This is a genomic window from Nocardioides dilutus, from assembly GCF_054779555.1.
In genome coordinates this window covers 167,793-282,219 of record NZ_BAAGYA010000001.1, presented here as the reverse complement: position 1 = coordinate 282,219, position 114,427 = coordinate 167,793, and the positions used below count along the sequence as shown (strand labels likewise).

Sequence of the window (114,427 nt, the reverse complement as noted above, 5' to 3'; positions counted from 1 at the left end):
GCCGCCATCGTCGGTGACCGCTACGGCGACCGGGTCGAGCACTGGATCCCGATCAACGAGCCCAACGTCGTCACGATCCTCGGCTACGCCATCGGCATGCACGCGCCGGGGCACGCGCTGATGTTCGAGGCGATGCCGGTGGCCCACCACCTGCTGCTGGCCCACGGCCGCGCGGCGATCGCGCTGCGTGAGTCGGTGCGCGGCAAGGTGCCGAGCATCGGCTGCGCCAACAACCACGCACCGATCTGGCCGGCCAGCGACGACGAGGCCGACGTCGGGGCCTCCAAGCTGTTCGACGCCATGTGGAACGGCATGTTCATCGAGCCGATGCTGACCGGCCGCTACCCGGTCGACATCTTCCCGCTGGTCGAGGACGTGGTGAAGGACGGCGACATGCCGACCATCCGCCAGCCGCTCGACTTCTACGGCGTCAACTACTACAACCCGATGCGGATCGCGGCGACCGAGGAGGACTCGGAGATGCCGTTCGAGTTCCGCGAGGTCCTCGGCTACGAGAAGACCGACTTCGGCTGGCCGATCGTGCCGGACGCCCTGCGGGAGTGGCTGATCATGCTGCGGGCCCGGTTCCGGGCCGCGCTGCCGCCGATCATGATCACCGAGTCCGGGTGCTCCTACAACGTGGAGCCGGACGAGAACGGCGTGGTCGACGACCAGAAGCGGATCGACTACCTCGAGGCTCACCTCGGCGCGGTCGCAACCGCCATCCAGCGCGGCGTCGACGTCCGCGGCTACTACTACTGGTCGTTCATGGACAACTTCGAGTGGGCCGAGGGCTACACCCAGCGGTTCGGCCTGGTCCACGTCGACTACGAGACCCAGGAGCGGACGCCCAAGCGGTCCTTCGACTGGTACGCCGACCTGATCGCGGAGCACAAGCGAGCGGAGTGAGCCCTGGCGGGCCTGAGGTCCCGTCTAGGCTGCAAGCCGTGTCCAGCCGTCGCGTCGTCCTCGTCGTCGGCCCCGGCCGCAGCGGGACCAGCGCGCTGGCCGGGGGGCTGCAGGCACTGGGCATGCACGTCCCGCCGCCGGAGGTGCCCGCGGCCGAGACCGGGCCGCGCGGCTCGGGGGAGTCCCAGTGGGTCGTCGACCTGCACACCGAGCTGCTCGAGCGGGCCAACGTCGGCATCACCGACGCCCGTCCCTCGGCCTGGTTCGAGACCGGCAAGATCAACGCCAACGGCATTCCGCGCACGCGGGTCACCGACTGGCTGGGCCGGCAGTTCGCGCCGCTGCCCGACCAGGAGGACGAGCCGGAGCTGCTGCTCAAGGACCCGCGGATGGCGTGGTTCCTCGGCCTCTGGAAGGCCGCGGCGCTGCGCTGCGACGCGACGCCGGCGTACCTGACCACGCTGCGCCACGTCACCGAGGTCGTCGGCACCCGCGACCGGCCGTCGGCGCGGACCGCGGCCTGGGTCAACATGATGCTGCACACCGAGCGCGGGACCCGCGGCTCGCTGCGGGCCTTCGTCCGCTACGACGACCTGCTGGCCGACTGGACGGTGCCGCTGTTCCGGGTCGGCACCGAGTTCGGCCTGCGCGCGGTCACCGAGGCCTCGGCCAACAGCATGCGCAAGGTCCACCAGTTCGTCGACCCGGACCTGCACCGCACCCGCCACACCTGGGCCGACGTCGCCGTCCCGCCGCGGCTCCAGGAGATCGCCGAGGAGAGCTGGCAGGCGCTGTCCGGCCTCGCCGACCCCGGCGGAGACACGGCCGACCGGCACGCCACGCTCGACCAGCTGCGCGACGCCTACGTCGAGCTCTACGACGAGGCCGAGGGCATCGCCGCCTCGACGGCCGACGCGGCGCGGCGCGAGGGGGCCGTGACCGCCACCGCGGCGGACCAGCCCAAGGGCCTCAAGCGCCTGCTCGGTCGATGAGCGGCCTGCGCAACCGCGAGGGCGACGCGGCGTACGACATCACCTGGCCGTGGACCGACGGGCCGCTCCGCCCGGGCCTGACCTGTGTGTTCCGGGTCAAGAACGAGGCCCGCAACCTGCCCTGGGTGCTGCCGCCGATGTTCGAGGCCGTGCAGCACGTGGTGCTGGTCGACAACGGCTCCGACGACGGGACACCCGACGTGGCCCGCGAGGTCGTCGAGCGGATCGGCGCGACCGACCGGTTCACCTCGACGTCCTACCCGTTCGCGGTCTCCCGCGCGGGCGAGGAGCACCTGCACACGCCGCCGGACTCGGTGCACTCGCTGACCTACTTCTACAACTGGTCCTTCGCCCACGTCCGCACGGCCTACTCCATGAAGTGGGACGGCGACATGGTGCTCACCCGCGAGGGCGTCGAGCTGTTGCGCGACCTGTCGTGGCAGCTGCGCGACTCCGGCGCGGTGGTCGCCATCCCGCGGCACCCGATGACCGTGGAGAGCGAGTCGGTCGCTTGGCTCGACCTGGGCTTCCGGTTCCTGGAGCCGTGGGTCTACCCGATGGGGCCGGAGTTCACCTTCGTCAAGGCCTTCGAGTGGGAGGTGCGCGAGTTCCCCGCCACCTCCGAGCGGATCGTGGCGCCCGAGGGCATGTGCGTGGAGCTCAAGTGGCTCGACCAGGACGAGTTCGCCCACTGGAGCAGCACCGACTTCGACGCCGTGCGTACGCCGCGCAAGGCCCGCGAGATCGAGGTGTTCCGGGCGCTGTCGGAGGGCCGTGGCGAATCGGTCGAGGGTCTGAGGCGGGTCGAGGCGCCCGCGGGGATGCACGTCATCGACTACGTCACCCGGACCTGGATGGCGACCGCACCGCGGCCGCTGGTGAAGCGGCCCGACATCGTCGAGGCCTAGCCGTGGCGACCCTGCGGATCGACGCGGACCATCCGGGCGAGCGCGGCAAGTACGACGTCGTCGAGGTCGTCGCGGACGACGTCGCCGGGCTCCGGGCGCTGACCGTCGCCCCGGGCGTCCGCGCCCTCGAGGTCGTGGTGCGCCTGACCGGGTCGACCGAGACACACCTGTTCGACTCCCGGGTGGCGGTGCACGACCTCGTCGTCGAGCTCGGCCGCGCGGCGGTGTGGCCGGCCACCCTGCCGCCGCCCGGACTGGGCACCACCGGCATCGACGTACGCGTCCACAACCCGGTGGGCCTGGTGTTGGACGACTCGCCCGTCCCCGACGCGGCCGATCTCGACCCCGGCCAGGTCGCCCGGCTGTCGATGCAGGGGGTGCCGTTGGCGTACGACCCGGCAGCCGGCCTGACGCTCGAGGAGCACAGCATCGTGGTCCGCCGGGCCGCGCTCGACACCTACGGCGCGATCCCGAAGCCGTCGGTGTCCGTGGTCATGGCGACCCGCCGGCCCGACATGGTCGAGCACGCGCTGGCCCAGGTCGCCCGTCAGCGCGGCGTTCCCGACCTCGAGCTGGTGCTGGCGCCGCACGGGTTCGACGCAGCTCCGGCCGGCGTCGAGGTCGTGCCCGTCAAGGTCGTGCCCGTGCCCGCCGACACGGTGTTCGGCGACGTCCTCAACGCCGCTGTCGCGGCCGCCGAGGGCAAGCTCGTCCTCAAGATGGACGACGACGACTGGTACGCGCCCGACTTCGTGGCCGACCTGCTGCGGGCCCGGGCCTACAGCGGCGCCGACCTGGTCGGCGCCCCCGACGACCTCTACTACCTCGAGGACCGCGACCTGACCCTGCGCCTCGGCCACCCCGGCGAGGTCTACAAGGGCTTCGTCGCCGGCGGCACGATGCTGGTCGACCGAGCCCACCTGCTCGAGCTCGGCGGCTTCGCCTCTGTGCCGCGCCACGTCGACAAGGCACTGACCTCCGCGGTGCGCGACGCCGGCGGCACCGTCTACCGCACCCACGGGCTCGGCTACGTGCTCCGCCGCACCGCCCGCGGCCACACGTGGGACGCCGACCTCGACGACCTCGTGGCGCGGGCGGCCCGGACCTGGCCGGGGTTCCGGCCCGGACGGCTCATGGGGCTCTGAGACACTGGTCCGTACCGGCGGCGCGTTCGTCACCCGAAAGGGTGAAGATGCAACTACATTGCGCGTCGTGCGCCGACTCGCCCTGCTGCCCACAGCCCTGCTCGCGCCCCTGCTCGTGCCGTTGGTCTCCGCGACGCCGGCGTACGCCGTCGACAACGTCATCTGCGTCGGCAGCCCGACCGGCGTCACCTGCAACGCCAACGCGGCCACCATCCCGGCCGCCATCAGCCTCGCCAACAGCAACGGCCTCCCCGACCTCATCGCGGTCGGTCCGGGCACCTACTCCGACGGGCCCTACCAGCTCAACGCCTCGGTCGAGCCGCTGACGCTGCAGGGCTCCGGCGAGGCCAGCACGACCGTCTCGCTACCCCCGTCGGCGTCGTCCCAGAGCTACATCGCCGCGCAAGGCGCCACGGTGCGGGATCTGACCGTCGTCATGAACGCCGCCCAGTCCGACAACGACGCAGGCGTCGACCTCTACAACTCGGCCACGGCCGAGCGCGTGACGGTCACCGGGCCGGGCGTCACCAACGTCGACGCCTTTGAGATCACCGCCTCGACCGCCAGCGACGTCACCGTCACGCTCGACCCCACCGCGAATCCCTCCAACACCGGCATCTACATCGATGGCGGCGGCCAGGTCACCGGCGCCTCGATCACGGCGAGCTACGGCGTCATCCAGTCCACCTCCGGCCTGACCGACGTGCTGTCGCGGATGTCGATCGTGGCCTTCTACTCCGGCATCGTCACCGACGGTGGCACCGTCGACCTCGACGACTCGGTGATCCGCATGGTCGGTGGCGACAACGCCATCGGCATCGAGGCAGCCAACTACAACCCCGGTGTGACCCCCAAGACGGTCAACGCTGAACACGTCACCGTGATCGGCAACAACGCCACCGGCTCGGTCGGGGTGCTGGCGGCCGCGAACACCCCGACGGTGCAGCAGAGCTCGACGGTCAACCTCAGCAACTCCATCGTCCGCGGGTTCGCCACCTCGCTCGTGGCTTCCGCCGCCAACAACGGCTCGCCTCTGGGAGCCAGCACCGCCACCGTCAACGCTTCCTACGCCAACTTCCAGAGCGACACCGCCGACATCGGCAGCGGTGGCGCCGGAGGCGTCAACGTGGGTCCCGGGCGGCTCAACGTCGACCCGCTCTTCGTCGAGGCGGCTGGGGGCAACCTCCGGCTCCAGTCCACTTCGCCGGTCATCGACATGGGCGACCCCGCCGCCGCGGGTCCGGCCGTCGACCTCGACAGCAATGCCCGTGTCACCGACGGCGACGGCGACGGCACGGCCCGGCGCGACATGGGTGCCTTCGAGTACCAGCGTCCCCCAGCACCGCTCGACTCCACCGCTCCGCAGACGACCTTCACAAAGACACCGGCGAAGCGGGTCACCACCCGGAAGGTGAAGTTCAAGTTCACCTCGGACGAGGCCGGTGTGACCTTCCAGTGCAAGAAGGACGCGAAGGCCTACAAGCCCTGTACCTCGCCGTTGCGGTGGAAGGTCAAGCTCGGCAAGCACGTGCTGCGGGTGCGGGCGGTGGACGCGGCCGGCAACGTCGACCCGACCCCGGCGCGCTACCGGTTCAAGCGGTTGCCGAAGCCGCAGCCGTAGCCGTAGCCGTAGCCGAAGCCGAAGCCGTCAGGCTGCACCGGCGAGTGAAGAGCCCATCCGCCTGACGATCTCGGTGAGCCGTTCGGGCGAGGTGGCGATGTTGAGTCGCACGTGCCCGGTCAGGCCGGGCTCGTAGTCGTGGCCGGCGGCGAGCCGGACGCCGCCCTTGGCCGCCACCGCAGCCGGGTCGTCGTGCCCGTAGGCGCGCAGGTCGAGCCAGGCAAGGTAGGTCGCCTCGAGCGGCCGTATCCGGGCCTGCGGCAGGTGCTCGGCGAGCAGGTCGGCGAGCAGCGCGCGGAGCTCGGTCAGCCTCTGGACCAGCGCGGCCAGCCACTCGTCGCCCTGGGTGTAGGCCGCGACCGCGGCGACCACGCCGAGCGGTGACCACGAGTCGTTTCGCGCCATCGGCACGCCCGTCAGCCGGTCGAAGGTCGCCCGGTCGGAGGTGACGATCTGGGCGCACTTGAGGCCGGCGATGTTGAAGGCCTTGGAGGCGGCGAGGACCGCGACGGCGTGGTCGGCGGTGCCCTCGAGGCTCAGGTAGGGGATGTGCTCGGCGCCCGGCAGGACCAGCGGTGCGTGGATCTCGTCGCTGATCACCCGGGCGCCGTGCTTCACCGCGAGGTCGCGGATGCCCTCGAGCTCGGCGCGGGTGTGCACGTGGCTGCACGGGTTGTGGGGGTTGGTGAGCAGCAGTGTCCGGGCGCCCTCGGCGAACAGCCGGTCGAGGTGGTCGAGGTCGAGCACGTAGGCGTCGCCGTCCGGGGTCACCGGGAGGTCCCACTGCGGGCGACCGGTGACCTCGGCCAGGCCGAGCTGCGGGGCGTACGCCGGGAGTGGCAGCACCATCGGGGCCAGGTCGGCGCCGAGCACGTCCAGGGCCAGCCGGACCCCGGCCGTCACGTCGACGGTCGCCAGCACCTGGCCCGGGTCGACGTCCTGCCCGAAGTGCCGGCCCGCGAAGCCGGCGTACGCCTCGCCGAGCTCGCCGCCACCCAGCTCGAACCGCGGGTAGCCGAGCTGGCCGCGGTCCACGGCCTCCCTGACCGCGGCCACCACCGGCTCGGCGACCGCGTAGTCCATCTCGGCGACCCACGCCGGGATCACGCCGGGCTCGGTCATGCCCCACTTGAGCGGGATCGCGGCTCGAGCCTCGTCGTCGGTCAGGTCGCGGATCACGAGACGGCATTCAACCCCACCAGAAAAGAAGCGTTCGTACGCTTCTTTTCGGCGGCGGGTTCCGGCCCGCGACAGGCTCGGTGGCTCTGACATGCTGCCGCCCATGGTGATCGAGCTGGGGCACGGGACGGGCCCACTCAGGGGCGTGAAGGTCGTGGAGATCGCCGGCATCGGGCCGAGCCCGCACGCCTGCATGATCCTGGCCGACCTGGGTGCCGACGTGATCCGCGTCGAGCGGCCGGGCGGCCAGCTGCTGGCGGGCGGGGCCAACATGCTGCTCAACCGTGGCCGGCCGAGCGTGGCACTCGACCTCAAGAACCCGGAGGCGACCGCGACCGTCCTCGAGCTGGTCCGCCACGCCGACGTGGTGGTCGAGGGCATGCGTCCCGGTGTCACAGAGCGGCTCGGCCTCGGCCCCGAGGACTGCATGAACGTCAACCCGAGGGTCGTCTACGGCCGGATGACTGGCTGGGGCCAGCACGGTCCGCTCGCCCAGGCGGCCGGGCACGACATGAACTACATCGCCATCACCGGGGCGCTGCACATGATGGGCCAGACGCCGGACCGGCCGCAGTTCCCCGCCAACCTCGTCGGCGACTTCGGCGGCGGGTCGACCTATCTGGTGATCGGCATCCTGGCCGCGCTGCTCGAGGCGAGGACGAGCGGCCAGGGCCAGGTCGTGGACGCCGCGATCGTGGACGGCACCGCCCACCTCAACGCGATGACCTCGGCGTTCGCGGCCGGCGGTGGGTTCAAGGAGGAGCGCGGGGCCAATCTGCTCGACGGCGGGGTGCCGTTCTACGACATCTACGAGACCGCCGACGGCAAGCACATGTCGGTCGCGGCGCTCGAGCCGCAGTTCTTCGACGCGCTGGTCACCCTGCTGGGAGTCAAGGAGACCTGCCCCGGGCAGGGCGACCTGGACCGCTACGACGAGATGCGCGCGGTCTTCACCGAGACGTTCAAGCAGCGCACCCAGGCGGAGTGGATCGCGCACTTCGAGGGCACCGACGCGTGTGTGGCGGGGATCGTGCCGATCAGCGAGGCGGTCCACCACCCCCACCTGGTGGCCCGCGAGACCTTCATCGAGCACGAGGGGATCGTCCAGCCCCAGCCGGCGCCGCGCTTCTCCCGCACGCCGGCGAGCCTGGGCCTGCCGCCCTCCGCGACCGCCGGCCAGCACACCCGGGAGGCCCTGACCGCCTGGGGCGTCGCGGACGTCGACGGACTGATCGAGCGCGGCGTCGCCGTCCAGGCCTGACTCGCGCGAGGAGACATGAAGCCCTTCCTGTTCCTCGGCATCCGCGCCCAGGACGCCGCCGCCGACGACGAGTACGCCGCGGTGCTGCGCTGCGCCGGTCTCGACGAGCGCGACGTACGCCGGGTCCGGATCGAGCGGGACGTCCTCGGGCCGCTCGACCTCGACGACTGGTCCGGCATCATCGTGGGCGGCGGGCCGTGGAACGTGAGCGACCCCGAGGACGAGAAGCTGTCCGAGCAGGTCCGCGGCGAGGCCCGGCTGCGGGAGCTCGCGCTGCAGGTGGTGGGGGCGGACTTCCCGTTCCTCGGCGCCTGCTACGGCGTCGGCACCCTGGGCACCCTCCCCGGCGGCGTCGTCGACCGCACCTACAGCGAGCCGATCGGGCCCATGGAGATCACCCTGACCGACGCGGGTCGCCAGGACCAGCTGCTGGGCGGGCTGAGCGACCGCTTCACCGCCCTGCTCGGCCACAAGGAGGCCGTGTCCCGGCTGCCGCACGGCGGGGTGCTGCTCGCGTCCTCGGCGACCTGCCCGGTCCAGGCGTTCCGGATCGGCGCCAACGTCTACGCGACCCAGTTCCACCCCGAGCTGGACGTGCCCGGGATCCTGACCCGCATCGAGGTCTACCGGCACTTCGGCTACTTCGAGCCGCACGAGGCCGAGGACATCATCGCGGGGTCGCGCGAGGCACACGTCACCGAGCCGCCGCGGATCCTGGCCCGGTTCGTCGAGCTCTTCGCGCGCGACTGACCCGTTTGCGCGGAGGGCCGTTCGGCAACCGGTCGGGCATGGGATTCGACGACAAGGCAGAGAACCAGGGCACTGACATCAAGGGCAGGGCCAAGGAGGCCGCAGGCTCCCTCACGGGAGATGACGAGCTGAAGTCCGAGGGCCGCGCCGACCAGGCCGAGGCGTCGGTCAAGAAGGCCGGCGAGAAGGCCAAGGACGCCATCGGCGACGTCAAGGACGCCTTCAAGAAGTAGCAGTCAACACGCTCCACCCCTCGTCAGGATGAGGGCTCCGACGGACCGCGCCCCTAGTATGAGAGCGCGGTCCGTTCAGTCTTGCCTCGGACCTGCCTGCCGCCCATCACGGGCCGGCACCCATCTGGTGAGACACACCACCACGAGTTAGTGACTCCCTTGTCTTCTTCTGCCCTGCCTGCCCCTACCCCCACCTTCGCCGCCCTCGGCGTGCCCTCCGACCTGGCCGCGGTGCTCGCCGCCCGCGACATCACGGTCCCCACCCCCATCCAGTCCGCGACGCTCCCCGACTCCTTCGCGGGTCGTGACGTCCTCGGCCGGGGCCGCACCGGCTCCGGCAAGACCTACGCGTTCCTGCTGCCGCTGGTCACGCGGCTGGCCGACTCCGGACGCCAGCGCCGAGCCGGCCGCCCGCGTGCGCTGATCCTCGCCCCCACCCGTGAGCTCGTCGGCCAGATCGAGCAGGCGCTCGCGCCGCTCGCCGCCGCCAAGGGCCTCACCACCCGCACGATCTTCGGCGGCGTCGGCCAGCACCCCCAGGTCCAGGGCCTGCGCCGGGGTGTCGACATCGTGCTCGCCTGCCCCGGCCGGCTCGAGGACCTCATCAAGCAGGGCCACTGCGACCTCGGCGCCGTCGAGGTCACCGTGCTCGACGAGGCCGACCACATGGCCGACCTCGGCTTCCTGCCCGCCGTACGCCGCCTGCTGGCGGCCACCCCCCAGCAGGGCCAGCGGCTGTTGTTCTCGGCGACCCTCGACCGGGGTGTCAACGTCCTGGTCAAGCAGTTCCTCCAGCAGCCGGTGACCCACGAGGCCGACTCGGTGCAGTCGCCGATCGCCGCGATGGACCACCACGTCCTGCACGTCGCGCGTGAGCACCGGGTCCCGGTGTTGGTCGACCTGACCAGCGCCCCGGGCCGGACCGTGGTGTTCACCCGCACCAAGCACGGCGCCAAGGCGCTGGCCCGCCAGCTCAACCGCAGCGGCGTCACCGCCGTCGAGCTGCACGGCAACCTCAGCCAGGGCGCCCGCACCCGCAACATGGACGCCTTCCACTCCGGCAGGGCGAGCACGCTGGTGGCGACCGACATCGCGGCCCGCGGCATCCACGTTGACGACGTGGCCCTCGTCGTGCACGCGGACCCGCCCTCGGAGCACAAGGCCTACCTGCACCGCTCGGGTCGGACCGCCCGCGCCGGCGCGGCCGGCACCGTCATCACCTTGATGACCCAGGAGCAGACCGGCGATGTCCGGGCGCTGACCAAGGCGGCGGGGATCAAGCCGACGATCACCCGCATCGACGGGCCGCGACACCCGATGCTCACGACCCTCGCCCCGGGCGAGCGTGTCCTGGTGGCCGGAGGCCTCGGCGTCCCCGCCGACGACTCCGGTCCCCGCTCGGGCGGGGCCGGCGGCAACCGCGGTCGCTCCGGTGGCCGCGGTCGCTCCGGCGGCCAGCCGCGCTCGGGAGGCCAGAAGCCGGCGACCGGGCAGAAGCCATCGGGTGCCGGCAACCGCTCCCGCCGCCGCGGTGGCCAGGGCGGCCAGGGCGGCCAGGGCGGTCAGTCCTCGGCCGGCCGGAGCCACACCGCGTCATCGTTCAGCAGCGGCCGCCGCTGAGCCCTGCCGGCGCTTCGTAGCATCGAGCTGATGAGCCAGCTGCAGGTGTGGGTCCGCCGGGCACTGTGGGACGTCGTCCCGCGTGACCAGCGGGACACGCCCGGCCGGCTGCGTCGCCGGCAGGCCGTCACCATCGCGTTCGTCCTGCTGGGGGCGCTGGTGCTCGGCCTCTCGTTGCGCGTCGAGCCGGGCAACCGCTGGTTCTACGCCTGGACGGTCGGCCTGGCGGCGGTGTGGGCCGTCGGGGCCCTGGCCTCCGGCCGCCTCCACCTGGGCCGGATCGTCTTCCGCGACCGGCACACCCGTCCGATCCTGACGCCGATCGCGATCGGCGCGCTGCTGGCCGGGGTGTTCGTGCTCGGCGCGCTGCTGGTGCGCAGCATCGACCTGCTCGCCCCCCTCGAGGACCAGGTCGTCTCGGTCATCGACTACGCCGACCAGGGCTCCTTGCCGATCCTGGTCGTGATCACCACCGTCAACGGGATCGCCGAGGAGCTGTTCTTCCGGGGTGCGGCCTACGCGGCCATCACCAGGTCGCCGGTGCTGTGGACGACGCTCGCCTACGCCGTCGCGACGCTCGCCACCGGCAACGTGATGCTGTCCTTCGCGGCGGTGCTGCTCGGGGTCGTCTGCGGGCTGGAGCGCCGGGCGTCCGGCGGGATCCTCGGTCCGATCCTCACGCACTGCACCTGGTCGCTGATCATGCTCCTGGTGCTGCCGCTCGTCTTCTAGCGCTCGTCCTCGATCGCCCGACGCACCGCCTCGGCGTACGACATCGGCTCACCCGGCACGATGTCCCGGATCGAGTGGTCGGTCTGCAGCACCTCGGTGCTCATCGAGTGGATGAGGTTGGCCGCCGTGGTCGTGTCGACGTCGGTGACGAACCGGATCCAGTGCGCGGACAGCCCCGGGGTCAACACGGGCACCGTCACGATCGGCACCCGGCGGCCGTTGATGACCTCGGCGGCCTGCTGGAGCATCTCGACGTAGGTGAGCCGGTCGCTGCCGCCGATCTCGTAGACCTGGCCGTAGGTCTTCTCGACGCCGACCACGCCGACGAGGTAGCGGATCACGTCGTCGAGGGCGATGGGTTGGGTCCTGGTCGCGGCCCACTTCGGCACCACCATCGCCGGGAGGTTCTTGACGAGCTGCCGGGTCATCTCCCAGGAGATGCCGCCGGCGCCCACCACGATCGCTGCGCGCAGCACCGTGACCGGGACGCCGCTGGCGCCCAGCAGTCTCTCCACCTCGCGCCGTGAGCGCAGGTGCGCGGACAGCTCCTCGCCGTCCTTGCCGAGCCCGCCGAGATAGACGATCTGGCTCACTCCGGCGGCCGCCGCGGCCAGTGCGAAGGAGCGCGCGGCCTCGGCGTCCATCTGCTCGAAGTCGTTGTCGTCCAGGGAGTGCACGAGGTAGACGGCGACGTCGACACCCGAGACCGCCTCACCGAGGGACCCGGCATCCGACACGTCTCCGGCGACCGGCGTCCCGGGGCCGTCGTAGTCGTCAGGGTTGCGGGTCATCGCCTTGACGTCGTGCCCGGCCTCGAGGAGGGCGGGGACGAGTCGGCTGCCGACGAACCCGGTCGCGCCGGTCACCAGCACGCAGAGCGGTCGGCTGTCGGTCGGCGGGGTCGCCGGGGGTGTCATGGTCACGAGCCTAGGTACCCGTTCGCAGCGGTCACCGTGTGCGTTTGGCGATGCCTTCGCGCTTGGTCTCGTCCATCGCCGCCTCGTAGGCCGAGACCAGGGCCGCGATCGACAGTGGCTTGATCTTCTCCACGACCTGCCGCACGGTCTCCGGGGAGGCGCCCTGGTCGCGGTAGACCGGCCAGACCAGAGTCCGGAAGAGGTCGTAGAGCTCCTTGGCGACCTCTCGACCGTGGCGGGCGTACATGTCGGCGGCGGCGAGCGCGGCCTCGGTCGGGAAGCCGAGCTCGAGCAGCCCCAGCCCGACGGAGAGCTGGGAGACGGCCACCTGGTACTGCCCGCGCTTGAGCGGGAACACCACGCCGAGCGCCGCGAGCGTGCGCAGCTCCTCGTCGGTCAGGTCGCGGCCGGCTCGTGCGGACAGCTCGCTGCGCGACATCTCGATCGGGCGCTCGACGTCCCAGGGCGCCAGCATGGTCCGGGCCAGGGCCAGGTCCTCCGGGGTCGCGTCCGCGGGGATGCCGGCGACGTACTTCTCGATGGCCGAGAGCGTGAAGCCGTGGCTCTGCAGCTCCTGGACCAGCTCGAGCCGGCCGACGTGCACGCGCGAGTAGTAGCCGGACCGCCCGCGGCGGATGGGCGGGGGGACCAGGCCCTTGGTCGTGTAGAAGCGCACGTTGCGCACGCTCATCCCGACTCGCTCGCAGAGCTCGTCGAGGGTGAGCAGCTCCTCCTCGGGGGACTGCCCCGTGAGTGAGGCCACATCCCGGTCTCTGTTGACCATGACAGTAATGCTGTCACAATCGACGAATGCCTGAAGCATTCGTCTATGACCACCTCCGCACCCCTCGGGGCAAGGGCAAGGCCGCCGGCTCCCTCCACGAGGTCAAGCCCGTCGACCTCGTCGTGGGACTGATCGACGAGCTGCGCACCCGCAACCCCAGCCTCGACACCAACCGGATCGACGACGTCGTCCTCGGCGTCGTGTCTCCGGTGGCGGACCAGGGTGGTGACATCGCCAAGACCGCGGCGCTCGCCGCCGGGCTGCCCGAGACCACGGCCGGCGTGCAGCTCAACCGCTTCTGCGCCAGCGGCCTGGAAGCCGTCAACCAGGCGGCGTCCCGGGTGCGCGGCGGGTTCGAGGACCTGATCCTCGCCGGCGGGGTCGAGTCGATGAGCCGGGTGCCGATGGGCTCCGACGGCGGCGCCTGGGCCTCCGACCCGGCGACCGCGCTGAAGACGGGCTTCGTGCCCCAGGGCATCGGCGCCGACCTGATCGCCACCATCGAGGGCTGGTCCCGCGACGACGTGGACGCCTACGCCGCAGAGTCGCACCACCGGGCCGCCAAGGCGTGGGCCAACGGCTACTACGCCCGCTCGGTCATCCCGGTCAAGGACATCAACGGCGTCACGATCCTCGACCACGACGAGACGATCCGCCCCGACACCTCCCCCGAGGGCCTGGCCGGCCTCAAGCCGAGCTTCGCCCAGATCGGCGCGGACGCCGGCTTCGACGACGTCGCCCTCGAGAAGTACCACTGGGTCGAGAAGATCAACCACGTCCACCACGCGGGCAACAGCTCCGGGATCGTCGACGGCTCCGCCCTGGTCGCGATCGGCAACGAGCAGGTCGGCACCGACCTCGGCCTGACCCCGCGGGCCAGGATCATCAGCGCCGCCGTGTCCGGCGCGGACCCGACGATCATGCTCACCGGCCCGGCACCGGCCGCCCGCAAGGCACTGGCCAAGGCCGGCCTCGAGGTCGGCGACATCGACCTGTTCGAGATCAACGAGGCGTTCGCCGCGGTCGCGATGCGGTTCATGCGCGACATGGGCATCTCCGACGAGATCACCAACGTCAACGGCGGTGCCATCGCGATGGGCCACCCGCTCGGTGCGACCGGCGCGATGATCCTCGGCACCCTCATCGACGAGCTCGAGCGGCGCGACCTGCGCCGCGGCCTCGCCACGCTCTGTGTCGGCGGCGGCATGGGCATCGCCACCATCGTCGAGCTCGTCTGAGCCCACCCCGTTGGTCGAGGAGGTCGCGCAGCGACCGTCTCGAGACCTCGCAAGCGAAGAACGGAACGCAACCATGAGCACAACTGCTGAGCAGCAGACCGCCGTCCACTACGAGAAGGACGCGGACGGCATCGTCACGCTGACCCTCGACGACCCGACGGCCAGCGCCAACACCATGAACCAGCTCTACATCGACTCCATGGCCGCGGCCGTGGACCGGCTGTACGACGAGGCGGACTCGATCACCGGAGTCGTGGTCACCAGCGCCAAGAAGACCTTCTTCGCCGGCGCGAACCTCAACGAGATGGTCAAGGCCGGCCCCGAGGACGCACAGTCGGTCTTCGAGCTCGCCGAGCGGGTCAAGGCCGGCCTGCGGCGGCTCGAGACCTTCCCCAAGCCGGTCGTGGCCGCGATCAACGGGGCCGCCCTGGGCGGTGGCTACGAGATCACCCTGGCCTGCAACCACCGGATCCTGGTCGACGACCCCAAGGTCGAGGTCGGCCTGCCTGAGGCGAGCCTGGGGTTGCTGCCCGGCGGCGGTGGCGTCACCCGGGTCGTCCGGCTACTCGGCATCCAGGACGGCCTGATGAACGTCCTGCTCCAGGGCACCCGCTTCCGGCCCGCCGACGCGCTGAAGAACAAGCTGGTCGACGAGCTGGTCGCGACCCGCGAGGAGCTGGTCCCGGCGGCGAAGGCGTGGATCAAGGCCAACCCCGACGCGGTCCAGAACCCGTGGGACGCCCCGGGGTACAAGATGCCCGGCGGCACGCCCAAGACGCCGGCGCTGGCGGCGTTCCTCCCGGCGTTCCCTGCGTTGCTGCGCAAGCAGCTCAAGGGCGCGGACTACCCGGCCCAGAAGGCGATCCTGTCGGCTGCCGTCGAGGGCGCCCAGGTCGACTTCGAGACCGCCTCGCGCATCGAGTCCCGCTACCTGACCAACCTGATCGTCAACCAGGGCTCGAAGAACATGATCCAGGCGTTCTTCTTCGACCTGCAGGCGATCAACTCCGGCTCGCTACGCCCGCAGGGCATCGAGCCGTGGAAGGCCACCAAGGTCGGCGTGCTCGGCGCCGGGATGATGGGGGCGGGCATCGCCTACGTCTGCGCCAAGGCCGGCATGGAGGTCGTCCTCAAGGACGTCGAGGTCGCCAACGCGGAGAAGGGCAAGTCCTACTCGGAGAAGATCCTCGACAAGGCGATCTCGCGGGGCAGGAGCACCGAGGAGAAGAAGGCCGAGCTGCTCGGCCGGATCCTCCCGACCGCCGACGCGGCCGACCTCAAGGGCTGCGACCTGGTGATCGAGGCGGTCTTCGAGGACCCCTCACTCAAGCACCAGGTGTTCGCCGAGATCGCCGAGCACGTCAACCCTGACGCGCTGCTGTGCTCCAACACCAGCACGCTCCCGATCACCGAGCTCGCCACCGGCGTCGACCGGCCGGCCGACTTCATCGGCCTGCACTTCTTCAGCCCGGTCGACAAGATGCCGCTGGTCGAGATCATCAAGGGCAAGGAGACCTCGGACGTCGCGCTGGCCAAGGCCTACGACGTCGTCCAGCAGATCCGCAAGACACCGATCGTCGTCAACGACAGTCGCGGCTTCTACACCTCGCGGGTCATCGGGTTCATGGTCAACGAGGGCATGGCGATGCTGGCCGAGGGCGTGCACCCGTGGAGCATCGAGCGGGCCACCACCCAGGCCGGCTACCCGGCACCCGTCCTGCAGCTCTCCGACGAGCTCAACCTCGAGCTGATGGCCAAGATCGCCAAGGCGTCCAAGGAGGCGGCCGAGCGGGAGGGCAAGGAGTACGGCCACCCCGGTCTGGCGGTCGTCGACAAGATGCTGGAGGCCGGCCGCGCCGGTCGCCTGCGCGGGGCGGGCTTCTACGACTACGACGAGTCGGGCGCCCGTGGGTCGCTGTGGGCCGGTCTCGCCGACCTCTTCCCGGTCGCGGAGAAGCAGATCCCGTTCCAGGACGTCAAGGACCGGATGTTGTTCGCCGAGGCCCTCGAGACCGCCAAGTGCTTCGAGGAGGGCGTCATCGAGTCCGCCGCGGCCGCCAACATCGGTTCCATCATGGGCATCGGCTTCCCGCCCAACACCGGCGGCGCCGCCCAGTTCATGACCGGCTACGAGGACCCGCAGACGGGCGAGATCGGCCTGGCCGCGTTCGTCAAGCGGGCCGACGAGCTGGCGGCGGCGTACGGGGACCGCTTCGCGCCCACTCCCTGGCTGCGCGACCTCGCCACGTCGGGCGGGTCGTTCCCCGTCTGACCCCCTGACTCGGTGACCCGCCTCGTTCTGCACGGGCGGGTCACCGGTTCCACGGGTCAGGGTCGGTTTGAGCCCTGGTGGGCCGCGCCAGACCGATGCCAGGCTGGACCATGCTCGATCTGAGCGCCCTCGACCTCGAGGCGATCGGCGATGCTCTGGCCCAGCAGGACACCTATGACCTCTCGTGGCTCGTCGACCCGCTCCCGTCACCTGTCTGGTTCCAAGACATGGCTGACTTCACCGACGGCATCACCGACGAGCGGATCGCACGTCGACTCGCTCGCGCGCTCGAGGGACGCAAGCCCTTCAGACGGTTCAAGGACGAGCTCTACGGGAGCGAGGGCGGCGCTCTGATCCAGGTATGGCACACGTTTCGCGACGTGCGCGCCCAGCGTCGGGCGGTCGAGTGGCTGCTCGAACAAGGACTCATCGACGAAACCGCTGCACAGGGGTTCGCAGGAGACCATCCGGACCCGCCACTTCCTTGAGCTACAGGCGACGAGGTGGCCGTCCTTCGAATGACCCGATGGCCGACTTCGACCTAGGGTCCGTGTGAAGGCGTCCGCTCATGACGGATCACAGCGCTCACACCCGCACGCTCATGCCGATGAGCGGATCTCTCGTGAGTCATGCTTTGGACATGGAGCCTGTGGTGATCGGTGACGCGACGACGACGCTGATCTTCTCGGACCCAGACCCGGTGACAGCGGTTCCCAGCCAACTGTTGACGGTCACCCTTGACGGACCGGACCTTCGCGCATCACGTCAGGTCTACGAGGGCTACGACGGCGGCTTCAGCACCTTGGCTACCTACTTCGCCGACCTAGCCGCCGACTGGCGCGGGTGGAAGGGCAGCCGCGATTACAGGTCGATCGAGGGCGACCTCAGCATCGAGGCGACTCATGACGGGCACGTCAACCTTCAGGTGCTGCTGTGGGAGTCAAGCACGCCTGGGGGCTGGAGAGTTGAGGCGAAAGTGCGGCTGGATGCGGGTGAGGCGCTCACCGCTGCCGCGAAGGACATCGCCGAGTTGGTCAGGGCGTGGCGCTGAGCGGCCATCCGCACATGCCGCGAATAACGTTCGCTGGGCGGCTATCCGGTTCTGCCGCGATGTGCGAGGACCCAAAAGCCGGTGCCTGGTGCCCAAGCGCGCGCCTATCGTCAAGAAGTGCAACGACACCCAGACGGGTCCATGACGTTCGACCATGCGGAGGTCCGCCTCGTGCGAGCCGCTCTCTTCACGATTGAGCACTACATGGATTCAGTCTGGGACGAGACCGAGGTGGCTGCCGTCAGCGGCTACTCGGTCTCGCACTTCGTCACTGCACGAGAGCAGATAGACGGTCTGAGGACGGCTGAGGACCGACGTCTCGGTGCAATCGAAGATGTGCGAGTTGGCTTGGAGCGGCTGGAGATGTTTGACGACGGTGAACTCGAAGGAAGACGCCTACGCACCCTTCGCGCCACTGTCGAAGCAGCGAAGGCTCACGGCATTCCCGTGAACGAACGTCTGCAGAAACTCGCTCAATCACGGTGACAGGCGTGACGTCCGATCATCAGCGTAAGGCCGTCCGGTCATGACGCTGAGCGATTAGCGGTTGCGGTGGCACGCGGAGCCATCTCAGTGCACGCTGCGTCCGATGAACATGGCCACCGGGAAGTCCGCACCTTTCCTTGTTGCTGCCGCCATCCTCGCCTTGAGTTCGTGCAGCGAAGACAACACAGCATCGGACTCCGCGGCCAGCACGACGCCCAAGCTCGTCCTCAACTGTGGTGCTTCTCAGCCGCTGCGGAGCGGCCATCCGCACATGTCGCGATAAGCGGGCAGGTCTGCGGCAGCCTGTGGCCATGACCAAGTTGGACGGGAGCGTCGCTCCTCGTGGCCTCGACCCAGACTGGCCGTGGGGTTGGGCGACGGTTGCTGTCCAACTGGCGCTCTTCGCAATCCCGGCGACTATCGCGTGGCGCTCATCCCTCGACCGAACCGTCTACGTCCCCATGCTTGCGCTCGCCGCCACCCTCTTACTGGGAGTCGCCCTACTTCCCGACCGGGGTTGGCGCGGAGTGGGGGGCCGCATCTTGGCCGCTACGTTGCTTGAACTCGGCCTCGCTCTGGTCCTCGTCCTTGCCTACTCCAGCGCGAATCCCACTTGGGACTTGTCGTAGCCAAGCGCCCGAATCTGCCGCCGTGCGGTCGTGCCGATGACCGACTGCCTCACTTAGCACTCATCAGACGCGTGAGATGTGGGGCAATCGTCCGGACATGCCGCGGAGCGGCCTCCGATCATGGCGCGGGTACGAGGGCTCCTCACTCCCGTCGGTGGAAGCGGACCTTGCCGTTGGGCAGTCGTTCGTGGGTGTAGCGGGGGTCGTGGGCTCGTTGGTGGGCGGAGGGGCAGAGCATCCAGCCGTCGCCGTCGGTGCGGCCGCCTTTGGACCAGGGGGTGGGGTGGTGCATGTGGGTGAAGGCGGGTGGGGCGTCGCAGCCTTCCTCGAGGCAGCCGCCTTGTTCGATGGTGGCCTTGATCCGTTGGGCTGTGGAGTGGAAGCGTTTGGACCTGCCGAGGTCGAGGACCTGGGACTTGCCGCCGAGGACGGCGGGGATGATCCCGGCTTCGCAGGCGATCCGGCGGGCCAGTGCGGCGGAGAGGTGTTCGCCGGTGTCGAGCTTGGCGGCCTTGAGGTCGCCCATCAGGGTCTGGTAGGGCATCAGGACCACGACGGTGGCGTTGAGGCCGCCGGCCTGGGGGAGCTTGTTGGCGGGGTAGCGGCGGACGTATTCGGCGAACGCCTCCCCGAGTCGTTCGGCGGTGGGTAGCCGCTCGCCGAGCGGACCGTTGGCGGCGCGGTGCTTGGGTGCGGCGTGCGCGAAGAGGGCCTTCTTCAACGCCGCCCCGGAGAAGCCGTCGAGGTCGAAGTCGCCGCGCACCCTGCCTTGCGGGGTCTCCCAGATCCGGAACCGGTTGACCTCCTCGGCATCGCGCTCCTGCTTCTCCAGGAGCTTGGCCAGGTGGGCGTCGGCGACCTCGGGGGCCACGACCTCCAGGATGGCGCGGGCCAAGCCCTTCAACGCCTTGGCGTCGTGGTCGCCCGCGAGCTCGATCAAGTGCTCCTCTGCCCTCAGGGCCAGATCGGGGTCGAGGTCATCGGCCAGTCGGAAGCTTCGTCTGTGGACGCCAACTGGCGGCTGAGCGCATCGCGACCCCGCCGCGTCGGGCGGTGCCTTCCCGGCCTGACCCGGGACCAGCTGATCCTCTTGACCCTCCCGGCGACGCTGTCCGGGCGGGTCGGCGGGATCACATAGGACCTTCGGGTGGATTTCCGTCGTACGCCGGACGCGAGGCCGGACTGCGGGGGAGGATTCTCCCGTGAACCCGCCGCCTCCACCCGTCGTCGACGTCCGGAGCCTGCACGTGCGCTTCGGCGAGGTCGAGGCCGTCTCCGGGGTCGACCTCCAGGCCACGGCCGGTCACTCGACCGCGCTGCTGGGCCGCAACGGAGCCGGCAAGTCGACGACGATGCGGGTTCTCGCGGGCGTGGTCCCGCCGACCGCCGGCAGCGTGCACGTGGCCGGCTGGGACGTGCGCCAGCACCCGCTGGAGGTCAAGCGCGCGGTCGGCTACTGCCCCGACGTCGGGGGACTCGTGCCGCGGGCCACGCCGTGGGAGCACCTGCAGCTGTCCGCCCGGTTGCGTCGCCTGGAGTCGTGGGAGGAACGCGCTCGCGACCTGCTCGAGCGCTTCGAGCTCGGCGATGTCGCCCACCGGGTCACCTCCGGCTTCTCCCACGGCATGGGCCGCCGGCTGTCGGTGTGCCTCGCCGTGCTGCACCAGCCTCCGGTGCTGCTGCTGGACGAGCCGTTCGACGGCGTCGACCCGATCGGGGTCGAGGCCACCCTCGAGGTGATCAACGACGCCCGGGCCCTCGGTGCCTGCGTCCTCGTGTCCACCCATCTGCGTGAGCTCGCCGTCGAGGCGTGCTCCTCGGTGCTGGTGCTGCGGGGGGGCGCCCAGGTGGCCACCGCCACCGCGCGCGAGATGGCCGGCGAGGAGGGGGCCCGTGCCTACCGCAGCCTCCTGGACTGAGGTTCGACGAGCGTCACAGGACGTCCGGCACCTGATCGCCTTCCGAGCCACGAGCGTGCGCCGCCGCGGGGTCGTGCTCGCCGCCGTCGGCACCTTCGGCGGGCTGACCGTCGCCGCGGCCGTCGTTCCGGCGTTCCTCGAGGGAGCCGGCAGCCACGAGGGCTACTCGCTCGACGCCCTGCTGCTCATCCCGACCGCGATGGCCGGCCTGCTGTTCCTCGCGATCGCCTCGGCCATTGCCTCCGGTGGTGGTCGGGAGCTCCTCAGCCGCGAGCACGGGGTCGCCTATCCGGTGAGCCCCACCACGGACCACCTCGGGGCGCTGCTGCTCGCCCCCCTCAACATCGCCTGGCTCATCCAGGCCTGGGTGCTCCTGGGGCTGGCGTCGTACGGCTTCGAGTCCGGCACGCTGCTCGCCGCCCAGCTCGGCATGCTCGTCTGGATCGCTGCGGCCACCGCGGTGGGCCAGGTCGTGGCCTGGACCGTCGAGGCGGTGCGCAGGACCACCCACGGCATCGTCATCATCCGCGGCGTCGGGCTGGCGCTGGCGGTGGGAGCCGTGGCGCTCCAGCTGACCGGCCGGGTGGCGGCCACCTTCGACGCCCTCCAGACCCGCTGGCTGGTCGTCGGCTTCATCGACGGGTTCAACGGCCGCTGGGCCGCGTCCATGGGCGTGGAGATCGCCGTCCTGGTCGTCGCGGTAGCCCTCGGCGCCGTGCCGGCACACCTCGCAGCACGCAACCAGCCGCGCGACGAGCTGAAGGTCGAGAGCGGCAGCTATCCCGCGCGGCGCCTGCCACGCTCGCCGTACGCCGGGCTGGTCCGCACCGACCGCGCCTCGGTGTGGCGCGCAGTGCCGATGCGACGTGGCCTGGCCGTGCTGGCCATCGGCCCGGGTCTGGTCGCCCTGGCCGGCGACCTCACCTGGAGCCAGATGACCATCCTGCCGGGACTCGTCGCCTCCGGTGGCGCCCTGCTGTTCGGCGTCAACTCCTGGTGCCTGGACCACCGAGGCAGCCTGTGGCGCGAGAGCCTGCCGGTCGCGCCGGCCACCGTGTTCGGTGCCCGGGCCTGGGTGCTGGCCGAGTTCCTGCTCGTGGCGTCGCTCACGACGATCGTGATCGCCGGACTGAGGGCCGGCCTGCCGTCGGCGCCCGAGCTCGCCGCACTGCTGTGCACCTGGGTGGTGGTCGTCCTGCAGGTGGTGTCCGCGGCGATGCGCTGGTCCACCAGACGGCCCTATGCCGTGGACCTGCGTTCCGCGCGCGCCACCCCCGCCCCGCCCGTCGTCATGGTCGGCTACTCCACCAAGCTCGCCGTCACCACGACGCTGACGAGTCTGGTCTTCTCGGGTCTGGCGATGCTGGACACCTGGCAGGCCTCGGTGCTCGTGGCCGTACCGTTTCTCACCTGGTCGCTGGTCCGGATGCTGCACGCCCGGGACGCGTGGACCGATCCGGTCCGGCGGGCACGAGTCGTGACGACGGTGGCCGGATGAGAGGCGAATTCGGGGAGACGATGGTCCTATGGGCGTAGTGATGCTGGTCCGCCACGGCCAGGCGTCGTTCGGCACTGCCGACTACGACGTGCTGAGCTCGCGCGGCGTACGCCAGAGCCGCAAGGTGGCGAAGACCCTGGCCGACTACGGGGTGTCGCCCACCACGTTGATCCACGGCGGCCTGCGGCGACAGCGCGAGACCGCCGACGAGATGCTGCTGTCCACCCCGTGGGAGCTCGAGGCCCAGGTGGACGAGAGGTGGGCGGAGCTCGACCACCTGGCGGTGATGAGTGCCTACCCCACCTTGAGCGAGACCGAGCTGGCCCAGCTGCGGGCCGGCCAGCTCGAGGTGAGGGCCTTCCACGACCTCTACACGAAGGCGACCGCCAGGTGGGCCTCGGGCGCCTACGACTCCGACTACCCCGAGTCGTTCGTCGACTTCCTGCGCCGGGTCCGTGACGCGATCGGTCACGCGGCCCGCAACGCCGGTGAGCGGCGTACGGCGGTCGTGGTCACCTCGGGCGGCCCGATCGCGGCCGCCTGCGCGATGCTCACCGAGGTCGGCGAGGAGCCCCGCCGCCTGGCGTCGAGCTGGGCGCGCTTCAACGCGGTGATGGTCAACGCCTCGGTCACCCGGGTCGTCGTCGGCTCGACCGGTGCCCGGCTGCTCACGTTCAACGAGCACTCGTGGCTCGACCGGGAGCTCGTCACCTATCGCTAGCTCCGGCCGCTAACTTCGGCGTGTGCACGACCAGGCGACCAACGCGCTGATCGCGGTCGCCCTGGGCTCGGTGCTCGCCGTGGTGCTGTTGATCCCCGTGGCCGCCGTCCAATACCGGCTCGACGGCCGGCTCGGCCCCAAGGACCTGGCGATCCTCGTGACCGCCGCCGTCTACGCGTTGGCGCTCTGGACCTACACGCTGCTGCCGATGCCGGCGGAGGACACCTTCCGGTGCCAGGGCAGCCAGCTGCGGTTGTTCGGGTCGCTCGGGACGGTCCGGCTGCCCGAGGAGGGGCCGGCCGCGCTGCTGCGCGACCCGGCGTTCCTCCAGATCGCCCTCAACGTGCTGCTGTTCGTCCCGCTCGGCTACTTCGTCCGGGCCGTGCTGCACCGCGGCGTGCTGGTCGCGACCGCACTCGGGCTCGGGGTCTCGCTGCTCATCGAGCTCACCCAGCGCACCGGCGTCTGGAACCTCTACGACTGCGCCTACCGGCTCTTCGACGTCGACGATCTCGTGGTCAACACGCTGGGAGCCACCGTCGGCTCGCTGGTGTCACTGCTCCTGGTGCGCCGCCGGAGGCCGGACGTCGTGATGCCCACGCACGTCTCGTTCGGGCGCCGGCTGGTCGGGTTCGTCTGCGACGTCCTGTTCGTGGCGATGCTCGGCGCGGCCTCGGGCCTGGGCTTCCGTGCCTGGCAGCTCTACGTCCGTGACCGGCCGCTCGACTCCCTGGGCCCCCGTGAGATGGACACGCAGAGCCTGCTCCAGTGGGCGGTGCCCTTCACCGCCGAGGCGCTCCTGGTGCTCGTCGCCGGCCGCACCGTCGGCGAGCTCGTCGTCTCGGTGCGCGCCATCGCCCGCCGGCCGGCCTGGACGGTCCCGGCGCGCGTGGTCAAGCTCGCCACCGGCGTGGGCCCGGTCTTCCTGCTCGCGCCCCTCGACCCGCGGCTGGGGCTGACGCTGCTCGCGGCGTACGCCGTCCTCACCGTCGGGTTCGCCTGGCGCACCGCCGAGCACCGGGGTCTGAGCCACGTGCTGTCCGGGATGGACCTCGAGATCACCGACCGGGAGCCGGGACTCCGCGTCCGCAAGGACCTCAGAGCAGGCGCTTGAACACCGGCAGCGGTGCGTGCCGCATGACCGGGGCCAGGGCGGCCCACGGCAGCGGCGGCACGCAGGCGTCGGCCTTCTCCTTCTCGATGGCCTCCACCATCGCCTTGACGCCCTTCTCGGTCGAGACCATCAGGGGCGTCTTGTCGCGGACGTGCTCGTTCATCTCCGAGGCGATGTAGCCGGGGTAGAGCACGGTCACCTTCACGGTCCGGCCGAGCTGGGTGCCGTAGAGCTCGTTGCGCAGGCCCTCGGCCAGGTGAGCGACACCCGCCTTGGTGGCGGCGTAGGTCGTCATCGTCTTCGGCAGCCCGCGCATCGCCGACATCGACGACACCACGACCAGGTGGCCGCGCTCCTGGGCCCGGAAGATCTCCATCGCGGCGTCACACTGCGCCAGCGCCCCGAGGAAGTTGGTCACCGCCGTCTCGCGGTTGGCCGCGTGCCCACCGGTGCCGAGCGGGGCGCCCTTGCCGAGACCGGCGTTGACCACGATCCGGTCGATCGTGCGGAAGTCGGAGTGGAAGCCGCGGAAGACCTCGAAGACCTGGTCGTCGTCGGTGACGTCCAGCGCCCGGACCTCGACCCGGCGGCGGGGGTCGGCGGCGCGGATCTCGTCGCGCAGCGCGTCGAGCTTGTCGGTGCGCCGCGCGCACAGTGCGAGGTCGTGGCCGCGGGCGGCGAGCTGGCGGGCCATCTCGGCGCCGAGACCCGAGGACGCGCCGGTGATGAGGATGGTCGACATGCAGCCAGTCTCGCGTCCGGCCGCGCGTCGCCTAGGCGGGGGGCATCTCCTGGGCGACGTAGTGCGCCGGGTCCTGAGGTCGCTCGTGCGCCTGGACGATCACCAGCGTGCCCATGATCTTGTCCGCGAACGTCTGCTTCTTGGCGTCCCAGAGCGGCCAGAGGTAGCCGAGGTTGCAGATCAGGCCGTCCACGATGTGCGCGAGCTGGCGGACGAAGGACATCACGCCCCCGATCGGCTCCCTGGTGCGCTCACCGACCAGCTTGATGCCGACGACCGTCTTGCCGAAGGTGTAGCCGGTCCGGCCCTGCCGCCAGCACCAGTTGTAGATGTAGAACAAGCCGTAGAGCACTCCGCCGACGGCCATCAGCGCCAGCGCGGAAGTGGGGACCTCGCTGCCCGCGGTGAGTGTGGGCTCCCCGTAGGCGTCCGTGCTGGTCTCCAGCGTGCTCAGAAACTGCCAGTAGCCGACGAAGAACGGCGAGCCCACGACGAAGGCCAGGAAGCTGTCGAACGCATAGGCCAGCACCCGTCGACCCCAGCCGGCGAGCTCGACGCGGCTGGGGGCGTCGTAGCCGTAGATCGCCCGGTAGGGGTCGTGTGGTGCCCCGGCCGGTTGCTGCGCCGCCACCTGCTCCCTCCAGGTCGGCTGGCCGGCGATGGCGGTGGGGTTGTCGGGGTCACGGTCCTTGAACGGAATGTAGTCCCCGGGCTGGTAGCCGCCGGGCGGTGTGCTCGACATGGATCGAGGCTAGGGCGAGGAGCGTCGCGGCCGGGGCGGAATGGCGACGATTCCTCCCCCGGGTGACCGGTTGGCCCCTTGCTCGGCCGGATACATACGGGGTATACATACGCAGTATCTACCGAGCCGGACCGAGGAGAACCCTGATGTCGGTGCGACAGGCGCTGCTGGCGCTGCTGGAGGAAGGCCCGATGTACGGCTACCAGCTGCGCAGCGAGTTCGAGCGGCGCACGGGCGCCACCTGGCCGCTCAACGTCGGGCAGGTCTACACGACGCTCACCCGGCTCGAGCGCGACGGGCTCGTCACCGGGTCGGGTGCGGACGACGAGGGCCACGTCGTCTACGAGGTCACCCGGGCCGGCCGAGACGAGGTGGCCACCTGGTTCACCACACCGGTCGGGCGCACCACGCCACCGCGTGACGAGCTGGCCATCAAGCTCGCGCTGGCCGTCACCGTCCCGGGGGTCGACGTCGGCACGGTCATCCAGCAGCAGCGCAGCGCCACCATCTCGGCGTTGCAGGACTACACGAGGCTCAAGCGCGGCCGCGACGACAGCACGCCGGGCGACCTCGCCTGGGGCCTGGTGCTCGAGTCGCTCATCTTCAACGCCGAGGCCGAGGTGCGGTGGCTCGACCACTGCGAGGCCCGGCTGCGCCGGGCCACGCTCGAGAAGCCGGCGCCGACCAGTGCGAACGCCCCCGCCTCGCCGGAGAGGACGGCTCGATGAGCACCGTGCTCCAGCTCGACGCCGTCACGCGGATCCACGGCGAGGGCGAGACGGAGGTGCACGCCCTCAAGGCGGTCACCTTCGCCGCGCAATCCGGAGAGCTCGTCGCCGTCATGGGGCCCTCCGGCTCCGGGAAGTCGACCCTGCTGACCCTCGCCGGCGGTCTCGACGCGCCGACGTCGGGCACCGTCTCCGTGGAGGGGTCCGACCTGGCGATGCTGGGCCAGAAGGGCCGGGCCCGGATGCGGCGTACGTCGATCGGCTACGTCTTCCAGGACTTCAACCTCATCCCGGCGCTCACCGCCGCCGAGAACGTCTCCCTGCCGCTCGAGCTCGACGGGATGGGCAGCCGCCAGGCGCGCGCGATGGCCCGCACCGCCCTCGACGAGGTGGGCATCGCCGAGCTCGCCGACCGCTTCCCCGACAACATGTCGGGTGGTCAGCAGCAGCGGGTCGCGATCGCCCGGGCGGTGGTGGGGGAGCGGCGGCTGATCCTGGCTGACGAGCCGACCGGGGCTCTGGACACCGAGACCGGCGAGGAGATCCTGCGGCTGCTGAGGTCGCGCTGCGACGCGGGTGCCGCCGGAGTCCTCGTCACCCACGAGGCGCGGCACGCGGCGTGGGCGGACCGCGTGGTGTTCCTGCGCGACGGCGTCGTCGTCGACGAGACCGGCGCGGACCGGGTGGAGGCGCTGGTCGACTCGGGCGCCACCCGATGACCTCACCTCTCGGGCCCCTGCGGGGCTGGCGGCTGCCCCTTCGGGTCGCCCGACGCGACGCGGTGCGGCACCGCGGCCGCAGCGTGCTCGTCCTGGTGATGATCGCGCTGCCTGTTCTCGCGGTGACGACGGCCGACGTGCTCATGCAGACCTCGAACGTGTCGGGTGTCGAGTCGATCGACCGGCGGATGGGCTCGGCTGAGGCACTCGTCTCGGTGCAGCTCGGCGTCGACGACGTCGAGCAGAGCCCCGACCCGGACGACGCCTTCGGGACCTCGGGCGGCACCGGCGACAACCCCATGGCGACGGCGGAGGAGGTGGCCGCGGCGCTGGGGGGCGCCCGGCTGCTGGAGCTGCGCCAGGGCGAGAGCGAGGTACGCACGGACAAGGGCACGGTGACTGCCGGGCTGACCGAGCTCGAGCTGACCGACCCGGTCACCCGCGGCCTCTACGACCTGACGTCGGGCCGCTGGCCCCAGGACGCCGGCGAGGTCGTGGTCAACGAGGCCATGGTGGCCAAGGGCTACCAGATCGGCGAGACCCTCGACCGGCCCGGCGCCGGCCGGGTGGACCCGGTCATCGTGGGCACCGCCGAGTCGACGAGCACCCGCGACTTCCCGGTCGCCGCCGGGCCACTGGGTGCCTTCGGCCTCGAGGCCGAGACCAGCCGGTCGTGGTTGGTCGACGGGGAGCCCGTCTCGTGGGAGACCGTCCGCGAGCTCAACGCCATCGGGGCGACGGTCGCCTCCCGGGCGGTCATCACCGACCCACCGCCCGTCTCGGAGTGGCCGGAGTCCGTGCAGGGCATGTCGTCGAGCGGCGACACGATGGCCGTCATCGTCCTGATCGTGGTGATGGCCCTCATCGAGGTCGTCCTGCTCGCCGGCCCGGCGTTCGCCGTGGGCGCCCGCAAGCAGCAGCGCAGCCTCGCCTTGATGGCGGCGGCAGGTGGCACTCCGGTCCAAACTCGCCGGGTGGTCATCGGCGGCGCCATCGTGCTCGGCAGCGTCGCTGCCGTGCTGGGTGTCGCCCTCGGCATCGGTGCGGCACGGGCACTGGTACCCCTCGTCCAGGAGCGGTCCGCGTCCTACCTCGGCCCGTTCGAGGTCCCGTGGCTGCACTTGGCCGGGGTGGCCGGGTTCGGGATGCTGAGCGCGTTCCTCGCTGCCCTCGTCCCGGCCTTCATCGCCTCCCGGCAGGACGTCGTCGCGGTCCTCGCCGGTCGCCGCGGCGACCGTGCTCCCTCCCTGAAGTCGCCGCTGCTGGGCCTGGTCCTGCTCGGCGGCGGCATCGCCGGGTCGGTCGTGGGTGCGACCGGGGGCGGGGAGATCCTCATCGCCGCCAGCGCCATCCCGGCCGTGCTCGGCATGATCCTGCTGGTCCCGTTGGTCCTCGTCGGCCTGGGCAGGGTCGGCGGCCGACTGCCGCTCGTCCTCCGCTACGCCGTGCGCGATGCCGCACGTCACCGGACCCGGACCGTGCCCGCCGTAGCGGCGGTCGCGGCCACCGTGGCCGGAGTCGTGGCACTCGGGGTCGGGCTCACCTCGGATCAGGCCGAGAACCGGGAGACCTACACGGCCTCCGTGGCTGACGGGGTCGGCGTCGTCACCGGCTATGAGAACCCGGCCTGGCCGTCCTACCGCGCGGTGATCCAGCGAGAGGCTCCGGACGCCGAGGTGACCGACCAGCTCGGGTTGACCGAGACTGCGCCCGACGGCAGCTACTACTACACGGACGTCCGCGTTCCTGGTGTCGACTACCTGCTCGGCAGCTCTGGCAGCAGCCTGGGTGCCACGATCCTCGTGTCCGACGACGGGCTTCCCTCCGGGTTGGTGGGCGTGGCGGAGGACGATGTCGCCCGCGCCGAGGCGTCGCTGCGCTCCGGTGGCATCGTCGCGTTCACCTCGCCGGGTGTGGAGGTCGATGCCACCGAGGCGAAGCTGGTCCGTGAGACCTTTTCCCCGGACGGCGGCACCTCCGTCGCGAAGGCCACCGCCACGGTGCCGGCCGAGTTCGTGGCCTTGGAGAAGCCGTGGGCCGGGCCGGTCGCGATCGCCTCCACCGCCGCGGCGGCGGAGCTGGGCGTCGAGCCGGCGGTGGTGGCGCTCGTGATCGGCGAGGGCCAGGTGAGCGCGGACGAGGAGGAGGCGATCAACGAGGCTCTCGGCGGGATCGACGAGTACGCCTCGCTCTACGTCGAGCGCGGCTACCAGCAGGACGACGAGACCCTCATCGTCCAGCTCATCCTGGTCGGCCTCGGGGCGGTGCTGATGCTCGGCGGCACCCTGACCGCGACCTTCTTGGCCCTCTCCGATGCCCGGCCGGACCTGGCCACGCTGTCGGCGGTCGGGGCGGCGCCGCGGACCAGACGCGGAGTCGCAGCGGCGTACGCGGTCGTCGTCGGGTTCGTCGGCGCGGTGCTGGGTGCGGCGGTCGGCTTCATCCCCGGCATCGCGGTCACCTACCCGCTGACCTCGATGCCCGGTGACTACTGCATCGTCGAGGGCTCGGGCTCCTGTGCCGCGAGTGGGCTGTCGACCGGCCCGTTCCTGGACGTGCCCTGGCTGATGGTCCTCGGGCTGGTCGTGGCGCTGCCCCTGCTCACCGCGGCCGTCGTGGCGGCTTTCGCGCGGTCGAGGCTGCCGCTGGTCGCCCGCCTGGACTGATTCGCGCTCACCGTATGGGCAGTAGTCGATTCGACCGAAGCGCCCACCCTAGGTCGCATTCTCATCTACCGTTCGACGATGGGAGGGCGCGGCGTGGGAGCACGCCTGGCGGTCGGGCTGAGCCTCGTGCTGGCCTTCGGAGTCGTCGCCGGGCCGGTCCACGCCGGGGTGCTCACCGCGTCCCGTGTCTCCGGTGTCGTGGCGACGGCGAGCGAGCAGGCCGAACGGGTCGCGCCGACCCGGGCAGCCAAGGTGGCCAAGCCCGTCGTCAAGAGGGTCAAGCCCTCGTCCGGCCCCACGGCGGGCGGGACCGTCGTCAAGATCAAGGGCAAGCGGTTCGTCAAGGTCAAGAAGGTCCTCTTCGGAACGGCCAAGGGGACCAACCTGCGGGTCAAGAACCCGCGCAAGGTGATCGTCGTCGCGCCGGCACGCGCCGCCGGATCGGTCGCCGTCCGCGTCGTCACCAAGGCCGGCAAGTCCAAGAAGACGCGTCGGGCCCGGTTCACCTATGTCGCCGCCCCTGTTGTGCCCGCGCCACCGAGGGCGCCAGTCATCACGAGTCTCGACCCCAGCTCCGGACCGACCGCCGGGGGCACCGTGGTGGACATCAGTGGCACCGGTCTGAGCGGGACCACGTCGGTGTCCTTCGGTGGCGTCCCGGCGCCGTTCACCGTGCTCTCGGACGCCGCCGTGCGCGCCACCAGCCCGGCACACGCCGCCGGCGCGGTGCCCGTGACGGTGCAGACCCCTGCCGGCACGTCCGCCCCGCTGAGCTTCACCTACCAGGCTCCCGCGCCGCCGCCGGTGGTGGTGTTGGTGGCGCCGCCCACTGGTCCGGTGACCGGGGGGACGGCGGTGACGATCACCGGCACGGGGTTCACGGGTGCGACGGCGGTGGAGTTCGACGGGACGGCGGCGACGTCGTTCACGGTGGACTCCGACACCTCGATCTCCGCGACCACACCCGCGCATGCGGCTGGTCCGGTGGCGGTGTCGGTGACCACGCCGGTGGACACCTCGACGGTGCCGGGGCTGTTCACCTACCTCGAGGTCCCGGTGCCGCCGGTGGTGGTGTTGGTGACGCCGCCCACTGGTCCGGTGACCGGGGGGACGGCGGTGACGATCACCGGCACGGGGTTCACGGGTGCGACGGCGGTGGAGTTCGACGGGACGGCGGCGACGTCGTTCACGGTGGACTCCGACACCTCGATCTCCGCGACCACACCCGCGCATGCGGCTGGTCCGGTGGCGGTGTCGGTGACCACGCCGGTGGACACCTCGACGGTGCCGGGGCTGTTCACCTACCTCGAGCTGCCTGCAGCACCGGTCGTGGTGCTGGTCCTGCCGGCCACTGGTCCGCCCAGCGGCGGGACCGCGGTGACCATCACCGGGACCGGGTTCACCGGCGCCACGGCCGTGGAGTTCGGTGGCACGGCGGCGACGTCGTTCACCGTGGACTCCGACACCTCGATCAGCGCGACGACGCCTGCGCACGCTCTTGGGCCTGTGTCTGTCTCGGTGACGACTCCGGGCGGGACGTCGACCGTCCCGGGGCTCTTCACCTACCTCTTATAAAAAGTCAGGCTTGACTGTTTGTTGATGTCTCCGCCATCCTGACTCGGTGACCCGGGCCCCGCTGCGCGTGCCCCAGGAGGAGCGCACCCGGGCGATGCGGGCCCGGCTGATGGAGGCGACGGTCGAGCTCCTGGTGGAGCGCGGCTTCAGCGGGACGTCGACGACGCTGGTCAGCGAGCGGGCCGGAGTCAGCCGTGGTGCGCAGCTGCACCACTTCCCGACCAAGAACGACCTGGTGGTCGCCGCCGTCGAGCACCTGACCGAGGTGCGGGGGGCCGAGCTCGCCGCGGCCGCGGAGGCGCTGCCGACCGGGGCCAGGCGGACCCGGGCGGTCCTGCAGATGCTCGGGGACCACTTCACCTCACCGGTCTTCACCGCCGCCCTCGAGCTCTGGGTCGCGGCCCGCACCGACGAGACGCTGCTCGCGGCGGTCGCACCACTCGAGCAGCGGGTCGGGCGTGAGGTGCACCGGCTGACCGTCGAGCTGTTGGGCGCCGACGAGTCGACGCCCGGGGTCCGTGAGCTGGTGCAGGCCACCCTCGACCTGGTGCGTGGGCTCGGCCTCGCCGGCACCATCTCCGACGACGCCCGGCGGCGCGGCCGGATCCTCGACCAGTGGGCCCGCACCCTCGACAGCGCACTGGGGAAGGCAGCATGACCGACCTGCTCACCACACTCCTCGATGACCTGCAGGCCGAGGGCGACCAGCTCCGCGAGACCGTCGAGCGGCTCGGAGAGGACGGCTGGCGCGCCGCCACGCCCGCCGAGGGCTGGGACGTCGCCACCTCGATCGCGCACCTGCTCTGGACCGACGAGGTCGCGGTGCTCGCGGCGCACTCCCTGCGCAGCGAGGCCGACAAGGCGGCCTGGGACGAAGTCGTGCTCGCGGCGATCGCCGACCCGTTCGGCTTCGTCGACGCCGGGGCCCACGAGCTGGCCGAGCTCCCGCGCGACGAGGTCCTGGGTCGCTGGGCGGCCGGCCGCGCGGGGTTGCGCATGGCGCTGCTCGACGTGCCCAAGGGGTCCAAGCTGCCGTGGTTCGGCCCGCCGATGTCGCCGCCCTCGATGGTCACCGCGCGGTTCATGGAGACCTGGGCGCACGCGCTCGACGTCTACGACGCCGCCGCCCGGGTGACCGGACAGTCCCGACCCGAGCCGACCGACCGGATCAGGCACGTCGCGCACCTCGGCGTCCGCACCCGCAACTTCGCCTTCGCGCAGCACGAGCTCGAGCCGCCGGCCGACGAGTTCCGGATCCGGCTCACATCGCCCAGTGGCGACACGTGGACGTGGGGCCCGGAGGACGCGCCCCAGTCGGTCGCGGGCCCGGCGTACGACTTCTGCCTGCTCGTCACCCAGCGCGTGCACCGCGACGACACCGACCTGGTCTCGGTCGGTGCGGACGCCGAGCAGTGGCTACGGATCGCCCAGGCCTTCGCGGGCCCGGCCGGACCCGGCCGGGAGGCGGGCGCATGACCGAGGTGATCCGGATCGGCAACTGCTCCGGCTTCTACGGCGACCGGCTGTCGGCGATGCGCGAGCAGCTCGAGGGCAGCACCGACGGGCAGGCCCTCGACGTGCTCAGCGGTGACTACCTGGCCGAGCTGACCATGCTCATCCTCGGCAAGGACACCATGAAGGACCCGGCGCTCGGCTATGCCCGGACCTTCGTGAGGCAGCTCGAGGACTGCCTCGGCCTCGCCCTGGAGAAGGGCGTCAAGATCGTCAGCAACGCCGGCGGTCTCAACCCTGCCGGCCTCGCCGACCGGGTCCGCGAAGTGGCCAAGGCTCTCGGCCTCGACCCCCAGGTCGCCCACGTCGAGGGCGACGACCTGCGCCCGCTCGTTGCCCAAGGAATGACACGGTTCGACGGTGCACTCACCGCCAACGCCTACCTCGGCGGCTTCGGCATCGCGGCCGCCCTGACCGCCGGCGCCGACGTCGTCGTTACCGGCCGGGTGACCGACGCCAGTGTCGTGGTCGGGCCGGCCGTCGCTCACCACGGCTGGACACAGACGTCGTACGACGAGCTCGCGGGTGCGGTCGTCGCCGGGCACGTGATCGAGTGCGGCACGCAGGCGACCGGCGGCAACTTCTCCGGGTTCCGCCGGCTGGTGCGGGCCGGCATGGACCCGACCCAGCCGCTGGGCTTCCCGGTCGCCGAGATCGCCGCCGACGGCTCGAGCGTGATCACCAAGCACGACGGCACCGGTGGCGCGGTCACGGTCGACACGGTCACGGCGCAGCTGCTCTACGAGATCCAGTCGACCCGCTACCTCAACCCCGACGTGACCACCGACCTCGGCTCGATCCGCCTCGCGCAGGACGCGCCGGACCGGGTCGCCATCAGCGGCGTCCGCGGCGAGGCGCCACCCGAGCGGCTCAAGGTCTGCGTCAACGAGCTCGGCGGCTTTCGCAACCAGGTCGAGTTCGTGCTCACCGGGCTCGACGTCGAGGAGAAGGGCGACTGGGTGCGCAACCAGCTCACGCCCTCACTCACGGCTGCGCAGGTCGCCTGGTCAAGGGTCACCACCCCGACCTCGGACGCCGACACCGAGGAAGGTGCCTCGGTGCTGCTGCGGTGCACGGTGATGGATCCCAGCCCCGACCCGGTCGGTCGCGCGTTCACCGGTCCGGCGGTGGAGCTGGCGCTGGCGTCCTACCCCGGCTTCACCATGACCACCCCGCCGCAGCCGCCGACGCCGTACGGCCTCTACCGACCCGAGTACGTCGAGCGAGCGCGGGTGCAGCACACCGTGGTCCACGCCGAAGGCCGGCGCGAGGTCGTCGCCGACCCGACCGAGTTCTCGGTGGCCGACCCGGACGAGGGACGCCGGCCCTCGCCGTACGCCGCGCCCACGGACTCGATCACCCGGCGGGTGCCGCTGGGCACGTTCGTGCACGCCCGGTCCGGGGACAAGGGCGGCGACGCCAACGTCGGTCTCTGGGTCGCCAACGACGGCGACCCGCGCCGCGACGCCCGGATCACCTGGCTCGCCAAGCTGATGAGCCCGCGCAAGGTCCGCGAGCTGGTGCCCGAGGCCACCGAGCTGGACGTCGACGTCTACCTGCTGCCCAACCTCGGCGGCGTCAATGTCGTCATCCACGGCCTGCTCGGCCAGGGCGTCGCCGCGTCGACCCGGTTCGACCCGCAGGCCAAGGGACTCGGTGAGTGGTTGCGGTCGCGGGTCGTGCACGTGCAGGAGGACCTCCTGTGATCACCGAGCCGCAGGGCGCAAGGAACGAGCGCGCTGCGTCGCGAGGGGAGGTCGAGCAAGCCGGGCGACCGAGGAACGAGGTCGCGACCGGCGGGTCGAGACCACCGCAAGGCGGGCTGGAAGCCGACGCGATCCGCGAGCTCGGCGCCGAGTTCGTGCGTCGCAAGGTGGCTCCCCACCTCCAGGAGTGGGAGGACGCCGGCACGATCCCCCGCGAGCTGCATCTCGCGGCCGGCAAGCAGGGCCTGCTCGGCCTCTCGTTCCCCGAGGAGGTCGGCGGGGGCGGCGGGACGCTGATGGACTCGGTCGACCTCCAGGAGGCGATGTTCGCGGCCGGTGCCTCGAGCGGCCTGATGGCCGGCCTGTTCACGAGCGGCATCGCCCTGCCGCACCTGGTCGCTGACTGGGCAGCATCCGGCAACACCGACCTCGTGGACCGGTTCGTCCGGCCCACCCTCGCCGGCGAGCTCATCGGATCGCTTGCCGTCACCGAGCCCGACGGCGGGTCCGATGTGGCCGGCATCCGCACGACCGCGGTGCGGGAGGGCGACCACTACGTCGTCAACGGCGCCAAGACCTTCATCACCAGCGGTGTCCGCGCGGACTTCGTGACCACCGCCGTCCGCACCGGCGGCTCCACCCCTTCCTTGGGAGGCCACGCCGGCATCTCGCTGCTCGTCGTCGAGGCGGGCACGCCGGGCTTCGCCGTCGACCGGTCACTGCGCAAGATGGGCTGGCACTGCTCGGACACCGCCGAGCTGTCCTACGTCGACGTGCACGTCCCGGTGGCCAACCTGGTCGGTGAGGAGAACACCGGCTTCTACCAGATCGCCGAGCAGTTCGTGGTCGAGCGGATCGCGCTCGCCGTGCACGCCTACGGGATCGCGGCCCGCTCGCTCGAGCTGACGGCGGCCTACTGTCGCGAGCGCGAGACGTTCGGCAAGCCGCTCATCGCCAACCAAGTCGTCCGGCACAAGCTCGTCGAGATGCGTCGCCAGGTCGAGGTCGCCCGCACCTACGCCCGGCACGTCGCGGAGCGGCACGTCGCCGGCAGCCCAGAAGACAAGCACACCGTGATCGCCGAGGCCTGCCTCGCCAAGCAGACCGCGTGCGACGCGGCGACCTACGTCTGTGACCAGGCGGTGCAGCTGCACGGCGGCACCGGCTACATGCACGGCACCGAGGTCGAACGGCACTACCGCGACGCCCGCATCCTGCCGATCGGCGGGGGCGCGACCGAGGTGCTCACCGACCTGACCGCACGACTGATGGGGTACTCCTGATGCCAAACCTCCTGAACGCAGTGTTCAAGCCGCTCGGCGGTGAGGTGTCGGTGCACATGGACGCGCCGCCGGAGAAGGTGTGGGCGCTGGTCAGCGACGTCACCCGGATCGGTGAGTTCTCGCCGGAGACGTTCGAGGCCAGGTGGACCCGTGGCTCGACCGGCCCCGAGGTGGGTGCGTCGTTCAAGGGCCACGTGCGCCGCAACGGCGTCGGCCCGACGTACTGGTCGCCGTGCCAGGTCACCAAGTGCGTGGAGAACGAGGTCTTCGAGTTCGCGGTCGGCACCGACGACGTGACCATGAACAACTGGGGCTACCGGCTCGAGCCCGAGCCCAACCAGGACGGAGGGAGCGGCACCCGCGTCACCGAGTACTTCCGGCTCGAGCCGATGCTGCCGTTGCGCCTGTACTGGTCGGTGATGGGCCACCTCCGCGGACGTACCAACGAGAAGGGGATGCGCACCACGCTGGAGCGGATGAAGGCGGTGGTCGAGCAGTGACGGTCACGCAGGCCGCGCCGACCAACCGCGAGGCGATGCTCGACAAGCTCGCAGCACTGGAGGAGGAGCACGCCAAGGCGGTGCTCGGCGGCGGGGAGAAGTACGTCGCGCGGCACCACGAGCGCGGCAAGCTGCTGCCGCGGGAGCGGATCGAGCTGCTCGTCGACCCGGGCTCGGCGTTCCTGGAGCTGTCACCGCTGGCCGGCTGGGGTTCCGACTTCGCGGTCGGTGCCAGCGTCGTGACCGGCATCGGCGTGGTCGAGGGCGTCGAGTGCGTGATCACCGCCAACGACCCGACCGTCAAGGGCGGTGCCAGCAACCCGTGGACGGTGAAGAAGATCTTCCGGGCCTCGCAGATCGCCGAGGAGAACGGGCTGCCGACGATCGCGCTCGTCGAGTCCGGCGGTGCGGACCTGCCGACCCAGAAGGAGATCTTCATCCCGGGCGGCAAGCTGTTCCGCGACATCACCAGGTCCTCCGCGGCCAAGCAGCCGACCATTGCGCTGGTCTTCGGCAACTCCACCGCCGGAGGGGCCTACGTGCCTGGCATGTCGGACTACACCGTCATGGTCAGGGAGCAGGCCAAGGTCTTCCTCGGTGGCCCCCCGCTGGTGAAGATGGCCACGGGCGAGGAGTCCGACGACGAGTCGCTCGGCGGCGCGGAGATGCACGCCCGCACCAGCGGCCTGGCCGACTATCTCGCCGAGGACGAGCGTGACGCGATCCGGATCGGCCGCCGGATCATGGCCCGCCTCAATTGGCGCAAGCGCGGCGGCTCCGATGGTTTCGAGGCTCCTTCGTCGCACCTCAACCACCGGGAGTACGCCGAGCCGGACGCGGACCCCGACGACCTGCTCGACCTGATCCCCAGCGACCTCAAGGAGCCGTTCGAGCCGCGCGAGGTGATCGCCCGGATCTGCGACGGCGTCTCGGCCACCAACGGCGTGGCCTTCGACGAGTTCAAGCCGCTCTACGGCTCATCGCTCGTCACCGGCTGGGCCAGGCTCCACGGACGCCCGATCGGCATCCTCGCCAACGCGCAGGGCGTGCTCTTCAGCGAGGAGGCGCAGAAGGCCACCCAGTTCATCCAGCTCGCCAACCAGGTCGACACCCCGCTGCTGTTCCTGCACAACACGACCGGCTACATGGTCGGCAAGGAGTACGAGCAGGGCGGGATCATCAAGCACGGCGCGATGATGATCAACGCCGTCTCCAACTCGACGGTCCCGCACCTCAGCGTGATCATGGGGGCGTCGTACGGCGCCGGCAACTACGGCATGAACGGCCGCGGCTACGACCCCCGGTTCCTGTTCACCTGGCCGTCCGCCAAGTCCGCGGTGATGGGGCCGGCCCAGCTCGCGGGCGTCCTGGAGATCGTGGCCCGGCAGTCCGCGGAGTCCAAGGGCGAGGTCTTCGACGCCGAGGGGTTCCAGGGCATCAAGGAGATCGTCGAGGCCCAGATCGAGGAGCAGTCCCTGCCGTTCTTCCTGTCCGGGATGCTCTACGACGACGGCGTCATCGACCCGCGGGACACCCGGACGGTCCTGGGCATCTGCCTCTCGGTCATCGAGAACAAGCCGTACGCCGGCACCGACCGGTTCGGGGTGTTCCGCCCGTGATCACGAGGTTGCTCGTCGCCAACCGGGCCGAGATCGCGTCCCGGGTCTTCCGCACCTGCCGCACGCTCGGCATCTCCACGGTGGCCATCCACTCCGACGCGGACGCGGGCCTGCCCTACGTCCGCGAGGCCGACGCCGCGGTGCGCCTGCCTGGCAACACACCGGCCGAGACCTACCTGAATGTCGACGCGGTACTGGCCGCGGCGAAGCTGGCGGATGCCGACGCGATCCATCCCGGCTACGGGTTCCTGTCCGAGAACGCCGACTTCGCCCGCGCCGTCGAGGCGGCCGGGCTCACCTGGGTCGGCCCGGCGCCCGAGTCGATCGAGCAGATGGGGTCCAAGATCGGCGCCAAGGAGCTCATGCGAGCGGCCGGGGTGCCGGTGCTCGAGGCGCCGGAGGAGCCGACCGAGGCCGATCTCCCGCTGCTGGTCAAGGCGTCTGCGGGCGGCGGTGGCCGGGGGATGCGGATCGTGCGGTCCCTGGCCGACCTGCAGGGCGAGATCGCGGCGGCCGAGGCCGAGGCGGTCTCCGCCTTCGGCGACGGCACCGTCTTCGTCGAGCCCTACGTCGAGCGCGGCCGGCACGTCGAGGTGCAGGTGGTCGGCGACGGGCACGGCCACGTGCTCGTGCTCGGTGAGCGCGACTGCTCCGTCCAGCGCCGGCACCAGAAGGTCGTCGAGGAGGCCCCGGCCCCCAACCTGCCCGGCGACGTCCGGCTCGCCCTTCACGAGGCGGCGCACTCGGCGGCAGCGGCCATCCACTACCGCGGCGCGGGCACCGTCGAGTTCCTCTACGACCCGCCTACCGAGCGGTTCTTCTTCCTGGAGATGAACACCCGCCTCCAGGTCGAGCACCCGGTCACCGAGCTCGTGCACGGCGTCGACCTCGTGGCCATGCAGCTTGCGGTGGCCGAGGGGGCGTCGGAGGTTTCGAGGCTCGCTGCGCTCGCACCTCGACCACCGACGGGCCACGCGATCGAGGTGCGGCTCTACGCCGAGGACCCGGCGGCCGACTACCAGCCGCAGAGCGGCGTGCTGTCCAGGTTCGAGCTGCCGACCGACGACGGTGTCCGCGTGGACACCGGCTACGAGACCGGCAGCGAGGTGTCGACGCACTACGACGCGATGCTCGCCAAGGTGGTAGTCCACGCGCCTACCCGCGAGCAGGCCGCACGCAAGCTGGCCGGCGTGCTGTCCCGGGCCAAGATCCACGGACTGGTGACCAACCGTGACCTGCTCGTGAGCGTCCTGCGGGACGTGGAGTTCCTCGCGGGCGACATCAGCACCGCCTTCCTGTCGGAGGTTTCGAGGCTCGCTCCGCTCGCACCTCAACCACCGACGGATGCGGCGACTGCCGCCGCGATCGCCCTGGCGGAGACGGCCGGCGCGGCGAGGACCGTCCAGCGTGGCATCCCCGTCGCCTGGCGCAACGTCGTCTCGCAGCCGCAGGTCACCGAGTTCGAAGACGGCACTCGGGTCGAGTGGTGGGGCGGACGCGACGGATACGTCGTCGAGGACGCCGCGGTGGTCTCGGCGAGCCCGACCAACGTGGTCCTGGAGTCCGGCGGCGTTCGCACGTCGTACGACGTCGCGATCGCCGGCGAGCGGGTGGATGTCGACTGGCCCGGAGGACACGTGGCACTGCGCGTGGTCCCGCGCTTCGTCGACCCGGCCGACTCGGTCGCCACCGGCAGCCTGCTGGCGCCGATGCCCGGCACCGTCGTCAGCGTCGACGTCGAGGCCGGACACCAGGTCGAGGCCGGGCAGACGGTGCTCGTGCTCGAAGCCATGAAGATGCAGCACCGGGTGAGCGCGCCGCACGCCGGCACGGTCACCGAGATCGACGTGAAGCCCGGGCAGCAGGTCGCTGCCGGGGAGGTCCTTGCCGTGGTGGAAGAAGTAGTGGAGGAGACAGAGTGACGAACTTCAGCGAGTCCGAGGAGCGCCAGGCCCTGCGCAGGGAGGTGGCCAAGCTCGCGGGCAAGTACGGCCGCGACTACTTCGTCGAGAAGGCGCGCTCGGGTGGCAAGACCACCGACCTGTGGCTGGAGATCGGCAAGAACGGCTACCTCGGCATCAACATCCCCGAGGAGTACGGCGGCGGGGGCGGCGGCATCGGTGACATCGCCGCGGTCTGCGAGGAGCTCGCAGCGCAGGGCTGCCCGCTCCTCCTCATGGTCGTCAGTCCGGCGATCTGCGGGACGATCATCAGCCGCTACGGCACCGAGGAGCAGAAGCGCCGTTGGCTGCCCGGCATCTGCGACGGCACGAGCACGATGGCCTTCGCCATCACCGAGCCGGACGCCGGCACCAACACCCACAACATCACCACCACCGCGCGCCGCGACGGTGACGAGTGGGTGCTGGGCGGCCGCAAGATCTACATCTCCGGGGTCGACGAGGCCGACAACGTGCTCGTCGTCGCGCGCGCGGAAGACGCGAAGACCGGCAAGGTCAAGCCCGTCCTGTTCGTCGTGCCCACCGACTCGGCGGGCTTCGAGGCGAAGGCGATCCCGATGGAGATCGTGAGCCCCGAGCTCCAGTTCACGGTCTTCCTGGACGACGTGCGGCTCCCCGCCGACGCGATCGTCGGAGACGAGGACGGCGGGCTGGTGCAGCTGTTCGCCGGTCTCAACCCGGAGCGGATCATGGCGGCGTCGTTCTCGACCGGTCTCGCCCGGTTCGCGCTCGACAAGGCGGCGGCGTACGCCAAGGAGCGGGTCGTGTTCAAGGAGGCGATCGGCGCGCACCAGGCGATCGCACACCCGCTGGCGCAGAGCCACATCGAGATCGAGATGGCCCGGCTGATGACCCAGAAGGCCGCCGCGCTCTACGACGCCGGTGACGACATGGGTGCGGGGGAGGCCGCCAACATGGCGAAGTACGCCGCTGCCGAGGCCGCGTGTGACGCCGCCGACCGCGCCGTGCAGACCCACGGCGGCAACGGGATCACCCAGGAGTACGGCATGGCCGGGCTTCTCGTGGCGACCCGGGCCGGCCGGATCGCGCCCGTCAGCCGGGAGATGATCCTCAACTTCGTGGCCATGCACTCCCTGGGGCTGCCGAAGTCCTACTGATCGTCCCGTTGATCGGGCCTCGGCTTCGGGGGCGGAGTAGCGTCGCAGGAGTGGACTCTGGAAGCGCAGCCCTGACGTCGGTCGCGCCGGACGTCGCAAAGACGTTCGCCAAGCTCCAGGAGATCCGTCCCAGCGGGGTCCACGACGAGGTGCTCGAGTCTCCGGGCGTGGCAAGGTTCGCCGAGCAGTTCCGGGTCGACGTCTCGGTGATCGACGACGGGATGCGTGACGACTTCGCGCTCGCCACGGGCAAGCACCAGTTCGACGTGGTGCAGATGGTGTGGGTGGCCGACGTGGCACCGCGGGTGCGGGCGGCCCTCGACGCGCTGTTCGGGCCGTCCGAGTGGCCGGAGGCGCCCCGTCGCTACCCGGTGGCCAGTGTCTGGGAGTCCGTGGAGGAGTTCATGGCGTCGGTCGCCCAGCACCGCGCGCTCGACGCGAGGCTGACCGAGCTCGTCCGCCTGCGCGGCGCCCGCCAGCACGACTGCCGGCTGTGCGCGTCGCGGCGCTCGCAGGACGCGATCCAGGCCGGCGCCGACGAGGTCGAGTTCGCCGCCGTCGACACCTACGCCGACAGCGACCTCCCTGAGTCGGCGAAGGCAGCCCTCGCGCTGGTCGACGCCATGATCTGGACGCCGACCGCGATCCCCGACGACGTGGTCGCCAGGGTCCGCGAGCACCTCAGCGACGCGCAGGCCGTCGAGGTCGTGCTCGATGTCGCGCGCAACGCCGCGAACAAGATCGCGGTCGCCCTGCGCGCCGACGCCCCCGAGGTCACCGACGGCGTACAGCTCTTCACCACGGACTCCGACGGCACGCTGACCGTCGTCGGCTGACGGCCAACGGTTAGCCTCCCCGCGTGGGGTTCGTCGACACGCTCGACCGCGCGCAGCGCAAGCGGTCGTTCCTCGGCATCCCCGTCGGCGTGTTCTTCAAGTTCGTCGACGACCAGGGCCCCTACCTGGCGGCGATCGTCAGCTTCTACGCGACGGTGGCGGTCTTTCCCCTCCTGCTGCTGGCGACCTCGATCTTCGGCTTCGTCCTCCAGGGCAACGACGAGCTGCAGAGGCAGGTCCTAGATTCCGCGCTGACGACGTTCCCGATCATCGGCGAGGAGCTCGGACAGCCCGACGGGCTGCAGGGGTCGACGACAGGCGTCGTGGTCGGGGTGCTCGCGGCGACGTACGGCTCGCTCGGTCTCGGCCAGGCCCTCCAGAACGCGTTGAACGTCGCCTGGTCGGTGCCGAGGAACAACCGGCCCAACCCCGTCGTCCTGCGGTTCAAGAGTCTGCTGCTCCTGCTGACCCTGGGCGTCTTCATGATCGCCATCACCGCCGTGTCCATCGCGGGCGCCGAGATCTTCGGCGACTCGAGCCTGATCCGGTGGCTGATCCGCCTGGCCAACGTGACGCTGGTGGGGATCCTGCTGACCGTCGTATTCCGGCTCGCCGCCGCCCGGCGCCACCACCTCGGCCGGGCGGCCCCGGGTGCGGTCACCGTCGCGGTCCTCTGGCTGGTGCTGCAGGAGGTCGGGCAGTACTACACGACCCAGGTGCTGGCCGGCACCGAGGGCATGGATGCGGCGTTCGGCGTGGTGCTCGGCCTGATCGGCATCATCTACGTCGCCTCGTTCATCGGCGTGATCGGCATCGAGGTCAACGTCGTGCTGGCCCGCCGGCTGTGGCCGCGCTCGCTGCGCACCCTGTTCGTCGACCGCCCCGAGCTCACCGACGCCGACCGCCGGGCCTACGCGAGCTATGCGCAGGCCCAGCGGCACAAGACGTCCGAGGAGGTCCAGGTGGGGTTCAAGGACCCGGACACCGGTGAGCTCCTCATCCCTCAGGAGCCGAGGCGGAACGTGCGGAAGAGCGAGTAGCGGGCAGCGCGTAAGGCGTTCAATTCGACAGCGGATCCATCCGGATCTGCCGATGAGCGCGCCTAGTCGAAGTCAAAGTGCGCGGCCCGTCGTACTCCCAACCTCGCCGGTGAGCATCGGCCCGCGGACTTTGACAGCGCAGAGCCGAGGACGGGCGAACTGGGAGGTCCAACTGGTCTAGCGCGGGCGCACAAGAACCTTGGGGTGGCTTGACGACGAGGTCCGAATGTTCGAAAGCTCGTGAACTTTCAATCTCGGGGAAGGTTCTCGGCTCGTGGCCACGTCTCAGTTCTCAATTCGTCGATCTCGGATGGCTGCATGTCTCGTCTTGCTGAGTCTCGTTGTCGCAAGCGGTCTCGCCCAGTCACCACCGGTAACCGCAGCGCCAGCCCATGGCAGCGTCAAGGCGGCTCGAGAGATCATTGCCGCTGGCAACGTCAGCAGCGAGGACTTGGACTCGACCCGCGGTGTCAAGCTGGCCGCCTTTGCGCAACCCGACATCCGCGGCAACCAGATGAGCCGCGTTCTGCCGTTGGCCGCCACAACCGCCGATGCGGACGGCGACTTCACTCTCGCCGCCGACTTCGACGCTATCCCTGCCGACTACGTGCACAACGACGGCGGGGTGGACATGACGCTGTTGATCAGCGACTCCTCGCGCACGATTAGCTGGTACTACACCCTCTATCCCGCCGAGGCGACCCAGCCCGGCTTGCACGAGGTCATCGAGAGCCGGGTCCTGCCGCGCAGTGGCCGTGGCCCCGACGAGTCTCTGGCCCCGATGTTCACCGTTGACCTCGATCAGGGCACGCTGGTCGAGGACGGCAACCCTCCGTCGACCTTTGTCGATGCCAAGGGCAAGCCCTACTCAGCCAGGAAGGCGGCCCGCGCCGCCAAGGTGGCGGTCAGCAAACGGGCCACCGGCATGTACCGCTACGCGCGTGTCTTCTTGCGCGCCAGCCGCGCCGAGCGCGCTCGCATGCTCGGCATCGGTGCCGCCACGGCCCGCGACGAGACGCTACCTACGGACACGACGGAGAAGTGCGGCCAGACCTACTGGGCGGATGCCTGGAAGAGGAACGTCAGGCAGGACTACGTCTTTGCCTACAGCGAGGCCGGCATCCCGATCAGTCTGACCCAAGGCATGAACGGCTCGACCACGCACACGATGGGCATCGCGCTGATCAAGGGAGACGGCACTCTTGCGGGGTCGGGCACCCGGACGAGGTCCTACAGCAAGAAGTCATTCCAGAGCCCCGTGATCAACGCGCTGGTCGGCAACCGGGTCAACTATCGGAAACGCATCGTGGCCTGCGGTGACAAGACGTGGGAGCAGTACGAGATGTACGACTACTTCACCGACTTCCAGCAGGTCGCACACGCCAACGCCGGCCCATACTGCTCGAACAAGTTGGCCGGCAACACATGGGACACTGAAACCGCTACCGCTGCGACCCTTGGCGGCGGGGTGAAGTTCCCCACCATCAACCTCTCGAGTCAGACCGGATACGGCGACAGCCAGGACATGAAGTTCACCTTCAACGTGGCTGGGAAGATCTGTGGCAACAACGTGAACGGACCGCTGCACGCCAGCCGTGTGGACGCACGCAACAACTCCTGATGAGGAGCATCACTCCGCTGGTGTTCGTTCTCGCGCTACTCCTGGTCAGCTGCACAGGCGAGGACGATAAGCGCGGCGTGCTCCGCATCGGGGGTGGCGATCTGAACGACGGCGTAGCCCTAACCTTCGAGGTACCCGCCAACAGCCCGTTCCTGGTCGGTTCCATGCCGGTGTGCCCGGAAGGCGGACCGGTCACCGTCACCGGCATCTCGACCTACGGCGGCGACGACATCGAGGTCACCGGGTACGCCCTGCGCCGCAACCCGTTCCTGACCCAGGAAATGATGCTCGGCGAGGCCCTCGGCACCCTGGAGGACAACGACTTCGAGCGCGCCGACGATCTGGTGTTGGACGACGAGTGCGGAACGGAGGAGAGCGGCGACATCTACGAGCTCGTCGTCGAGCTCGAGGCCGACGATACCGATCAGACTGCTGAGGGGTACCTGATCGCTTGGGGAGATGACAAAGACCTCAAGATCCCTTACGGCCTTACGGTATGCGTCGATCACACCCTCGAGGACTGCAGCTCCAAATAGCGTCTCGCGTGGATTCCGCCGCCGCGTTGGCGGCCTCGCGTATGCCCTGCCTGGAAGACTCATCATTGGTCCGCCGCCCCGCCCCCTCGCTCCTCTTTCATGGAAAGGGACGACCAGACCGACCAACAGGGGCAGGGTGCAGATTCACGCTCGGACCGGGCGGGGGTAAGACTCGCCCGCCAACATCCAATAGGAGAGTGCAAAGGCCCTGCTGCAGGCGGTGCCGTCAGGTGCGTGTCGCACGGATTCGTCGGCTCAGCGCAGACTAGCCAATGGGTGCCGCCCGCACTCCGACGACGCGTCCGGGGGCGCTCCCGGAAGGCACAGCTGGAAGGCCACCCGATGCGACCGCTCATGCCGATGAGCGGTCGGCCATATCCTGCGACCCGTGGAGCCGAGGACTGATCATGAAGCCGCCGCGACGCGCTACGAAGACGCCGAGACGGCATTCCTCGCGGCAGTGAGAGCGGACGGCGATCGAACGACCCTCACTGCTTTGGCGGATGCCGTAGCCGCGAAGGCCAAGGCGTGGAACGAGGCGGCTTACGCCGTCTACCACGCTTCGTCAGGTGACGAGCGGGACTCCCTCGACCAGGTCACCGAGCGAACGGAAGTGCTCGCCAACTTGTGGTTCGACATCGCGGAGGCATTCCACGGGCGTGAGGCGTTGCACGACGGCTGAACGCGTCCGATCTTGCCGCGATTCGTGCACTCAAGACGGGGTGAGGTCCCGCGTCACATCCTGGTCGACGAGGTATTCCCGACCGTAGGGATCGGTCCAGTGGTAGACGCCGGGTTCGGGACTTCGGGCCCGCCAGCCAGCCTTGGTCTTCAGTCGATGGTGATGTCGACACAGCGGCGTCAGGTTGCAGGGACAGGTGGGGCCGCCCTCGGCGTGGGGAATGCGGTGGTCGAGGTCGCACTGGCGGGCGAGCCGGGTGCAGTAGGGATGACGGCAGCGACGGTCGCGGAGGATGACCAGGTCGCGGTCCTCGGCTGAGGGCACGTAGTCGTGCGTGGCGTGCTGCTCGTGCGCGTGGGTGAGCCCGCTGACCGCGGCCTTGGTGAGGTCGAGCAGCGGCTTGACGGTGACGTGGGTGTCGGCGCGCTTCAGCCAGCCCTGGACGACCTCGGTCAGGATCGGGCGGCCGCATTCGTCGGTCGTCACCGGGTCGAGGTTGCGGATGCTGCGCTCGTCGAGGTGGAGGTAGGCGACGACCTCGCGCTTGGGCTTGGGCGGCCGCCCGCCGTTGATCAGGGCGAGGGCGCGCTCGGGGTCGGCGAGCACCCCGACGGCCATCGCGCGCCGCCGGTCGAGGGAGAGGCCGAAGCCGGGCTGGTCCTCCTGCCCGAGCAGACTGGCGATCAGGGAGAGCGCGCGGTCGAACGCCGAGAGGTCGGTCCAGTCGCCGCGGATCACCATCTCGGTGATGCCGGTGTGGTTGAGCCCCGCGGGGTCGAGCCGTGCGTACTGCGCGTCAAGCGCTGCGAGCTGTTCGAGCTCGCGCTCCTCGGCGTGCAGGGTGAGCATCGCCTCGTCGATCAGTCGCTCCAGCACGACCGGCCCGACCTGGTGCGCGCGAGGCGCGACGACCTGGTCGATGTAGAGGACGACGTCGGCAGGCTGGCCGAGCACCGCCTGCGCGATGAGGCGGGCCTTGGTCAGCGGGACCTCGCCGCCGACGACCCGCTCCCAGGTCCGTGACAACCGGTGCCGCAGGACGAGCGCGTCGCGCATCAGCGCCCGACCCGACGCGGTGGAGACCCCGTTGGCAGCGGCGAACGCGGCCGGGGCGTCCCAGCGCACCGGCGGGATGCCGAACCACTCCAGGTCGTCGGCGTTCGCGTGCTCGGGGTCCTCCAGCCACGACTCGGTGCCGGTGACCGGGGCCGGCCGCCAGGACTCGTCACCCGCCAGCGCGGGGCGGATGTCTGCCCACTCGCAGGCCAGCTGCAGGATCCGCGACTCGTCGAGGTTGATCCGCGCCCGGGTCTCCCGCACCTGCGTCAGCACGTCGCCAGGCAGGAGTGCCTCGGGTGGCGGTGGCGGTGGCAGGAGCTCGGCGGTCATCGGCTTGTGACACTATCAGAACACATGCTCGAATACAAGCAGTTGTGAGCGCCGAAATCCAGAGGCGCGATGTCGGTCCGGCGACGTAGCGTCCTGTGCTTGTGACGGTCACTCGGGTCGAGAGCCGGCCGGCACCGGCGGCCAGGCCCGATCCGGTGCCGGCTCCCGGTCGCGACCCGGTCGACTGGCGACGGGTACGCCGGCCGCTGACCTACCTCTGCTTCTCCTTGTCGCTGCTCGGCGCCGTCTCCGCGTCGTTGGGCTCGATGGTGGCCGGCCGGCTGGCCGACGACGCCACGTCGCGGCTGCTGTGGCTGCTGGCGCTGTGCGTCGTCGGCGGCGCGGTCATGGACACCTTCGCCAAGACGATGTGGGCGACCGTCTGCGACCGGGCCGAGGGCCGGCTGCGCTCAGACCTGCTCGACGCCGCCATGGCTCAGCCGCTGTCCGAGCTCTCCGAGCAGGCGGTGGGCGAGATCCTCGACCGCATCGACGACGACACCTGGGAGGTCGGCCAGCTGATGCGCTGGGGCGTGTGGCAGGCCGCGCGCACCTTCCTCGCCGCCGGCCCGCTGTGGGTGGTCGCCACGCTCACCTGGTGGCCGGCGCTGTTCCTGTTCCCGCTGACCGCGGTGGTCACCTTCTGGGTCGTCCGCCGCCTCCTGCCGCTGGTCGCGCAGCGCAAGGTCCTGGAGGAAGCGGCCTGGACCGACCACGCCGCCTCGACCGAGGAGGGCGTCGCCGCGCGCGACGACCTGCGGACGTCGCTGGGTCAGGCCCACGTCCTGCGCCGCAACGCCGAGCTGGCCGCGACGGTCCACCGCACCCTGGACGACGTGCTGGCCGTCGAGGTCCAGATCACCAGGCGGAGCGGCGGCCTGCTCCACGGGGCGCTGGCGGCCGTGGGCGTCGTCGGTATCGCCCTGGTCATGGCGGACGACCTGTCGACCGCGCGCCTGGTGACGCTGTTCCTGGTCACCACGATGTTCGTGGGCGGCGTCGACATGCTCGCCCGGCACCTGCCCGACCTCCAGGAAGGTTTCGGCGCAGTGCTTCGGCTCCGCGGGATGCTCGCCTCGCCGGCCGAGCCCGTCGGCGGCCTGCCGCTGCCCGACGGACCCCTGGACGTGGAGTTCAACCACCTCGGCTTCGCCTACGACACGGGCACCTTCGCACTGCGCGACGTCAACCTGCGCGTCCCGGCCGGGCACACCTGTGCGCTGGTCGGCCGCACGGGTTCGGGGAAGTCGACCCTGGCCTCCCTGCTGTCCCGCGCCGTCGAGCCGCCGCGCGGCACCGTGCTCCTCGGCGGCACCGACGTGCGCGACCTCGACCTCCAGCAGCTCCGCGCGGCCGTCGGGGTGGTCACCCAGCGCACCGAGGTGCTGGCCGGCACTCTCGCTGACAACATCACCCTCTTCGGCGCGACCCCCCGCGCCGAGATCGAGGCCGCGGTCGACGAGCTGGGCCTCACCGAGTGGGTCGCGGGCCTGCCCGACGGTCTCGACACCGTCCTCGGACCCGGCGGCACCAGCCTGTCCGCGGGCGAGGAGCAGCTGGTCGCGTTCGCGCGGTTGCTCGTGCGCGACGTGAGCGTCGTGGTCCTCGACGAGGCCACCGCCCGGATGGACCCGGTCACCGAGGCCCGGGTCGTCAGGGCCGCGGACCGTCTCATCTCCGGGCGCACCGGCATCCTGGTGGCCCACCGGCTCTCGACGACGGAGCGGGCCGAGCAGGTCGCCGTCCTCGAGTCCGGGCGCGTCGTGCAGCAAGGCCCGCGCGCCCGACTGGCCGCCGCCGACGGCCCGTTCCGGACGCTGCTCGAGGCGGCGGCACACGAGGCCGTCGTCGAGGAGCACCACCACGAGCAGTCCTCGATCGGCTCGGTCCGGCGGACCACGACGCCGCCGCCGTCCCCCGAGCTGGTGCCCACCCCGAGCCTGGCCCGGCAGGTGTTCCACACGATCCGCGTCCAGCCGCAGTGGGGACTGCTGGGTGCGTGCCTGTTCCTGGTCGCGTCCCTCACCGGTGCCTTCGGCGCCCTGACCGGCTGGGTCTGGGGCCTCATCATCACCGACCTCCAGGCGGGGGTCAGTCCGGGACTCCTCGTGGTCGGGCTGGTCGTCTCGCTCGTCGCGAGCCCGCTGCTGCTGTCCCAGGCGTTCCGCACCTACCCCCACTGGTGGGTCGACGTCCGACTACGGGTGCGCGCTTCAGTGCTGCACGGGCAGACCGCCCAGCACCGGCTCGAGCGCACCCCGCCCGGCGAGGTCGTCGCCCGCACCATGGACGCCGACCGGCTGGCCCGCTACACCGACCGGTGGGTCGACTTCGTCAACGGCCTGCTGGTCGCGCTGATCACCGGGCTGATCGCGCAGAGCTGGCTGGCGGGCTCGGTGCTGCTCGCCGTCATGGTCGCCTCGGCCCTCGCCTCCACCCTGGGACGCCGGGTCGCCGGCCGCTCGGCCGCGGCCTCCTCGACGGCGCGGGCCCGGTTCGGCCAGTCGCTCGTCTCCGCGCTGGAGTCGGTGCGCACCGTCAAGCTCGCGGCGGCCACGCCGCAGGTTCACGCGCACCTGCGCCGCGTCGACGGCGGGCGCGTCGACGCGGCCGTCCGCGAGCACCGCGTGCAGGCCCTCCTCGACGGCGTACCCGTCGTGATGGTCCAGTGCGGCGTGGTCGCCGCGTGGGGCGGCCTGCTGGCCGGTGAGTGGGGACTGGCCACGGCGCTGCTCGTCGCCAACGCGGTGAGCGGGTTCGACTGGTTCGGCCGGGTCGCCGGCTCGGTCGTCACCGAGGCCCCGGGGGTCCGGGCGTGGATGAACGCCACCAGCAGGCTCGCCGGTGGCGGTGACCTGATGGACCTCCCTCCAGGGATGGACCTCGTCGGCGGCACCGCCCCGGATCCTGCCCCGGTCGAGCGCGACCCGCTGCGGACGCTGTCCCTGCGCGGCGTCTCCGCCGTCCACGACGACGGAACGCTCGGGGTGCAGGACGTCGACCTCGACGTCTCGGCAGGCGAGCTGGTCCTGCTGCTCGGCCAGGTCGGGTCGGGCAAGTCCAGCCTCCTCGGCGCGCTGGCGGGCCTGGTGGCCACCACCGGCGACGTCCGCTGGAACGACCGCTCCATCCGTGACCCCCAGACCGAGCTGCGGCCGGCCCGGGTCGCGCACGTCGCCCAGGTGCCCCGTGTGCTGTCGGGCACCTTCCGCGACAACGTCGCCCTCGCGCACGACGGGCGCGCGGTCGAGCCGGCGTTGGAGGCCGCGCGGATGGCCCGCGACGTCGCCGAGGCCGGCGGTCCCGACGCGCTCGTCGGTCACCGCGGCGTACGCCTCTCCGGCGGCCAGGTGCAGCGCCTGGCTCTCGCCCGCGCACTGGGCTGCGAGGCGGACGTCCTGCTGGCCGACGACATCTCCTCGGCCCTCGACGCGACCACCGAGATCGAGCTGTGGCGGTCGCTGCGCGAGCGGGGCACGACGGTCATCGGCGCGACCAGCAAGGCGGCCGCGCTCGTCCACGCCGACCGGGTCGTCGTCCTCGACGCAGGCCAGGTCGTCGACGACGGCCCGTGGAGCCAGCTGGTCAGCCGGTGGGGTCACCTGGCCGGGTGACGCCTCAGGCGGTCTTGGCCTGCTTGCCGCAGTAGGCGTCGCCGGTCGCCACACAGGAGTTCTTCCGTGCGGGGGTGGGCGGCATTGGCGGTGTGCTGTCCTCGACCACGTGGTCCACGTAGATCCCGCCGCGGAGGCTGCAGAGAAAGAAGTCGAACTCGATCAGAACCCGCTTGGTGGGCGTGACGTAGTGGAACTTCAGGTGGACCATGCTCGCCTCGCTGCCGCCGAACCCAGCTCCACCGACCGGCTGGCCGGTGCTGGTGCGGGTGACCGTGGCGGCTCCGATCAGCCTGTTCGTGTCGGCGGCGTTCTCCCCGTAGAGCTCGAGCCCCTGGACCCCGACACTCCCCGGGGAGACCGACAGCGACCCGAAGGAGCTGAGCCCTCTGAAGTCGGCGTTGCAGCTGATGGTCACCTTGCCGATGTTGGGGTCCTCCCAGAGCGTGACCGCCGGGCCGCCGGCCGGGAGGCTGGTGAGGATGAGGTTGAAGTCGGTGGTCGCGTCGCCGGCGAGGTCCTCGGCCTCGATCGTCCCGGACCGGATGTCGGCACCGCGGATCGTGCCGTTCTTGATGTCGCTGGTCTTGACGGCGCCGTTCTTGATCGACGTCGACACCACGGAGTTCTTGGGCGCCGTGACCGCGTAGGCGGTGCCGCCGCTGAGGATGAGGAGGATCGCCAGCAACCCGACGTGGTGTTGGCGGAGGTACGCGCGCAGGGAACCCATGGAGAGACCCGACCGCGTCGGCCGGTCGGAGTCAACGTGGTCCAGACCGGACTGCCCTCCCGGCACGGTTCGCCTAGGTTGGCGTCGATCCTCATCGTTCTCTGATCGGAGCCCGCATGTCCGCGCTGAAGCGTCCGCTCGTCCTGGTCCTCTCGGCCGCCCTGCTCGTCCTCGGGTTCGACCTGGCGACGTACGCCGCCACCGGGGACAGCCTGATCGTCGGCAAGGCCAACAAGGCGAACAAGGTCACCGTCCTCAAGCGCACCACCGGCGGCGCCGTTCTCTCGCTGAAAGCCAAGAAGAACTCGCCGCCGCTGGCGGTCAACTCCACGACCAGGGTCAAGAACCTGAACGCCGACCTGCTCGACGGCTACAGCAGCGACGAGCTGCCCACGTCGGCGACCACGGTCAGGCTCGGGCTCGGTGCCGACTCGGCCGGTCCGAACTGGAACGTCTCGATGCCGGACGGGACCTACCTCGTCAACTGGCAGGCCTACCTCGACCTCGTGGACAGCGGCTCCAAGGTGCTCTGCGGGTTCGCGGTCGGCACCGACTACGTCGCCACGACCTTCCGGCCGTCGGAGCCGTCCTTCATCGCCAGCCTCACCGGGTCAGGGGTGATCACCTTCGGCCCGTCGACGAACGAGCTGTTCTTCTGCAACATCCCGGGGCAGGTCGAGGCGTTCGCGGGCACGGAAGGCATCGATCTGACCTTCCAGAAGCTGGCGAGCAACCCGGTCACCGACGTGGCGGCCAACCCCAAGGCGGCGGCACCCCGCGGCAGTCGCTGAGAGTCTCCTACGCGGCCGCTGGTCGGGTCATCGCCGGATCTTCTCCCGCAGCCGGTCCAGGGTCTCCGCGGACAGGCCGAGCCCGTCACGCAGATAGCCGTCGAGGTCGCCGTACGCCGCGGCCGCCGCGTCGTAGGCCGTCTGCAGGTAGTCGGCGTCGGCGACCATCACCCGCTCGTAGACCTCGACCTTGTCGGCGCCGAGGTGCTCGGCGACGAGACCGAGGTACTTCTCCCGGGTGCCCGAGGAGAAGTCGTTGGTGAGCAGGTAGTCGGCCAGGATCGTCTCCTCGTCGACGCCCGCGATGTGCAGGAGCAGGGCGGCGGCCCAGCCGGTGCGGTCCTTGCCGGCGGTGCAGTGGAAGAGCTGTGCGCCCTCGGTGTCCGCGATCCGGGTGAGCAGCTCGGCGAAGGCAGCCCGGGCGCCCGGCTTGTCGACGAAGCTGCGGTAGACCTCGTGCATCACCTCGGTGGCGGCCTCGCGGGTCTCGAGGCTGCTGACCGCCTCCATGGGGATGCCCTTGACCTCGAGGTGGTGCCACGAGGCGCCCGGCACCGGGACGTCGGGGTGGGCCTCGACCTCGTGGTCGTGGCGCAGGTCGTAGACCGCGGTGACCCCGAGGCTCGCCACGGAGTGCGCGTCGGCGTCGCTCAGCTGGAGCTCGTTGGAGCGGAAGAGGACCCCCCGGCGCAGCGGCACGCCGTCCCCGGCGACGTAGGGGGTGTCGATTCCCGCGACGTCACGGAAGTTGTCGGCGGAGGCGAGCCGGACCAGCTCCTCACCGACATCGGCCTCTGACACGGGGTCAAGGTAGCGGGATCAACGCAGCGGGACGAACCGGTACTCACCGTGGGCGGTCACCTCGACGTCCTCGCCGGAGCGATGGACCAGGAGCATCTCGCCGGCGACCGGCGCGACCATCCGTCCGCCGTCGGCGAGCTGGGCGACGAGCGGCTCCGGCAGGTCGCGGGCCATGGCCGAGACCAGGATCCGGTCGTACGGCGCGAGCTCGGGACGGCCGAGGACGCGGGGGTCGGCCAGGGCGATGCTCGCCCACGGCTGGTCGGTCTCCGCCAGGTTGGCCGAGCCGAAGTCGACCAGCTCGGGCTCGATCTCGACGCCGACCACCTGGCCGGTCGGCCCGGTCAGGTGGGCGAGCAGCGCCGTCGTCCACCCCGAGCCGCTGCCGACGTCGAGAACGCGGTCGCCGGGCCGGACCTCGAGGAGCCTCAGCATCGACTCGACGGTCCGCGGCTGGGAGTTGGTCTGCCCGTGGCCGATCAGGATCGGCGAGTCGAGGCCCGCGCGCCAGCGGGCAGCACGAGGCAGGAACATCCTGCGCGGCACCGCCGAGAACGCTTCCGCGACCCGGTCCACCAGCCGAGTCAAGCACGCCGAGGATCGCTCATGGCTTCCTGAACGTGAGCTGGTTGACGTCGAGGTAGCCGGAGGCGAAGCCGGCCCGCGAGTACTCCAGGTAGAAGTGCCACATCCGCAGGAACGTCTCGTCGAACCCGAGGCTGAGCACCTGCTCGGATGCTGCCCGGAACGCCTCGTCCCACAGGCGCAGAGTCTCGGCGTAGTGCCGGCCGAACGGTTGGCGGTCGACCAGTCGGAGGCTGGTGTGCTCGCGGCTCAGCTCGTCGATCACCTGGACCGACGGCAGGAAGCCGCCCGGGAAGATGTACTTGTTGATCCACGTGTAGGTGTTGCGGGTGGCGAGCATCCGGTCGTGCGGCATCGTGATCGCCTGGAGGGCGACCGAGCCGCCCGGGGCGAGGACGGCATCGAGGGTCTCGACGTAGGTCCGCCAGTAGTGCCAGCCCACCGCCTCGATCATCTCCACCGAGAGCACGGCGTCGTACTGCTCGCCGGCCCGGCCGACGTCGCGGTAGTCGCAGAGCTCCACCGAGACCCGGTCGGCCACGCCGGCCGCGGCGACCCGCTGGTCGGCCAGCGTCTTCTGGGCGGTCGAGAGCGTGACGGTGCGGACGGTGGCGCCGCGGTGGGCGGCCCGGATCGCGAGCTCACCCCAGCCCGAGCCGATCTCCAGGACGCGGGTCCCGGCACCCACGCGGGCCTGGTCGAGGAGCCGGTCGATCTTGGCCAGCTGGGCGGCCTCGAGGTCCTGGCGCCGGGCGGCGCCGCCCAGCAGCCGCTCCGGGAAGATCGCCGAGGAGTAGCTGAGGGTCGGGTCCAGGAACAGCTCGAAGAGGTCGTTGGACAGGTCGTAGTGGTGGGCGATGTTGTCGCGGGAGTTGGCGGTGGTGCTCCTCTCGCGCCGCGGCGGGCGCCTGACCACCAGGCCGCGCAGCCGCTGCAGTCGCTCGGGCACCAGTGCCGGGAGCTCGGCGGCCAGCACGGTGAGGAACGGCGCGAGGTCCTCGGGGCGGGCGGTGTCCCAGGCGCCGGTCAGGTAGGCCTCGCCGAACCCGATGAGCTGGTGCCGGCCGATCCGCGCGAAGAACTCCTCGGGCCGGTGGACGGTCATCGCAGGTCCGCCCCTGCCGAGCGTCGCGTCGCCCACGTGCACGGTGACGTCGAGCCGGTCGACCGCGGCGGCGAACAGCCGCTCCGCGACCCTGGCGGACACAGCGGCGCGCGGGCCGGTGGGCACGATGTCGAGGCCCGGCCAGTGGTTGGCCGAGCGTCTGGTGGTGGTGACAGTCATGAGGATGCCTCCTGGTCATGGGTCGGCCGAGGCTGGACCGGGAGTCGGCGCAGCCAGAGCCGGACGCCATGCATTCGGATCAGGAGGGCGTGCCGGATTGCCGCCGGAGCGGCCCGGAGCGGGGTGATCCCGGACCTGCGTCCGGAGAGTGACGCCGAGAACGTCGCACCGTCGTCGGTGTCGAGCGTGACCGCGATGTCGAGCCGGTCGCGCGCGGTCGAGCCGGGGACAGGAGCGGCGACCCGATAGGTCCCGTCGGTCCCGTGGAACGGCGACACGTACATCGCCTTGTCGACCGTGCCGCGACCCCGCTCGTCGGTGTGGACGAGGTAGGCGTGCCGGTCGCCGTAGGTGTTGTGCACCTCGACCACGGTCGCGGCCAGGTCGCCGCGGCGGTCCCAGCACCAGAAGACGCTGATCGGGTTGAAGCAGTAGCCGAAGGCGCGGGCGTTGGCGGCGAGCAGTATCCGGCCGCCGCGCACGTCGATGCCCTGCCCATCGATCGACTGCCGGTCGAGGAAGACCTGGACGTTGTCGCGCAGCGACCGCTCGGGGTCGCCGATGTGGTCCCTCGCCTCGAACCGGCCGAGCACACCGTGGTCGGGCAGGTCGTCGACGTCGACCACCCAGGTCTGCGACCGGTGGGTGAAGGTGCGCGTGAACGGCGTCCGCCGGGTGTGGCGGATCGTCGTCTCGTAGATGCCCGTGACGTCCCCGGTGGTTGAGGTGCGAGCGGAGCGAACCTCGAAACCACTCTCGCGAGGCTCCCAACGCATCCCCAGCCGCTCCACCGCAGCCAGCCCGGAGCGCGCGCCGTCCTCGTGGAACCCCCAGCCGTGGTAGGCCCCGGCGAACACGATCCGGTCGGTGTCGATCTCGGGGAGCCGGGCCTGGGCCGCGACCGAGGTGGGGTTGTAGAGCGGGTGCTCGTACTCCATCCGCTCGATCACCGTGGCCGGGTCCACGAGGTCCTCGCCACCGAGGGTGACGAGGTAGTGCGTCTCGGTGTCCAGCCGCTGCAGCCGGGTGAGGTCGTAGGTGACGGTGACCCCGTCCGCCGGCCCGGTGCGGCGCCGGAAGTTCCAGCTGGCCCGGGCGTTCCCGGCCCGCGGCAGCAGGGAGATGTCGGTGTGCAGGAGGGCGACGTTGGATGCGTACGGCATCGCCCCGAGCACCTCGCGCTGCGCCGCGCTCGGCTCGGCGAGCATGGCCAGCGCCTGGCCCGGGTGGGTCGCGATGACCACCGCGTCGAACCTGGTCACCATTCCGTTGCCGTCGGTGACCTCGACCCGACCCGGCCGCTCGAGCACAGAGGTGACCTTGGTGCCGGCACGGACGTCGGGGACCGCCGCTGCCACCTTGTCGACGTAGGTCCGCGAGCCTCCGGTCACCGTGCGCCACTGCGGGCTGCCGAAGATGCCGAGCATGCCGTGGTGCTCGAGGAACGTGAACAGGTAGCGGGCCGGGTAGTCGAGCGCGACCTCGGGGTCGCACGACCACACGGCGGCGACCAGCGGCTCCATGAAGTGCCGCACGAAGTACGCCGAGAAGCGCCCCTCGTCGAGGAACTCGCGCAGCGTCCGGTCGGGTCCGGTGTCCGCGAGGGTGGCCCGGGCGCGGCGGTGGAAGCGCGGGATCTCGGTGAGCATCGCGAGGTAGCGGGGGTTGCGGAGGTTGGCCGAGGTCGGGAACAGGCCCCGGCGACCCAGCGCGCCGGCCCATTCGAGGCCGGTGGCGTCGTCACGGATCGACAGCGACATCTCGGAGGGCTGGGTGGCCACCTCGAGCTCGGCGAACAGCCGCAGCAGCACCGGGTAGGTGCGCGGGTTGTGCACGATGAAGCCGGTGTCGATGGCCAGACCGTCGACCCCGTCGTCGACCCCGTTGTCGACCCAGTGGGTGTCGGCGTGCCCGCCGAGCCGGTGGTCGGCCTCGAACAGGGTGACGTGCGCGGTCCTCGAGGCGACGTAGGCCGCGGTGAGGCCGGCGACCCCGGAGCCGACGACGGCGACCCGGGTGGGCGGCGGGCTCATGGGTCTAGGCCTCGAAGTCGAAGACGACGACCACGTCGCCCTCCGGCTCTGCGTGCTGCTCCCCGGCGGTCTCCACGGTGATCCCGGCGCCGTTGGCGCTGGCCGCGTCGCCGCTGAGCAGGACCTCGTTGTCGGAGCCGGGCGGCATGATGCCCGCCGGCACCATGACGTCGTCGTGCTGCAGCCACAGCGCATAGGCGTGCCCGCTGGGGGCGGCCGGCATGTCGTGGGTGATCAGCACCGCCTCGTTGAGCTTCTTGGACCGCACGACGGTGGCCTCCGCCCCTCCGGGCAGGGTCTGCGTGAACTCCTGAGCGTCGCTGGCCTCCAGCACCTGCTCGATGCGGCTGGGTGGCTCGTCGTCGACCTGCTGCCAGACCACGGCCCCGGTGCCGATGACGACGGCGGCGGCCGCCGCCGCGAGCGCCGGGAGCCAGCGGCGGCGCCGGCCCCCGGCCGTTTCCGTGGTCGTGTCGGGGGCCACCGTCGGCACGACGGGGGGCAGCGGCCGGACCGTGGCGATGTCAGCCAGCACCCGGTCGCGGAGGGCGGCGGAGGGAGCGGCGGCGGTGGTCTCGGCGAGCAGTGCCGCGGCCTCACGGAGCGACTCGACCTCGCGGCTGCAGATCTCGCAGTCGCGCAGGTGCCGCTCGAACTGGGCGCGCTCGAGGTCGTCGAGGGCGTCGACGGCGTAGGCGCCCGACAACGCGTGGATGTCGCTCATGACGCCCCCACTCCCATCGTGTCGCGCAACCGGATGAGCCCATCCCGGATGCGGGTCTTGGCCGTGCCGACCGGCAGGTCGAGCATGGTGGCCACCTCCGTATGTGTGTAACCCCCGAAGTAGGCGAGCTCCAGTGCCTCGCGCTGGACCGGGGTGAGGCTCTCCAGCGCCGCCCGGACCCGGCGGGCCTCGAGCGAGGCGTGGGCGGCCTCGGCGGTCGCGTCGTGGTCGACCGGTTGGTTCTGTTGGTTGTACGCCGTGTCGCGCCGGGTGGACGCCTCTGCCGACCGGATCCGGTCCACGGACTTGCGGTGGACGATGGTCAGCAGCCACCCCAGGGGGCTGCCCTTCGAGGGGTCGAAGCGGCCTGAGTTCTTCCAGATCTCCAAGAAGGCCTCCTGCGCGACCTCCTCGGCCTGCGCCGGGTCGCGCACGACCCGGACGGCGAGACCGTGGACCCTGGCGGCCACCGCGTCGTAGAGCTGCGCGAAGGCGTTCTGGTCACCGCGCCCGCAGAGCTTGAGCAGCTCGACGAGGTCGGGTGCCACCGGCGCCCCCTCCTGGGGGGCGCCGGGGGTCACTGGCCGGAGGTGCTCCACGGTCTCTCGATCCTGCTGCTTGTTCGTGATCTGTACCCGATACGTCCTGGTCGCCGTCAGGCCGACGGCATCAGCACGGTGTCGATGACATACACGGTCGCGTTGGCCGTTGGGATGTTGCCGCACAGGACGGTGGCGTCCCCGACGGTCATGCCATCAGTGTCGCCCTCGACCGTCACGGTGGACTCGTTGAGCGTGTCCTGGGTGCCCACGACCGCGTCGGGGTCGAGGTTGGCCCCGACCACGTGGTGCGACAGGACCGCGGCGAGTGCGTCGGGGTCGGCGAGCAGGGCGTTGAGGTCGGCCTCGGGGATCTTGGCGAACGCGTCGTTGGTCGGCGCGAACACGGTCAGCGCCTCGGCGCCGTTGAGGGTGTCGGCCAGGCCGGGCACCGCGCCGACCGCGGTGACCAGGGTGCTGAGCAGCGGGTTGTTGCTCGCCGCGGTCGCGACTGGGTCGGTCACCATGCCGTCGAAGGAGCCCTTGCCCGACGTCGGGATCGCCGAGCAGGCGTCACCGAAGACCTGGGCACCGGCGCCGGCAACGTCACTGCTGTCGTCCATCGGGGTCGACTCGCTGGTGTCGTCGCTGCCGCTGGTGGGCTCGTCGCCGTCGTCACCACAGGCGGCGAGGGTCATCGAGAGGGCCAGGACGGTGGCGGCGGCGCCGCTGCGGCGGAGAGTCGTGCGCTTCATTCGAGATCGGCCTTCCGGTTGGTGGAGCACTGGGGTGGTGTCTGTCTTGTGCTCGGTGTTCGTGGCCGCGCACCGGACGGATTGGTCAGGCGACCTCGACGATGAGCTCCTGGATGCCGCTGGCCCCTTCCGGGAACGGGGTGGCACGTACGGAGGCCTGCTCGTTGCCGTTGCCGTCGATCACGCGGGCGGCCAGGTTGTGCCGACCGGACTCCTGCGCGTCCCAGCGGTAGAACCACTGCCGCCAGTAGTCGTCGCCCGCCGAGGGGCCCAGCTCGGCGTCCCGCCACGGGCCGCCGTCGACGCGCACCTGCACCTTGGCCACGCCGCCGTTCTGCTGGGCCCAGGCCACGCCGCCGACGATGTTCTCGCCCCGGTCGAGCTTCGCGAGCGGCTTGGGGATGTCGATCCGGCTGGAGATCTTGATGGGGGCGTCGGTCGCCCAGTCCCGCTCGGTCCAGTAGGCCCGCTTCTCCTCGTACGTCGTGAGCGTGAGCCTGGTGACCCACTTGGTCGCGCTGATGAAGCCGTAGAGCCCGGGGATCACCACACGTGCCGGGAAGCCGTGCTCGCGGGGGAGTACCACGCCGTTCATGCCGACCGCGAGGAGGGCGTCGCGGCCGTCGGTGGCCAGGGCCAGCGGGGTGCTGATAGTCATGCCGCCGACGTCGGTGGCGAAGATCTGGTCGGCGTCACTGCCGACGCCCGCCAGGTCGAGCAGGTCGGTGAGCCGGACGCCGAGCCAGCGGGCGCCGCCGACGTACTTGCCCCCGACGCTGTTGGAGACGCAGGTCAGCGTGATGTCCCGTTCGACCAGGTCCATCCCCAGGATGTCGTCGTAGGTCAGGGTGACCTCCCGCTCGACGTCGCCGTCGATGGTCAGTGTCCAGGCGTCGTGGTCAACGATCGGCACGTCGAGTCGGGTGTCGACGCGGTAGAAGTCCTCGGTGGGCACCTGGAACGGTGTGATCCCCGGGAAGGTCCGCTCCAGGCCGCCCGGGAGGGGCGGGGCCGGGTCCGCCGGCCTGGGCAGCGCGATGTCCCCGAGGCGGGTACGGAGCCCCCCGATGACCCGGCCCGCGCCCCCGAGCAGCGCCGCGGTCAGGGCCAGGACCCCGCTGGCGACCAGGACCCCGCGGCGGGACGGCTGGCGGGCGTCGAGACACACGTCCTGGTCGTCGGGGCCCTCCTCAGACCGCCGTTCTGTGTGTCTCGACGCGCGGGCGGCGCGATCCAGCCACCACAGCGCGCCGACGCCGGCGACCGCGGTGGCCAGGCTCGGGACGACGTCGACGACCTCCGCGGTCGGTCGGTTCATCGCGGTGGACCCCGCGACCGCGACCAGAACCAGCAGCAGCCCGGCGCCGAGGCGCAGGCGCCGGCGGGCCAGGAGGCCGCCGACGGCTGCGAGAGCCAGGACGCCGCCCATGACCGAGCCGACCAGGATCGGCTTGTCCCGGTCGCCGAACCGGCGGATCGCCCACTCCTTCATCGGCGTCGGCGTGAGGTCGATGACCTGCGAGCCGACGGCCAGGACTGGCGAGGACGCCGGGTTGAGCAGGGCAGCCACAATGTGGCCGGTGGCCACCCCGACGAGGGCGGCGAGGACTCCGAAGAGGGCGTAGAGCAGCCGTGGTCTCATGCCCCGTTGTTCGGAGCGGACGGCTATTTCGGCGGGAGTGCCTCAGCCTCGGCGACCCCGACCTGCACCCAGCGGGCCAGGTCGGCGTCCTCGGCCACCGCCTCGGCCGGGACCCGGAGCCAGCCGTCCATGGCGCGGCCCTTCATCTCCATCCGGCTGGCGCCGGCCGCGAGGTGGGTCTCGGTGTCACCGCGGGCGCACCGCACCAGGAGTCCGCCCTGTCCGCTCGCCGCGACCGCCATGTTGCCGCCCACTAGGAAGGCGAGCCCCCCGAACATCTTCTTCTCCGTCGTCGGCGTGCCCTCCAGCTGGTCGCGCAGCCGGTCGGCGAGCTCTGCGTCATAGGCCATGCGTGATGATTGCGCACATGACCGACAGTCCAGAGGACAGCGATTCAGAGCTCGTGCACCTGGACGTCGACGGGTCGCTCGCCACCATCACGCTCGACTCGCCGCACAACCGCAACGCGCTCTCGAGGCAGCTCGTCACCGAGCTGGTGGGGCACGTCACGACCGCGGGTGCGGACGACGCCGTGAAGGTCGTGCTCATCCGCTCCTCGGGCCGGGTGTTCTGCTCGGGGGCGGACCTGTCCGAGGCGAGCGCCGGCGGCATGGAAGAAGGTGCGCGCGCCATCGTCGCGCTCCAGCGCCAGCTGCTCACGTTGGACAAGCCGGTGGTCACCGAGCTCGCCGGTCCGGTGCGCGCCGGTGGCATCGGCATCGTCGCCGCCTCGGACATCGCGATCGCCTCGACCGAGGCCAACTTCGCGCTGACCGAGGTCAAGCTCGGCCTGGCTGCCGCGATCATCTCGCTGACCGTGCACCAGCGGATGCACCCGCGGGCGTCGGCGCTGACCACGCTGGGCGGTGAGGTGTTCTCGGGGGAGCAGGCGGCGGCGTACGGCCTGGTGACGGTTGCGGTCCCACCCGAGGGCCTGGAGGCGGAGGTGCGGCGCACCTGCGAGTCGCTCGCGACCGGGGCCGCCCAGGGCTTGCGCGAGTCCAAGCGGATCCTCAACCGCGACCTGGTCGAGCGGATCGACGAGCGCGGCGAGGAGCTGGCCGCGCTGAGCGCCACCCTGTTCGCCTCCGAGGAGGCGCGTGCGGCGATGACGGCGTTCCTCTCCCGCGCCAAGTAGCGGTCCTGCGGCGAGAACTCTGCCGTTGGCACCCGGTCGGGTTAGGCTTGATGGCTCCGCCCTGGGGAGCCGGGACCGGTACCGCGTCGGAGGTTGTAGCACGTTGAGTGACGAGCTGGTCGAGCGAGAGATCGCCGGCGAACAGACGTTCGTCGACAAGGTCTACCGACAGCTGGAGGTCTCCGCGCAGGCCGCACAGCGCCTGGCCCAGGAAGGACACGACCGCGGCCGGCTGGGTCACGAGGGCGGTCTCGTGGAGCGCGACGCCATGGTCTTCCAGGCCGCGCGCCGGATCGCCCAGCTCGACGCCGCCCACGAGGGTCTGGTGTTCGGGCGACTCGACATGAAGTCGGAGGTCGACCCGCAGCCGCGCTACATCGGCCGGATCGGCCTGCGCGACTCCGACCGGGACTCCCTGCTGATCGACTGGCGGGCCCCGGCGGCGGCGGTGTTCTACCAGGCGACCGCGGCGACCCCGCACGACGTCGTACGCCGCCGGGTGCTGCGCTGCACCGGCCCGCGCGTGGTCGGGGTCGAGGACGAGCTGCTCGACGCCAGTGCCCTCGAGGCTGCCGACACGGACCTCCCCATCGTCGGCGAGGGCGCGCTGATGGCGCAGCTCTCGCGCGCCCGGGACCGGTCGATGCACTCCATCGTCGCGACCATCCAGGCCGAGCAGGACCTCGCGATCCGGGCGCCGGGCAGGGGCGTCGTGACCATCAGCGGCGGACCCGGCACCGGCAAGACCGTGGTCGCGCTGCACCGCGCGGCCTACCTCCTCTTCAACGACCGTCGTCGCTACGAGAGCGGCGGCGTGCTGATCGTCGGCCCGAGCGGCGTGTTCATGCGCTACATCGAGCGGGTCCTGCCGTCGCTGGGCGAGACCGCCGTGGCACTGCGGTCGCTGGGTGAGGTCGTCGACGGGGTCAAGGCGAGCCGCCAGGACGAGCCGGCGGTCGCCGATGTCAAGGGCTCGGCCCGGATGGCGACCCTGCTGCGCCGGGTCGCCCGGATGCAGGCGCCGGGGAGCCCGGACCGCTTCCGGGTCTTCTGGCGCGACGACGTGATCGTGCTCGACCGGGGTGCGCTGGGGCGGGTGCGCCGGTCCCTGATGTCACAGGGCCGCCGCAACCGCCAGCTGCCCCGGGTCGCGGGCGCGCTGCTGGACCAGATGTGGCGCCAGGTCCGTGGCGAGCGCGGCCGGGAGCGCGGCCGCGAGGCCTTCGACGACGAGATGCTGTCCAACCAGGAGTTCCTCGACTTCGCGGTGGCCTGGTGGCCGCCTCTCGACGCGGTCGAGGTGCTCGGCTGGCTGCGTGACCCCGACGTCCTCGCCCGGATGGCCGACGGCGTGCTCAGCGCCGAGGAGCAGGCGTTGCTGCTCAAGTCGTGGGGCGGCTCCACGGACCCCACGGCCGGCCCGATCGTGCCTTCGGTCCAGGACGTGCCGTTGCTCGACGAGCTGCGCTACGCGATCGGCGACGTCCCGGCCCGCTCCGACGACGAGCGCGACCTCGACGAGACCGGCCTGCTCGAGGGCGGCCACGACATGCAGGAGCTGCTCACCGCCGCCGACCGGGAGTACGCGCCCTCGGGCCGCGCATGGGCGCCGCCGACGCACCGGATCGAGGACGACCCCTTCGCACACGTGCTGGTCGACGAGGCGCAGGACCTCACGCCGATGCAGTGGCGGATGGTCGGACGGCGCGGGCGTACGGCGTCCTGGACGATCGTCGGCGACCCGGCTCAGTCGTCGTGGCCGGTGCCCGCCGAGTCGGCCGCGGCTCGCGCGGAGGCCCTCGAGGGCAAGCCGGTCCACGAGTTCCACCTCTCCACCAACTACCGCAACAGCGCGGAGATCTACGAGTTCGCCGCGGCCTACGCCCAGCGCGTCGGTCTGGACGCCGACCTGCCGACCGCCGTCCGGTCGACCGGCGTCGAGCCGCGGGTGGTCACCGGGGTCGCCGACCTCGAAGCCGCCACCCGGGAGGCGGTCCTCGACGTGGCCGGCCAGGTGGGCGGCACCGTCGCGATCGTCGTCCCGTCCCGGCGCCGCTCCGAGGTCAACGCCTGGCTGGCGTCCTGGCCCGAGCTCGCCGACGACGCGCCCGGAGCGCGGGCCGCCGTCGACTCCGCGGTCTCGCCGTCCGGCGAGGACCGGGTGGTCGTCCTCACCGGCCTCGACACCAAGGGCCTGGAGTTCGACGCCATCGTCGTGGTGTGCCCCGACGAGATCGAGGCCGAGTCGGCCACCGGCCGGGCGACGCTCTACGTCGCGCTGACCAGGGCGACCCAGCTGCTGACCGTCGTCAGCTGAGCGTCAGTTGAGCTCGCGCAGCGTCTCGCGGAGGTAGGGGATCGACAGGTCGACCTTGCCGCGGGCAGGTGCCTCGATGACCCCGGCGGCCATCAGCCGCCCTCGGTAGGTGTTGACGTACTGGCTCGACCTGCCCATCCGGCGGGCGACCTCGGCCGTGCTCGAGGGGCCGTCGTCGACGGCCATGGCGACCAGGAACTCCCGGTCGACGTCCGAGAGGTCGTTGAGGGCTGTCTCGTGCACGAGCTCGCGGAGCCGCCGTTTGGCGACCGGTACGCCGCGGGCGACGGCCGCGCTGTCGATCTCGGGGCCGTCGGTGGCCCGCCACATCTGGTGGCCCACGAGCTGGACCATGAACGGGTATCCCTCGGTGGCCTCGGCCGCGGCGAGGCTCGCGTCGTGGGTGATCGACCTGCCGTTGGCCTCGACCGTGTGGCGCAGGGCGTCCTCCACATCGTCGACCGGGAGCGAGCGCAGGTCGTGCCGGTCGGCGCGGCGCAGGAACGTCAGCACGTGGTCGGACAGGAGGTTGGACACCGACGACGGCAGGCCGGCCATGGCCAGGGCGAACTGCCGGTCCTCGCGCACGAGGTGCTGGCTCATGGTGGCGATCTCGCGCATCTGCTCTCGCTGCCCGCCGTGGATCTCGTCGATGGTCAGGAGGAGGCCGCGGTCCGGGCCGAGCACGTCGAGGAGCCGGGTGACGAGCATGCGCAGGTCGGCGGGCTGCGGGTCGATGTTCTCCCAGTCCGCCCCGACTCCCCCAGGCAGCGAGACACCGGTGAGCCGGCGGCGCGGGGGCGGCTCGTGCTGGCGCAGGAGCCCGGACACCCGCCGGGCCAGGTCGGGCACCAGGGTCGACGTGGCACTGACGCCGACCGACAGCCAGCCCGCGGCGTGGAAGGCGTCCTCGAACTCGTTGAGCATCACTGTCTTGCCCACGCCGCGCTTGCCGGTGAACAGGCAGATGCGGCCCGGCGCCCCGGGCCCGTCGGCGACGGCCTCCCGGATCCGCTGCAGTGAGGACTCCCGGCCGATCAGCTCGGGGGGCGAGGATCCCGCAGTGGGCTTGAACGGGTTCAGGACTGGACCCCCTTGTTATTCCTTTTCATTTCTTATCATTTCTTGTTGAACCTTGCTACTGCGTACGCTGCCGCACATGACCGACACCCCCTCTGCCGCCCGGGACGCCATCGCCGCGCTCCAGGGGCACGAGGCGTGGGCGATCATCCGGCGCTCGACCCGGGCGGGCGACCGCGACACGGTCGGGATGATCGGCGGCCGGCGCAGCGTGGTCGAATCCGTCCTCGACGTACCCCTCGAGACCGGGGTGCCGCAGGACGGCCACATCGCCGACCGGCTGCTGGCCGTGCCGTTCCGGCAGGTCGCCGAGCGCGGGTTCGACGCGCACGACGACGGCACCCCGCTCGTCGTCGTCGACATCGAGTCCGAGCAGGAGTTCTCGGTCGCCGAGGTCATCGACGCCATCGACGACACGGGGGTCGAGTTCGCCGACCGCGGTGGCTTCGACATCGACGACGAGGAGTACGGCAAGCTCGTCGCGACGATCATCAGCGACGAGATCGGCCAGGGCGAGGGCGCCAACCTGGTGATCGGGCGGCACTATCGCGCGACGGTGGCGGACTGGGGTGCGGACAAGGCGCTCACGGTCTTCCGTCGGCTGCTGCAGCGCGAGCGCGGCGCCTACTGGACCTACGTCTTCTTCACCGGCGACCGCTACCTCATCGGCGCGAGCCCCGAGCGGCACGTGTCGATCCACGGTGGCGACGTCCGGATGAACCCCATCAGCGGCACCTTCCGGATCCCGCGCGACGGAGGTGACGTCAAGGCCCGCCTCCTCGACTTCCTCAAGGACGAGAAGGAGATCTACGAGCTCTTCATGGTCGTCGACGAGGAGCTCAAGATGATGTGCGACATCTGCCACGAGGGCGGGCAGGTGCTCGGGCCGTTCCTCAAGCCGATGAGCCACCTCGTGCACACCGAATACCTCCTCGCGGGCCGCACCGACCGCGACCCGCGCGAGGTGCTGCGCGACACGATGTACGCCGCCACCGTCACCGGGTCCCCGGTCGAGAACGCCTGCCGGCTGATCAAGCAGTACGAGGCGCAGGGGCGTGGCTACTACGGCGCCGCGCTCGCGGTCCTCGGCCGCGACGGGTCCGGGGAGCCCGTGCTTGACAGCCCCATCGTGATCCGCACCGCGTCGGTGGACGTCGACGGCCGCCTCACCGTCACCGCCGGGGCCACGCTGGTGCGCGACTCGGACCCGGCGTACGAGGTGGCGGAGACGCACGCGAAGGCCGGCGGCATCCTGTCCGCGTTCGGCCTGGTGCCCGCCGCGCCCGCGCCTGAGATCGACATGGCCGAGCTGGTCACCGACGAGGACGTGCTGCTCGCCCTCAACGCGCGCAACCGGCGGCTGTCGACGTTCTGGCTGACCGACCAGTCCGACGCCAACCCGGACCCCCGGCTGGCCGGCAAGAGCGCGGTGATCCTCGACGGCGAGGACGACTTCGTCAACATGCTGCGCCACGTGCTCGGCGTGCTCGGCATGACCAGCGAGGTGGTGCGCCACGAGGACTACGTCGAGGGCTGCCTCGACGGGTTCGACCTGGTGATCGTCGGCCCAGGACCGGGCGACCCGCGCGACGACGCGGACCCCAAGATGGTGCGGGTCCGCGCCGCGGTGCGGGCCCTGCTGGTCTCCGAGCAGCCGTTCCTCGCCGTCTGCCTGGGCCACCAGTCGCTCTGTCACGAGCTCGGGATCCCGCTGTTCTACAAGGACATCGTCTTCCAGGGCACCCAGTCGCCCGTGACCATCGACGGCCGGACCGAGCGCGTGGGGTTCTACAACACCTTCGTCGGCCGGTCCGGCTCCGCGTCGCTGCCCCCCGGGGTGCGCGTAGACGCCGACCCCGAGTCGGGCGACATCAACCACCTGGTCGGCCCGCACTTCCGGGGCATCCAGTTCCACGCCGAGTCGATCCTCAGCCAGCACGGCTACGACGTGCTGCACGACCTGGTCTCCGCGCTGCTCCTCGAGGACTGACCGCCGAGTCGGCGTTACTGACGGACAGTAGGGCCGACTCGCGGGGTCTGGGGCGATGCCAGCGGCGCCGAGTCGTCGTTACTGATGGGCAGTAGGGCCGACTCGCGGGGTCTGGGGCGGTGCCAGCGGTGCCGAGTCGTCGTTACTGATGGGCAGTAGGGCCGACTCGCGGGGCCTGGGGCGGTGCCAGCGGTGCCGAGTCGTCGTTACTGACGGGCAGTAGGGCCGACTCGGCGGCCGGCCACGACGCCCTAGCCTTCGTGACGTGACGGTTCCCGATGTCGTGGTGGTCGACCACCACGACTCCTACACCTGGAACCTCGTCCATCTAGTCGCGTCGGTGACGGGCGTCCTGCCCACCGTCGTCCAGCACGACGAGGTGTCACCGGAGGACGTACTGCGGCACTCGCACGTGATCCTGTCGCCCGGGCCCGGGCACCCCGCCGTCGAGGCCGACTTCTCGGTCGGGCGGGAGGTGCTGCTGGCCGGCACCCGTCCCGTCCTGGGGGTCTGCCTCGGGATGCAGGGGCTGGTGACGGCGTACGGCGGGAAGGTCGACCGGGTCGCGCCGGCGCACGGCGTCGTCGAGCGGATCCGTCACGACGGGGCCGGCGTGTTCGCCGGGCTGCCGCAGCTGTTCACCGCCGTCCGCTACCACTCGCTGGCCGCCCTTGAGGTGCCGCCGGCGCTGGTGGTGACCGCCTCCGACGCGTCCGGCGACGTGGTGATGGGCGTCCGACACGTCGACCTGCCGCTCGAGGGCGTGCAGTTCCATCCCGAGTCGATCCTCTCCGAGCACGGCGCGGCGATGCTGCGCAACTTCCTGGGGGTCTGGTCGTGACCGCGCCGGACCCGGTCGAGTCGTTCCGCGAGGTGGCGGCGGCGCACCGGCGCTGCTTCTGGCTCGACGGCGGCGGAGCCCGTGAGTGGTCCGGCCGCCGGTCGCTGGTCGGCTGGCTGGAGGAGGACGACGTCTCGCTCTCCTACTCGGCGGCCACCGGCGAGGTCACCCGGCATTCGGGCTCGACCGCCGACGTGGTCGGCGACGACGTGTTCGCCGTGCTCGAGGCCGAGCTTGCCGCCGGGTCGCCCCGCGATCAGTGGTTCGGCTACCTCGGCTACGCCGCCCGGCCTGACCTCCCGGGGCGCCCGTCCGCCGACGTACCCGACGCCGTGTGGATGCGGCCGAGCCACGTGCGGCTGTTCGCCCACGGACGGGTGGAGGAATCCCCGCAGCACCGGCGATCCCTGACGTTCGCGGAGGAAATTTCGGCCGCGAACAGCTGGAGTCACCGGCTAGGCGGGGATTCCACCCGCCCCCCCGCCGCCTACGCCGCCGCCTTCCAGCGCGTCCAGGAGCACCTGCACGCCGGCAACAGCTATGAGGTCAACCTGACCTACCGGCTCGAGCAGGCCAGCGGCCTCGGCCCGGTGGCGGTCTACCTGCGGCTGCGCGAGCTCAACCCGGCGCCGTACGCCGGCTTCCTCCAGCACGACGTCGCAGGCGCCGAGGGGTGGCTGCTCAGCTCGAGCCCGGAGCGCTACGCCCTCGTCACCGCCGAGCCCGGCGGCGGGCACCACATCGAGACCAAGCCGATCAAGGGCACGACGCCGCGGGGCGCGGACCTGCTCGCCGACGAGGAGCACCGGCAGCGGCTGGCTACCGACGCCCGCTACCGCGCCGAGAACCTGATGATCGTCGACCTCCTGCGCAACGACCTGTCCATGGTGTGCGAGCCGGGCACCGTCGAGGTGCCGGCGCTGATGCAGGTCGAGTCCTACGAGACGGTCCATCAGCTGGTGTCGACGGTGCGGGGGCGGCTCCGCGACGACGTCAGCACGGTCGCGGCGCTCCGCGCGTTGTTCCCCGCGGGCTCGATGACCGGGGCCCCGAAGCTCCGGACGATGCAGATCATCGACGAGGTCGAGGACAGCCCGCGCGGCGCCTACGCAGGGGCGTTCGGCTGGCTGGCCGCCGACGGCCGCGCCGACCTCGGCGTCGTCATCCGCACGTTGACCACGACCGGGGACGGCACCTACCGGATAGGGACCGGCGGTGGCATCACCGTCCACTCCGAGGTCGCCGAGGAGTATGCCGAGTCGCAGTGGAAGGCCGAGCGGCTCCAACGAGCCCTGTCCGCCGATGGCACGGCGTAATAGTGTCCGAAGCGACCATGAGCACCGTAGAGACCGTCCGCCCCCACGTCTTCGTGCTGTTCGGAGCGACGGGTGACCTGGCCCGGCGCAAGCTCCTGCCCGGGCTGCTGCGGCTGACCGAGTCGGGGCTGCTGACCGACGCGCGGATCGTCGGCACGTCGATGGAGGACCTCGACGCCGAGCAGTTCGACAAGCTGGCGCGAGCCGCCTGCGAGGAGTTCGGCAAGGGCGAGATCACCGACGAGCGCTGGGCGCCGTTCTCCCGGATGCTCAGCTTTGTCCCGCAGTCCGCCGGCGGCGAAGCCGTCGCCAAGCGAGTGCGCGAGGCCGAGGAGGAGCTCGGCGGCGAGGACGTACGCCGGCTCCACTACCTCAGCGTGCCGCCCAAGGCCGCGCTCGACGTCGTCCACCAGCTCGATGCGGTCGGCCTCGTCGAGCGGTCCCGGATCGTGATGGAGAAGCCGTTCGGCACCGACCTCGAGTCAGCCGTGGCGCTCAACGCCGAGCTCCACGAGGTGTTCAGTGAGGACCAGATCTTCCGGATCGACCACTTCCTCGGCAAGGAGGCGGCCCAGAACATCCTGGCGTTCCGCTTCGCCAACGGTCTCTTCGAGCCGATCTGGAACCGCAACTTCATCGACCACGTGCAGATCGACGTGCCCGAGATGCTCGGGCTCGAGGGGCGCACCAGGTTCTACGAGAGCACCGGGGCCTACCGCGACATGGTGGTCACCCACCTCATGCAGGTGCTGGCGTTCATGGCGATGGAGCCGCCGACCACGCTGACCCCGGGTCCGATCAGCGACGAGAAGCTCAAGGTGTTCACCTCGATGCGGCCGCTCGAGCCGCACAACGTGGTGCGCGGGCAATACACGGGCTACCGCGGCAAGGAGGAGGTCTCGGACTACTCCGACACCGAGACCTTCATCGCGCTCAAAGTCGAGATCGACAACTGGCGGTGGGCGGGGGTCCCGTTCTTCCTCCGCACCGGCAAGAAGCTCGCCGAAGGCGCCCGGATCATCTCGATCGCCTTCAAGGAGCCCCCGCTCACGATGTTCCCGCCCGGCTCCAACGTGGGCACCCAGGGCCCCGACCACCTCACCTTCGACCTCGCCGACCAGTCGCGGATGTCGCTGTCGTTCTACGGCAAGCGTCCCGGTCCGGGCATGAAGCTCGAGAAGCTCTCGATGCAGTTCGCCACCCACGACACCCAGTCCTCGGGAGCGGTCCTGGAGGCCTACGAGCGGCTGATCCTCGACGCCATGAAGGGCGACCACACGCTCTTCACCACGGCTGCCGGCATCGAAACGCTGTGGGACAAGTCGACCCCGCTGCTCACCAACCCGCCGCCGGTGCGTGCCTACGCGCCGGGTTCCTGGGGGCCCAACGCGATCCACCAGCTGGTCGCGCCGCAAGCGTGGCGGCTGCCGTTCGAGCGGTCCTGGCGCGACCCCAACCCGCAGAGTAGTTAACCCCCGCGAGCTTCGGCCCGGGCCACGACCTTCTACCCCCGCGAGCTTCGGCCCGGCACCCACGACGGACGCTCGCTCCGCGAGCGAGCTTCGCCGTCCATCGTGGCCGCCGGGCCGATCGCGGGGCGCTCGCTGCGCTCGGAATACAAGCGCCCGTGAACCCGGCTAGACCGTCGGGATTCTCGGGGCGTCCAGTGGCTTGGGCTTGGGCACCGGGGCACCCGGCAGCGCGAACGTCATCCGCGTCCCGCCCGAGGGCGACCGGCCGGCGGCGACCATGCCGGAGTGCCGCTCGGCCACCTGGGCGACGATCGCCAGACCCAGCCCGGAGCCTGGCATGGCGCGTGACTCCGAAGCCCGGTAGAACCGCTCGAAGACGTGCGGCAGGTCGGCCTCGTCGATGCCGCTGCCCTCGTCGTCGATCGTCACGACCCCGCCGGCCAGCGACACGGTCACCGTCCCGCCGGGCGGGCTCCACTTGGCCGCGTTGTCGAGGAGGTTGGTGACCGCGCGCTCGATCGCACCCGCCTCGCCCTCGACATACCAGGGGTCCGCCTCCACCCGGAACGTCACTCCGGGTGCGCGGCGGCGCACCCTCGCGACCGCGGCTTCCAACACCTCGTGCAGCTCCACGGAGGCGACCGCCGGTGGCATCGGCTCGTCCCTGGCCAGCTCGACCAGATCGCCGATGAGGGTGGTGAGCTCCTCGATCTGCGCGCGTACGTCGTCGAGCAGCTCCGACCGCGCCCGCTCGGGCAGGTCCGGGGCGGACCCCTCACCGGCCTGGGTGAGCAGGTCGATGTTGGTGCGCAGCGAGGTGAGCGGGGTCCGTAGCTCGTGACCGGCGTCGGCGACCAGCTGTCGCTGCCGGTCGCGGGACGCGGCGAGTGAGGTGAGCATCTGGTTGAACGCCGTCGCCAGCCGCGCCACCTCGTCGTCTCCCTCGACCGGAAGGGGGGTGAGATCCTCGGTGCGCGCGATCCGCTCTACGTCGGAGGTGAGCCGGCGCACCGGCCGCAGCCCGTTGCGGGCCACGGCCATGCCGACGAGGGCCGCGGTGACGATGCCGGCCAGGCCGATCAGAAAACACACCACGCCCAGGCGGTAGAGCGTCTGCTTCTGCGGCTCCAGCGACTGCGCGACGACCAGCGCGAGGCCGGGTTCGCTCTCGACGGGAACGGCGACGACCCGGTAGGCGCCGTCGTCGGCGAACACGGTCCGCAAGCTCTGGCTGGCGTGGCCCTTCGCCACCTCGAGCTCGGGCACCCCCAGCCGGATCCCGTCGCCGCGGTCGAGGAACCGCACCACCCCGTCCGCCTCGACGAACGCGATCCGGACGTCCGAGGCCCCGAGCAGGTATGCCGGCACGTCCTCGCGCTGCTGGATCTGGTCGATCTGTGACGAGGCGGTCTCGGCCCGCTCGACCAGCGAGGAGTCCAGCGACGACTGAAGCTGCATGCGCACGGTCACGTAGGCCCCGGCGGCGACGAACGCGACCGCCAGCGCCACCGCGAACGTCGTCAGCAGCACCACCCGGCTGGCCAGCGACTGCCGGTAGCCCCACTTGGACTCGTCCGCGGAGAGTGGAGCCGGCGGCAACACGGGCTCGGGGCTCATGCTTCCTTCAGCACATAGCCGACACCGCGAACCGTGTGGATGAGGCGCGGTTCGCCCTCGGCCTCGGTCTTGCGGCGCAGGTAGCCGACGTACACCTCGAGGGAGTTGGCGGTCGTGGGGAAGTCGTAGCCCCACACCTCCTCGAGGATGAAGCTGCGCTCGAGGACGCGCCGGGGCCGGCGCAGGAACATCTCCAGGAGGGTGAACTCGGTGCGGGTCAGCTCGATGGCGCGGTCGCCGCGACGCACCTCGCGCGAGGCCAGGTCCATCGACAGGTCCGCGAAGGAGAGCACCTCGTCGGCCTCGCCCTCCCGCGGCGTGATCCGGCGCAGCAGGGCACGCAGCCGGGCGAGCAGCTCCTGCAGCGCGAACGGTTTGGTCAGGTAGTCGTCGGCCCCCGCGTCCAGTCCCTCCACGCGGTCCCCGACCGCGTCGCGGGCGGTGAGCACGAGGATCGGGACGTCGTGGCCGGCCTTGCGCAAGGCCTTGGTCGTCTCGATGCCGTCGAGTCGCGGCATCATCACGTCCATGACGACCACGTCGGGGGTGGCGCCCGCGCTGAGGCCGGCCAGCGCCTCGGCGCCGTCGGCGGCCAGCGCGACGTCGTAGCCGTTGAACTCGAGCGATCGCCGCAGCGACTCGCGGACGGCGCGGTCGTCGTCGACGACGAGCACGCGCGGACGCGCCTCGGGCCGGGGGCTGCTCACCGCTCCACTCTGCCAGCGGTGCCTGAGTCGAACCTGAATTACGATGCGCGGGTTGGGGGGACGATGACTGCTCGTACGTCGCGCGCGGGGGTCGGCGCGCTCCTCGTCGCGTCCGCGGGTGGGCTGCTGGCGTTGGCGACCCTTCCGGCACCGGCCGCCACGCAGACCGCCGCCGAGGTCAAGGCGCGGGCCACGGTCGCGCTCCACCCGGGACATCCGGGCCCGATCCTGCCGAGCGAGTTCCAGGACCGCGACGCGATCGACAACCTCAGCGAGCCCACGGCGGTGGCCTTCGCGCCCGACGGCACGGCGTTCATCGCCCTGAAGAGCGGCGAGATCAAGTCGTTCGACTACGACGCCGCCAGTCGTGAGTTCGAGCCGTTCGCGACGCACACGATCTTCGCCGACCTCCGCGAAAACACGAACAACTACTGGGACCGCGGGCTCACCGGGATCACCGTCGACCCGGAGTTCGGGACGCCGGGCCACAACTGGGTCTACGTCAACTACACCTACAACCGCGACCCGCGCGACAACCCACCGATCGTGCCCAAGTGGGACAGCGGGGAGGGCTCCTACGACGGGTGCCTCAACCCCGCCGCGATGCCGGACCCGCCGCAGCCCGCCGTCGACGGCTGCGTGGTGACCACCCGGGTATCCCGGATCCCCGCCGTCGAGCAGCCCGATGGCTGGTACGCCGCCGGGCCCGAGCAGCCGCTCCACGAGGCCGGTTGCCTGCAGTTCCCGAGTCACGCGTCCGGTGACGTCCGGATCGGGCCGGACGGGTTCCTCTACGCCTCGACGGGTGAGGGCGCCAGCTTCGACGTCGAGGACTTCGGCCAGGGCGGCAACCCGTGCGGCGACCCGGCCAACGAAGGGGGCTCCCTGCGCTCGCAGGACTTCCGCACGGGCGGCGACCCGCTGGGGCTCGGCGGGGCGGTCTGGCGGATCGACCCGGCCACCGGCGCGGCGCCCAACGGGAGCAACAGCAACGCGGCCCGGCTGGTGCTCTACGGGCAGCGCAACCCCTGGCGGTTCACCTTCCGGCCCGGGACCTCCGAGCTGTGGTCCTCCGACGTGGGCGGCAGCGCCTGGGAGGAGATCAACCGCACGGACCTGGCCGCCTTCGGGGGTCCGGCCAACCTCGGCTGGCCCTGCTACGAGGGCAAGATGGGCGGCGCGGTGCGGCAGCCGGCCTGGGACGCACTGGACAAGCCCATCTGCGAGGGCCTCTACGCCCTCGGCGCGGGGGCGATCCAGGCCCCGGCGTTCGCCTACCAGACCCGCGGCCCGGTGCTCACGCCCGGCGAGCACTGCGAGAGCACCACCTCGTCGATCTCGGGTGTCGCGTTCGCGCCGACGTCGAGCAACTACCCGGCGGCCTACCAGGGGTCGCTCTTCTTCTCCGACTTCGCCCGCGCGTGCATCTGGCGCCTGGGCAAGCTCCCGGGCGGGGACCCCGACCCGGGCACCGTCATCCCCTTCGTCCAGAACGCCTCGACGCCGGTCTCGCTGGTGCCCGGCCCGGACGGCGACCTGTTCTACGTCGACTACGGGATCGTCGACGGGGTCGTGACCCCGCAGGCCGGCGCGATCCACCGCATCACCTACCAGGACCCGGCGCCGGTCGCCGCGATCACCGCCAACCGGGTCTCCGGGCCACTGCGCAAGACCTACCGCTTCTCGGCCGCGGGCACCAAGGACCCCAACCGGTCGCCCCTGACCTACGCCTGGGACCTCGACGGCAACGGCTCCTTCGAGACCACCACCGGCTCCAGTCCGCGGGTCAGCCGCAGGTTCACCGCCAGGACCAACGTGAGTGTCTCCGTCCGGGCGACCAACGCGGCGGGGCGATCCGACACGGCGTCGCTGACGGTCTATCCCGGCAACCGCGCACCGGTGATCAGCAACGTGACACCGACGCGGGCGCTGGCCTGGAAGGTCGGGCAGCGGATCCGCTTCCTCGCCACCGCCCGGGACAAGGACCAGAGGCTCCGGTCGAGGGCCTACGCGTGGTCCCTCAGCATCCGTCACTGCCCGAAGGCATGCCACACGCACCCGATCGACCAGTGGCCCGGGACCCGCAGGGGCTCCTTCCGGGCACCCGACCACGAGTACCCGTCACACCTGCTGCTGGACGTGTCGGTCACCGACAACCGGGGCCTCACCGTCCACAAGACGGTCCGCCTCGACCCGAAGGCAGTCAAGCTCACCTTCGCCACGCAGCCGCCGCGGCTGCGCCTCGCCGCCGGTGGCGCCGAGGGCAAGGCGCCGTTCAGCCGGCGTTTCATCGTCGGCGGACACCTGATCGCCTCGGCACCCGAGGTCCAGCGTCGGCAGGGGGTGACCTACCGCTTCCGCCGGTGGTCCGACGGCGGTGACCGGAGCCACGACCTCGTCGCCCCGCGGCAGCCGATCACGCTGACCGCGGCCTACCAGCCGGTCAAGGCCGAGCTCCGGGTGCGCACCTCGCCCGCCGGGCTCGAGGTCAAGGTGGGCGGCGAGCGGACCTCGGGGTTCCGGGCCGATCTCAAGGTCGGCTCGACGGTCAAGCTGGCGGCGCCCGAGCGGCAGACCGTCGACGGGGTCGCCTACGAGTTCGTCAGGTGGTCAGACGGCGGTGCCCGGGTCCACCGGGTGACCGTCGGCGCTGTGCGCCTGAGCGTGCGGGCGATCTACCGACGGGCCTAGGGACGTGCGGTGTGGCCGTCCCCCGAACGGGCCATGGGCAACGGGGGGCTCGCCACCTACCCTGAGGGCGTCGCGCGCGCGATCTGGGGGGATCAGTTGAGTTCGAGCAAGCGGGTGCTCGCGGCTGCCGTGGCAGCCGCGCTCGCGCTGTCTCCTGCAGCCCTCACCGTCGGCGCCGCTGCCGAGGCGCCGGCACAGGCGACGGCTGCCGCGGCACCCCCACCCGAGGTGCCCACCGGGTTCCAGGACGTCGAGGCGATGCCCGGCCTCAGCGAGCCGACCGCCGTCGCGTTCGCGCCGGACGGCACGGCGTTCGTGGCCCTCAAGACCGGCATCATCAAGGTCTTCGACTACGACGAGGTGACCGACGAGTTCACCCAGACCCAGCACTTCGCCAACCTCGACGTCAACGTGAACAACTACCACGACCGAGGACTCACGGGCATCGCCGTCGACCCCGAGTTCGGCACGGCCGGCCACAACTTCGTCTACGTCAACTACACCTACAACCGGGACCCGCGTGACAACCCGCCGGTCGTGCCCAGGTGGGGCCCCGGCACCGGCCAGTACGACGACTGCCCGGCCCCCGCGGCGATGCCCTCTGGCCCTGACCCGGCGGTCGCCGGGTGCGTCGTCGACATCCGCGTCTCCCGGCTCGCCGCGGTGCAGGAGCCGGGTGGCTGGATCATGTCCGGTGCCGAGCAGCCGTTGGTGGACCTGCCCATCGGCGAGACCGCCTGCTGGCAGTTCGGCAGCCACGCCTCGGGCGACGTGATCATCGGGCCCGACGGCATGCTCTACGCCTCGGCCGGTGACGGGGCGAGCTTCGACACCGAGGACTGGGGTCAGGCCGCCAACCCCTGCGGCGACCCGGTCGACGAGGGGGGCGCTCTGCGCGCCCAGGACATCAGGACCTCGGGCGACCCCCTCGGCCTCGGCGGGGCGATCTTCCGGATCAACCCGGCCAACGGCGCTGTGACTCCAGGTGCCCAGAACAACGCCTCCCGGATCGTGGCCTACGGGCAGCGGAACCCCTGGCGCCTCGCGTTCCGCCAGGGCACCCAGGAGCTCTGGTCGGCCGACGTCGGCGCCAGCGCGTGGGAGGAGGTCAACCGGATCGACATGGGCGCCTTCACCACCCCGGTCAACCGCGGCTGGCCCTGCTACGAGGGCGGTGACGCCAACCCGAGCCCGTCGGTCTTCACCGGGGCCCCCATCCGGCAGCCCGGCTGGGACGCCCTGGACATACCGATCTGCGAGGACCTCTACACCGAGGGCATCTCGGCGGTCGCCGCCCCCTACTTCGCCTACCCCACCCGTGACGCCGGTCCGATGACGCCTGGTGAGCACTGCGAGGAGGGCACGTCGTCCATCTCCGGGATCGCCTTCATCCCGACGAGCACCGACGACACCAACTACCCCGCCGCCTACCGCGGCTCGATGTTCTTCAACGACTACGCCCGCGGGTGCATCTGGATGCTGGGGAAGCTGCCGAACGGCGACCCGGACCCGGCCAGCATCACGCCGTTCGTGCAGCGGGCCGAGACGCCCGTGTCCATCGAGGTCGGTCCGGGTGGCGACCTCTACTACGTCGACTACGGGATCGTGGACGGCCAGGTCACCCCGGGGGCCGGCGCCGTCCACCGGATCCGCTACACGCCCGACAACCAGGCGCCGGTCGCCGCGGTCACCGCTGATCCGATCTCGGGCGACGCCCCCCTCAACGTGAGCTTCGACGCCAGCGGCTCGACCGACGCGGACAACGACCCCTTGACCTTCGAGTGGGCGCTGGACGGCGACGGGGTCTTCGACGACGGTGGCGGGGCCACCACGTCCAGGACCTACACGGCTCCGGGGTCCGTCACCGTCCAGGTCCGGGTGAGCGACGGGCAGGGCGGCAGCGACACCGCCGAGGTGGTTGTGTCGCCCGGCAACTCGCCACCCCAGCTCACCAGCGTCTCGCCCGACGCGTCGTTCACGTGGGCGGTGGGGGAGACCGTGAGCTTCTCGGCCACCGCGACCGACGCCCAGCAGTCACTGCCCGACAGCGCGTTCACCTGGACGGTCGCCATCCAGCACTGCCCCAGCGTCTGCCACACCCACGGCCTCGAGACGTTCCAGGGCCAGCGCACCGGCAGCTTCCCCGCGCCGGCCCACGAATACCCCTCAAACCTCCTGCTCACCGTCACCGTGACCGACGACCAGGGCCTCACGGACACCGAGACCGTGCAGCTCGACCCCAAGACCGTCGCGATGACCTTCGCGAGCAACCCGACCGGAGCCGCACTCACGGTCGCCGGAGCGACGGTGTCCGCGCCCCACGACCAGACGTTCATCCAGGGCAGCGTCTTCAACGTGTCGGCGCCAGAGTCCCGGGTCGTCAGCGGTGACACCTACGTGTTCTCCTCCTGGTCCGACGGAGGCGCGCTGAGCCACGCGGTGACGGCGCCGAGCACGCCGACCACGCTGACCGCCAACTACGTCGTCCACGCCCCGGTCGCGGTCATCTCGACCACCCCGTCGACGCCCACGGGACCGGCACCGTTCGACGTGAGCTTCTCCGCCTCCGGGTCGAGCGACTCCAGCGGTCACTCGCTGACCTATGCCTGGGACCTGGACAACGACGGGGCGTTCGACGACGCCACCGGGGTGACCGCGTCGCGGACCTACCCGGTGGGCTCGCACACGGTGCGGTTGCGGGCGACGGACTCGGTCGGGGCCACCGACGTCGCGCAGACGACGGTGACCTCGACCAACACCGCGCCGGTGGCGGTGATCTCGCCGGCGAACCCGTCGGGGCCGGCGCCCCTGCAGGTGGACTTCAGTGCCAACGGCTCGAGCGACCCCAACGGTCATGCGTTGACCTTCGCGTGGGACCTGGACAACGACGGGGCGTTCGACGACGGCACCGGGGCGACCGCGTCGCCGACGTTCCCTGTCGGCACCCACACGGTGCGCCTGCGGGCGACGGACTCGGTTGGGGCCACTGACATCGCGCAGACGACGGTGACCGCCACCAACCAGGCCCCGGTGGCGGCCATCACGCCGGCCAACCCGTCCGGGCCCGCGCCGCTGCTGGTGGACTTCGACGCCAACGGCTCCAGCGACCCCAACGGCCACGTGCTGACCTTCGCTTGGGACCTGGACAACGACGGTGAGTTCGACGACGGCAGCGAGGCGACCGCGTCGCGGACCTACGACGTGGGCGACCACATCGTCCGGCTGCAGGTCACCGACTCGATCGGGGCCACCGACATCGCGCAGGTGACGGTGGCGTCCGGCAACACCGCTCCGGTGGTCGGGCCGGTCACCCCGGCCGACGGGTCGCTGTGGTCGGTCGGCGAGACGATCGCGTTCGCAGCGACTGCGACCGACGCCCAGGACGGCACACTGCCGGCATCGGCATACACGTGGACGCTGGAGAAGGTCGAGTGCGCCACCGGGTGCAGCCCGGTCGAGATCGCGACCTTCGATGACGTCTCGTCCGGGACCTTCGTGGCTCCCGAGCTCGGCCTCCCCTCACACCTGCTGCTCACCGTCACGGTGGTCGACTCCCGGGGGACCGCTGACACGGAGACGGTGCGCCTCGACCCCCGCACGGTGAAGCTCTCGTTCACCAGCACACCACCCGGGCTGACCGTCCCGACGGCGCGCACCGTCGTGGTGGGGTCGAGCCAGACCATCTCCGTGTCCGACCGACAGTCCGACGGGCCGCGCCTCTACCAGTTCTCCACGTGGTCCGACGGCGGAGCCGCGACCCATGTGGTGACAGCACCCGCCACCGACCGCACCTACCACGCGACGTACGTGCCGGTGCGGGCCCGGGTGACGCTGCGGACCCGGCCGGGAGAGCTGCGGGTCAAGGTCGACGGCAAGCGCCGTACGGACGGCTGGGGCAAGGCGTTCCGGGTCGGCGTCGAGGTCAAGGTGGTCGCACCCAGGCGGCAGTGGAAGGACGGGGTGCGCTACGAGTTCGTGCGCTGGTCCGACGCAGGTCGGCGCGTCCACTCGTTCCTGGTGCCCGAGACCGGGCTGCGGCTCCGCGCCGTCTACCGCCGGGTCCAGTAGGACTCAGGCGTAGCGGCCGGCGACCTCGGCTGCCCGGGCGCCGTAGCCGCCGCCGAACAGGGCAGCGTGGACCAGGAGCGGGAAGAGCTGGTGCAGGGCCAGCCGGTCCTCCCAGCCGTCGGCCAGCGGCGCGGCCTCGGCGTAGGCGTCGAGGACCCGCGGCAGGTGCGGCATCCCGAACAGCGAGAGCATCGCCAGGTCGAGCTCGCGGTGCCCGCCGTAGGCCGCCGGGTCGATCAGCCAGATCTGTCCGTCCTGTCCCCAGAGCACGTTGCCGTTCCAGAGGTCGCCGTGCAGCCGGGCGGGAGGCTCCATGGGCAGCAGCTCGGTGAACCTGCCGACGAGGGACTCGACCGTGGCCGCCTGATCGGTCGTGACGTGCCCTCGGTCGCAGGCCAGCTTGAGGTAGGGGAGGACCCGGCGGACGGCGTAGAACTCCGCCCACGAGTCGGCGGGGCGGTTGGGCAGCGGGAGCGAGGAGATGTAGCCGTCCTGCTCGGCACCGAACGCGGGGGCGCCGGCCAGGTGGGTGGCGGCCAGGGCCTGACCGAAGGACCCGGCCACGTCGGCCGAGGCCTTGCCCGGCTCGACCCAGCGCAGGATGAGGCAGCCGGTGTCGACGGCGAGCACCTCGGGGACGGCGACGCCGCCGTCGACGGTCGCCTCGCCCAGCCAGCGCAGGCCCTGCGCCTCGGCGGCGAAGAGCCCCTCAGGGGCGTGCGCCAGCGTCTTCATGATCGCCGTCGAGCCGTCCGAGAGCCGCAGCTTGGTCGCCGTGGCGGTGTCACCGCCGGCCACCGGGGCGGTGGCCACGACGGAGCGCCCGAGCAGGTCCTCGGCGTGCTGGGCGATGAGCGGCTGTCGCGTCATGCGTCCGGCACGATCACGACAGCGCCCGCTCCAGCGCGGAGACGAGCACGGCGGACGTCCGCTCGACCATCTCCAGCACCTCCTCGAAACCCGCGTCCCCACCGTAGTACGGGTCCGGGACCTCGCCCCCCGTTCCGATCGGGTCGAACTCGCGGAACAGCAGCACCCGGCCGTCGTCCGCGGCGGTCGCGGCGGCGGTCACGTCGGCGAGGTTGCTCTCGTCCATCGCGAGGACGAGGTCGTGCCGTAGCAGCCAGCTGGGCTCGAACAGCCTGGCCCGGTGCAGCGTCGGGTCGAAGCCGGCGGCGCTCAGGGTCGCCGCGGCGCGGCGGTCCATGGCCTGCCCGACGTGCCAGTCGCCGGTGCCGCAGCTGTTGACCGTCACCCGGTCCGACAGCCCCGCCCGCTCGACGTGGGCGGTGAGCACGACGTCGGCCATGGGGGAGCGGCAGATGTTGCCCAGGCAGACCAGGGCGACGGCGTACTCCCCCCGGCGTCGCGGTGGGGGGAGCTCAGCTCTGCTCACCGATGATGCCGTCGACGATCCAGGTCGTCAGGGTGATGACGATCGCTCCCCCGATCGCCGGCCACCAGCCGGCCACCCTGAACCCGATGTCGGCCTCGCCGGCCAGCCAGCTCGTCAGGCGGAGCATCGCGGCGTTGATCACGAGCAGGAACAGGCCGAGCGTGATGATGATGAACGGGATCGACAGGAGCGTGAGGATCGGCTTCACGAATGACGTCACGATGCCGAGGATCAGCGACACCACCAGCAGGGGCAGGAGCTTCTCGGTGAACTCGTCGGGCCAGGTCGTCGGTCCCTCGAAGACGATGCCCTCGAGGAGCCAGGCCGCCGTGGCGACCGCGATCGCGGTGGTGACCAGCCAGCTCAGGAAACGCATGGCGGTCAGTGTGGCAGGTCGGCGGACAACCGTCCGGACAGCTCCAGTGCCTCGACGATATCGCGCTCCGCATCCTCGAGGTGAGCGACCAGGAAGTCGTACGCCGCGTCGAGGCGGCCCTCCTCGAGCAGCTGGACCAGGGCCGCGTGCGTGCCGGCCTGGTCGTGGGCGTTGCGACGCATCCGGTCGACCTGTGCGAGCGCGAGCTTGAGCTCCAGCACGAGGTTCTGCTGCATGGCCAACAGGCGGGGCGAGCCGGTCAGCCCGACGAGGGAGACGTGGAAGTCGAGGTGCCGCTCGTTGAGCTCCTGGTAGGACGCCTCGGCCTGGATCGCCCCGATGTAGGCGGCCAGTGTGGTCCGCACCTCGGCGCGCTGTTCCTCGGTCGCCTCGGCCCAGGCCCGGACCCCGGCGCCCTCGAGCACCAGCCGGGCGCAGCAGACGTCGTGGACGGAGTCGGCCTCCGGGCTCGCGACCGCGACCCCGCGGTTGGGCTCACGGATCGCCAGCCCCTCCGCCACCAGCACCGTCAGCGCCTCCCGCACGGTCGGTCGCGAGACGCCCAGTGAGGCGGCCAGGGCCACCTCGCGCAGCGGCGTACCGGACTCGAGCTCGCCGTCGAAGACGGCTCGGCGCAGCTCGGCGGCGACCCGGTCCACGGTCGAGGAGTGCTCGACGTGCAGGGTCTCGAACCCCCTGCTTCCCTCCGGGTCGGCCGACATCCACCCATTCTCGCGTATCGGGGGCCCACTGCTCCCGATCCACGTGGCGGTAGGACTCGGGAACTTGCCTGACCTCTCGCCGTACCCCACACTGTGATCTGTCAGATTGTCAGACAATCCGAGTCAAGGGAGGCGAGCATGCTGAGCTGGGGACGCCACTACGTGATGGTCGAGCCGACGCATTTCCGCGTCGACTACGAGATCAACCCCTACATGCATCTCGCCGACCAGCCCGATCTCGCGCTTGCGAGGCACGAGTGGCAGACCCTCAGGTCCACGATCGAGCGCCTCGGCGGTCGCGTCGACGTCCTCCCCCAGCGCCCCGACGCCCCCGACATGGTCTACGCGATGAACCTCGGCCTCGGCCTCGTCGGTCCCCAGGTCTCAGCACAGGGCCGCCACGTCGTGATGTCGCACATGCGCTACGCCCAGCGCCGGATGGAGGCCTCGTCAGCGGAGCCGTGGTTCGCGGCGCAGGGCTTCACGACGTCCTACGTCGGCCGCGACGGTGTCGGCGCGCACTTCGAGGCGGGCGACGCGTTCCCGTTCGGCGGCGAGCTGCTGGTCGGCTACGGGCCACGCACGGACGAGCAGGCGCTCAAGCACCTCGCGACGGACCTCGGCATCTCGGTCCGGGGCTTCCGGATCGTCCACCCCGCCATGTACCACTTCGACCTGGCGTTCTGTCCTCTCGACGAACGTCGTGCCCTGGTGGCCCCTTCGGCGCTCGACCCGGCGTCGGCGCAGGCGCTGCTCGACCTCGTGCCCGAGCCACTGGTGCTCACCGAAGAGGAAGAGCTCGCCTCTTTCGCCACCAACTCGATCGTCGTGCCGTCTGCGGGAGGTTCTACCGTCGTCATGCCGGCGTGCCCCGACCGGGTGCGCGAGCAGCTCGAGGACTGGGGCTTCGCCGTCGAGCTCGTCGACGTCACCGAGTTCCACAAGGGCGGCGGCTCGATCCGCTGCATGACCAACCCCGTGGACATCACCCTCGGTCGCGACCTGACCCCCGTCGCCGGCGGCCGGGTCACGCTGCCGCCGATCTGACCGGCAGGCAGGGCTCCGCCGCGGCCCGCCACGTAGCGTCGGGGCCATGTTTCCGGTCGGCGGCGTCAGCGCGATGCTGTTCGGCGCCGTGCTCAGCGGCCTGGTCTGCGCGGGCCTCACCCTGGCGGTGCGCCGCCGGACCGGACTGACCTGGGCGGTCACACTCGGGCTGTTCCTGTGGTCACTGGTCGTGCTCGGACTGATCACCCTGCTCCCGGCCAACGGGGCACCCGGGATCGTGCTCGCGGAGGACCGGCTCGACTACTGCTCCTGGGACATCGGCGGGCCGGCGCCGGAGGGCTTCTGGATCGTGGCCGGGGGGCAGCGGTTGCTCAACACCCTGGTGTTCGTCCCGAGCGGGGCACTGCTGGTCCTGGTCGCCGCCCGCTGGCACCGGACCGCGTGGGTGAGCGTGCCGATCGGGTTCGCCCTGCTGGCGGCGTACTCGGTATCGATCGAGCTCACCCAGCTCGCGCTGGCCCGGCTGGACCGGGCCTGCGACGTCACCGACGTGATCGACAACATCACCGGTGCCGCGGTCGGTGTCCTGCTCGGGGTCGTGCTGGCGCTGGTGCTGCGCCCGTGGCGGGCGCGAGGGGTCAGGCGGCCGAGCGAGTGATCAGGGCCAGGGCCTCGTCGTCGTACTCGGCGGCGAGCAGGGCGACGAGCGCCTCGTTGTCGTCGGCGACGGCGTCGTTGATGGCGACGACGTAGCGGTCGTGGAGCTGGCTCAGCTCAAGGGTTTCAGTGTTCATAGCTCCAGTGTTGCGGTCGGATTGGATCGTTCCAATAGATTCGGTGGGTGATGCCCGACACGGCATAGGTTGGACCCCGTGACCGGTCCCGAGCCCCGCCCCAACGTGACGACGATCCCGGCCTACGTCCCGGGCAAGCCTCCCGTCCCCAGGCCGGGGATGACGTCCTACAAGCTGAGCTCCAACGAGAACCCCTACCCCCCGCTGCCCGGCGTGGTCGAGGCCGCGACCCGCGCCGTCGAGACGATGAACCGCTACCCAGACATGGGCAGCACGGCGCTGTACGACGCTCTGTCCGCGCGCCTGGGCGTGCCGACCGACCACCTGGCCGCCGGGACGGGCTCGGTCGCGCTGATCTACCAGCTGCTGGCGGCCTACTGCGGCCCCGGCGACGAGGTCGTGCACGCCTGGCGGTCCTTCGAGGCCTACCCGATCGCGGTCGCCGCAGCCGCCGCGATCTCAGTGCCGGTGCCGGTGACGGCCGATGGCAGGCACGACCTCGACGCGATGGCCGCCGCGGTCACCGACCGCACCCGGGTGGTGCTCGTGTGCACGCCCAACAACCCGACCGGCCCCGCCGTGACCCAGAGCGAGCTCGACGCGTTCCTCGCGAGCATCCCCGCGCACGTGGTCGTGGTCGTGGACGAGGCCTACGTCGAGTTCGTGCGGATGGACGACGCGGTCGACGGCCTGGCGACCCGCGCCGGTCACCCCAACGTGGTGCTGTTCCGCACCTTCTCCAAGGCCTACGGGTTGGCCGGGTTCCGGGTCGGCTACGCCGTCGCCGAGCCGGACGTCGCCGCGGCCCTGCGTGCGGTGTCGCTGCCGTTCGGCGTCTCCACCGTCGCCCAGGCCGCCGCCGTCGCGTCACTGGCGGCCGAACCCGCGCTCCTCGAGCGGGTCGACGCGCTGGTCGCCGAACGGGACCGGGTCGGCGCCGGCCTCCGCGACGCAGGCTGGGCCGTGCCCGAGGCCCAAGGCAACTTCTTCTGGTTCGAGCTCGGCGAGCGCACCAACGAGTTCGCGGCCGCCGCCGACGAGCTCGGCATCGTCGTGCGCCCGTTCGTGGGCGAGGGCTGCCGGGCCTCGGTGGGCGAGGTCGAGGCGAACGACCGACTGCTGGACCTGGCCCGGTCCTTCCCCCGCTGACCCGCCTAGTTTGGTGAGCATGCAGACACGCGCGCTCGGGTCGCAAGGCCTCACCGTCTCGGCCCAGGGGCTGGGCTGCATGGGCATGAGCCAGTCCTACGGCGAGACCGACGAAGCCACCTCGATCGCCACGCTGCACCGGGCGCTGGAGCTCGGCGTGACGTTCTGGGACACCGCCAACGTCTACGGCGACGCCGGCCCCGGCGGCTTCGGCGCCAACGAGCAACTGCTGGGGAAGGTCCTCTCGGACCGGCGTGACGAGGTCACCCTGGCGACCAAGATGGGCATCGAGGGCATCCAGCCCGAAGGTCGGATCCGGTTCCGCCTCGACGGCAGCCCCGACAACGTGCGCCGGCGCTGCGAGGAGTCACTGGAGCGTCTCGGCACCGACCACATCGATCTCTACTACCTGCACCGGGTGGACCCGGAGACCCCGATCGAGGAGACGATCGGGGCGATGGGCGACCTCGTCCAGGCCGGCAAGGTCCGCTACGTCGGAGTCTCTGAGGTGACCGCCGCCGAGCTCGAGCGTGCCCACGCCGCGCATCCCCTCACCGCCCTGCAGAGCGAGTGGTCGCTGTGGACCCGCGACCTCGAGGCCGAGGTCGTGCCCACCGCCCGACGCCTCGGCATCGGGATCGTGCCGTTCTCGCCCCTGGGCCGCGGGTTCCTCACCGGAGCCCTGGCCGGGCGCAGCTTCGAAGGAGGAGACTCCCGGGCTCGGATGCCGCGCTTCAGCGACGACAACCTGGCCGCCAACGAGGCGATCGTGGCGGAGATCGCCGCCGTCGCGGACGCTCACGGTGCGCTCCCCGGCCAGGTCGCGCTCGCATGGGTCCAGCAGCAGGGCGACGACGTCGTACCCATCCCCGGGACCAAGCGGGTCGCCTACCTCGAGCAGAACGTCGCCGCCCTCGACGTGCACCTGACCGACGAGGAGCTGGCGCGGCTCGACGCGTTGGCCGACCGCGTGGCCGGCAGCCGCTACTGAGCGCCACCGAGCGCTACAGAGTCGGAGGCTTCACCGAGCCGAAACCCGCGGCCCGCCACGGCCTCCCTAGGGTGGACCGCGTGTCCGTCAAGGTCGGCCTCACCCATCGCACGACCTACTCCTTCGCGCGTCCGGTGGAGGTGGCGCCCCATGTGGTGCGCCTGCGGCCGGCCCCGCACTGCCGGACGCCGATCGATGCCTACTCGCTGGAGGTCTCGCCCAAGAACCACTTCCTGAACTGGCAGCAGGACCCCTTCGGCAACTGGATGGCGCGCCTGGTCTTCCCGGAGAAGGTCTCGACCCTGGAGATCACGGTCGGGCTGGTGGCCGACCTGATGGTGATCAACCCCTTCGACTTCTTCATCGAGGAGTACGCCGAACGGTTCCCGTTCGCCTACGAGCCCGCGCTGGCCGCCGACCTGGCGCCCTACCTCCGCCCGGTCGACGACAGCACCGCGGCCGCGGCCTGGCGCGAGGCGCTGCCGGAGCTTCCGGACGACGGCACCCCGACCGTGCAGTTCCTCTCCGACCTCAACGCCGCCGTCCACCGCGACGTCGCCTACGACGTGCGGATGGAGCCGGGCGTCCAGACGCCGGACGAGACGCTGGGCCGGGCGATCGGCTCGTGCCGGGACAGTGCGTGGCTCCTGGTCAGTCTGCTGCGGCAGCACGGTCTGGCGGCCCGGTTCGTCTCGGGCTACCTGGTGCAGCTCGCCCCGGACGCCTACGTGACCGAGGGGAGCGACGGCCCCGCCGGGCCGGCCAAGGACTTCACCGACCTGCACGCGTGGGCGGAGGTGTTCATCCCCGGCGCCGGCTGGGTCGGGCTCGACCCGACCAGCGCACTGTTCGCCGGGGAGGGGCACATCCCGCTGAGCGCCACCCCTCACCCCAGCAGCGCCGCGCCCATCGAGGGCGCGACCGAGCCGGTCGAGGTCACGTTCGGCTTCGTCAACGAGGTGACCCGGGTCCACGAGGACCCGCGGGTGACCGCGCCCTACAGCGAGGCCCAGTGGGCACGCATCGACGCGCTCGGCCACGCGGTCGACGCGCGGCTGGAGAAGGGCGACGTCCGGCTGACGATGGGTGGGGAGCCCACGTTCGTCTCCCGCGAAGACATGACCAGCGAGCAGTGGAACACCGGCGCCGACGGCCCGGAGAAGCGTGCGCTCGCCAACCGGCTCGCCGAGCGGCTGCGGCAGCTCTACGCCACCGGCGGGGTGGTCCACCGCGGGCAGGGGAAGTGGTATCCCGGCGAGCCGCTGCCGCGCTGGAACATCGCGCTGCAGTGGCGCACCGACGGCGTGCCTCTCTGGCAGGACCCCGCCCTGTTCGCCGACCCGTGGCAGGAGGCCGGGGCCGACCCGCAGGCGGACGCGAACGCCGAGGCCCTCGCGCGCCGGGTCACCCAGGTCCTGGGCCTGCCGGCGGAGCAGCTCCGGCCGGCGTACGAGGACCCCTTCGCCGCCCTCGCCGACCACGTCCGGCAGCCCCACGGCGAGCCGCCGGCGCCGGGCGCCGACGACCCGGAGCCGGCGCTGGTGGCCAAGCTCGACGCCGACGTGACCGTGCCGACCGGGTGGGTGCTGCCGATCGTCCCGGGGGCGGAGTGGACGAGCCCGGTCTGGCGGTTCCGCCGCGACCGGCTGGTCCTCACGCCGGGCACGAGTCCGGTCGGGCTGCGGCTGCCGCTGGACTCGATCGCGTGGGAGGACCCGGAGTACGCCGGCGAGCCGTCGTACCTCGAGGCCGGGCCACCTCTGGACCCGCAGGTGCCGTCCGTGCGGCTGGAGGACCCGAAGGGCGCGGCGACCACGGCGCTGGCCTTCGAGGCACGCGACGGTCACGTGCACGTGTTCCTGCCGCCGACCGAGCGGCTGGAGGACTACGCCGACCTGCTGCGGCTGGTCGAGGTCGCCGCTCGCCGGCTCGCGCTGCCCATCGTGCTGGAGGGCTACGGCCCGCCCCCGGACCCGCGGCTGACCCAGCTCGTCGTGACCCCGGACCCCGGCGTCATCGAGGTCAACGTGCAGCCCTCCCAGAGCTGGTCCGAGCTGCGCGACCTGACCACCACCCTCTATGCCGCGGCCCGCGCCGAGGGGCTGACCACCGAGAAGTTCGACCTCGACGGCTCACACACCGGCACGGGCGGCGGCAACCACCTCACCCTGGGTGGCAGCCAGCCGGTCGACTCACCGCTGCTGCGTCGCCCCGACCTGCTGACCAGCCTGGTGACCTACTGGCAGCGCCACCCGGCGCTGTCCTACCTGTTCTCCGGCAGGTTCATCGGCCCCACCAGCCAGGCACCGCGCTTCGACGAGGGCCGGCCCGAGGCGGTCTACGAGATGGAGATCGCGCTGGCCGAAGTCACCCGGCTGACCGCGGAGACCGAGCGCCACGGGGGAGAACCGCGACCCTGGCTCGTCGACCGGGCGCTGCGGCACCTCCTCACCGACCTGACCGGCAACACCCATCGTGCCGAGCTCTGCATCGACAAGCTCTACAGCCCCGACTCCTCGCGTGGACGGCTCGGGCTGCTCGAGCTGCGTGGCTTCGAGATGCCGCCCCACCCGCAGATGGCCTTGGTCCAGGCGCTGCTCGTCCGCGGCCTGGTGACGATGTTCTGGGAGCGGCCGGTGCGCGACCCGCTGGTCCGGTGGGGGACGGCCCTGCACGAGGACTTCCTGCTGCCGCACGGCGCCATCGCCGACATCGGCCGGGTCGTGGCGGACCTGCGCGCCCACGGCATCGACTTCGAGGAGTCCTGGCTCGACCCGTTCACCGAGTTCCGCTTCCCCCGCCTGGGCCACACCGCGGTCGACGGCATCGACCTCGAGCTGCGCCAGGCCGTGGAGCCGTGGCACGTGCTCGGCGAGGAGGCGACCGCCGGCGGCACCGCGCGCTACGTCGACAGCTCCCTCGAGCGGATCCAGGTCTCGGTCCGGGGAATCGACCCGTCCCGGCACCTCGTGACGTGCCAGGGTGTCCCGGTGCCTCTCACCCCGACCGGTGCCGACTCGCAGGAGTGGTACGCCGGCATCCGCTACCGCGCCTGGCAGCCGTGGTCCGCGCTGCACCCCTCGATCGAGGTGCACGCCCCGCTCCGCATCGAGGTCGTGGACGCCGCCAGCGCGACCAGCCTCGGCGGTGCCACCTACCACGTCGTCCACCCCGGGGGCCGGGCCTACGACCACCCGCCCGTCAACGCCAACGAGGCGGAGGCCCGCCGGGCGAGCCGGTTCGAGCCGTTCGGGCACACGCCGGGCCGGCTGGACGTCGCCGGCATGCGTGAGGCCGCACGCCGAGCGGCGACGACGGACTACCCACGGACCCTGGACCTGCGGCGCGTGCCGCAGTCCTGACCCGGCGATGACCGTTCTTCGGGACTACGCGAGCTCGCTCTCCCAGCCGCCGCTCATCGGTGGCGCGGAGGAGCCGGCCCGCTACGACGAGGTGGTCGGCCCGGACGGCGCGCTGCGGCCGGCCTGGAAGGGCCTGGCCGAGGTCGCCGTCGCGCTGACGCCGGCCGACCTGCGCCGTGTCGACGGCGACATCACCGCCTTCCTCGCCGACGACGGCGTCACCTACGAGCGCCCCGGCGAGGGGCCGGGCCCGTGGCAGCTCGACCCGGTGCCGCTGATCATCGACGCCGCCTCGTGGGCGCCGCTCGAGGTCGGCCTGGCCCAGCGGGCCGAGCTCCTCAACGCCGTCCTCGCCGACCTCTACGCCGACCAGACCCTGCTGCGGGACGGTCTGATCCCGCCGGCCGTGGTGTTCGGCCACGGCGGCTTCACCCGGGTGGTCGCCCGCGCGTCGTCGCGCGACCCGAGACCGCTGGTCTTCTCCGCCACCGACCTCGGTCGCGACGCCGAGGGCCAGTGGCGGGTGCTCGCGGACCGCGCGCAGGCGCCGTCCGGCATCGGCTACGCCATGGAGAACCGGCGTGTCGTCTCGCGGGTCATGCCGGAGCTCTACCGCGAGGCCGGGCTGCACCGGATGGAGCCCTACTTCTGGGCGCTCCGCTCCGCGCTGCTCCAGTCGGCGCAGGGCGACCTGGCCGACCCCAGGGTGGTCGTGCTCTCGCCCGGCACGCACTCGGAGACGGCGTACGACCAGGCGTTCGTCGCCAGCGCCCTCGGCTTCCCGCTGGTCCAGGGCAGCGACCTCGTCGTCCGCGACGGCTGGGTCTGGATGAGGTCGCCCGCGGTCGGGCTGGAGCGGGTCGACGTGATCCTGCGCCGGGTCGACGCGGCGTGGAGCGACCCGCTGGAGCTGCGCGGCGAGTCCCAGCTCGGTGTGGCCGGCCTGACCGAGGCGGTACGCCGCGGGCGGGTGCGGATCGTCAACGGGCTCGGGGCCGGAGTCGTCGAGAACCCCGGCCTGCTGCCGTTCCTGCCCGCCGTCTGCGAGGCCGTCCTCGGCGAGAAGCTGCGCCTGGAGTCGGTGCCGACCTGGTGGTGCGGAGACCCCCGCTCCCTCGAGCAGGTGCTGGACCGCCTCGACGACCTGCGCGTGCGCACCATCGACGGCCCCGGGGTGGTCTCCGGGCCGGGGCCCGCCCGGCTCGCGCGGCGCGGGCTGACCGAGCGGATCCTTGCCGCCCCGCACCGGTTCGTCGGCCAGGAGCGGCTGCCGCTCTCGCAGGCCCCCACCTGGGGAGCCACCGGCAGGATGCATGGCACCGCGGCGCCGCGGCCGATGACGCTGCGCACCTTCACGCTGCGCTACGGGTCCGCCTACCGCCCGCTCGTCGGTGGCCTCGCCAACGTCCTGGAGATCTCGGACGGTGGCGGCGTACCGACCTCGAGCAAGGACGTCTGGGTCCTCAAGGAGTCCCCGGCCGACCCGGACCAACGGCTGACCGACGTACTGCCGATGACCAGCGCCCGCTCGGTCAACGTGCTCGTCCCGCGCGTGCTCGAGGACATGTTCTGGATCGGTCGGTACGCCGAGCGTGCCGAGGACATGCTGCGCCTGGTGCTAGCCGCCCACCCCTACGCCGAGGACTTCCAGGAGAGGCCGCGCTCGACGGGCGGCGCCACCCTCGAGGTGCTGATGACGACGATCCACGGGCTCGCCGGGCCCGGGCCGACGCCACACCCGGACCCGTACGCCGCCGACTTCCGGTCGCTGCTCCTCGATCCGACACGGGTCGGCTCGGTCGCCCACTCGCTGGCCGGGCTGCGCGACGCCATGCAGGGGGTGCGCGACCAGCTCTCGGGCGACACCTGGCGCGGCTTCGGCACGATCGACCGGGCCAGCCGGGACCTGCGGGAGCAGCCGCACAGCCACCAGGTCGCCGAGTCGGCCGGGCGGATGCTGACCGGGATCCTGGCGCTCCAGGGCGTCACCGCGAGCATGATGCGCGACCCGGGCTGGCACATGATCGGTGCCGGCCGCTACCTCGAGCGGGCGCTCCAGGTGTGCCACCTGCTGGCCGGCACCACGACCGTGCGGCGGGGCATCGACGTCGACCGGGAGGTGCTCAACGCGGTGCTCACCTCGTCGGAGAGCGTGGTCACCCACCGCCGCCGCTACCGCGGCTACGTGCGGCCGGCCGGCGTCCTCGAGCTGCTGCTGCTCGACCCGGACAACCCGCGGTCGCTCGCCTTCTGCCTCGGCGACCTGCGAGGACACCTCGCCGCGCAGCCGGCGTCGACCGGCTCGACGCGGCCCGAGCGGCTCCTCGCCGACCTCGACCGCGAGGTCGAGGAGGTCGACCTCGCCGCGCTGGTGGCGATCGGCGGGGAGGGTCGGCCCAACCTCGAGGCCCATCTCGCGGCCACCGCCGCGACGCTGACCCGGCTGGCCGAGGCTGTGCACGAGCAGCACTTCGCGACCGGCCCGGCTCCACGGCCGCTCGGGATGATGGAGCTCACCGAGGTCTCGGCGGGCTCCGCATGACGGCCTACCGGATCACCCACCGGACCACGTACTCCTACGACGACGAGGTCACCGACTCGCTCGGTATCGCGCACCTGGTACCGCGCGTGCTTCCGTGGCAGTCGGTCGCGTCGTACGACGTCGGCGTGACGCCGGCACCGGTCGACCTCAGCCACGACATCGACTACTACGGCAACGTCGCGACGTACTTCCAGGTGACCGATCCCCACACCCGCCTGGAGATCGAGGCGGTCAGCGAGGTCGACGTGACCACGCCCATGCCTCGCCCGGACCTGCTGGAGGCGGCCTGGGAACAGGCCCGGCCGCTCGCCTCGCCCGAGGCGCCGGGCGCGTGGCGGGCCACCGACTTCGCACTCCCCTCGGCCTCGGTCGAGCAGGTCGACGAGGCGCGGGACTACGCGGCCTCGTCTTTCGCCCGCCACCGTCCCGTCGGCGAGGCGGTCACGGACCTCATGCACCGGATCCACGCCGACTTCGACTACGACCACACCGCCACGACGGTCACCTCGACGGTCGGCGAGGTGCTGTCCTCTAGAGCCGGCGTGTGCCAGGACTTCGCGCACCTGACGCTGGCCTGTCTGCGGTCGCACGGGCTGGCCGCGCGCTACGTGAGCGGTTACCTCTCCACTCTCCCCGCGCCCGGTCGCCCTCGGGTGGTGGGTGCGGATGCCTCGCACGCCTGGATCGCTGTCTGGCTCCCCGACCTCACCGGCTCCTCGGAGGGCGACTGGCTGGCGTTCGACCCCACCAACGACCAGCTGGCCGACGACCGCTACGTCACTGTCGCCTGGGGCCGGGACTATTCCGACGTCCCGCCCGTCAAGGGCGTCATCTTCACCGAGGCCAAGAAGTCGACGCTGTTGGTGAGTGTGGACGTCGCGCCGGTCTGAGTCTCGTCGCGAGGCTAGGGCACCGGTGCCAGGGACCCTCGCGGCGCCACCAGCAGGACCAGGCCGATCACCCCGGCGGCCACACCCGAGACCATCAGCGGCAGCTGCCCGTCCCCGCCCCAGGCGAGACCGGCCCACACGCCGGCGACCAGCACCCCGGCGCCGAGCACCCCCTGGAAGATGCCCTGCCCGGTCCCCTGGCTCGTGACCGGCAGCAGCTGCGAGACCCACGCCTTGCCGACCCCGTCGGTCAGGCCGGTGTAGGCGCCGTAGCCGCCGATGAGCAACCAGGCAGCGAGATGGTTCTCGGTCAGTCCGAGGCCGGAGTACGCCGTCGCGAACACCAGCAGTCCGACCGCCACCACCGTGTGTGGGCTGAGCCGGTCGGCGATCACACCCGCCGGATAGCTGAGCGCCGTGTAGACGAGGTTGTAGCCGACGTACGCGAGGATCACCTCGGTCACCCCGAACCCGATCTCGTGCAGTCGCAGCAGCAACAGCGCGTCCGGGAAGTTCACCAGCGAGAAGAGCCCCAGCACCGTCACGACCCGCCAGTACCGCGAACCCAGCGGGGGCCTCTCCGACTCGTCAGACGAGGGAAGCGTCGGGGACGAGGTCTGTGACGCCTTGGCCTTGGAGCCGTCCGGCCGCTCGCGGATCAGGAAGACCAGCAGCACGCTGAGCACCGCCGGCACCACCGCGAACCACAGCAGCAGCTGCAGGTCGTGGTCGAGCAGCTGGTAGCCGACCAGCGCGATCAGTGGACCGATCACCGCGCCCGCGGTGTCGGCGGCCCGGTGGAAGCCGAACGCGCGACCGCGCGCCTCGACCGGGATGTCCTCCACCAGCAGGGCGTCGCGCGGTGCGCCACGGATGCCCTTGCCCAGCCGGTCGACCGCCCGCCCGGCCAGGACCACCTGCCAGATCCCGGCCGCGGCCACGAGCACCTTGCCGAGCGCGGCGAGCCCATAGCCGAGGGCGACGATCGGCTTCTTGCGGAACCGGTCCGAGAGCCGCCCGGCAACCACCTTGGTCCCGGCCGCCACGCCCTCGGCGATGCCCTCGATCGCGCCCACCACCGCGGCCGGAGCGCCCAGGACGGTGGTCAGCAGGATCGGCATCAGCGGGTAGAGCAGCTCCGACGCCGCGTCCTGCATGAACGACACAGCCGAGACGACCTTGAGGTTCCGGGTCAGCCAGGGACGCCTGCTCACCGGGCGATCATCGCGGATGACGTGGCGCGTTCGCCGCCTCAGGACTTGCGGGGGAGGCTCAGGCCTTGTGCGTCAAAGCGCAGATAGACACGGTCTCTCCCGGCCTCCGATGTCCGGATCTGCCGAAAGTCGGATGCGAGCACCGTGCGACATCCCTGCGTACTGACGCCGACCCGCTCACGTAGCCCGCCCGGCTTGGAGCGTGACATGCGAGTCTGGCCGTATAGCCGTACGGTTTCTCGCACCCGGACCGGAGGGTCCGCCGCGAACAGGACGCCGGCGGCATGACACCGGGCCAGAGTCTCGAAGCGATTGCGGGAGGGTGAGTGGAGCCGCAGGCACGCGTTGAGGACGTTGGTTCGTTTGTACAAGCGCTGCGTGACTTGGGTGCGGCTGGAATGTCTCGCCCCTTATGGTTTCGGGGCCATCGAAACTCGAAGTACCGGTTACAGGCGAGCGCACTGCGCGATGACAAGTTCCGCCTGAACGAGGTGGCACTTCTGAAGCGCTTCATGCAGGATGCGCTTCCTCGACTCGCCGAGGCCCCCCGGGGTGACTGGGACTGGCTGCTGCTTGCCCAACATCACGGAGTGCCGACACGCCTGCTGGACTGGTCGGAGAACGCCCTCGTGGGGCTGTTCTTCGCTTGCGAAGCTGATGACAGCACGCTCGAGGGGATGCCCAAACCGGACGGGGATGTCTGGGTCCTCGTGCCCGAGGCACTCAATAGGAAGTCCGGAACCTGGATTCCACAACACGTTGAAGATCTACCATTCCTAGGACTCGACGGAACCCTCGAGCGCTACAAGCCCGGTGCACCTACCGTCCCTCAAGAGCCCCTCCCGCACCTTGCCGTCATCGCAGCACGCAACTTTCCGCGCATCATCAGCCAGTGGGGCACGTTCACCATCACCGGAGAGCAGACAGCCATCGAGGACCTTGGCGACGCGCACAAGTTCGTGGCAAGGATTCAGATAGCCGGTGAGGCCAAGAGCCGCATCTTGGAGGAGCTGAGGTCCCTGGGTGTGGAGGAAAGGGTCGTGTATCCCGATCTGCATAGGCTCGGAAGCCATGTGAAGGAGTTGTTCGCATGAGTCGGATGGCCATTTCGCGGCGCAAGTTCGATGTGCAACAGCTAGTTGGTTGGCAGGAGAACCTCCTCCTAGACCCCGCCTACCAGCGCGAGGGCGGAATCTGGACGAAGAGCCGCCAGCAGCTTTTCATCGACAGCATCCTCAACGGATTCGACGTTCCTGCGCTGTACCTCCACCAGTTGCGCCCACCCGAGTTTCACCAGGGGCGCGCCGCCAGCTACGCCGTGATCGATGGTCGTCAACGGCTCGAGGCGTTGGAGGAGTTCGCTTCGGGCCGGCTGGCGCTTGCGGACGACTTCCGGCTGCTGGAGGACGTCGAGGACAGCCAGCCCGTTCTGACAGAGGAGTTCGCCGGTGGCAAGGAGCGCTTCGGTGGGCTAACCCTGAACGACCTGAGGGAACTGGCGCCGGCTCTGGCGTACAGGTTCCTCGACTATGAGATCCCAGTAACCGTGGTCGACACCGACGACGCCGAACTCATCGAGGAGCTCTTCTTCCGCTTAAACGAGGGGGTCCCGCTCAACCCAGCAGAGAAGAGGACCCGGGGCGAACTCCTGCGAAGCCAGATCATCCCGTTGGTGAGCGACGACGACCTCTTTCGCTGCGCGGGATTCCGAAACCTTCGCCGGAAGTACGAAGACCTGTTCCTTCGCCTCCTCTTCGTGAAGTCCCGCGACGGTTCCGTGCACGATGTGCCGGACATGAAACGCACTCTGATAGACGACTTCGCCTCCTCATTCAGGCCCGCGTTCGGCGAGTCGTTCACCGAGTCGCAGCGCGCAGACATGCAACAGGAACTCACCGACCTCGTCGACGGGGTGCGGCCGACGCTCGAGGCGATGAATCGCATTTTCAATGAAGGCGACGTGCTTCTTCGCCAGCAGTCCACCTTCTTCATCTACTACCTGGTCATCGAGCAACTGCTGCGGGACGGCGCTTCGCTTCCATCGCGAGACGACTTTGCACGCTTCGGGGAGGAGCTTTCATCTCTACGCGGCCGAGACGAGGAGAAGCTCACCCCCGACCAGCGAGATGCCCTCGAGTACGCCGCACCACTGCGAGAGACCACCACGGGTTCGTACTCGCAGCTCAAGGCAGAGATACTGCTCCGCTACCTGAGTGGCAGGCTCAAGATCGCCTGATCCGGGCCGTCCTCACGGCTCCGACGATTTGCCACGTCGGTTAGCGGGTGCGATGGCGTGTGAATGCAACACCGGGTGGAGTAGAGCTAACCATGCCGCTATCGAGCCGTCGCCCGTCCATGCCTCGTGGTGATGCGTCGCCCTTGGATGCGCGCGCTGGATTGGTCTCAGCGCCAGCCGTTCGGCTGGGGTCCAGGTTGCCCAGGCCAGCGAGTCAAGTGGTGCTTGCGCTAGCACGATTCAGCCGTATGCTGACTCGGCTTGGGCCCTGGAAACTGCAAGGACGACGGTGGCACTAGACCCTAACGCCTTCGTGGCGGCATATGAGCGTTACGTAGCAGAAAGTGTGCGTCCCGCTGAGACTGCGCTGCGTGCTGCCCTTGAGAGCTGGAGAGAGCCCGCAGCTTGGGCGCCATACCGATCAGAAGGAACTCCTCTTCCGAACCCCATTCAACGAATCAAGATTCGCATCAAGCGGCCAGAGAGCGTTATCGACAAGATGAAGCGGCTTGGATCACGGGAGTTTCCTAAATCAGATCCCGATCGGGCAGTGCGAAATATGCGCGACCTTCTCGGCGCAAGAATCGTCACTTACGTGCCACTTCACCTGAAGATGGTCGATCAGATGATCCGAGAGTCCTCTTCATTGAGACTTTGCCGACCCGAACCCCGAGCATATCTTGCCACGCACGAATTGGAGCGCATCGGGCTCGACCCGGACAACTTCTTCGGCAAAACCCGAAAGCCGAGTGGGTACAGCTCATTGCACTACTTCCTGCAAGCCCGCCTCTCAGAAGGCGACTGGTCGATTCCGTTCGAGCTGCAGGCAAGGACGATGATCGAAGAGGCATGGGGCGAGATTGAACACCAGTTGGGCTACAAATCAGGTCAACGGACGGAATTCAGCGTTTCTCGCCAGTTCCGAGTCATCGGTTCTCACCTGTCCGCAATCGACGAGCACTTCGATTTCCTGTACGACCGCTTAGGGTTCCTACAGACCCAGGCGCAGGCGCACGACTCGGATGCCCTAAACGCCGAGAACCTTCCAACAGTGCTCAATTCGCACGAGATCCCACTGGCGCAAGACGAGATTGGTTCTCTACTACAGATCTTGGTTGCTTGGGGCGTCCGGACAGTCGGGGACCTGCGCGCTCGCCTCACGGACGAAAGACTCGAGATGATCCGTCGAGTGGTTCGCGCCGCGAACACGAATGGCCCGGCAACGGCCTTCCACGTTCTGACCAGCGTAGCGATGGTGGGTCGCCGAGCGTCGCTCGAAGAGGTTGAACGGCAGCTGCGAACAAACCTCGCCATGGTCCAGATCACACGCAAGACGAGGCGCATGTAGTTCGTAGGTGCTACGCGTTCCAACGGTGGCGGAACGGCGCCAGCTACGGTTCGGCGCCAATGGCGATCGCCGAAGAGCGGCTACACGCCGGGAGTCGCCTCGAGCGCACGGATCTGCCGCGAGGCGTGACTTCGATACCGGCTGCGCCGGCTCTAGATCGCACGCGTGAGCTGCTGAGCGTTGTGTAGTCGCTCATGCTGCTTGACGGCCCGTCGCTATACGGTCCGGCCATGATCCCAACCCCGACGCCTACGCCGCCGGTCGTGATGCCGAGCACAGGGTCTGCGCCCACGCCGACCCCGAGTCTCGATCCAAGCAGCGCCGATTGGTGGTGGCAGTACGGACTCGACGGCATCGTAGGCGGGATCTTGGGAGGGGCGGTCACAGCTCTTGCCGTGGTGCTGACCATCCGTCACGAGCGCGGACTGGTTCGAGACCAGGAGATTCGTTCGGCCCTCGTCCGCCTTCATGATCTGTCCCTCCGATTCTCCTTGGCCCGTGTGTCGACACCGCCGATCGACGGTGATTTCGATCCGCTTGCCCGCGATCTGCTGGACATCAGTCGCGAAGTCTCGACCGTCATTGCCGTGATCGGAGGTCGCAAGCGGCTCCAACGATTAGTGGAAGAGATCGATGAGTGGGACAACGCGATGCTTGCGGCGATGACGGGAAAGGGGAGCACCCACGCGCGAAGTCAGGACACTTTGGATCGCAGCGTTGCTCTCGCAAGACGAGTTGCCGACTGGCTACTGACTCTGGAGAAGGGCGGTCCAGCGCACGAGCCCGGACCTGGCTGGCCCAAACGCCTGGACGGCAATGCGAACGACTCTGATTCGTAGTCCCGGTGAGTCATCTCGCGCACCACCTGAGCACCCCGTTCAACGATGACTTTCAGGCGCGCGGCCCGATCCATGGGTGCACCTCCGTGCGACGACAGTAGTCGCGGACACGCCGCGGAATTACGAGCGCAACAGTCGTCGAACTCGGCGCAGAAATCACCCGGATCTGCCGCGTACAGGCACCACTCCGGCGATCGCCGACTCACGTCGCTGTCGACGGTCATCGCTATAACAGAGGCATGAGGGTGTTCCTTAGCCACGCAACGAGCGACGCCGACCTCGCGGCAGCCGTGAAATCTCGATTGGGCGCCGTGGGGATGCAGGTGTATCTGGCGGAGCACGACAACCGCGCGGGCGAGAACGTCCACGCCAAGATTCAGGACCGCATCAAGCGGAGTGACATCGTCATCGCGCTGCTAACCCCGGCTGCGGACGCCTCGCGCTACGTGCATCAGGAGATCGGGTTCGCGGTACGAGCGAAGAAGCTGATCGTCCCTGTCGTGACCCCTGCGGTGGCGAGCGCTGGTCTCGGGATGCTAGACGGCACTGAGTACATCGTGATCGACGAGCAAGCACCAACAGAAGCACTTCTCAAGCTGAGCCAGCGTGTCGTCGACCGCCAGGCCAAGACGCGGCAGGAGCAACTGGACGCCGCCATGCTGGTCGTCGCAATCGGCCTCGTCCTGGTGGTGATGCTCGAGGAGTAGCAATCGGCGTGGATGGAGCGAGAAGCGCTAGCTACGAGCAAGGATTCGGCGCGATCGCTGGCCTCGTCCGCATGGTGCGTGGCGACATCTTCGTGGGAAACGTCCGAGCACCGCTTCGGGTCGCGGAACCGCCGGACGAGCTCGTCGCCACACTCGAAGCACTCGACCCCGACCTCGGGCTCGCGCTCATCGTGCAGGGCCCGCTCGAGGCCGGCGCGGATGGTGCGGATCTGGCGGATGAACGCGACCCAGTCAGGGGCGGCGCCGACGGCGACGTGGTTGGCGAGGTAGTCGAGCTGTCGGTCGAGGTAGGCCAGGGCGCCGGCGACTGAGGCTCGGCGTGCGGGGGGGTGGCCGAGCCAGGCGCGGTAGATGTCCTCCCACTGGGCGAGCACGGCCAGCGGTGGGATGGGGTCGTTGCGGGCGCACGCTCACTCGGCCGCCTCGTCGACGCTGGTGAAGTGCGGCCGCATCTCCTCGTCGCCCTGGTGCCCTCGGCTCCGCAGCCGTCGCACGCGATGGTCAGGCACCAGTGGATCCGGTGCTCACGCGACCACCCCGCCGGACGTCACCGGACGGCGGCTGCACTTACGCTCACTAACCATGTGGACCTGGGTCGCCGGCGCCGCCAGCATTGTTGTCGCCGCGACGGTGGGCTGGTTCGTCCAACAGATCCTCAGCAGAGGCATCCGCTGGCGGGCCCTCACCCTCGCCGGCCACGAGCTCGACGTCGCGGCCAAACTCAGTGACGACGACCCGCAAGGCGAGGCACTGCGGCAACGGGCCGCCACACGGCTCGAGAAGTACCTCCGCGAGACCACCGAGGACGCCAGCACAGTGCGCCGCGACAGCTGGAGGTTGCTGGGGCTTTGCCTTGCCGCGGCATCCTTGCTGCTCCCGTCGATCCTCCTCGATACCGGTGCGGCGAACTGGGCGACATGGGTCGGCTGGGTCTCGCTTGTACCCGTCGCGCTCATCGCACTGGTCGCGATCTGGACCCTCGTCATGACTCGACCGTCCCCGGCGCCACGTCGCCCAGCCGACGGAACCCCTCCGGCACCACCCGAGCAGCCAGAGCCAGCTGCTCGTCCGTCAACCTCAGGCGATCCAGCACCGCACGCACCACCGCCGCCAGCTAAGCCCCAGCCTGCTCCGCCAACCTGACCACGCTCCTCGATCCCCACGTCGACACACGTCTTCGCCACCCGCACCAGGTGCGCCCGCAAGTCCTGCCACAGCCGCACCTACACCGACTCCCCGCCCACCTGCGACTGCTTCAGATCAGCCACCACCGCACCCAGCCACGCCCCCGCGCCAGCCGTCCGATGCAGCTCCTCAAGCAACGCCGTGTGCGGCTCCGCCACCCGCGGCAACCCGGCGACGATTGGCGTGCGCAGCCCGGGGAGCTACCGGACGGCGTCGAGCTGGCCCCGATCTCGGTGTCGGCATCGTCGTCAGCAGCCGGCATCGCGGGGGACGGCACGGCCATTGGTTCACGAACGAGATCCTCCGGGCTGGCTCCCGTCCGGATCTGCCGCGATCAGTGCGTCACTCCGTAGCCGCCCGAGCCTCAGGCGGCTGCCCAGTCGAGTCTGGTCTCGGGCAGGTTGCGGTAGATCTCGACCACGAGCGGGAGGTCGCTGGTGCGGCCTTTGAGTGCTCGGGTGCCGGTGTGGTCGACCAGGTAGAACGCACCGTGGGGGTCACGCCAGAGGTAGATCCCGGGGAAGGGCTGCCGCATCTGCCAGTTGCCGTGGGTCTTGATCCGGTGGTGGGTGACCGTCATCGGGCCGTAGTTGCCTATCCCTGAGACACCACCCTGGTCGTGCGGGATGGTGTGATCGACCTGCTGCTGGCGCGACAGGCTGGAGGAGAACGGGAACACATCGGCCGGCGTCATCAGATGCACGGCCTGTCTATGTCGGTCGGGGATCTCGTAGGCATCCACCGGCGCCATCCCCTCCAGGTCAAGCACCGGGGTGATCTTGAACCGACACGACGGGCCCAGGACCTCGCGGACCCAGTCCTCGGTGACCGGGCCGTGGCCCTCGAGCCGGGCGATCCCGGTGTTGTCGGGTCCGGGGTAGAGGTGGAGGTAGAGGTTCACGGTCGGCGCCCGGTCGGCGAGCTTGCCCGGGTCCTGGTCGGTGCCGGGGGTGAGCAGCATCAACACCGCCTGGACAGTCCGCTGGTCCTCGGTCAGGTCGGGGAAGTCCTCGGCGATCGCGGCGCTGTAGCCCTCGACGGTGGCGGCGATCTGCTCGATCACCGGCACCGGGCCGCGGACCAGGTACGAGGCCATCCCGTTGGCCTCGGCGCGGAGCTTCTTCGCGAACGTCGCCTTGGCGGCGAGCTCTTCCTTCTCCCGGGCCACCGCGGGGTTGGCCTTCGCGATCGCCGCTTCGACCAGCGCCTCGAACCGGGTCCACGGGATCCGCCCGTCCGCGGACTCGGCGACCGCCGCGTCGACATAGGCGGCTTCCTGGGCGGGCAGGTCCCGGGTCTGCTTGACCACGAACCGGGCGTAGGACGCCTTCACCTCACCCGCCTGCACCCGCGCCCACAACCGCGGCGAACGGTGACACAGGTCCAGCGCGTCGGCCATCAGCTGACCCGCCGCGAACGTGGTCAACCCCATCCGGGCCCCCAACGCCGCAGCCGCGAACTCGGTCACCTCCGGCGTCCCGACCCCGCCATAGGCACGAGCCCGCTCCCGCCCCGGCCGATCACGGTCCTGCGGGTCCAACCGGTCCGGGGAATGGATCAGCGCCCACTTGTAGGCGCCCCTCAGCTGGTCGACCTGAGCGGCCCGCTCCCGCTCGGCCGCGTCGCCGACAAAGGCAAGGACATCGTCCTCACCCATGTCGTCCAACACCGCCGTCCCGACCATGCGACAAGCCAAACAGAGACCACCGACATTCAGACCGCAGCGGCAAGGGCCTGTCCACAGCCGCGTGCCGACTACCCGGGGTGCCGATTCGGTCGGATCCACAGCAACATGGGGTCATGCCCAGGGACGAGGATCGCCGGCAGCTGCGCTCCGCCGTGGCCCGGGGAGCCGGGGTCGAGCTGCTCGAGATCCTGGCCAGCAGACCCTGGCCGGATCACACGCTGCAGCTGATCGGCGACGGGCTGCTGCTCGCGATCGATGCGGACACCGAGGGCGTGCTGGCGGTCGCCGAGGAGTGTGCGAGCGAACTGCGCCAACGGGACTGGGAGGGCGACCTGGAACTGGCCGAGTCGCTCGAGTCGCGGATGGGCACGGGTGCGGCGCCCCTGCTCAGACCGCTGACCGTCGACCTCGATGAGCTGGCCGGCGTCCTCGAGGGCGACCCGGTCTACGGAGGTGGACGCGTGGACCGGCGCACCGGTGAGGTGTGGCCCGAGGCCGCGATGGACGCCTTCGAGGAGGACGAGGAAGAGGAAGACGTGGACGACGACGAGCGGTGGGTGTGGGTCGACAGCCAGGGCTCACGTGCCGGCTACCGCGACATGGAGCGGTTCATCGCCGGGCTGAACGACCCTGCCGCGGCCCACGCACTCGAGCGCGCGCTCGACGGACGTGGGCCGTTCCGCCGGTTCTCCCAGACCCTCGACCGGTGGCCGCACCTCATCGACCCGTGGCTCGCCTACGCCGACGAACGCAAGCGGGGCCGGGCCCGCGCCTGGCTTGCGGCCGAGGGCTACCGCGCGCAGCCGCGGGTCTTCGGCGCGGCCTGACCGCCGAACCACCGGCACAGACTGTCACCGCCGCGTCGTACGGTCGAACCATGAACGACGAGCGGACCGACCCGCCCTGGGAGCCCCCGCGAGCCGGCACCGAGACCGAGGCGCTGATGGGTGCCCTCGACCGCCTCCGGGCGACCTTCCGCTGGAAGGTCGACGGGCTCGACAGCGCAGGGCTCAACACCACCATCCCCAGCTCGACGCTCACGCTCGGCGGGCTGCTCAAGCACCTCGCCCTGATCGAGGACTACCAGTCGACCGTCAAGCTGAGCGGTGAGCCGATGGGGGAGCCGTGGGCGAGCATGGACATGGACGAGGACGACCCCGAGTGGGAGTTCACGTCCGCGGCCGACGACCGCCCGGAGGAGCTCTACGCCCTCTACGACGGAGCCGTACGCCGCTACCGCGAGCGCCTCGCGGCCCGGCTGGCGGCCGGAGGGCTGGACGGGCCGGTCGCGGTCGGCGGCGGGGAGTTCAACCTGCGCCGCCTGGTCCTCGACCTCGTCGAGGAATACGGCCGCCACACGGGCCACGCCGACCTGCTGCGCGAGGCGGTCGACGGCCGGACCGGCGAGGACCCCGACCCAGGCTGGCAGCCGCCGATCTGACCCCGGCCCAAGCCAGATAAGGTCAACCTAACTTCCACCGACTCCTGGAGCAGACACCGATGCACGCACGCGTCCGCAGCACGACCTGGCTGACGCCGTCGATGGTCCGCGTGGTCCTCGGCGACGGAGAGCTGGACACGTTCGTGATGCCCGGCGCCGCACACCCCGACACCGACACCTACGTCAACCTGGCTCTCGACCAGCCGGGAGACCTGCCACCGGCGCGCCGTCGCTACACGGTGCGCGCCTGGGACGAGCAGGCCAAGGAGCTGACGCTCGACTTCGTCGTCCACGGCGACGAGGGGGTCGCGGGCCCCTGGGCCGCCGGCGCCCAGCCCGGCGACGTCCTGGTCTTCGAGGGTCCCGGCAGTGGCTACCGCCCGGACCCGGAGGCCGACTGGCACCTCATGGTCGGTGACGAGTCCGCGCTGCCGGCGATCGCGGCCTCGCTCGAGGCCGTGCCGGACGGCGCCCTCGTCGTCGCACGACTCCTGTGTGACGGCCCCGAGCACGAGCTGGAGCTGACCACGCCCGGCACGCTCGACCTCCAGTGGCTGCACCGCACCGGCGGCGACGACGACGTCGACCTGCTCGTCGACTCGGTCCGCACGCTCGCCTTCCCCCGTGGCCGCGTGCACGCGTTCGTGCACGGTGAGGCCGAGGAGGTCCGGGCGCTGCGCCGCCACCTCCTGGGCGAACGCGGCCTGTCCCGCAGCGACATGTCCTGCTCGCCCTACTGGCGCCGGACGATGACCGACGAGGCTTGGCGACAGGTCAAGCGGGAGTTCGTGGCGGCCATGGACGCCGACATCGCCTGAACTGGGTACCGACCCCGTGTCCGGGTCCTGGTCCCCGAGCCGGGGCAGTGTTTCCCTCTACAGTCGAGGACGGGCGCTTGAGCGACCGCAGCCCGGAGGAGCGACATGTCGGACCGAACCGCACGCGCGGAGTTCTCGGTCACCCTCCCGTTCGGTCCCGACGCCGCCCGGGTGGCCAGGGCGATGGTCGGACGGCTGCTGCGCGAGCACAAGTGCGACGGACGGCTCATCGACGACGGCCGGCTGGTGGTTCACGAGCTGGTGATGAACGGCGTCACGCACGGCGCGCCCGACCCGCGTGCGGAGATCGCGGTGTCGTGCCGGCTGCTGGACAGTCACGTCGTCATCAGCGTGGTCGACCACGGCCGGGGTGGCAAGGTCGGCGTGCGTCCGGCGTCGGTGGAGAGCGTCAACGGGCGCGGTCTCGCCATCGTCGACGCGCTGAGCGAGCGATGGTCGGTCGACCGCAACGGCGGCACCAGGGTCGAGGCCTGGCTGTCCCGCTGAGGAGACTCAGGCCGCGTCGTAGGGCAGGCCGCAGATCGTCAGCACGCGCGCCGCGATGGTGCCGTCGGCGGCGACGAAGGTGAGTGCGGCGCCCTGCTTGGTGGCGGTGTCCTGCGCGTTGGCGAGGACGCCCACGGCCGAGGAGGGCAGCAGGTCGACGTCGGTGAGGTCGATGGCCAGGTCGCGGGTCAGCCCGTCGGTGATCTCCTTGACGATCATCCGCACCTGCACGGTTGCGCCCTCGTCGAGGTCCCCGTGTAGCACGAGTCGGCCCGACTCGTCGCTTACCTCATAGGTGAACTCTCGCTCCTCCACACGGGGAGACTAACCCGCGTCGGCCCGGTTCCCGGCGCGGGCCAAGGTCAGCACGGCGATGTCGTCGCGTGGGTCGCCGTCCTGGTACTCCAGCACGGCCTCCACCACATCCGTCGTGACGGCGGCCGGATCATGGTCGGCCGTCGCCACCAGTGGCAGCAGCCGCTCCAGTCCGAAGAGCTCGCGTTCGCGCCGCGCCTCGGTGACGCCGTCGGTGTAGAGCACCAGCAGGTCGTCGCCCAGCCGGTGTTCGAAGGTGGCGAACGTGGGCGCGTCGATGACACCGACCAGTGACCCATGGGTGCCGAGCTCGGCCACCGTCCCGTCAGGGTGGCGCACCAGGGGCAGGGGGTGCCCACCGACGCTGCCGGTCGCGGTCCACTCACCGTCCTCGTCGACGACCCGGACCACAGCCACGGTGCAGAAGCGGTCGGTCTCGTGGGCCAGCATGGCGTGATTGAGCTCGCGGAGGAGATCGGACGGGTCCCGGAACTGCATGGCCAGGGCGCGGATGGTGTGCCGCACGAACGCCGTGACCGTGGCGGCCGCGACGCCCTTGCCGGTCACGTCGCCGATCACCGCCAGCCACTCATGGTCGGCGACCTGGAACACGTCGTAGAAGTCACCACCCACCTCGCGTCCGTCTCCGGCAGGGCGGTAGGCCGCCGCGATCGACAGGCCGTCGATGGCCGGTGGTGTCGGCGGGATGAGCGTGCGTTGCAGCGTCTGCGCGAGCTCGGCGGCGTCACGTCGAGCGGCGTCGATGGTGCGCATGGACTCGAGGAGGTCGGTCTCGTAGCGCCGCCGGTCGCGGGCCTCCAGGATGACGACCCGGATCCGGGAACCGTCCGGCTCCGGCTGCGCGGCCACGTTGGCGCTGAGCAGCACCGGCACCCTGGTCCCGTCGGCGTGCACCACGTCGAGCGCGAGCTCGCGGACGACCCCGTCGAGCGCCAGAATCGGGAACACGTGGGTGTCGAGGTAGATGCGGCCGCCGGCCGACACGAGCTCTGCCAGGGACAGCTCGCCCACCACCTCGTCACAGGTCCGCCCCAACAGCCGCAGGAGCTCTGCGTTGGCCTCGAGCACGAGACCGGAGCCGTCCAGGACGGCGTAGCCGCACGGGGCGTTGTCGAAGAGGTCGGTCTGCTGGCCGCTCACCCGTCGAGGAACTCGCGGATCGCCTTCAGCGTCTCCGTGGGGGAGCTGAGGTGGGGGACGTGGCCGTGGCCCTCGATGATCACCATCCGGCTCCCGGCGATCCGGTCGTGCACGAGCTGGCCGGCACTCATCGGGGCGATGGCGTCGTGGCGGGTCTGCACGACCAGCGTGGGGACGCTGACCTTCGCGAGGTCGTCGCGGTTGTCGCTGAGAAACGTCACGCCGGCGAAGTGCCGGGCGATCTCCGGGCGGTTGCGGCAGAACGTCGCCTCGAGCTCGTCCCTCAGCTCCGGGCGGGCGGGGTCGGACATGACCATTCCGGCCAGCGGGTCCTGCCAGCCGAGGTGGTTGCTGTCCATCGTCTCGAGCAGGTCGTCGATGTCGCTGCGACTGAAGCCGCCGACGTAGTCGCTGTCGTCGAGGTAGCGCGCCGACGGACCGAGGAGGACCAGGGCCGAGAACAGGTCGGGGGCGGCGAGGTGGGCCAGGACGGCGATCATCGTCGAGACCGAGTGGCCGACGAGGACCACGTCGCTCAGGCCGAGCTCGCGACACAGCGCCACGACGTCCGCGGCGTGGGCCTCCAGCCGGCCGTAGCGCTCCGGGTCGTAGGAGTCGAGGTGGGACCCCCCAGAGCCGACGAGGTCGAACACCACCACCCGGTGGTCCACAGCGAGCTCAGGCGCGATCTCGCGCCACATGGCCTGATCGCACCCGAAGCCGTGCGCGAGGACGACCGGGCGCGCGCCGGCCGGGCCGCTCACGTGAGCGTTCAGCCGGGTGAGGGCGTCCATGGCGGGATCGTAACCGGCCACCTCCTGGTGCCCGGCTTGGTGCGTGGCAGGCTCGGTGGGTGAAGTCCTTCCGCTGCCGGGTGTGCGACAACCCCCTGCACTTCGAGAACTCCGTCTGCGTGTCGTGCGGGACGGCGCTGGGCTTCTCGCGTGCCGAGCGGTCGATCGTCCCCGTCGACGAGCAAGGGCGCTACGTCGACGCGGCCGGCCTGGTCTGGCACGTCTGCGGCAACCTCGCCCTCTCCGGCTGCACCTGGCTCGCCCCGCTCGAGGGTGGGCAGTGCTTCGCGTGTGACCTGACCCGGACCAGGCCGAGCGACGAGGACCCGGTCGGGTTGGAGCTCCTGCCGGGAGCCGAACGGGCCAAGCGGCACCTGGTGTTCGAGCTCGACGGTCTCGGCTTCTCCGTCGACGGGCTGGCCTTCGACCTGCTGTCCTCCTCGGCGGCAGCGGCAGGCAACGTGGTGATCGGCCACGAGGACGGCGTCATCACCATCGACCTCGCCGAGAGCGACGACGCCCACCGCGAGAAGGTGCGGGCCCACCTGGCCGAGCCCTACCGGACGATGCTCGGCCACTTCCGGCACGAGGTCGGCCACTTCATCGAGTGGCAGCTCGTGCGCGGCGACGACCTCATGTCCCGGTGTCGCGACCTTTTCGGCGACGAGCGCGCCGACTACCAGGCCGCGCTCGACCGGCACTACGCCGAGGGTGCGCCGGAAGGCTGGGAGGCCTCCCACATCTCGACCTACGCGACCATGCACCCCTTCGAGGACTTCGCCGAGACCTGGGCGCACTACCTGCACATCTGCGACACCGTCGAGACCGCCGCCGAGTACGGCCTCACGGCGGTCGCGCCGGTCTCGGCGTTCTCGAGCTTCCGGGACGTGGTGACCGGTGTCTGGGTGCCGCTGACGGTCGCGCTCAACATGATCAACCGCAGCATGGGCAAGGAAGACCTCTACCCATTCGTCATCCCGCCGCCGGTGCTCGACAAGCTGGAGTTCGTGGCCGCACTACCGCGCTAGCCACTTCCTAGGGCGCGGCCCAGCCGGCGATCCAGCCGAACAGCCAGACGAGGTCGTCCTGGGTGTAGGCGTGCCCGCCGGCGACCTCGGAGAAGTGCAGCGGGAAGCCGTCGTCGAGCATCTTGTTCCGGTCGGCGCGTAGCGACGCGATCGGGTAGTACTCGTCGCTGGTGTGTGGCCGCCAGGCGACATTGATCTTCCACGCGGCCTTCGCGAGCAGCTCGTTGCGGTTGTCGTTGCTCCAGAACGGCCGTCCGGGGAGCACCAGCAGGCCGGCGAAGGACTCGGCGTTCCCGAAGGCGACCTGTCCGGCCAGCGTCGACCCGGACGAGTAGCCGCCGAGCACCACTCTCTTGGGGTCGATGTTGAAGTGCGTCTTCACGTCGGCGACCGCGGCCAGCAGCGGGCCGGCGTCGGCCGTCGGGTCCCAGCACTGACCGTCCTTGCCGAGTCCCGGCCCCATCACGATGAAGCCCGTGGTGAGGACCGTGTCGACGATGTTGGTGACCTGGTCGTGACCGTAGCCGCCGCAACCGTGCAGGAAGACGACGAGCCGGATCGGCGTCTGGTGGGTGTCGTCGTACGACGCCGGCACGTGCAGCCAGTACTCGCTCGGCGACGTGCCGACCTTGAACACGACCTCGTCGTCGTAGGCGATCGGGTCGGTCGGCACGGAGGTGGACTGGACCGTCACCGTGCCCAGCTTGCGGCAGTTGTTGCCCTCCTTGCGCTCCGTGACCTCCTTGCGCCGATCGGCGCAGATGCTGACCACGTGGGTGCCGCCGCCGACCCGCGCGCTGAAGCGGACCACCCTGGCGCGGCCCGGACGCACGGCCTTGGTGGCGACGGACCGGACCCGCCGGCCGTCGACCTTGATCGCCGAGGACGTGGCGGGTGCGCGCTTCGTGCCCAGGTTGCGGACCATGAACGAGCCGCTCACCCGGGCGCCGGACACCGTCACGTCGCCGGCGGTGACCTTGAGGTCCGCACGCCTCGGCTGGCTGCCGGTGGCCGACGGCGCGAGCACGGCGGCCAAGAGCACGAGGGCGACCAGGAAGGCAGCGGGGCGGAACGATCTCGACGGCACGCTCGACGGTAACCGGAGCCGCCCGAGCACGGTCAGGATTCGGCGAGAGAGGCCGCGATCGACGCCCCCAGCCGGGCGTTGGCGCGCACCAGCGCGATGTTGGCGGTCAGGCTGGCGCCGTCGGTCAGCTCGACGATCCGGCCCAGGAGGAAGGGCGTCGCGTCCTTGCCGCTGATGCCGCGGGCGTCCATGTCGGCCAGTGCCTGCGCGATGACGACACCGATCTCCTCCGCCGGGATCTCGTCCTCGACCGGGATCGGGTGGGCCACCACCAGGCCGCCCGGAAGCCCGAGGTCGAGGCTCGCCCGCAGGACCGCGGCGATCTCCGCGGCGCCGTCGACCCGCATCGGTGCGTGGAACCCGCTGCTGCGGGAGTAGAACGACGGGAACTCGTCGCTCCCGTCGACGAGGACCGGCACTCCCAGGGTCTCCAGGGTCTCCAGGGTGAGCCCGATGTCGAGGATGCTCTTCACCCCTGCGCACACCACCGCCAGCGGGGTCCGGCCGAGCTCGGTGAGGTCGGCGCTGACGTCGAAGGACTCCGCCGCGCCGCGGTGCACCCCGCCGAGGCCGCCGGTGACGAACACCCGGATGCCGGCCATCGAGGCGAGCCTCATGGTCGAGGCGACCGTGGTCGCGCCGTGGGTGCCGCGGGCCACGACGTAGGGCAGGTCGCGCACACTGACCTTGCTGACGTCGGGGTGGCTGCCGAGCAGCTCGAGGTCGTCGGGCGCGAGACCGATCCGCGGCCGGCCGTCGAGGACGGCGATGGTCGCCGGCACCGCGCCGTGTGCGCGAACGATGTCCTCGACCTCGGTCGCCATCGCGACGTTGTCCGGATAGGGCATGCCGTGGCTGATGATCGTGCTCTCCAGGGCGACCACCGGCGAGCCCTCCGTGAGGGCGGTGGCCACCTCGTCCGTGAGCGCCAGCGACGGGTGTGCGGTCACAGCAGGCTCCTCACGAGCTCGTCGGTCAGGTCGGGGCGCACCGTGTGCGGGCTGGCCACCGTCAGCGCGGCCGCGGCCTGACCGTACGCCGCCGCGTCGGCCGGCGCCGCCCCGGCGAGGACGGCGTGGCAGAACGCCGCCAGCATCGCGTCGCCGGCCCCGGTCACGTCCACCACCTCGGACGCCTCGACCCGCGGGACGTCGACGACGCCGCTCGGACCGCTGAGCCGGGAGCCGGCCGGACCGAGCCGGGTCCAGACCAGCTCGACGCCCCGGTCGTGCAGAGCCGCGGCGGAGCCGCCGAGGGCGGCGAGCTCGTCGTGGTTCGGCGTGAGGGCGAGCAGCGGTGTGCGTGCCGACAGGAGGCCGGCGAGGGCCTTGGCCTTGGGGACGCTGACCGGGTCGAGCACGACCGGGACGCCCTCCGCCGCGCAGAGCTCCAGGGCCCGGCCCAGGGTGGCGACGACGAGGTTGCCGTCGAGGACGACGAGCTGGGCCGCGGCCAGGAGCCCGGCGGCGGCATCGATGTCGATGGGCGCGATCGACTCGGTGGCGGCCATGTCCGAGACCGCGACGACCAGCTCGCCGTCGGCGTCGAGCACCGCGACGTACGTCCCCGTCGGCTGTGGCCCACGCGCGACCCGCGAGGTGTCGACGCCGGCGGCCTCAGTGGCCGCCAGGACCTCGACGCCGGCCGGGTCGGCGCCGACCGAGGCGACCAGGCTGACCTCGGTGCCGAGCCGGGCGAGGTTCTCGGCCACGTTGCGGCCGACCCCGCCGGCGGACCTGACGACGGAGCCGGGGTTGCTGGTGCGGGCCACGGCCGTGCGGGCACTGTGGGCCTTGACGTCCAGGTTGGCTCCACCCATCACCACGATGCGTCCGGCCACCAGCTGACACTAGTGGCTGCCACTAGCCTGACGCGGTGCCCGCCCCGGACCCCGAGATCGTCGAGCTCGACCTGCCCCAGGTCACGCTGTCCGCGCTCGCGTGGGGTCCGGCCGACGGGCCGCTGGTCGTGGCGCTGCACGGCTTTCCCGACACCGCCTGGACCTGGCGACACCTCGGCCCGCACCTCGCGGACCTCGGCTGGCGAGTGGTGGCGCCACACCTGCGCGGCTACGCGCCGAGCGGGCTCCCGCGCGACGGGAGCTTCCACGTCGGGGCGCTCATGGCCGACGCCGTGGCCATCCACGACCGCCAGGGCGGCGACGAGCGAGCGGTGCTGGTCGGTCACGACTGGGGAGCGATCGCGGCCAACGCGCTCGCCGGCCACGCGGACTGCCCGTTCGACAAGGTGGTCTCACTCGCGGTGCCACCACTCGCCGCGGTCCAGGACTTCGACGCCCGGCTGCTGCTCAGGCAGCTGCCGAACAGCTGGTACATCCTGTTCAACCAGCTGCCGTTCCTACCCGAACGCACCCACGAGCGCCTGGTGCGCAGGCTCTGGCGCGACTGGTCACCGGGCTACGACGCCGGTGAGGACCTCCCGCACGTCCTGGCCGCGATGCGGGCCCCGGGGCACGGGTCGGCGCCGTTCGACTTCTACCGCGCGCTGACCAGACCCTGGACGGTCCCCGCGGCGTACAAGCCGTGGCAGGCCTCGCTCCTGTCGATGCCGATCAGGCCGTTGCTCTATCTCCACGGCGCGGACGACGGGTGCATGCACGCGGGGTATGCCGCCCGGGCGGCCGCTGCCCTCGGCGACCGCGCCGAGACGCAGGTCGTCCCCGGGTCCGGTCACTTCCTCCAGGTCGAGCAGCCGGAGGTCGTGAACCGCAGGATCGCCGAGTTCATGGGACACGCGACGCCCGCCCCGTGAAATGGCGCGCGTGAAATGGCGGGGGCGACGGCCCCCGAACGCAGCCACCCCCCACCGGGGCTGCGGCGCACATGGGGATGGAGACCGTCGCCATACCGAGGTTGCCCTCGGTGCGCGAAGTCTAGGGCGCTGTCGGTGAGGTTGCTATACCACCGCTGGTGTAACTCTTGGTGTCCGACCCACCGCGACCGTGCCCTCCAAGTCCGGGTCGTGGCGGACCTCCGCGGCGAGACCGGCCGCCCGCATCGCGGCCAAGGTCAGGTCGGCCTGACTGGTGCTGGTCTCGACCAGGAGGCGACCCTCCGGAGCGAGCCAGCCGGAGGCCCCGGCGATGACACGGCGCTGAACGTCGAGGCCGTCGGGGCCGCCGTCGAGTGCGGTCCGGGCCTCGTGGTCGCGAGCCTCGGGGGGCATCGTCGCGATGGCGGCGGTGGGCACGTAGGGCGCGTTGGCGGCGACCACCGCCACCCGTCCACGCAGCGCCTCGGGCAGCGGGGCGTAGAGGTCGCCCTCAAGCACCTGCTCCGGTGGGAGGTTTCGGCGCGCACACGTCACCGCCGCTGGGTCGACGTCGACCGCCCACACGTCCAGCGTCGGCTCAGTGGCCAGCAGGGCGGCGGCGATGGCGCCGCTCCCACACCCGAGGTCGACGACCACGTCGCCTGGACACAGCACCTCCAGCGCGGCCCGGACGAGTACCTCGGTCCGGGCGCGCGGCACGAACACCGTCGGCGCGACGGCGATCCGGAGGCCACAGAACTCCGCCCAGCCCAGCACCGCCTCGAGCGGGAGGCCGCCGACCCTCGCGACGACCATCCGTTCCAGATCGGCCTCGTCGGCAGCAGCAGCGACCAGGAGGGCCGCCTCTTCCTCGGCGAAGACGCAGCCGGCCGCTCGCAGTCGCTCGACGAGATGGTCCATACGGCATCTTGACGAGTGCACCCAGGGGTGGGCGAATGACCCATGCCAATCCGCCACAGCTACGCCAACGTCGCGTCCACGCTCGCCCTCGTGGTGGCCCTCAGCGGCGGTGCGTACGCCGCCACCAAGCTGCCCAAGAACAGCGTCGGGCCCAAGCAGCTCAAGGCCAACGCCGTCTCCGCCGCGAAGGTGAAGGACGGCGGTCTCCTCGGTGCCGACCTCAAGGCCGGTGAGATCGACAAGGAGGTGGCCGGCACCCCGATGGGCGGCGGGCTGACGGGCACGTTTCCCAACCCTGAGGTCGACGTGGCGGACCTCGCGGGCGTTCTGAAGGGAACCGTGCTCGAGACGACCTTCGACCTGGCCACGGGTCAGGACTCGCTCCTCGCGGTGCCCGGCCTGGGGACGTTCAGGACCTACTGCATGGGGTCGGGCTCCAACTTTGCTCGGTTCGAGTACATCAACACCACCGCGTCCACGCACCGTGTCGTGACCACGGTGTCGAGCGAAGGGGCCGTCCACGCGACGACCGGGGTGTCGGCGTCGCCCAGCTCGGGCTTCGACAAGGACACGCTGTCGTCGTCGTCGAGCTCGCGGGGCCACGTGATCGAGTTCGCGTTCCTCGGTGACCCCGACACGACGGTCGTGCTGACCGTCATGACCCGCCCGACCGGCACCGACACCTGCCTCGGACGCATGGTGGCCACCACGACATGATGGCGGCGTGCCCGGGGCGCTCGATCAGATCAGCTATGTGGTCGTCGGGTACGCCGGTCTCGTGCTCGTGCTGGCGGCCTACTCGGCCTGGCGCTGGCGGGAGCGGCCGCCCTGGCTGGACTCGATGGCCTGGATGCTCGAGGTCCTCCTCGCGATCCGAGCACTGGCCGGCCTCGGTGCGCTGGCCTCCGGTGACCGGCCGGAGTCGGCGGCTACCCACGTCGGCTACCTGCTGGCGTCGGTGTGCGTCGTGCCGCTGGCGCTCGGCTCGACGCGGGAGGACCGCGGCCCGTGGTCGATCGGCGTCTTGGCGGTCGCGGTGGTCGCCGTCGGGGTGATCAGCGTCCGGATGATGGTCACCCTGTGACTGGTACTGGGAGGCGTTCCGGCGGCCACCAGGTCCTGCTCGCGCTCTATGCGTTGTTCACCTTCGCGGCCGGCGCCCGCAGCCTCGTCCAGCTGGCGACCCGCGCCGGCGAGGCGCCCGTCGCCTACACGCTGTCGTTGCTGGCCGCGCTGACCTACGCCCTGGGCTGGGTCGCGATCCGCCGAGCATCCGAGGGCCGGACCGGCTTCGCGGCCAAGATGCTCTGGGTCGAGCTCGCGGGCGTTGTCACGGTCGGCACGCTGAGCCTGGTCGAGGACGACTGGTTCGGCGACGCGTCCGTGTGGTCCGGCTACGGCATCGGCTACGGCTTCGTGCCGGCGG

The 114,427-nt window shown here is 70.9% G+C and carries 104 protein-coding genes (2 of these 104 only partly in view); 70 read left to right on the top strand and 34 right to left on the bottom strand.

Going from position 1 to position 114,427, the window contains the following annotated elements:
• The 5 genes from ACYVC6_RS01355 to ACYVC6_RS01335 all read left to right on the top strand — a co-directional run.
• Positions 1-909: the 3' portion of a GH1 family beta-glucosidase gene (locus ACYVC6_RS01355; RefSeq protein ID WP_460710181.1), read on the top strand. The gene continues 468 nt to the left of window position 1, outside the view; the window shows 909 of its 1,377 coding nt (coding positions 469-1,377); its start codon lies off the left edge, out of view; it ends in the stop codon at positions 907-909.
• Positions 910-947: 38 nt separating this feature from the next.
• Entirely contained in the window at positions 948-1,901 is a 954-nt protein-coding gene (locus ACYVC6_RS01350) for a sulfotransferase family protein (protein WP_460710179.1), read from the top strand.
• Entirely contained in the window at positions 1,898-2,809 is a 912-nt protein-coding gene (locus ACYVC6_RS01345; protein WP_460710176.1) for a hypothetical protein, read from the top strand. Before ACYVC6_RS01350 ends, ACYVC6_RS01345 begins: the two co-directional genes overlap by 4 nt.
• 2 nt (positions 2,810-2,811) lie before the next feature.
• A complete protein-coding gene (locus ACYVC6_RS01340) occupies positions 2,812-3,954 on the top strand; it encodes a glycosyltransferase family 2 protein (protein ID WP_460710174.1) in 1,143 nt (380 codons plus the stop codon).
• 67 nt (positions 3,955-4,021) lie between these two features.
• Positions 4,022-5,575, top strand: a complete 1,554-nt coding sequence (locus ACYVC6_RS01335) for a choice-of-anchor Q domain-containing protein (RefSeq protein ID WP_460710171.1) — start codon at positions 4,022-4,024, stop codon at positions 5,573-5,575.
• A 27-nt stretch (positions 5,576-5,602) separates the two neighbouring features.
• On the opposite strand, the gene ACYVC6_RS01330 is transcribed toward ACYVC6_RS01335, so the two are convergent.
• Entirely contained in the window at positions 5,603-6,754 is a 1,152-nt protein-coding gene (locus tag ACYVC6_RS01330; RefSeq protein WP_460710169.1) for a MalY/PatB family protein, read from the bottom strand.
• 103 nt (positions 6,755-6,857) lie between these two features.
• Here ACYVC6_RS01330 and ACYVC6_RS01325 point away from each other — a divergent pair, with 103 nt between their 5' ends.
• From ACYVC6_RS01325 to ACYVC6_RS01305, 5 genes are all read left to right on the top strand, one after another.
• On the top strand, positions 6,858-8,015 hold the full coding sequence (locus tag ACYVC6_RS01325) for a CaiB/BaiF CoA transferase family protein (protein ID WP_460710167.1): 1,158 nt from the start codon (positions 6,858-6,860) through the stop codon (positions 8,013-8,015).
• 15 nt (positions 8,016-8,030) lie between these two features.
• Positions 8,031-8,765 carry a glutamine amidotransferase gene (locus ACYVC6_RS01320; protein WP_460710165.1) on the top strand — a complete coding sequence of 245 codons (735 nt, stop codon included), beginning with the start codon at positions 8,031-8,033 and terminating at the stop codon, positions 8,763-8,765.
• Positions 8,766-8,803: 38 nt separating this feature from the next.
• Entirely contained in the window at positions 8,804-8,998 is a 195-nt protein-coding gene (locus ACYVC6_RS01315) for a CsbD family protein (protein ID WP_460710163.1), read from the top strand.
• Between the two features lie 210 nt (positions 8,999-9,208).
• Complete coding sequence (locus ACYVC6_RS01310) at positions 9,209-10,618, top strand: DEAD/DEAH box helicase (RefSeq protein WP_460710161.1); 1,410 nt, start codon at positions 9,209-9,211, stop codon at positions 10,616-10,618.
• 30 nt (positions 10,619-10,648) lie between these two features.
• Positions 10,649-11,350 carry a lysostaphin resistance A-like protein gene (locus tag ACYVC6_RS01305; protein ID WP_460710159.1) on the top strand — a complete coding sequence of 234 codons (702 nt, stop codon included), beginning with the start codon at positions 10,649-10,651 and terminating at the stop codon, positions 11,348-11,350.
• On the opposite strand, the gene ACYVC6_RS01300 is transcribed toward ACYVC6_RS01305, so the two are convergent.
• On the bottom strand, positions 11,347-12,267 hold the full coding sequence (locus ACYVC6_RS01300; RefSeq protein ID WP_460710158.1) for an NAD(P)H-binding protein: 921 nt from the start codon (positions 12,265-12,267) through the stop codon (positions 11,347-11,349). The genes ACYVC6_RS01305 and ACYVC6_RS01300 overlap by 4 nt on opposite strands.
• Positions 12,268-12,298: 31 nt before the next feature.
• A complete protein-coding gene (locus ACYVC6_RS01295; RefSeq protein WP_460710155.1) occupies positions 12,299-13,051 on the bottom strand; it encodes a MerR family transcriptional regulator in 753 nt (250 codons plus the stop codon).
• A 26-nt stretch (positions 13,052-13,077) separates the two neighbouring features.
• Here ACYVC6_RS01295 and ACYVC6_RS01290 point away from each other — a divergent pair, with 26 nt between their 5' ends.
• The 6 genes from ACYVC6_RS01290 to ACYVC6_RS01265 all read left to right on the top strand — a co-directional run bounded on the left by ACYVC6_RS01290 (position 13,078) and on the right by ACYVC6_RS01265 (position 18,727).
• Positions 13,078-14,289 (top strand): acetyl-CoA C-acetyltransferase, encoded by a 1,212-nt coding sequence (locus ACYVC6_RS01290; RefSeq protein ID WP_460710153.1) that lies wholly within the window; start codon positions 13,078-13,080, stop codon positions 14,287-14,289.
• Between the two features lie 73 nt (positions 14,290-14,362).
• On the top strand, positions 14,363-16,561 hold the full coding sequence (locus tag ACYVC6_RS01285) for a 3-hydroxyacyl-CoA dehydrogenase NAD-binding domain-containing protein (protein ID WP_460710151.1): 2,199 nt from the start codon (positions 14,363-14,365) through the stop codon (positions 16,559-16,561).
• A 110-nt stretch (positions 16,562-16,671) separates the two neighbouring features.
• On the top strand, positions 16,672-17,049 hold the full coding sequence (locus ACYVC6_RS01280) for a UPF0158 family protein (protein WP_460710149.1): 378 nt from the start codon (positions 16,672-16,674) through the stop codon (positions 17,047-17,049).
• An 80-nt stretch (positions 17,050-17,129) separates the two neighbouring features.
• On the top strand, positions 17,130-17,612 hold the full coding sequence (locus ACYVC6_RS01275; protein ID WP_460710147.1) for a DUF6228 family protein: 483 nt from the start codon (positions 17,130-17,132) through the stop codon (positions 17,610-17,612).
• 141 nt (positions 17,613-17,753) lie between these two features.
• Positions 17,754-18,098 carry a hypothetical protein gene (locus tag ACYVC6_RS01270; RefSeq protein WP_460710145.1) on the top strand — a complete coding sequence of 115 codons (345 nt, stop codon included), beginning with the start codon at positions 17,754-17,756 and terminating at the stop codon, positions 18,096-18,098.
• 311 nt (positions 18,099-18,409) lie between these two features.
• On the top strand, positions 18,410-18,727 hold the full coding sequence (locus tag ACYVC6_RS01265; protein ID WP_460710143.1) for a hypothetical protein: 318 nt from the start codon (positions 18,410-18,412) through the stop codon (positions 18,725-18,727).
• Between the two features lie 142 nt (positions 18,728-18,869).
• On the opposite strand, the gene ACYVC6_RS01260 is transcribed toward ACYVC6_RS01265, so the two are convergent.
• Complete coding sequence (locus ACYVC6_RS01260) at positions 18,870-20,024, bottom strand: DUF222 domain-containing protein (protein WP_460710141.1); 1,155 nt, start codon at positions 20,022-20,024, stop codon at positions 18,870-18,872.
• Between ACYVC6_RS01260 and ACYVC6_RS01255 the strand changes: the two genes are divergently transcribed.
• The 4 genes from ACYVC6_RS01255 to ACYVC6_RS01240 are packed head-to-tail and all read left to right on the top strand — an operon-like array spanning position 19,930 to position 23,979.
• The gene (locus tag ACYVC6_RS01255; RefSeq protein WP_460710139.1) at positions 19,930-20,646 is read left to right on the top strand and encodes an ABC transporter ATP-binding protein; all 717 of its coding nucleotides are present in this window, start codon (positions 19,930-19,932) and stop codon (positions 20,644-20,646) included. The two genes, ACYVC6_RS01260 and ACYVC6_RS01255, sit on opposite strands and share 95 nt — an antisense overlap.
• Before the next feature lie 55 nt (positions 20,647-20,701).
• Entirely contained in the window at positions 20,702-22,144 is a 1,443-nt protein-coding gene (locus tag ACYVC6_RS01250; protein WP_460710137.1) for a hypothetical protein, read from the top strand.
• A 28-nt stretch (positions 22,145-22,172) separates the two neighbouring features.
• Positions 22,173-22,865 (top strand): histidine phosphatase family protein, encoded by a 693-nt coding sequence (locus tag ACYVC6_RS01245; protein ID WP_460710135.1) that lies wholly within the window; start codon positions 22,173-22,175, stop codon positions 22,863-22,865.
• Positions 22,866-22,887: 22 nt separating this feature from the next.
• On the top strand, positions 22,888-23,979 hold the full coding sequence (locus ACYVC6_RS01240; RefSeq protein WP_460710133.1) for a VanZ family protein: 1,092 nt from the start codon (positions 22,888-22,890) through the stop codon (positions 23,977-23,979).
• Here ACYVC6_RS01240 and ACYVC6_RS01235 read toward each other — a convergent pair.
• Together ACYVC6_RS01235 and ACYVC6_RS01230 are read right to left on the bottom strand one after the other, a co-directional pair.
• On the bottom strand, positions 23,963-24,721 hold the full coding sequence (locus tag ACYVC6_RS01235) for an SDR family oxidoreductase (RefSeq protein ID WP_460710131.1): 759 nt from the start codon (positions 24,719-24,721) through the stop codon (positions 23,963-23,965). The two genes, ACYVC6_RS01240 and ACYVC6_RS01235, sit on opposite strands and share 17 nt — an antisense overlap.
• Positions 24,722-24,752: 31 nt before the next feature.
• A complete protein-coding gene (locus ACYVC6_RS01230) occupies positions 24,753-25,463 on the bottom strand; it encodes an RDD family protein (protein WP_460710129.1) in 711 nt (236 codons plus the stop codon).
• A gap of 146 nt (positions 25,464-25,609) precedes the next feature.
• Here ACYVC6_RS01230 and ACYVC6_RS01225 point away from each other — a divergent pair, with 146 nt between their 5' ends.
• The 17 genes from ACYVC6_RS01225 to ACYVC6_RS01145 all read left to right on the top strand — a co-directional run bounded on the left by ACYVC6_RS01225 (position 25,610) and on the right by ACYVC6_RS01145 (position 45,565).
• Entirely contained in the window at positions 25,610-26,191 is a 582-nt protein-coding gene (locus ACYVC6_RS01225) for a PadR family transcriptional regulator (protein WP_460710127.1), read from the top strand.
• Complete coding sequence (locus ACYVC6_RS01220) at positions 26,188-26,910, top strand: ABC transporter ATP-binding protein (protein ID WP_460710125.1); 723 nt, start codon at positions 26,188-26,190, stop codon at positions 26,908-26,910. The genes ACYVC6_RS01225 and ACYVC6_RS01220 overlap by 4 nt, the downstream gene beginning before the upstream one ends.
• A complete protein-coding gene (locus ACYVC6_RS01215) occupies positions 26,907-29,576 on the top strand; it encodes an ABC transporter permease (protein ID WP_460710123.1) in 2,670 nt (889 codons plus the stop codon). Before ACYVC6_RS01220 ends, ACYVC6_RS01215 begins: the two co-directional genes overlap by 4 nt.
• 78 nt (positions 29,577-29,654) lie before the next feature.
• A complete protein-coding gene (locus tag ACYVC6_RS01210) occupies positions 29,655-31,151 on the top strand; it encodes an IPT/TIG domain-containing protein (protein WP_460710121.1) in 1,497 nt (498 codons plus the stop codon).
• A 46-nt stretch (positions 31,152-31,197) separates the two neighbouring features.
• Entirely contained in the window at positions 31,198-31,809 is a 612-nt protein-coding gene (locus ACYVC6_RS01205) for a TetR/AcrR family transcriptional regulator (protein ID WP_460710119.1), read from the top strand.
• A complete protein-coding gene (locus ACYVC6_RS01200) occupies positions 31,806-32,627 on the top strand; it encodes a TIGR03084 family metal-binding protein (protein ID WP_460710117.1) in 822 nt (273 codons plus the stop codon). Before ACYVC6_RS01205 ends, ACYVC6_RS01200 begins: the two co-directional genes overlap by 4 nt.
• Positions 32,624-34,369 (top strand): acyclic terpene utilization AtuA family protein, encoded by a 1,746-nt coding sequence (locus tag ACYVC6_RS01195; RefSeq protein ID WP_460710115.1) that lies wholly within the window; start codon positions 32,624-32,626, stop codon positions 34,367-34,369. The genes ACYVC6_RS01200 and ACYVC6_RS01195 overlap by 4 nt, the downstream gene beginning before the upstream one ends.
• The gene (locus ACYVC6_RS01190; RefSeq protein ID WP_460710113.1) at positions 34,366-35,652 is read left to right on the top strand and encodes an acyl-CoA dehydrogenase family protein; all 1,287 of its coding nucleotides are present in this window, start codon (positions 34,366-34,368) and stop codon (positions 35,650-35,652) included. Before ACYVC6_RS01195 ends, ACYVC6_RS01190 begins: the two co-directional genes overlap by 4 nt.
• Positions 35,652-36,152 (top strand): SRPBCC family protein, encoded by a 501-nt coding sequence (locus ACYVC6_RS01185; protein WP_460710111.1) that lies wholly within the window; start codon positions 35,652-35,654, stop codon positions 36,150-36,152. The genes ACYVC6_RS01190 and ACYVC6_RS01185 overlap by 1 nt, the downstream gene beginning before the upstream one ends.
• A gap of 35 nt (positions 36,153-36,187) precedes the next feature.
• Positions 36,188-37,771, top strand: coding sequence for an acyl-CoA carboxylase subunit beta (locus ACYVC6_RS01180; protein ID WP_460713282.1), 1,584 nt, complete (start codon positions 36,188-36,190; stop codon positions 37,769-37,771).
• On the top strand, positions 37,768-39,693 hold the full coding sequence (locus tag ACYVC6_RS01175; protein ID WP_460710109.1) for an acetyl/propionyl/methylcrotonyl-CoA carboxylase subunit alpha: 1,926 nt from the start codon (positions 37,768-37,770) through the stop codon (positions 39,691-39,693). The genes ACYVC6_RS01180 and ACYVC6_RS01175 overlap by 4 nt, the downstream gene beginning before the upstream one ends.
• Positions 39,690-40,850, top strand: a complete 1,161-nt coding sequence (locus ACYVC6_RS01170; protein ID WP_460710107.1) for an acyl-CoA dehydrogenase family protein — start codon at positions 39,690-39,692, stop codon at positions 40,848-40,850. Before ACYVC6_RS01175 ends, ACYVC6_RS01170 begins: the two co-directional genes overlap by 4 nt.
• A 50-nt stretch (positions 40,851-40,900) precedes the next feature.
• Positions 40,901-41,686 carry a carboxymuconolactone decarboxylase family protein gene (locus tag ACYVC6_RS01165; protein ID WP_460710105.1) on the top strand — a complete coding sequence of 262 codons (786 nt, stop codon included), beginning with the start codon at positions 40,901-40,903 and terminating at the stop codon, positions 41,684-41,686.
• A 23-nt stretch (positions 41,687-41,709) separates the two neighbouring features.
• Entirely contained in the window at positions 41,710-42,726 is a 1,017-nt protein-coding gene (locus tag ACYVC6_RS01160; RefSeq protein ID WP_460710103.1) for a YihY/virulence factor BrkB family protein, read from the top strand.
• 451 nt (positions 42,727-43,177) lie between these two features.
• Entirely contained in the window at positions 43,178-44,347 is a 1,170-nt protein-coding gene (locus ACYVC6_RS01155; protein WP_460710101.1) for a hypothetical protein, read from the top strand.
• On the top strand, positions 44,347-44,883 hold the full coding sequence (locus ACYVC6_RS01150; RefSeq protein ID WP_460710099.1) for a hypothetical protein: 537 nt from the start codon (positions 44,347-44,349) through the stop codon (positions 44,881-44,883). Before ACYVC6_RS01155 ends, ACYVC6_RS01150 begins: the two co-directional genes overlap by 1 nt.
• Positions 44,884-45,271: 388 nt before the next feature.
• The gene (locus ACYVC6_RS01145) at positions 45,272-45,565 is read left to right on the top strand and encodes a hypothetical protein (protein WP_460710097.1); all 294 of its coding nucleotides are present in this window, start codon (positions 45,272-45,274) and stop codon (positions 45,563-45,565) included.
• Between the two features lie 30 nt (positions 45,566-45,595).
• Here the strand turns inward: ACYVC6_RS01145 and ACYVC6_RS01140 are convergent, their stop codons facing one another.
• Entirely contained in the window at positions 45,596-46,954 is a 1,359-nt protein-coding gene (locus ACYVC6_RS01140; RefSeq protein ID WP_460710095.1) for an HNH endonuclease signature motif containing protein, read from the bottom strand.
• A 101-nt stretch (positions 46,955-47,055) separates the two neighbouring features.
• Here ACYVC6_RS01140 and ACYVC6_RS01135 point away from each other — a divergent pair, with 101 nt between their 5' ends.
• Positions 47,056-50,568: an ATP-binding cassette domain-containing protein gene (locus ACYVC6_RS01135; RefSeq protein WP_460710093.1), complete on the top strand. Its 3,513-nt coding sequence runs from the start codon at positions 47,056-47,058 to the stop codon at positions 50,566-50,568.
• Positions 50,569-50,572: 4 nt separating this feature from the next.
• Here the strand turns inward: ACYVC6_RS01135 and ACYVC6_RS01130 are convergent, their stop codons facing one another.
• The gene (locus ACYVC6_RS01130; RefSeq protein WP_460710091.1) at positions 50,573-51,298 is read right to left on the bottom strand and encodes a hypothetical protein; all 726 of its coding nucleotides are present in this window, start codon (positions 51,296-51,298) and stop codon (positions 50,573-50,575) included.
• 116 nt (positions 51,299-51,414) lie between these two features.
• On the opposite strand from ACYVC6_RS01130, the gene ACYVC6_RS01125 reads away from it, so the two are divergent.
• On the top strand, positions 51,415-52,089 hold the full coding sequence (locus ACYVC6_RS01125) for a hypothetical protein (RefSeq protein WP_460710089.1): 675 nt from the start codon (positions 51,415-51,417) through the stop codon (positions 52,087-52,089).
• A gap of 27 nt (positions 52,090-52,116) precedes the next feature.
• Here ACYVC6_RS01125 and ACYVC6_RS01120 read toward each other — a convergent pair whose 3' ends face one another.
• The 9 genes from ACYVC6_RS01120 to ACYVC6_RS01080 form a co-directional block, all read right to left on the bottom strand.
• Entirely contained in the window at positions 52,117-52,890 is a 774-nt protein-coding gene (locus tag ACYVC6_RS01120; RefSeq protein ID WP_460710087.1) for a tyrosine-protein phosphatase, read from the bottom strand.
• Between the two features lie 18 nt (positions 52,891-52,908).
• Positions 52,909-53,466, bottom strand: a complete 558-nt coding sequence (locus ACYVC6_RS01115) for a protein-L-isoaspartate O-methyltransferase family protein (protein ID WP_460710085.1) — start codon at positions 53,464-53,466, stop codon at positions 52,909-52,911.
• 28 nt (positions 53,467-53,494) lie between these two features.
• Positions 53,495-54,760 carry a class I SAM-dependent methyltransferase gene (locus ACYVC6_RS01110; RefSeq protein ID WP_460710083.1) on the bottom strand — a complete coding sequence of 422 codons (1,266 nt, stop codon included), beginning with the start codon at positions 54,758-54,760 and terminating at the stop codon, positions 53,495-53,497.
• Positions 54,757-56,793: a DUF1365 family protein gene (locus tag ACYVC6_RS01105; RefSeq protein WP_460710081.1), complete on the bottom strand. Its 2,037-nt coding sequence runs from the start codon at positions 56,791-56,793 to the stop codon at positions 54,757-54,759. Before ACYVC6_RS01105 ends, ACYVC6_RS01110 begins: the two co-directional genes overlap by 4 nt.
• A gap of 4 nt (positions 56,794-56,797) precedes the next feature.
• Positions 56,798-57,517, bottom strand: coding sequence for an anti-sigma factor (locus ACYVC6_RS01100; protein WP_460710079.1), 720 nt, complete (start codon positions 57,515-57,517; stop codon positions 56,798-56,800).
• The gene (gene sigK / locus ACYVC6_RS01095; RefSeq protein WP_460710077.1) at positions 57,514-58,065 is read right to left on the bottom strand and encodes an ECF RNA polymerase sigma factor SigK; all 552 of its coding nucleotides are present in this window, start codon (positions 58,063-58,065) and stop codon (positions 57,514-57,516) included. Before sigK ends, ACYVC6_RS01100 begins: the two co-directional genes overlap by 4 nt.
• Before the next feature lie 107 nt (positions 58,066-58,172).
• Positions 58,173-58,811 carry a fasciclin domain-containing protein gene (locus ACYVC6_RS01090; protein ID WP_460710074.1) on the bottom strand — a complete coding sequence of 213 codons (639 nt, stop codon included), beginning with the start codon at positions 58,809-58,811 and terminating at the stop codon, positions 58,173-58,175.
• A gap of 85 nt (positions 58,812-58,896) precedes the next feature.
• Entirely contained in the window at positions 58,897-60,453 is a 1,557-nt protein-coding gene (locus ACYVC6_RS01085; protein ID WP_460710072.1) for a molybdopterin-dependent oxidoreductase, read from the bottom strand.
• 23 nt (positions 60,454-60,476) lie between these two features.
• Positions 60,477-60,803, bottom strand: a complete 327-nt coding sequence (locus tag ACYVC6_RS01080; RefSeq protein ID WP_460710070.1) for a TfoX/Sxy family protein — start codon at positions 60,801-60,803, stop codon at positions 60,477-60,479.
• Positions 60,804-60,820: 17 nt separating this feature from the next.
• Between ACYVC6_RS01080 and ACYVC6_RS01075 the strand changes: the two genes are divergently transcribed.
• Together ACYVC6_RS01075 and ACYVC6_RS01070 are read left to right on the top strand one after the other, a co-directional pair.
• Entirely contained in the window at positions 60,821-61,591 is a 771-nt protein-coding gene (locus ACYVC6_RS01075; protein ID WP_460710068.1) for an enoyl-CoA hydratase-related protein, read from the top strand.
• Positions 61,592-61,694: 103 nt separating this feature from the next.
• The gene (locus tag ACYVC6_RS01070) at positions 61,695-63,908 is read left to right on the top strand and encodes a HelD family protein (RefSeq protein ID WP_460710066.1); all 2,214 of its coding nucleotides are present in this window, start codon (positions 61,695-61,697) and stop codon (positions 63,906-63,908) included.
• Between the two features lie 3 nt (positions 63,909-63,911).
• Here ACYVC6_RS01070 and ACYVC6_RS01065 read toward each other — a convergent pair whose 3' ends face one another.
• On the bottom strand, positions 63,912-64,946 hold the full coding sequence (locus tag ACYVC6_RS01065; protein WP_460713280.1) for an ATP-binding protein: 1,035 nt from the start codon (positions 64,944-64,946) through the stop codon (positions 63,912-63,914).
• Between the two features lie 121 nt (positions 64,947-65,067).
• Here ACYVC6_RS01065 and ACYVC6_RS01060 point away from each other — a divergent pair, with 121 nt between their 5' ends.
• The 4 genes from ACYVC6_RS01060 to zwf all read left to right on the top strand — a co-directional run bounded on the left by ACYVC6_RS01060 (position 65,068) and on the right by zwf (position 70,607).
• Positions 65,068-66,978, top strand: a complete 1,911-nt coding sequence (locus tag ACYVC6_RS01060) for an anthranilate synthase family protein (protein ID WP_460710064.1) — start codon at positions 65,068-65,070, stop codon at positions 66,976-66,978.
• A gap of 265 nt (positions 66,979-67,243) precedes the next feature.
• Complete coding sequence (locus ACYVC6_RS01055) at positions 67,244-67,819, top strand: anthranilate synthase component II (protein WP_460710062.1); 576 nt, start codon at positions 67,244-67,246, stop codon at positions 67,817-67,819.
• Positions 67,816-69,135 carry an aminodeoxychorismate synthase component I gene (gene pabB, locus ACYVC6_RS01050; protein ID WP_460710060.1) on the top strand — a complete coding sequence of 440 codons (1,320 nt, stop codon included), beginning with the start codon at positions 67,816-67,818 and terminating at the stop codon, positions 69,133-69,135. Before ACYVC6_RS01055 ends, pabB begins: the two co-directional genes overlap by 4 nt.
• 17 nt (positions 69,136-69,152) lie before the next feature.
• Entirely contained in the window at positions 69,153-70,607 is a 1,455-nt protein-coding gene (gene zwf / locus ACYVC6_RS01045) for a glucose-6-phosphate dehydrogenase (RefSeq protein ID WP_460710058.1), read from the top strand.
• Between the two features lie 165 nt (positions 70,608-70,772).
• Here zwf and ACYVC6_RS01040 read toward each other — a convergent pair whose 3' ends face one another.
• Both ACYVC6_RS01040 and ACYVC6_RS01035 read right to left on the bottom strand, forming a co-directional pair.
• Positions 70,773-72,224, bottom strand: a complete 1,452-nt coding sequence (locus ACYVC6_RS01040; RefSeq protein WP_460710056.1) for a sensor histidine kinase — start codon at positions 72,222-72,224, stop codon at positions 70,773-70,775.
• Entirely contained in the window at positions 72,221-72,931 is a 711-nt protein-coding gene (locus tag ACYVC6_RS01035; RefSeq protein WP_460710054.1) for a response regulator transcription factor, read from the bottom strand. Before ACYVC6_RS01035 ends, ACYVC6_RS01040 begins: the two co-directional genes overlap by 4 nt.
• A gap of 63 nt (positions 72,932-72,994) precedes the next feature.
• Between ACYVC6_RS01035 and ACYVC6_RS01030 the strand changes: the two genes are divergently transcribed.
• On the top strand, positions 72,995-75,622 hold the full coding sequence (locus tag ACYVC6_RS01030; RefSeq protein ID WP_460710052.1) for a PQQ-dependent sugar dehydrogenase: 2,628 nt from the start codon (positions 72,995-72,997) through the stop codon (positions 75,620-75,622).
• A 96-nt stretch (positions 75,623-75,718) separates the two neighbouring features.
• Positions 75,719-79,690 carry a PQQ-dependent sugar dehydrogenase gene (locus tag ACYVC6_RS01025; protein WP_460710050.1) on the top strand — a complete coding sequence of 1,324 codons (3,972 nt, stop codon included), beginning with the start codon at positions 75,719-75,721 and terminating at the stop codon, positions 79,688-79,690.
• Between the two features lie 3 nt (positions 79,691-79,693).
• Here ACYVC6_RS01025 and ACYVC6_RS01020 read toward each other — a convergent pair whose 3' ends face one another.
• From ACYVC6_RS01020 to ACYVC6_RS01005, 4 genes are read right to left on the bottom strand one after another with little or no spacing between them, the layout of a single operon-like run.
• Positions 79,694-80,560 (bottom strand): fructosamine kinase family protein, encoded by an 867-nt coding sequence (locus ACYVC6_RS01020; protein ID WP_460710048.1) that lies wholly within the window; start codon positions 80,558-80,560, stop codon positions 79,694-79,696.
• Positions 80,561-80,573: 13 nt separating this feature from the next.
• Positions 80,574-81,086 carry a low molecular weight protein-tyrosine-phosphatase gene (locus ACYVC6_RS01015; RefSeq protein ID WP_460710046.1) on the bottom strand — a complete coding sequence of 171 codons (513 nt, stop codon included), beginning with the start codon at positions 81,084-81,086 and terminating at the stop codon, positions 80,574-80,576.
• Positions 81,073-81,462 carry a phage holin family protein gene (locus tag ACYVC6_RS01010; protein ID WP_460710044.1) on the bottom strand — a complete coding sequence of 130 codons (390 nt, stop codon included), beginning with the start codon at positions 81,460-81,462 and terminating at the stop codon, positions 81,073-81,075. The genes ACYVC6_RS01015 and ACYVC6_RS01010 overlap by 14 nt, the downstream gene beginning before the upstream one ends.
• 5 nt (positions 81,463-81,467) lie before the next feature.
• Entirely contained in the window at positions 81,468-82,184 is a 717-nt protein-coding gene (locus ACYVC6_RS01005) for a GntR family transcriptional regulator (RefSeq protein WP_460710042.1), read from the bottom strand.
• A 138-nt stretch (positions 82,185-82,322) separates the two neighbouring features.
• Here ACYVC6_RS01005 and ACYVC6_RS01000 point away from each other — a divergent pair, with 138 nt between their 5' ends.
• Positions 82,323-83,231 carry a dimethylarginine dimethylaminohydrolase family protein gene (locus ACYVC6_RS01000; protein WP_460710040.1) on the top strand — a complete coding sequence of 303 codons (909 nt, stop codon included), beginning with the start codon at positions 82,323-82,325 and terminating at the stop codon, positions 83,229-83,231.
• A 46-nt stretch (positions 83,232-83,277) separates the two neighbouring features.
• Positions 83,278-83,850: a VanZ family protein gene (locus tag ACYVC6_RS00995; RefSeq protein ID WP_460710038.1), complete on the top strand. Its 573-nt coding sequence runs from the start codon at positions 83,278-83,280 to the stop codon at positions 83,848-83,850.
• Here the strand turns inward: ACYVC6_RS00995 and ACYVC6_RS00990 are convergent.
• Positions 83,831-83,986 (bottom strand): hypothetical protein, encoded by a 156-nt coding sequence (locus tag ACYVC6_RS00990; RefSeq protein WP_460710036.1) that lies wholly within the window; start codon positions 83,984-83,986, stop codon positions 83,831-83,833. The genes ACYVC6_RS00995 and ACYVC6_RS00990 overlap by 20 nt on opposite strands.
• 78 nt (positions 83,987-84,064) lie before the next feature.
• Between ACYVC6_RS00990 and ACYVC6_RS00985 the strand changes: the two genes are divergently transcribed.
• From ACYVC6_RS00985 to ACYVC6_RS00965, 5 genes are all read left to right on the top strand, one after another.
• The gene (locus ACYVC6_RS00985; RefSeq protein ID WP_460710034.1) at positions 84,065-85,135 is read left to right on the top strand and encodes a histidinol-phosphate transaminase; all 1,071 of its coding nucleotides are present in this window, start codon (positions 84,065-84,067) and stop codon (positions 85,133-85,135) included.
• A gap of 19 nt (positions 85,136-85,154) precedes the next feature.
• A complete protein-coding gene (locus ACYVC6_RS00980) occupies positions 85,155-86,126 on the top strand; it encodes an aldo/keto reductase (RefSeq protein ID WP_460710032.1) in 972 nt (323 codons plus the stop codon).
• A gap of 80 nt (positions 86,127-86,206) precedes the next feature.
• A complete protein-coding gene (locus ACYVC6_RS00975; protein ID WP_460710030.1) occupies positions 86,207-89,488 on the top strand; it encodes a transglutaminase family protein in 3,282 nt (1,093 codons plus the stop codon).
• 7 nt (positions 89,489-89,495) lie between these two features.
• A complete protein-coding gene (locus ACYVC6_RS00970; protein ID WP_460710028.1) occupies positions 89,496-92,030 on the top strand; it encodes a circularly permuted type 2 ATP-grasp protein in 2,535 nt (844 codons plus the stop codon).
• Entirely contained in the window at positions 92,027-92,920 is an 894-nt protein-coding gene (locus ACYVC6_RS00965; protein ID WP_460710026.1) for a transglutaminase family protein, read from the top strand. The genes ACYVC6_RS00970 and ACYVC6_RS00965 overlap by 4 nt, the downstream gene beginning before the upstream one ends.
• A gap of 14 nt (positions 92,921-92,934) precedes the next feature.
• Here the strand turns inward: ACYVC6_RS00965 and ACYVC6_RS00960 are convergent, their stop codons facing one another.
• A complete protein-coding gene (locus ACYVC6_RS00960; protein ID WP_460710024.1) occupies positions 92,935-94,134 on the bottom strand; it encodes an MFS transporter in 1,200 nt (399 codons plus the stop codon).
• Positions 94,135-94,532: 398 nt separating this feature from the next.
• Here ACYVC6_RS00960 and ACYVC6_RS00955 point away from each other — a divergent pair, with 398 nt between their 5' ends.
• The 7 genes from ACYVC6_RS00955 to ACYVC6_RS00925 all read left to right on the top strand — a co-directional run bounded on the left by ACYVC6_RS00955 (position 94,533) and on the right by ACYVC6_RS00925 (position 100,428).
• Entirely contained in the window at positions 94,533-95,228 is a 696-nt protein-coding gene (locus tag ACYVC6_RS00955) for an FRG domain-containing protein (RefSeq protein ID WP_460713278.1), read from the top strand.
• Positions 95,225-96,370 (top strand): GmrSD restriction endonuclease domain-containing protein, encoded by a 1,146-nt coding sequence (locus ACYVC6_RS00950; protein ID WP_460710021.1) that lies wholly within the window; start codon positions 95,225-95,227, stop codon positions 96,368-96,370. Before ACYVC6_RS00955 ends, ACYVC6_RS00950 begins: the two co-directional genes overlap by 4 nt.
• 289 nt (positions 96,371-96,659) lie before the next feature.
• Positions 96,660-97,718: a GTP pyrophosphokinase gene (locus ACYVC6_RS00945; RefSeq protein ID WP_460710019.1), complete on the top strand. Its 1,059-nt coding sequence runs from the start codon at positions 96,660-96,662 to the stop codon at positions 97,716-97,718.
• 230 nt (positions 97,719-97,948) lie between these two features.
• The gene (locus ACYVC6_RS00940) at positions 97,949-98,557 is read left to right on the top strand and encodes a hypothetical protein (RefSeq protein ID WP_460710017.1); all 609 of its coding nucleotides are present in this window, start codon (positions 97,949-97,951) and stop codon (positions 98,555-98,557) included.
• Positions 98,558-98,796: 239 nt separating this feature from the next.
• Entirely contained in the window at positions 98,797-99,264 is a 468-nt protein-coding gene (locus tag ACYVC6_RS00935) for a toll/interleukin-1 receptor domain-containing protein (protein ID WP_460710015.1), read from the top strand.
• Between the two features lie 8 nt (positions 99,265-99,272).
• Positions 99,273-99,596, top strand: a complete 324-nt coding sequence (locus ACYVC6_RS00930) for a hypothetical protein (RefSeq protein ID WP_460710013.1) — start codon at positions 99,273-99,275, stop codon at positions 99,594-99,596.
• Between the two features lie 271 nt (positions 99,597-99,867).
• Positions 99,868-100,428, top strand: a complete 561-nt coding sequence (locus tag ACYVC6_RS00925; protein ID WP_460710011.1) for a hypothetical protein — start codon at positions 99,868-99,870, stop codon at positions 100,426-100,428.
• A 406-nt stretch (positions 100,429-100,834) separates the two neighbouring features.
• On the opposite strand, the gene ACYVC6_RS00920 is transcribed toward ACYVC6_RS00925, so the two are convergent.
• A complete protein-coding gene (locus tag ACYVC6_RS00920; RefSeq protein ID WP_460710009.1) occupies positions 100,835-102,154 on the bottom strand; it encodes a DUF222 domain-containing protein in 1,320 nt (439 codons plus the stop codon).
• 116 nt (positions 102,155-102,270) lie between these two features.
• Between ACYVC6_RS00920 and ACYVC6_RS00915 the strand changes: the two genes are divergently transcribed.
• From ACYVC6_RS00915 to ACYVC6_RS00900, 4 genes are all read left to right on the top strand, one after another.
• Complete coding sequence (locus tag ACYVC6_RS00915; protein ID WP_460710007.1) at positions 102,271-102,984, top strand: UPF0158 family protein; 714 nt, start codon at positions 102,271-102,273, stop codon at positions 102,982-102,984.
• A gap of 50 nt (positions 102,985-103,034) precedes the next feature.
• Positions 103,035-103,598: a mycothiol transferase gene (locus tag ACYVC6_RS00910; protein ID WP_460710005.1), complete on the top strand. Its 564-nt coding sequence runs from the start codon at positions 103,035-103,037 to the stop codon at positions 103,596-103,598.
• 59 nt (positions 103,599-103,657) lie between these two features.
• Positions 103,658-104,416, top strand: a complete 759-nt coding sequence (locus ACYVC6_RS00905; RefSeq protein WP_460710003.1) for a siderophore-interacting protein — start codon at positions 103,658-103,660, stop codon at positions 104,414-104,416.
• A 105-nt stretch (positions 104,417-104,521) separates the two neighbouring features.
• Positions 104,522-104,923 carry an ATP-binding protein gene (locus tag ACYVC6_RS00900; RefSeq protein WP_460710001.1) on the top strand — a complete coding sequence of 134 codons (402 nt, stop codon included), beginning with the start codon at positions 104,522-104,524 and terminating at the stop codon, positions 104,921-104,923.
• A gap of 6 nt (positions 104,924-104,929) precedes the next feature.
• Here the strand turns inward: ACYVC6_RS00900 and ACYVC6_RS00895 are convergent, their stop codons facing one another.
• From ACYVC6_RS00895 to ACYVC6_RS00885, 3 genes are read right to left on the bottom strand one after another with little or no spacing between them, the layout of a single operon-like run.
• Positions 104,930-105,238, bottom strand: a complete 309-nt coding sequence (locus ACYVC6_RS00895) for an STAS domain-containing protein (protein ID WP_460709999.1) — start codon at positions 105,236-105,238, stop codon at positions 104,930-104,932.
• 9 nt (positions 105,239-105,247) lie between these two features.
• The gene (locus ACYVC6_RS00890; RefSeq protein WP_460709997.1) at positions 105,248-106,399 is read right to left on the bottom strand and encodes a PP2C family protein-serine/threonine phosphatase; all 1,152 of its coding nucleotides are present in this window, start codon (positions 106,397-106,399) and stop codon (positions 105,248-105,250) included.
• On the bottom strand, positions 106,396-107,193 hold the full coding sequence (locus ACYVC6_RS00885; protein WP_460709995.1) for an alpha/beta fold hydrolase: 798 nt from the start codon (positions 107,191-107,193) through the stop codon (positions 106,396-106,398). Before ACYVC6_RS00885 ends, ACYVC6_RS00890 begins: the two co-directional genes overlap by 4 nt.
• Before the next feature lie 59 nt (positions 107,194-107,252).
• Between ACYVC6_RS00885 and ACYVC6_RS00880 the strand changes: the two genes are divergently transcribed.
• Positions 107,253-108,221, top strand: coding sequence for a zinc-binding metallopeptidase family protein (locus ACYVC6_RS00880; protein ID WP_460709993.1), 969 nt, complete (start codon positions 107,253-107,255; stop codon positions 108,219-108,221).
• 7 nt (positions 108,222-108,228) lie between these two features.
• Here the strand turns inward: ACYVC6_RS00880 and ACYVC6_RS00875 are convergent, their stop codons facing one another.
• Genes ACYVC6_RS00875 through ACYVC6_RS00865 form a run of 3 tightly spaced genes read right to left on the bottom strand, consistent with a single transcriptional unit; the run spans position 108,229 to position 111,148 of the window.
• Positions 108,229-109,308, bottom strand: a complete 1,080-nt coding sequence (locus ACYVC6_RS00875; protein ID WP_460709991.1) for a CARDB domain-containing protein — start codon at positions 109,306-109,308, stop codon at positions 108,229-108,231.
• 32 nt (positions 109,309-109,340) lie between these two features.
• Positions 109,341-110,258, bottom strand: a complete 918-nt coding sequence (locus tag ACYVC6_RS00870; RefSeq protein ID WP_460709989.1) for a pseudouridine-5'-phosphate glycosidase — start codon at positions 110,256-110,258, stop codon at positions 109,341-109,343.
• On the bottom strand, positions 110,255-111,148 hold the full coding sequence (locus ACYVC6_RS00865) for a carbohydrate kinase family protein (RefSeq protein WP_460709987.1): 894 nt from the start codon (positions 111,146-111,148) through the stop codon (positions 110,255-110,257). The genes ACYVC6_RS00870 and ACYVC6_RS00865 overlap by 4 nt, the downstream gene beginning before the upstream one ends.
• Before the next feature lie 35 nt (positions 111,149-111,183).
• On the opposite strand from ACYVC6_RS00865, the gene ACYVC6_RS00860 reads away from it, so the two are divergent.
• Complete coding sequence (locus tag ACYVC6_RS00860; protein ID WP_460709985.1) at positions 111,184-112,080, top strand: alpha/beta fold hydrolase; 897 nt, start codon at positions 111,184-111,186, stop codon at positions 112,078-112,080.
• A 144-nt stretch (positions 112,081-112,224) separates the two neighbouring features.
• Here ACYVC6_RS00860 and ACYVC6_RS00855 read toward each other — a convergent pair whose 3' ends face one another.
• Entirely contained in the window at positions 112,225-113,001 is a 777-nt protein-coding gene (locus ACYVC6_RS00855; protein ID WP_460709983.1) for a putative protein N(5)-glutamine methyltransferase, read from the bottom strand.
• Positions 113,002-113,043: 42 nt separating this feature from the next.
• On the opposite strand from ACYVC6_RS00855, the gene ACYVC6_RS00850 reads away from it, so the two are divergent.
• The 3 genes in view from ACYVC6_RS00850 to ACYVC6_RS00840 are tightly spaced (at most 7 nt apart) and all read left to right on the top strand, a layout consistent with a single transcriptional unit that may run on beyond the window.
• Positions 113,044-113,718 (top strand): hypothetical protein, encoded by a 675-nt coding sequence (locus ACYVC6_RS00850; RefSeq protein WP_460709981.1) that lies wholly within the window; start codon positions 113,044-113,046, stop codon positions 113,716-113,718.
• A 7-nt stretch (positions 113,719-113,725) separates the two neighbouring features.
• Positions 113,726-114,085, top strand: a complete 360-nt coding sequence (locus ACYVC6_RS00845) for a hypothetical protein (RefSeq protein WP_460709979.1) — start codon at positions 113,726-113,728, stop codon at positions 114,083-114,085.
• A protein-coding gene (locus tag ACYVC6_RS00840) for a hypothetical protein (RefSeq protein WP_460709977.1) crosses the window boundary here: on the top strand, positions 114,082-114,427 show its 5' portion. The gene runs 74 nt beyond the window's last position; the window shows 346 of its 420 coding nt (coding positions 1-346); its start codon is at positions 114,082-114,084; its stop codon lies beyond the right edge, outside the window. Before ACYVC6_RS00845 ends, ACYVC6_RS00840 begins: the two co-directional genes overlap by 4 nt.

What these genes read in the sequence shown, in the direction of transcription:
- ACYVC6_RS01345 (WP_460710176.1), top strand. Translation starts at nt 1,898, where the DNA reads ATGAGCGGCCTGCGCAACCGCGAGGGCGACGCGGCGTACGACATCACC.
- ACYVC6_RS01325 (WP_460710167.1), top strand. Translation starts at nt 6,858, where the DNA reads ATGGTGATCGAGCTGGGGCACGGGACGGGCCCACTCAGGGGCGTGAAG.
- ACYVC6_RS01320 (WP_460710165.1), top strand. Translation starts at nt 8,031, where the DNA reads ATGAAGCCCTTCCTGTTCCTCGGCATCCGCGCCCAGGACGCCGCCGCC.
- ACYVC6_RS01315 (WP_460710163.1), top strand. Translation starts at nt 8,804, where the DNA reads ATGGGATTCGACGACAAGGCAGAGAACCAGGGCACTGACATCAAGGGC.
- ACYVC6_RS01305 (WP_460710159.1), top strand. Translation starts at nt 10,649, where the DNA reads ATGAGCCAGCTGCAGGTGTGGGTCCGCCGGGCACTGTGGGACGTCGTC.
- ACYVC6_RS01300 (WP_460710158.1), bottom strand. Translation starts at nt 12,267, where the DNA reads ATGACACCCCCGGCGACCCCGCCGACCGACAGCCGACCGCTCTGCGTG.
- ACYVC6_RS01295 (WP_460710155.1), bottom strand. Translation starts at nt 13,051, where the DNA reads ATGGTCAACAGAGACCGGGATGTGGCCTCACTCACGGGGCAGTCCCCC.
- ACYVC6_RS01290 (WP_460710153.1), top strand. Translation starts at nt 13,078, where the DNA reads ATGCCTGAAGCATTCGTCTATGACCACCTCCGCACCCCTCGGGGCAAG.
- ACYVC6_RS01285 (WP_460710151.1), top strand. Translation starts at nt 14,363, where the DNA reads ATGAGCACAACTGCTGAGCAGCAGACCGCCGTCCACTACGAGAAGGAC.
- ACYVC6_RS01280 (WP_460710149.1), top strand. Translation starts at nt 16,672, where the DNA reads ATGCTCGATCTGAGCGCCCTCGACCTCGAGGCGATCGGCGATGCTCTG.
- ACYVC6_RS01275 (WP_460710147.1), top strand. Translation starts at nt 17,130, where the DNA reads ATGACGGATCACAGCGCTCACACCCGCACGCTCATGCCGATGAGCGGA.
- ACYVC6_RS01270 (WP_460710145.1), top strand. Translation starts at nt 17,754, where the DNA reads ATGACGTTCGACCATGCGGAGGTCCGCCTCGTGCGAGCCGCTCTCTTC.
- ACYVC6_RS01265 (WP_460710143.1), top strand. Translation starts at nt 18,410, where the DNA reads ATGACCAAGTTGGACGGGAGCGTCGCTCCTCGTGGCCTCGACCCAGAC.
- ACYVC6_RS01245 (WP_460710135.1), top strand. Translation starts at nt 22,173, where the DNA reads ATGGGCGTAGTGATGCTGGTCCGCCACGGCCAGGCGTCGTTCGGCACT.
- ACYVC6_RS01235 (WP_460710131.1), bottom strand. Translation starts at nt 24,721, where the DNA reads ATGTCGACCATCCTCATCACCGGCGCGTCCTCGGGTCTCGGCGCCGAG.
- ACYVC6_RS01230 (WP_460710129.1), bottom strand. Translation starts at nt 25,463, where the DNA reads ATGTCGAGCACACCGCCCGGCGGCTACCAGCCCGGGGACTACATTCCG.
- ACYVC6_RS01225 (WP_460710127.1), top strand. Translation starts at nt 25,610, where the DNA reads ATGTCGGTGCGACAGGCGCTGCTGGCGCTGCTGGAGGAAGGCCCGATG.
- ACYVC6_RS01220 (WP_460710125.1), top strand. Translation starts at nt 26,188, where the DNA reads ATGAGCACCGTGCTCCAGCTCGACGCCGTCACGCGGATCCACGGCGAG.
- ACYVC6_RS01215 (WP_460710123.1), top strand. Translation starts at nt 26,907, where the DNA reads ATGACCTCACCTCTCGGGCCCCTGCGGGGCTGGCGGCTGCCCCTTCGG.
- ACYVC6_RS01210 (WP_460710121.1), top strand. Translation starts at nt 29,655, where the DNA reads ATGGGAGGGCGCGGCGTGGGAGCACGCCTGGCGGTCGGGCTGAGCCTC.
- ACYVC6_RS01200 (WP_460710117.1), top strand. Translation starts at nt 31,806, where the DNA reads ATGACCGACCTGCTCACCACACTCCTCGATGACCTGCAGGCCGAGGGC.
- ACYVC6_RS01195 (WP_460710115.1), top strand. Translation starts at nt 32,624, where the DNA reads ATGACCGAGGTGATCCGGATCGGCAACTGCTCCGGCTTCTACGGCGAC.
- ACYVC6_RS01185 (WP_460710111.1), top strand. Translation starts at nt 35,652, where the DNA reads ATGCCAAACCTCCTGAACGCAGTGTTCAAGCCGCTCGGCGGTGAGGTG.
- ACYVC6_RS01180 (WP_460713282.1), top strand. Translation starts at nt 36,188, where the DNA reads ATGCTCGACAAGCTCGCAGCACTGGAGGAGGAGCACGCCAAGGCGGTG.
- ACYVC6_RS01150 (WP_460710099.1), top strand. Translation starts at nt 44,347, where the DNA reads ATGAGGAGCATCACTCCGCTGGTGTTCGTTCTCGCGCTACTCCTGGTC.
- ACYVC6_RS01140 (WP_460710095.1), bottom strand. Translation starts at nt 46,954, where the DNA reads ATGACCGCCGAGCTCCTGCCACCGCCACCGCCACCCGAGGCACTCCTG.
- ACYVC6_RS01130 (WP_460710091.1), bottom strand. Translation starts at nt 51,298, where the DNA reads ATGGGTTCCCTGCGCGCGTACCTCCGCCAACACCACGTCGGGTTGCTG.
- ACYVC6_RS01125 (WP_460710089.1), top strand. Translation starts at nt 51,415, where the DNA reads ATGTCCGCGCTGAAGCGTCCGCTCGTCCTGGTCCTCTCGGCCGCCCTG.
- ACYVC6_RS01110 (WP_460710083.1), bottom strand. Translation starts at nt 54,760, where the DNA reads ATGACTGTCACCACCACCAGACGCTCGGCCAACCACTGGCCGGGCCTC.
- ACYVC6_RS01105 (WP_460710081.1), bottom strand. Translation starts at nt 56,793, where the DNA reads ATGAGCCCGCCGCCCACCCGGGTCGCCGTCGTCGGCTCCGGGGTCGCC.
- ACYVC6_RS01100 (WP_460710079.1), bottom strand. Translation starts at nt 57,517, where the DNA reads ATGAGCGACATCCACGCGTTGTCGGGCGCCTACGCCGTCGACGCCCTC.
- ACYVC6_RS01090 (WP_460710074.1), bottom strand. Translation starts at nt 58,811, where the DNA reads ATGAAGCGCACGACTCTCCGCCGCAGCGGCGCCGCCGCCACCGTCCTG.
- ACYVC6_RS01085 (WP_460710072.1), bottom strand. Translation starts at nt 60,453, where the DNA reads ATGAGACCACGGCTGCTCTACGCCCTCTTCGGAGTCCTCGCCGCCCTC.
- ACYVC6_RS01080 (WP_460710070.1), bottom strand. Translation starts at nt 60,803, where the DNA reads ATGGCCTATGACGCAGAGCTCGCCGACCGGCTGCGCGACCAGCTGGAG.
- ACYVC6_RS01075 (WP_460710068.1), top strand. Translation starts at nt 60,821, where the DNA reads ATGACCGACAGTCCAGAGGACAGCGATTCAGAGCTCGTGCACCTGGAC.
- ACYVC6_RS01060 (WP_460710064.1), top strand. Translation starts at nt 65,068, where the DNA reads ATGACCGACACCCCCTCTGCCGCCCGGGACGCCATCGCCGCGCTCCAG.
- zwf (WP_460710058.1), top strand. Translation starts at nt 69,153, where the DNA reads ATGAGCACCGTAGAGACCGTCCGCCCCCACGTCTTCGTGCTGTTCGGA.
- ACYVC6_RS01040 (WP_460710056.1), bottom strand. Translation starts at nt 72,224, where the DNA reads ATGAGCCCCGAGCCCGTGTTGCCGCCGGCTCCACTCTCCGCGGACGAG.
- ACYVC6_RS01030 (WP_460710052.1), top strand. Translation starts at nt 72,995, where the DNA reads ATGACTGCTCGTACGTCGCGCGCGGGGGTCGGCGCGCTCCTCGTCGCG.
- ACYVC6_RS01020 (WP_460710048.1), bottom strand. Translation starts at nt 80,560, where the DNA reads ATGACGCGACAGCCGCTCATCGCCCAGCACGCCGAGGACCTGCTCGGG.
- ACYVC6_RS01010 (WP_460710044.1), bottom strand. Translation starts at nt 81,462, where the DNA reads ATGCGTTTCCTGAGCTGGCTGGTCACCACCGCGATCGCGGTCGCCACG.
- ACYVC6_RS01005 (WP_460710042.1), bottom strand. Translation starts at nt 82,184, where the DNA reads ATGTCGGCCGACCCGGAGGGAAGCAGGGGGTTCGAGACCCTGCACGTC.
- ACYVC6_RS01000 (WP_460710040.1), top strand. Translation starts at nt 82,323, where the DNA reads ATGCTGAGCTGGGGACGCCACTACGTGATGGTCGAGCCGACGCATTTC.
- ACYVC6_RS00995 (WP_460710038.1), top strand. Translation starts at nt 83,278, where the DNA reads ATGTTTCCGGTCGGCGGCGTCAGCGCGATGCTGTTCGGCGCCGTGCTC.
- ACYVC6_RS00990 (WP_460710036.1), bottom strand. Translation starts at nt 83,986, where the DNA reads ATGAACACTGAAACCCTTGAGCTGAGCCAGCTCCACGACCGCTACGTC.
- ACYVC6_RS00980 (WP_460710032.1), top strand. Translation starts at nt 85,155, where the DNA reads ATGCAGACACGCGCGCTCGGGTCGCAAGGCCTCACCGTCTCGGCCCAG.
- ACYVC6_RS00970 (WP_460710028.1), top strand. Translation starts at nt 89,496, where the DNA reads ATGACCGTTCTTCGGGACTACGCGAGCTCGCTCTCCCAGCCGCCGCTC.
- ACYVC6_RS00965 (WP_460710026.1), top strand. Translation starts at nt 92,027, where the DNA reads ATGACGGCCTACCGGATCACCCACCGGACCACGTACTCCTACGACGAC.
- ACYVC6_RS00955 (WP_460713278.1), top strand. Translation starts at nt 94,533, where the DNA reads ATGTCTCGCCCCTTATGGTTTCGGGGCCATCGAAACTCGAAGTACCGG.
- ACYVC6_RS00950 (WP_460710021.1), top strand. Translation starts at nt 95,225, where the DNA reads ATGAGTCGGATGGCCATTTCGCGGCGCAAGTTCGATGTGCAACAGCTA.
- ACYVC6_RS00940 (WP_460710017.1), top strand. Translation starts at nt 97,949, where the DNA reads ATGATCCCAACCCCGACGCCTACGCCGCCGGTCGTGATGCCGAGCACA.
- ACYVC6_RS00935 (WP_460710015.1), top strand. Translation starts at nt 98,797, where the DNA reads ATGAGGGTGTTCCTTAGCCACGCAACGAGCGACGCCGACCTCGCGGCA.
- ACYVC6_RS00925 (WP_460710011.1), top strand. Translation starts at nt 99,868, where the DNA reads ATGTGGACCTGGGTCGCCGGCGCCGCCAGCATTGTTGTCGCCGCGACG.
- ACYVC6_RS00920 (WP_460710009.1), bottom strand. Translation starts at nt 102,154, where the DNA reads ATGGTCGGGACGGCGGTGTTGGACGACATGGGTGAGGACGATGTCCTT.
- ACYVC6_RS00915 (WP_460710007.1), top strand. Translation starts at nt 102,271, where the DNA reads ATGCCCAGGGACGAGGATCGCCGGCAGCTGCGCTCCGCCGTGGCCCGG.
- ACYVC6_RS00910 (WP_460710005.1), top strand. Translation starts at nt 103,035, where the DNA reads ATGAACGACGAGCGGACCGACCCGCCCTGGGAGCCCCCGCGAGCCGGC.
- ACYVC6_RS00905 (WP_460710003.1), top strand. Translation starts at nt 103,658, where the DNA reads ATGCACGCACGCGTCCGCAGCACGACCTGGCTGACGCCGTCGATGGTC.
- ACYVC6_RS00900 (WP_460710001.1), top strand. Translation starts at nt 104,522, where the DNA reads ATGTCGGACCGAACCGCACGCGCGGAGTTCTCGGTCACCCTCCCGTTC.
- ACYVC6_RS00885 (WP_460709995.1), bottom strand. Translation starts at nt 107,193, where the DNA reads ATGGACGCCCTCACCCGGCTGAACGCTCACGTGAGCGGCCCGGCCGGC.
- ACYVC6_RS00855 (WP_460709983.1), bottom strand. Translation starts at nt 113,001, where the DNA reads ATGGACCATCTCGTCGAGCGACTGCGAGCGGCCGGCTGCGTCTTCGCC.
- ACYVC6_RS00850 (WP_460709981.1), top strand. Translation starts at nt 113,044, where the DNA reads ATGCCAATCCGCCACAGCTACGCCAACGTCGCGTCCACGCTCGCCCTC.